This window comes from Saccharothrix sp. (assembly GCF_031180885.1).
Taxonomy (GTDB): Bacteria; Actinomycetota; Actinomycetes; order Mycobacteriales; family Pseudonocardiaceae; genus Actinosynnema.
On sequence record NZ_JAPSLK010000014.1, the window covers coordinates 63,684 to 172,054 of the forward strand.

Here is a 108,371-nt window from a genome sequence, read left to right on the forward strand (position 1 = left end):
CGCCAAAGCGCGCCCGATCACACGCCCGCGCCCCGACGTCCGATCACGCACCCGACGCACGTCCGCCCCCAACCCCCGATCGCGCGCCGGCCACCCGATCACGCGCCTTCGCTTCGCGCAGGTGGGCAGATGGTCAGGACCCGGTCGGCCCCGGTGGCCCGCAGCGGCTTGAGGACGCGGGCCGTCGGGGCCACCACGGTCACCGGCACGTGCGCACGCCGGGCCCGCCGCTCGACGTCGAGCAGCATCGCGATCCCCCGCGCCCCCAGGAAGTCCACGTCCGCGAGGTCGATCACCAGCGTCGACGGCCGGTTGCCCAACTGCGCGACCAGTTCCGCCCGCACGACGTCCACCGTGGCCGCGTCGATCTCCCCGGACACCATGGTCACGATCGCGTCCCGCCGCCGGGTGCTGTGCACGGACACCGGCGGGAAGCACACGACCCGGTTGGCCTCCCGCAGGCGCGCCAGCAGGCTCGGCCCCTCGCAGTCGGGCGCGGGGTCGGGCGGCGGTTCGCCGTGCAGCAGGCGCCAGGCGAACCGGGCCACCGCCTCCGGCCGGGGCACGACGCCCGGCAGGTCGGCCACCACCAGCAGGTCCTCGCCGCAACCGGTCTCCACCGCGACCGACCACCCCTGCCGCTCGTCCCACACCAGGGCGACGTCGCGGTCCGGGTGCGACGGGAGGTGCCCCTCCAGGGCGAGGTAGGCGGTGGCGGGCGGGCCGGCGTCGGCGCACCAGCACTCGCCGGACAGGTCCAGCGCGTCACCGATCCGCTCCACGTAGCGCCGCAGTTCCCGGGCCGTCGTGTCGTCGAAGTCCACGTCCACCGCAACCACCCGCCCAGCCCCGGGAGCAACCGCGTCAGCAAGGCGTACCCCGGCGCGGCGATCGGCGAATCGCCCGAAAGCGGCTGTTCCGATCCAGTGAACGGTCATGCTGGACGCATGCGTGGAGTGAGGGTCCTCGGCGGGTGCGGCGCGTACCCCGAACCGGGGCGGGCGTGCAGCGGGTTCCTGGTCGAGTGGGACGGCTTCCGGCTGGTCTTGGACATGGGTTACGCGACCCTGCCCAGGCTGCTCCGGCACTGCCCGGACGGGGCGGTGGACGCGGTCGTGATCACGCACGAGCACCCCGACCACTGCGTAGACCTGCACGGCCTGTTCCGCCTCCGCCACTACGGCCCCGCCACCGGCAAGGTCCCCCTCTACTGCCCTCCCGGCGTGCCGGCCCGCCTGACCACCCTGGAACCGGACGTCGACCTGACCGAGGTCTTCGACGTCCACGAGCTGCCCGGCCACTACCGCGTCGGCCCCTTCGAGCTGACCGGCGTGCCACTCCCCCACTACGTGCCCAACGCCGGCGTCCGCCTGGAGGCAGACGGGACCGTGCTCGCCTACACCGGAGACACCGGCCCGGACCCCGCCCTGGCCGACCTCGGCCGGAACGCGGACCTTTACATCGTCGAAGCCACCGACCGGGTCGGCGAGACCGAGCGACCGTGCCGGAACCTGCTCACCTCCACCGAGGCCGGCAATTGGGCGACCCGCGCCGGCGCCCGCCGACTCATGCTCACCCACTTCTGGCCGGGCAACGACCGCGCCGCCGCGGTGGCCGCCGCACGGGCGGAGTTCGCGGGCGAGGTGCTGACCGCCGAGGAGGAGTTGTTCGTGCCGCTACCGGACGTCCAGGACCGGTGACGCTACGGCGTCCGCCTACATTGGACGGCGTGACCAGCACCGCCCTGATCAGCATCCAGGAACGCCTGTACCCGTCGCTGCCGTGCTTCGGCTGCGGGCAGGCGAACGGGAAGGGGCTGCGGCTGCGCAGCTACCCCGGCGAGGACGGCGTGGTGACCGCCACCTTCACGCCGTGGCCCGAGCACGACAACGGCCTGGGGTACCTCAACGGCGGGATCATCGGCACCGTCCTGGACTGCCACAGCGCCGCCGCCGTGATGCTGGAGGCCGAGCGGCAAGGCTGGCCCCCTCTCGGCGACGCGGCCCTCTCCTACGTGACGGCAGGACTGGACGTGCGCTACCTCCGACCGTCACCCCTGCGGGACGCGGTGGAGCTGCGAGCGGTGGTCAAGGAGGCGACCGAACCGCAGATCACCGTAGACGTCTCCCTGATCTGGGACGGCAAAACCCGCGCCGAAGCCACCGCCATCTGGAAGCGCTGGCGCCCCCGAGCGTGAAAAACGGGAGGAGCCACGATCCTGTGGCTCCTCCCGTCGTATCTCATATCTTATGTATCACGGGGCGCAGGTCAGCTTCGCCTCCGCCCAGTCGCCGTGGTCGCTGCCGATGCCGTTGCCGCCGTCGCCCAGGACCAGGTCGAGGACCTTGCCACCACTCACGTCCACGTCTACCGACACGGTCGCGGAGTTGCCGGTCAGGACGGGTGAGGCGTACTTCTCCACGCCGTCCACCACGACCTTGAACACCACCGAGCCGCGGTCGGCCATCTCGTCGTCCACGCCCACCTTGGCCGTGAACTTCGAGCACGTGCCGCCGAGGTTCACCTTCACGTCCGACACGGCGTGCGCGCCAAGACCCTTGGCGTAAACAACCCCGTTGAGCGTCAACGGTTTGCCGTCACCGCCGGCGCTCTCGTTGTTGCTGCGGTCGCGTTCCACCGGTCCCCAACCGTTGACCGCGTTGATCCACTCCAGGTCGCTGACCCACGCCTCACCCTTGGGCGCGGGCGGGAGGGGCCGGTCGTGGACGGTTGCCGCGAAGAACCCGATCGACGTGCCGGCGGGCAGCTTCACCGCCCGCGCGGTCTTGCCGGGCGTCAGCTCCACCGTGTTGTAGAACAGCCGGTAGTCGACATCCGTGTTGGCCAGACCCGTTGGCGTGTAACGACCCTTGACCGACACCGCGAGCTTCGCGCCGCCCGTGCCGGCGTCCTGGAACGACCAGTTGGGCACTTGGAGGCTGTGCCGCGACTCGGTCCCGTCCGCGTAGAGCACGGTGACCGAGCCGGTGGCGTTGGTGCTCGCCCCGGACGCGAGGAACGCGAGGTGGCTGCCCTTCCCCGACACCAGGATGGGCAGGTTGGTGTTCTTGACCATGTTCGGCGTGCCGGGCGCGCCGGCCGGGAGGGTGAACTCCGCGCCGTTCGCGGTGACCTTGGCGCCGGGCGTGAAACCCTTCTCCGCCAGCAGTTCGGCGGCGAAGCTGTTGCCGTCGGGGTCGAACTTGCCGACCGCGAAGGTCTTCGCGTCGGTGATGCCTACGGTGTCCGCCGCCTCGCCCACCGACCCGAACGGCACCAACGCGCTCGCCACGGCCGTGCTCTCGTACTTCGCGCCCCGTGCCGTGTAGTTCGCCTTCACGCCGATGGTGAACCGGCCGGCCTTGCCACTCGGGGTGACGGCGATCTTGCGTTGCACCGTCTGGCCGGGCACGACCCAACTGAAGGCCGCGTCGCTCTGCGCGGTCCAGCCCTCGGGGAGGGTCAGGCCGAGCTTGACGTCCCGCATGACGGCGTTGGAGTCGTTGCGGAAGCTCGCGGTGACCTCGGTGACCTGTCCGGGCGCGTTCCACAGGTCCGGCGCGGCCAACTCGCTGACGCCGAACGAGTCGGACGCGTGCGCGCCGCCCACCGCGCTCGCGCCGGACAGCACGACGGTCGCCTGCCGGTCCGTCGACACCGCCGCGGTCTTGACGTTCACGACGCCGCCGCGGTCGGACTCGTCGTAGTACCAACCAGTTTCGGCGTTGTCGTAGTCCGCTTTGGACAATGGTCGCAGGGCCTTGCCGTCCACGACGACCGCGCCGGGCTTGGTGCCGGTGTGCGCGGTCAGCTCGTAGGGGCGCTGTGCGGGCTTGCCCGCGTAGTCGCCTTCGCTGCGGCCGATGCGCACGATGACGTCACCGCGGCCGGTGGTCGGTGCGGTCACCTCGAACTTCTGCGTGGCCGACGCACCTTCCCGATGCGCGCGGGTGACCCGGTCGTCCTCGTACAGCTCGAAGGACGAGCGGCCCTTCGGGTAGATGTCGAGCGTGACGCGGTCACCCGGCCGCTGCTCGGCGTGCCCGTTGATGCCGTCGCGCCACATCGGCACGACCGCGCCGGCCTTGACGAACAACGGCAGCCGGTCCAGTGGGGCGTGGTAGCCGTTGAGCGTGGTCGGACCCTTGTGCAGGCGGCCGGACCAGTAGTCGATCCAGGTGCCTTCGGGCAGGTAGACGCCGTTCTTGACCTCGCTGTCGGTGAAGACGGGCGCGACCAGGAACTCCTTGCCCGCCAGGAACTGGTACTTGGTGGTGTCGTCCCAGGTCTTGGGGTCGTTCGGGTACTCGAGGATCAGGGACCGGTTGATCGGCGCGCCGGTGCGGTGCGCTTCGGCTGCGTAGCTGTAGAAGTAGGGCAGCAGGCGTTCGCGGAGCTTGAGGTACTGGCGGTTGATCGCCGTGTACGGCTCGCCGTAGGCCCACGGCTGCTTGAACTTCGGCGTCGACCAGCCGCTCATCGTCATCAGGGCGGGGTTGAAGGCCTTCCACTGCAGGTCGCGCACGTAGCTGGTGGCGCTGCCGCCGAAGATGCCGTCGATGTCGCCGGCGGCGTAGGCGATGCCGGAGTTGCCGGAGCCGTGGATCGCCGGGATCTGCCACTTGATGTTGTCCAACGTGCCGCTGTGGTCACCGGTCCACTGCACGGCGCACCGCTGCGCGCCCGCCCAGCCCTCGACCATCCAGCTGTAGCCGCGGGCGTCGCTGTGCTGCTCGATGCCGCGGTGGGCGGTGTCGCAGGCCGAAAGCGCGTGCCGGTAGCCGGGGCCGACCCAGGCGACGTCGAGCTTGCGGACCCGCACACCCGCCTGGCCGACCTCTTCGGGCTGCCGGTCGAGCGCGGCTTCGGTCCAGAGCCCCATCTCGATGCCCTTGTCGCGCAACGCTTCGCCGGTGCTCTTGAGGGCTTCGATGTCGCGGGTGCCGACGTACTTCTCCACGCCGCCCTGGTTGGGGTTGGGGATGTAGGCGTCGCGGTCGTTGCTGTAGCCGCAGCCGTAGTCGTCGTTGACCAGCATCCAGCCGCGCGGCATGTCGTGGTCGACGAACTTCTGGGCGATCTTGGCCGCGTCCGGGGTGACTTCCTTGTCCGGGTGGTACTTCCAGTCGTTGTTGGGGTCGGGGTCGAGGCCGGGGCGGTAGTGGCCGCGGTTGTAGCAGTCGGAGTCGCCGTACTCCATGCCGTAGAGCGGCGGGAGGAAGGGGCGGCCGGTGAGTTCGGTGTAGCGGTCGAGCGAGGTCTTCATGTCGCCGGCGAAGTAGTACGCGTCGAACCGCTTCTCGTCGTGCTTGGTGCTGAGAGGGTCGTTGAACGCGTAGGTGCCAGGGGCGAAGGTGTTGCGCAGGACGCCGTAGCCCGCGGTGCTCATGTAGTAGGGCGAGGCGTTGGGGTTGCCGCCGTCGGTCCAGTTGAAGTCGCGCGAGATCCGGATGGTCTGGCCGCGGTGCGAGAACCGCCCGTTCTGCATGCCGCCGCCGACGAACTGCTCGTTCGGTTGGCGGGCGAGGGTTTGGGTGGTGGAGGTGTCGGTCCAGGTGAGGGGTTTGACCTCGGACCAGATGGCGTGGCCGTCGGGGCGGTGGAGGGAGAAGCGGAGGGGGTTCTTCCGCGCGCGGAGTTCGGCTTTGGCGGTGCGCAGGGAGTAGTGGTCGCCCCGGTCGTCCCAGCGGGTGGTCGGGGTGGGGTAGTCGGTCTTGACGACGATGTTGGAGGAGGGCTGGCTGGGGTCGTCGGGCGCGGTGTTGGCCGGGTCCGTGAACGTCCCGTCGGGCGCGAGCCAGATCCGCACCACGTCGTCGGCCAGGAACCTGACCCGGACCTTCGCCGCCCCGGATTCCAGCGTGAAGGCCCCGTCACCAGCCTCGAACCCGGTGACCGCTCCCAGCTCCCCGCCCGGCGCGGCGGACGCGACCTCGCCGGGGGCCAACGCCACGACCAGGGCCGCGGCCATCCCCACCCTCCGCAGCTTTCTGCGCGGGCGACGCTCAGAGTTGCTCACTACAACCCCTTTCTGCACAACTTTGGGCACCACGGCATTCCTACTCCATACCCGCCCCAAAGTCACCAGCCACCCGCCCCCCAATTCCTCCCTCCACCACTCCTCACGGCGCCCTCCGGACTCCGCCAGGCTCGCTCCCAACCGCCCGGGAAGCATTCTGACCAGCAGAAACACCCATCACCCGATCGTGTGAATCGCCAGATCCGCGACCAACTGCCGTCTCACGCGTCCCGTAAACAAGGAGCGCGGTCAACGGCCCCATGCACCACCGGGCAGACGGCCTCAGGGCGGATGCCGGCTCGGTGGGGCGGCAGGCGCCGGCAGACGGGGTGAGGCGCCGGTCAGACCGGCGGATGGCCGGCCCGGCGGGGCGACACGCGCCGGGCAGACGGGGCAGGTGCCTGGCAGACGGCCGGTGCCACGGCCAGGTCCCCGCGGCACACGGCTCGCGGCACGGCGGATCCCGCGGCCAGACAGCCTGCGGCGCGGCGGGTCCTGGGGGCAGACGGCCCGGGGCACGGCGGATCCCGCGGGCAGACGGCCCGGGGCACGGCGGGTCCTTGGGGCAGACGGCCCGCGGCAGGGCGGGGGGTGTAGAGGGTTAAGGGTGGGGGTAGGCGGGGTCTTGGGCTTGGGACAGGAGGTCTTCGGGGGCGGTTAGGCGCCAGGCTTCGAAGACGAGTTCCTCGAGTTCGTCCAGCTCGATCTTCTCCAAGTACACGACCACCCAGCCGAAGCCGCCCGCCGTGAACTGCTCCTCGAACACGTCCGGCCGCTCGGCCACCAGCGCCAGCTGCTCCGACAGCGTCTGCTTCAACCCCACCGTCCGCGTCCGCGGCCAGTAGTAGCCGAACTTCTTCCCCCGCACGCTGAACGAGCTGTAATTCCCGCTCTCCGCCCGCTTCACCTCCCCCAGCCCGTCCACCAGCCGGAAGAAGTCCTCGCTTCGCACGCCCACGTCATCCCCCGAAAGTCCAGCGGAAGTATATGACCCGGAGGACCGTGGTGGTGTCCCGGAGGATCGAGGGCGTTTTGGAGGGTCAGGGGCGTCCTGGATGAGAGAGGGGGTGTGGGACCTCGGCGTTGAGGGCCCCCACACCAGGTCTCCGAACAGCTCTCAGCGGAGCAAATTGAGCGGTACGGCGTTGGCCATGGCGGCCATGCCGGCGTCGTTCGGGTGCAGGTGGTCGCCGCTGTCGTAGTCGGGGCGGAGGCGTTCCGAGTCCGCAGGGTCACGTAGAGCCGCGTCGAAGTCGACGTAACCGTCGTGCTCGCCGGACGTCCGGATCCACCGGTTCACCGCCTGCCGCGCCGCCTCGTTCTCCGGGCTGTAAAAGCCGAACGTGTCACCCTTGAACGGCGTGATCGTCCCGCCGATGATCCGCAGACCGGCCGCCCGCGCACGAGCGATCAACATGCGGTGCGCGGCGATGATGTCCTCGGCCGACACGGCTTCCGACGGAGGGGCGACGGTTCCCGGGTGGCCCAGGTCGTTGACGCCCAGCAGGACGACTACGTGGGAGACACCGGGTTGAGCCAGCACGTCACGGTCGAAACGGCGTAGTGCGGACTGGCCGAAGTACGCGGCAAAAGCCTCCGCCGGGTGACCAGGGGGCGGGTTCGGGTCGTGCAGCAAGCGGTTGCCGCTGATGCCCGCGTTCACCACACCCGACCGGCCGTGCAACCGCCGAGCCAAAACGTCCGGCCACCGCCGGTTCGCACCGCGCGTGGTCTCGGCGCCATCGGTGATGGAGTCGCCGAACGCGACCACCGTCGAACCGCCACCGGACACGCTCACACCGGTCAAGAAGTGCCACTTGCCCAACACCGCGGAAAGCGTGATGCGCGACGAAGCAGTCACATTCCCCGCCGCCACATACCCGTCCTGGTAAGGGAAAGCGTGCACAGTCGACCCAGCGACCCGCGTAGGCAGGTAGACGCTCACCACCAGGTCCGTGTCCGCCGCAACGGTCAACGACACCGGGTCGCTCACCACCGACACCCCGGCCGGCACGGTCACCGACCCACGACCACCGAACGTCAAGCGCCGATCGGTCCCCGGAACGACCGAAGAACCCCCGGCACCCCGACCGACCCTTGCCTCACCGATCACCAACGGCTGCGCACCGAACTCGTTCGACAACCGCACCCGCACCGACCGCCCACCCGTCGACAGGTGCACGACCTGGCGCAACGTCTGGTCCTCGAACGCCGTCGTGTCCGACGCGGGCACACCGGTCGGCGACGTCCCCCAAGCGCCGACCCACGCCGAACCACCCGCCGAACCACCGGCCGCACCACCCGCCGAACCACCGGCCGAGCCGGCCGCCGGAACCACCGGCACCAGCAGCAACAACACCACCAACAGCCACGACCGCCGCACGACGGACCTCACCGCGCGGGCCGGTCGAACCGGTAGCCGTCGCGCCGCAGCTCGGGCACGATCCGGTCCACCGCGTCCACCGTGTTGGCCCGGTTGGCCGGACCGTCGTGCAGCAACACCACCGCGCCCTCGGTGATCCCGTCACGCAGCCGCTGCACCAGCTCGTCCGTGCTGGGCGGCGGGTCCCAGTCGCCGACGGCCAAGCGCCAGCCCAACGAGGTCATGCCCATCGAGGCCGCGACCTCCGGCGTCACACCCCAACTCCCATAAGGCGCGCGAAAGTACCGCACCGGCACACCCGGGACCACCCTGCCGATCGCGGCATTGGTCCGTTCGAGGTCGGCCTTGATCTGCTCGGGCGTCGCGGACCCGAGGTCGTCGTGGGACCAGCTGTGGTTGCACAGCTTGTGCCCCTCGGCCACGATCGCCCGCACCACCTCGGGGTGCTGCTCGACCCGCTCACCCCACAGGCAGAACGTCGCCTTGACGTGGTGCTTGCGCAGCACCCGCAGCAGCCTGGGCGTGTCCACCGGGTTGGGTCCATCGTCGAAGGTCAACGCGACCGTGCGCCCGCCGTGGCGGGTCGAGTCCACGATCGCCACGCCCTCGGCGCCCGCCGCGCCGGTCGTCAGGCCCAGCAACATCCCCGTGGTCAGCAGGACGGTTCTCCACCGCATCCGTGCACCTCATTCTCGTCGACGGTCGGGAACGCGGCCCACTATCCGTCCGCGCTTCGACCGCCAGCCAGGGGTTTCGCGGATGTTTCGCGTCTTGCTTGGCGTGTACGCGCGCCCACGCCCGGGTAACCCGTCTCGCATGGCGCACGCACCCGACGCTCCGACCGACCTGCCCAAGCGGTCCTGGTGGGCCGTGCTCAAGCGGACGGTCAAGGAGTTCAACGACGACGACCTGACCGACTGGGCCGCCGCGCTCACCTACTACGCCGTCCTGTCACTGTTCCCCGGCATCCTTCTGCTCACTTCCTTGCTGGGCCTGCTCGGACCGGACGCCACCCAGTCCATTAAGGACAGCCTGAACCTCCTGGGACCGGGCGAGGCCAAGGACCTCGTCATAGGCGCCATCGACGACCTCCAGCAGTCCAGCGCCATCGCCGGGCCGCTCGCGATCATCGGCCTGGTCACCGCCCTGTGGTCGGCCTCCGGCTACGTGGGCGCGTTCATGCGCGCGGCGAACTCGATCTACGACGTCGAGGAGGGCCGCCCGTTCTGGAAGGTCATCCCGCTGCGCCTGGCCCTGACCATCGGCGTCGTGGTGCTGCTGGCCCTGACCGGCCTCGGCGTCACGCTCACCGGCGGGGTCGCCGAGTGGCTGGGCGACGTGCTCGGCGTGGGCTCGACGTTCGTGACGGTGTGGGACGTCGCGAAGTGGCCGGTGCTGTTCCTGTTGGCCAGCCTGGCGATCGGGCTGCTGTTCTGGGCCTCGCCGAACGTGCGGCAGCCGTCGTGGCTGTGGATCACGCCGGGCGGGGTGCTGGCGGTGCTCGCGTGGGCGTTGGCCTCGACCGGGTTCGCGCTCTACGTGGCCAACGCCGGGTCCTACAACAAGACCTACGGCTCGCTCGCGGGCGTGATCATCTTCCTGGTGTGGCTGTGGATCTCGAACCTGGCCCTGCTGCTGGGCGCGGAGCTGGACGCCGAACTGGAGAGGGGCCGCCGGATGCACGCCGGGCAGTCCGACGGGAGTGACCCCGTGGCTCCGCCCCGTGACACCCGCGCCCTGGACGCATGATCCGAGCCGTATTCGGGTACAGGCGGCTCAACGGCAACGCTTCGGAAGGAGACGGACCATGACGGTCACCGGGATCATCAGCGCGCTGGTCGTCGGCCTCATCATCGGCGCGCTCGGCAGACTGGTGCTGCCGGGCCGGCAGAACATCCCGATCTGGCTGACCATCCTCGTCGGCATCGTCGCCGCGATCATCGGCACGTTCATCGCCAACGCCCTCGGGGTCGGCGACACCCGCGGCATCGACTGGATCGAGGTCGTCATCCAGGTGGCGCTGGCGGCGGTCGGCGTCAGCCTGGCGGCCGGCATGTACGGGCGACGACGCCTGGGCTAGACCGACACCGGGCTAGAACGAAAACTGGGCCGCCCCGATCACGAGAGGGGCGGCCCGGTCCTTTGTGGACTACTTCACCAGGACGTGCGCCTCCCACGGTCCCAGCGTGATCTTCCCGTTCTCCCGCCGCAGTTCGCCCGTGTTGGACAGCACGACCTCCGCGTCCGGCCAGTCCAGCTCCGCGGACTGCTCGCTGTCGCACAGGTTCGCGACCACCAGCAGCCGGGTGCCGTCCAGTTCCCGTTGGTAGGCGTAGATGTGCGGGTGGTCGGCGAGCAGCATGTGGAAGTCGCCCAGCGCCACCACGGGCAGGGTGTGCCGCAGCCCGATCAACCGCCGGTAGTGGTTGAACACCGAGTTCGGGTCGTCGTACTGGGCCTGGGCGTTGAGCCACGTGTGGTTGGGGTTCACCGCGATCCACGGGGTGCCGGTGGTGAAACCGGCCTGCGGCGACGCGTCCCACTGGACGGGCGTGCGTGCGTTGTCGCGGCCCATGCGGTGGATGCCGTCCAGCACGGTCTCGGGCGGGGTGCCGGCGGCCACCGCGTGCCGGTAGTGGTTGAGCGATTCGACGTCGCGCAGGTCGGCCAGGCCGGTGAACGAGGCGTTGGTCATGCCGATTTCTTCGCCTTGGTACACATAGGGTGTGCCTCGGTGCAGGTGCAGGACGGTGGCCAGGGCGGTCGCCGACTCGCGCCAAAACCTCTTGTCGTCGCCGAACCGGGACACCACCCGGGCCTGGTCGTGGTTGTTCCAGTACAGGGAGTTCCAGCCGACGTCCCGCAACGCGGTCTGCCACCGGCCCAGGGACGCCTTGAGATCACGCAGTCGCAGCGGTTTCGGGTCGAACTTGCCGCCCGGACCGTGGTCCAGCGCGACGTGCTCGAACTGGAACACCATGTCCACCTCGCGCCGCGCCGGATCGGTGAACAGCCGCGCCTGCTCCCACGTCACGCCCGGCATCTCCCCCACCGTGAGGTACTGCCCGTCGCGGCCCTCGAACACCTCGCGGTGCATCTCCTGGAGGAAGTCGTGGACCCGGGGCCTGGTCCCGTAGTGCGGGTAGCCGTTGCCCAGGCCGCTGGTGCCGGTGATCGCGCCGTCGGGCAGGTCGGGGTCCTTGGCGATCACGTTGATGACGTCCATCCGGAACCCGTCGACGCCGCGGTCCAGCCACCACCGCATCATGGCGTAGACCGCCTGCCGGACCTGCGGGTTCTCCCAGTTCAGGTCGGGTTGCTTGCGGTCGAACAGGTGCAGGTAGTACTCGCCGCTCGCCTCGTCCAGGGTCCACGTCGGGCCGGAGAAGAACGACTCCCAGTTCGTCGGCTCCGCCCCCGGCTCGCCGGCCCGGAAACCCTCCCGCGGCGGGCGCCACCAGTACCACTCGCGCTTCGGGTTGTCCTTCGAGGACCGCGACTCCACGAACCACGGGTGCTCGTCCGAGGTGTGGTTGACCACCAGGTCCATGATCAGCTTCATGCCCCGGGCGTGCACCTCGGCCAGCAGCCGGTCGAAGTCGGCGAGGGTGCCGAACACCGGGTCGATGTCCTGGTAGTCGGAGATGTCGTAGCCGTTGTCGGCCTGCGGCGAGGCGTACACCGGCGACAGCCACACCACGTCCACGCCCAGCCGGACCAGGTGGTCGAGCTTCGCGGTGATCCCGTTCAGGTCGCCGATGCCGTCGCCGTCCGAGTCGGCGAAGCTGCGCGGGTATATCTGATATACGACGGCGGAGGTCCACCACGGCGGTGTCTGCTCAACGGTCACGCGTCCCAGCATGGCCGTCGGCGCGAGGCCGCGCAGCCGGACCGCTAGGGTGGGCGCGCCGTGATCGACCCGAGTTCGGCGGGGGACGACGTGACCGACACCAGCGCCTGGCTGCCCGACCAGACCACCTGGGTGCCCGACGAGACCGACACCACCCGGCCCTCGGCCGCGCGGGTCTACGACGCCCTGCTGGGCGGCGGCCACAACTTCGCCGCCGACCGCGCCGCCGCCGCGCGCATCGAGCAGGTGCTGCCCAACGCGCGCCGCGTGGCCCGGTCCAACCGGGCGTTCCTGCGCCGGGCCGTGCGGTACATGGCTTCACAGGGGGTCACGCGGTTCCTGGACCTGGGTTCGGGCATCCCCACGGTCGGCAACGTGCACGAGATCGCGCGCGACGCCAACCCGGAGAGCCGGGTCGTCTACGTGGACTTCGAGGCGGTCGTGGTGGCGCACAGCAGGCTGCTGCTCGACGGTGACGAGCGGACGGCCGTGGTGGAGGCGGACCTGACCGAGCCGGACACCGTGCTGGCCGACCCGGCCGTGCGCGCGCTGCTGGACACCGACGAGCCGGTCGGGCTGCTGCTGGTCGCGGTGTTCCACTTCGTGCCCGACCACAAGGACCCGGCCGGGCTGGTCGCGCGCTACCTGTCGGCGCTGCCCGAGGGCAGCTTCGCGGCGATCTCGCACCTGACCGCCGACCACGACGCGGAGAGCATGGCGCAGGTCGCCGAGACCATGGCCAACAGCCCGAACCCCATGTTCTTCCGGCCGTTCGACCGGGTCACGCCCCTGTTCGCGGGCCTGGACCTGGTCGAGCCGGGCCTGGTGGACGCGGACCTGTGGCGTCCGGAGCCGGGTGCGGTCGACCCGGACGGCCCGGCGCGGGGCGTGTACGCGGGCGTGGGCCGGGTCCGCTGACGTCCGGGCGCACCGCCAACGCGACCACCGCGCCCGCCCAGCCCAGCACGGCCGTCCAGACGAGGGTCGCGTCGGTCGACGTCCGGTCCGCCACCAGTCCCGCCAACCACGGTCCGACCGTCTGACCGGCGGCGAACAGCGTGGTGAACGCGGCCAGCGTCGCCGTGGGATCGACCACCCGGGCCTTGATCAACGCCGTCACCGCCGCCGGCACGCACATGAACGTCAGCCCGTACAGGACTGCTGACGGCACCACCGCGCCCGTCAACGCCAACGCCGCGCTCCCGCCCAGCAACGCGAGGATCGCCGCCAACGCCCGGCCACCCGGCCACGTCCGCAACGGCCGGTCCCACAGCACCGGCGCACACACCACCGCCAACCCGAGCACGGTCCACGTCAGCGCCACCCCCGCGACCGGCGTGCCGCGGTCGGCGAGGTAGGCGGACAGGAACGTGATGTAGGTGATGTACCCGATGGCGAACAGCGCGTAGGCCACGGCGACCGGTGCCAGGGCACGGATCTCCGCCTTGCCCCGGGCGGTGCCGGGCGTGTCGTCGGTGCGGGCGGCGGTCCACGAGACGGCGGTCGCCAGGGCGGCGGCCAGGCCCATGCCGAGCCAGACCAGGCGCCAGTGCCCGCCGAGCGCGGGGATGGTCGCGCCGCTGACCGCGATGCCGAGCCCGGCGCCCGCGAAGTACACGGTGAGGACGTTCGCGCGGGCCGCGATCACCCCGCCGGTCACGAACACCACCGCGCCGGACACCCCGGACGCCGCCCGCACGATCAGCAGGACGGTGAAGTCGGCGCTGACCGCGGTGGCCGCGAGGGTGGCCGCGGTGACCGCCATGCCCCAGCGGAACGCGGCGGTCGTGCCCAGGCGGCGGACCAGCGGCGCGGTGACCAGCGCGCCGAGCAGGTAGCCCGATCCGTTGGCGGTGCTCATCGCGCCCGCTTCGGCGAGCGTCCAGCCGAGGTCGGCGCGCATGGTGGGCAGCAGCAGGCCGTAGGCGAAGCGGGCGAGGCCGAGGGCGGAGGCGGTGCCCAGGGCCAGGCGGGCGGCCCGGGAGAGCCGGTGCATGCCACCTCCACGAGATCGAACCGATCGGTACGATCACGCTAGCAGGCAGATCGAACCGAGCGGTACGATCTCCTTCGTGCCCGTGCCGAAAGGCTCGACAGTCGACCCCGCCCGCACCCGCGCCGCGATCCTCGACGCCGCCACCCGCGTGTTCTACGAACGCGGGCTCGACGGGGTCGGGGTGGCCGAGCTGTGCGGGCTGATCGGGGTGTCCAAGGAGACCCTCTACCGGCACTTCGAGAACAAGGACGCCCTGGTCGACGCCGTGTTGGAGCGGCGGAGCGAACGCGTGACCCGGTGGTTGGCCGACGCCGCCGAGGCCGCCGGCGACTCCCCCGCCGCCCGCCTCGCCGCGGTGTTCGACGCGCTGCGCGAGTGGTACTCCGAGCCGACGTTCCGCGGCTGCGCCCTGGTCAACGCGGCGGCCCAGCACCATGCCCCGCGCGTGCGGGCCATCACGTCCCGACACCTCCACAAGCACCTGGCGCTGTTGACCGACATCGCCCGCCGGGCGCGGTGCGCCGACCCGGACGCCGTGGGCCGGCAACTGCTCATGCTGCTGGAGGGCGCGACCATCGTGGCCGACCAGCACGGCGCGGACGCCGTGGGCGACCACGCGCGCACCGCGGCCCTGGCCCTGCTGTCGGGGGCATGACCGGCCGTCCCGCTGGATACTCAGGTGGTCATGAGCGACCGAGTCGAGCACCGACGCCCGGCGGGGGTGGACGACGCCACGGTGGAAGCCGTCGGCGCGCTCACCGAGGCCCTGGAGACCACCGAACGCGCCCGAGGTCACCTGTTCGAGTTCCACCAGTTGACCGGCAGCGGTGACGCGAAGCTGATCAAGGCGGTGCGGCTGCTGCGCGAGGCCGGGCACACGGCGTTGGCCGACGCTCTCGACCGGCACCTGGTGGGGCGCAACGTGGTGCCCGGGCGGTGGACGTTCCAACTCGTCGAAGAGTACGAGGACACCTACTACTCCGTGTTCCGCGAGTGGGAGCGCAAGGTGCGCGACGACCTCATGAGCGGGGCGGCGCACGTGTACGAGGCGGAGATGAAGGAGCGGAACGTGACCCCCGGCGAGCCGGGTCACGAGCTGAACCCCTGAAATGCCGCCCGTGTCCGGTGCGGGCGCTGTTACCGTGTGCGGGCCGACCGCGGGACTCCAGTGCGACTTCCGGAACCCGCCTTTGAAGCGATGCTTCGTTGATCGCGCTCCCATTCCCCGGTCGGCCCCGTACCCCGCTTTGGAGACGTGATGGACCGCCTGACCGCCGAAGACATGCTGATGTTCGTCAACGCGGCCACCACGTCCACCGGGCAACGCGAGTTCCACAGCCGGGCCGCCGAGCAGCGGGCGTCGCTGGAGTTCCTGCACGAGTACGTGGCCGGCAACTACCGTGACCTGTACGCGGCAGTTCTGGCGCTGGACATCAACGACCTCAACGCGGCGCTGATCACCCGCCGTCTGCTGGCCACGTCCGCCGACGCCACCCCGGAGCAGCGGGCTCTGGAAGGCCGGCTGATCGCTCGTCGGCTGGTCGTCATGCCGCCGCAGCGGGTCTACGACCTGTTCCACGACCTGCGCCGGGCCGGGGTCAACAACCGGCGCACCCGCGCGATCATCCGCGACTGGCTGGCCGCGCGCCCCGACCAGGCCTTCGACGCGGTGAAGTACCGCTTGGGCCTGAAGCGGGCGTTGCGCCACGCCCACCTCGCGCCGTCGCGGGTGGTGGATGAGGTTCTGGGTGACGAGCTGGGCACGTTCCTGTTCCGCACGGCCACGCCTTCGCGGTTCCGGACTCCGCTGCTGGACAGCTGGCGGCGGGCGCACTACGAGCAGGCCGCCGTGTACGAGCTGCCGTACACCGTTGCCGAGGGGTTCGCGACCAAGCACGGGATCGACCGGGCGGTGTTCTTGAGCAAGATCAAGCCGAACCTGACCCGGTTGGAATCCTTGCGGCTGCACAAGTCGGCTAACACCGATGTGGACCTGGCTGCGATGCCCTTGACCCGGCTGGCGACCTACGTTCTGTCGTTGCCTTTCGCCGAGCGGGTCGACCGGCGTGCCGAGTTGACCTCCGCGCTGCGGGCTGCGGCGCTGCGGACGGCGGGTTCTCACGCGGGCGAGTGGGGGCGTGTGGCCGCTGTCCTGGATGACAGCTTTTCGTCCTACGGTTCCGGGGTGAAGCGGCGTCGTCCGCTCGCTGTAGCGGTGGCCGGCCATTACCTCCTGGAGGCACTGGCCGGGGAGTATTTTCCACTGTGGACGTCCGGTTTGGACGACCCGCTGATGTCGCACCCGCGCGGGGCGACACCGTTGGGGCACCGGATCGTGGACGCGTTGTCCCACGACCCGGACCGGCTGCTGATCATTTCGGACGGTTGGGACAACGCGCCGCCCGGTCTGGCCAGTGAGGTGCTGCGGGTGTGGCGTGCGCGACTGGATCCTGAGCACCGGGTCAGCGCCGTCCACCTGAACCCGGTGTACGACGCCGGGGACTACGACGTGAAGCGGCTGGCGCGGGAGGTTCCGGCGGTGGGCGTCCGCAACGCCGAGGACCTGCCCACCTTGGTCGAGTTCGCCCGGTTCACCGAGGGCCGGACCGGTTTCGCTTCGTTGAGCGCCCACTTCACCGACCGGGTGACCCGTTTCCTGGAGCCCGCCTGATGGCCACCCTGGACTTCACCGGCCTGACCGCCCTGCCCGCCCAGGTGTGGGGCGGAGTCCGCCTGGTGCCTTTGGTCCGCGACCGCCCGATCACCGACCTCCGCCTGCACGCCCGCTTGTACGGCGATGACGGCGAGTCGGTGGTGGCGCTGCCCGCGAGCGCCGCTTACACCGCTTACATTCCGCACGGTTTCGTGGCGACTTGGTCCGACGCTCCTGCCGCCACTTATGGCACCCACCTGACTTCACCCACTCCCGCGTCCACTGTTCGTTTGCACTTCCACCGCCGAATGGCCCGCCGCGAGGACCGCAATCGGTTGCGTTTCTTGCCTTTGCACTTGGCCATGGAGGGTTACCTCGCGCTGCACTTCAACGGTCCGACCGTGTTGTGGGACGAGTGGTCGCAGCGGGCGATCCGCCGAGGTTTGTCGCCGCGGTCGGAGCAGGCGTACGCCGGGGCGCAGGTCGAGGGTTTGGCCGATGCGTTGAAGCTCTTCGAGATCCATCCGGGGCAGTGCGGCGTCATGCTGTACGTGGCCGATGCTTTGGCTGCGGCTTTTGTGGTACCGCATCCCGATGATTACCGAGCTTTGCACGCGACTTTGTTGCTGGACATGTACGGGGAGTTGATCCACCATTATGCGCTGCTGTCGGCTCCCGTGCCGGCCTTTCATGCGCGCTTGAACGAGACTTATGTGGAGTCTCTGGACGACTTGCGCGCTGCCGCGAGCCGCCAGTCCGCGGAGTGGACAAGCTTCCACTCCAACACGATGGCTACCGCTCTGCTGCACACGAATTACGACATCCGCCGCGTTCACCAGGCCGGCCGGTACACGCTTTCCCGCTTCCTCCCCGGTTTTCGACCGAAGGAGGAGAACCACATCGGCGAAGTGATCACGGATCAGCGGGGTCGGACGGCTTACCTGAAGACTTTCCGGTTGTCCGAGTCCCAGATCCGCCGAGGGCATCTGCTCAACACCCTGGCTGCGCACGATTGGCACCTTGGTGCGGCGGCGGAGTCGCTGGGGATCGCCCCGGCCGCTTTCACCCAGCGCTTGGAGGCCGCCGGCTTCGCATACCTACTCCGCGAGGACGTCCTAGCACGCCACCGAGCCGAATCCCGCCGTTCCACCACCCCCTAGCCCCTGCCACCCCCTAGCCCCTGCCACCCCCCAGCCCCCTGCCGCCGCCGAGCGCCCTCGGGCCGCTGCCGCACCTTCGAGCCGCGCTGGCCGCTACGCGAGCGGTGCCAACTGGGGCAGCGGCGTGGCGGCGGCGGCACGGCGGCGACAGCGGTGGCAGTGGCGCGGCGGGGGGCGGGCGGCGGTGGCAGTGCGCCGGGCCAGGGTGGGCCGGGCGAGCCGGCCGAGGCCGGGGCGAGCCAGGGCAGCCAGCCGGGGACGGGGCGGGTGGTCCGGGCCGGGGTCCCGCGTTCCTCTTCATCTACGGGACGCGCGAGCCGCCGGAAAGTCGCGGATCCTGCATGTCACTCGATCGGGTACAACCCGGGGAACCGGCCGAGGAGTCGGGCCTGCACCTGCCCGACCGGTGGACTGCCCTGGTTGTCCGCCGACGGCCCCGCTGCCCGCCCGCCGGAGCGGGGCCGTTCCTCGGCCGTTGCTGCGACCGCAAACCCGATCCCTCAGGCCACGGTGCAGCTCGCCCCGTTCAAGGTGAACGCCGCGGGCTTCCCGGCATCACCGTTGTGCGTCGCCTGCAGTCCGATCTGGACGGACGAACCCGCCGCGATCGTCCCGTTGTACGACACGTTCTTCGCCGTCACCGCCCCACTGGCAGGCGAGTAGGTCGCGCTCCAACCCCCGGTGATGGTCTGCCCAGCCGGCAGCGTGAACCCCAGCGACCAGCCGTTCACCGCGCTCGTCCCGGTGTTGGCGATGGTGATGGTCGCCGTCAGACCGGTGTTCCACGCGTTCACCGCATAAGTCACCCGGCACGGGCCACCCGGCTGCGGAGTAGTGGTAGAAGTCGGACCGCCCGAGTCCAGGCCGAAGAACTGGATGGCGCGCAACGCCATCCCCGACGACACCAGGTTGTGCCCCACCCCCTGCAACGAGATCGCCTCGACCCCGCTCCCGTACCGCGTCCGCGTCCACCCCGACTGCGGGTAGTCCGTGGACGTCGGCACCGTGGACACCCCGTGGACGTTGGTCCACTGGTCGATCTCCTCGCCGAAGTTCGGGTACCGCAACGTGTCGTCGTTCGTCCCGTGCCACAGCTGCATCCGCGGCCGAGCGCCCGTGTACCCCGGATACGCCGCCCGTGCGATGTCGCCCCACTGCTGCGGCGTCTTCAACACGGTCCCGTTGGCGCACGCGCTGTTCCAGCCCGACCCGTCGGTGGTGGCGAAGCACCCGGCCGGCACGCCGGCGAACGCCGCGCCCGCCTGGAAGACGTCCGGGTAGTTGGCGAGCATGACGTTGGTGGTCATCGCCCCGGACGAGATGCCGGTGACGAACACCCGCGTGGGATCACCGTTGTGGCGCTGCAGCACGTACCGGACCATCGACACCAGGCCGACCGGGTCGCTGCCGCCGTCGCGCCGCAGCGCCTGCGGCGAGGACACGTCGAAGCAGTTGCCGCTGCGGGTGGCCGACGGGTAGATCACGATGAACCCGTACTGGTCGGCCAGGCGCGCGAACTCCGTGCCCGAGTACATCGCCGGACCCGAACCCGTGCAGTAGTGCACGGCCAGCAGCACCGGCGGCCTGGCCTGCACGCGGTCCGGCACGTACAGGTGCATCCGCAGGTTCGACGGGTTCGTGCCGAAGCCGGTGACCTCGGTCAGCGTCGCCGCGGACGCGCTCGGGGCCAGCAGCACGGCCGTCACGGCGACCAGCGCCGCGAGCAGTGCGCCCAAGGTCTTCATGGACCAACTATTTGCAGTTGATCACAGCCGGCACAAGAAGTTTCGGTGCGGTTTCGGGTCTCAACTGGGCAGAAGACGCTTGCCTGCCAACGAAACTTTCTGGTCATATGGAGAAACTGTCGAATCCGGAGGCGCCGCACCGTGAAGCGAAAGACGTCCGTCCTCGCCCTCGTCCTGGCCGCGGCGGCGGTCACGACCTCGCCGGTCGTCGCCACGGCCGACAAGCCCCGCGACTGGACCCACACCTGGACGTCCATGCCGCAGCTCACCGAGCCGCACAACATGCCCCCGGCGCCGTTCACCCAGGACGGCCTGGTGCTCAAGGACGCCACCCTGCGCCAGACCGTCCACGTCTCGGTCGGCGGCGAGAAGATCAGGCTCCGGTTCTCCAACGCGTTCGGCGGCACCGCCCTGCCCATCACCGCCGTCTCCGTCGCGCTGCCCGCGGACGGCAAGGCCGGCGTCACCGCGGTCCGCCCCGGCAGCACCCGCCCGGTCACCTTCAACGGCCGCCCGTCGACCGTCGTCCCGATCGGCGCACAGGTCGTGTCGGACCCGCTCGACTTCCCGCTCGCCGCCCAGTCGAACCTGACCGTCACCATCTACCTCGCCGACGGCCAGGCGTCCAACAACATCACCTCCCACCCCGGCTCCCGCACCTCCTCCCACCTGCTCGCGGGCAACCACGTCACCGCCGACGACCTGCCCGGCGCCACCCGCACCGACCACTGGTACTTCCTCAGCGGCGTCGAGGTGCACTCCAGGGCGACCGCGTTCGCGATCGTCGGCGACTCCCTGACCGACGGCCGGGGCTCCACCACCAACGGCAACGACCGCTGGCCGGACCGCCTGCTCGCCCGCCTCCAGGCCAACCCGGCCACCGCGCGCACCGCCGTGCTCAACCAGGCCGCCGGCGGCAACCGCGTGCTCAACGACGGCCTCGGCCCCAACGTCCTGGCCCGCCTCGACCGGGACGTGCTCGCCACCAGCGGCGTGACCTCGCTGCTGGTGTTCGAAGGGGTGAACGACCTGGGCACCGCGCCCGCCACCGACACCGCCCAGAAGCAGGTCGCCGACGACCTCATCGCCGCATACCAGCAGATCATCGCCCGATCGGTGGGCCTGCGGGTGTACGGGGCGACGATCACCCCGTTCGGCGGCAACACCAACTACGACGACCCGGACGGCCACCGCGAGCGCGCCCGCCAGCGGGTCAACGAGTGGATCCGCACCAGCGGCGCGTTCGCGGGCGTCGTGGACTTCGACCGGGCCGCCCGCGACCCGCAGGACCCGCGCCGGCTCGACCCCGCCTACGACACCGGCGACCACCTGCACCTCAACCCCGCCGGCTACCAGGCCTTGGCCGACGCGGTACCCGCCCGCTGGTTCCGGTGAGCGCGGCCCGGAGTGACAACCGGCAGAAGGGCTCGTACGCTCGGGTGTGCGGGTTCAAACAGGCAGCCTGCTCGACAGCGGCGTCACGGTCGCGATGGAGGACGCCTGATGCTCGACTCGGCTCCGGAGATCTTCGAAGTGCACCGCGACGTGCGCGGCGCGGCGGTGGTGCTGCACGTCTCGGGCGAACTCGACCAGCAGACCTCCGCGGTGCTCGAAGGGCACCTGCGGCAGGCGGAGGACCTGGTCAGACCGCCCGCGCCGGTGGTGGTCGACCTCGACGGGGTCACGTTCTTCGGCTCGTCCGGCCTGTCGCTGATGCTCACCCACCACCTGCGGTGCGAGGGTCGGGGCAGCGCGCTGCGGCTGGTCGCCGGGCACCGGGCGGTGCTGCGGCCGATCGAGCTGACCGACCTGGGCACGGTGCTGACCGTGCTGCCGTCGGTCGAGCGGGCGTTGGAGATCCCCCGGCAGCGGACGGACTAGCACGCGGTACGGCAGGATGACCGGCCATGGGTGCCGCTCGTGCCGGTGAAGTGCTCGGGGTCAACATCAAAGCGCTGCGCGAGGCGCGCGGCTGGTCGCTGTCCGAACTGGCCCGCCAGTCCTCGATCGCCAAGGGGACGCTGTCCCAGCTCGAAGCGGGCACCGGCAACCCCACCATCGACACAGTGTTCAGTTTGTCGAACGCTTTGCAGGTGCCGGTGTCCGAGCTGCTGACCGAGCGGTCCGTGCCCGAGGTGGTGCTGGTGCGCTCGGCGGAGCTGGAGGTGCTCAGCAGCAACGCCGTCGACCTGCGCCTGCTGCGCCGCCTCGACCTGGCCGACAAGGTCCTGGAGATCTACGACCAGCGCGTCCGGCCCGGCGAGGTGCAGCGCACCGACGGCCACCCAGGGCTGGAACACGTCGTGGTCACGGCCGGGGTGCTGCGCGTCGGGCCGGCCGGGAACCCGTTCGAGCTGGGTCCCGGCGACTACGTCTGCTACCCCGGCGACGTCCCGCACGTCTACGAGACCGTCGGCGGACCGGTGACCTCGGTGCTGATGCTCGAGTACCCCAAGGCTTGACGCTTCGCCGTCGCCGAACCTACGCTCAGCAGCGTTCAGTTTAGTGAACGGTGGTGAGCGGCTTGGCACACCCGGACGTCGTGGTCGTCGGCGCGGGGATCGTCGGAGCGGCGTGCGCGGAGGCCCTGACGGCCGCCGGGCTGCGCGTGCTCGTGCTCGACCGCGGCCCGCTCGCCGCGGGCACCACCGCCGCCGGCGAGGGCAACGTCCTGGTGTCGGACAAGGAACCCGGCCCCGAACTGGCCCTGGCCCGGGCGTCCCGCGAGCGCTGGCCCCGGCTGCTGGCCGAACTCGACGCCGACGTGGAGTGGGAGGAGAAGGGCGGCCTGGTCGTCGCCACCACTCCGGAGGCCGTCGAGCCGCTGCACCGGTTCGCCCAAGCCCAGCGCGAGGTCGGTGTCGACGCCTGCACGCTCACGCCCGCCGAGGCCCGAGCCCTCGAACCGCACCTGACCCCCGAGGTCACGACGGCGGTCCACTACGTCGAGGACGCCCAGCTCAACCCGGTCCTGGCGGCCACGACGCTGCTGGCGGCCGTGCGCAGGCGCGGTGGCGAGACCAGGCCGTTCGTCGAAGTGTCCGATGTGGATGGTGAGCGGAAGGTGACCGGAGTGCGCACCCCGCAGGGCACGATCCCCTGCCACGCCGTGGTCAACGCGTGCGGGCCCTGGTCGGGCTCGCTGACCGCGAAGGCGCCGCTGCCGATCATGCCCCGGCGCGGGATCGTGCTCGTCACCGCGCCGCTGCCGACCGTGGTGCGGCACAAGGTGTACGACGCGGACTACGTCGGCGCGGTGGCCTCCGGCGACGCCGCCCTCCAGACCTCGGGCGTGGTCGAGTCCACGCGGGCCGGCACGGTGCTGATCGGGTCGAGCCGCCAGCGCGTCGGGTTCACCGAGCGGTTCGAGGTGCCCGTGCTGAAAGCGTTGGCGCGCAAGGCGATCACGCTGTTCCCGGCGCTGGCCGGAGTGCCGGTCATGCGCGCCTACGGCGGGTTCCGGCCGTACGCGCCGGACCACCTGCCGGTGATCGGAGAGGACCCGAGGCTGCCCGGCCTGTGGCACGCGACCGGTCACGAGGGCGCCGGTATCGGCCTGGCCGCCGCGACCGGGCTCCTGGTCGCCGACCTGCTCACCGGGCGCACGCCCCACGTGGACCCGGAGCCGTTCCGGGTGGACCGACCGGAGGTGATGGTCGCGTGAAGGTCACCGTCGACGGGACCGCCGTGCTCGCGCGGCCGGGGCAGACGGTCGCCGCCGCGCTGCTCGCGGCCGGTCGCACGGCGTGGCGCGACACGCGTGGCGCCGGCCGGCCGCGCGGGCTGTTCTGCGGGATCGGGGTGTGCTTCGACTGCCTGGTGGTGGTCAACGGGGTGCCGGACGTGCGGGCGTGCCAGCGGGTGCTGGCCGACGGCGACGACGTCCGCACCCAGCACGGGGCGGAGCTGCCGCGATGAGGGTCGTGGTGGTGGGCGCGGGTCCGGCGGGGCTGGCGGCGGCCCGCGCGGCGGCGCGCCAAGGCGCGTCGACCGTGCTGGTGGACGCCGAGCCGAGCGCGGGCGGCCAGTACCACCGGGGCGAGAACGTCGTTGTGCCGCAAGGGGTCGAGCACCTCGCCAACACCACGGTGTGGGCGGTGGAGGGCACCAGGCTGCACCTGCGCACGGGTCCCGCCGACGCGCCGGACCGGGTGGCCCGGGTCCTGGATTGCGACGCCCTGGTGCTGGCGACCGGCGCGCACGACCGGGCTTTGCCGTTCCCCGGCTGGGACCTGCCGGGCGTGGTCACGGCGGGCGCGGCGCAGGCGATGGCCAAGGCGCACGGCGTGGCGGTCGGCCGGCGGGTGGTGGTCGCGGGCACCGGGCCGTTCCTGCTGCCGGTGGCGGACGCGTTGCGCAAGCTCGGCGTGGACGTCGTCGAGGTGCTGGAGGCGGGCAGTCCCCTGGCGTGGGCGCGGGAACCGGCAGGAGTCTTCGCCGGGCGCGGCAAGCTCGCCGAGATCGCCCGCTACCGGGCCGTCCTGCCGCGCTACCACACGCGCTCCACGGTGGTCGCGGCGCACGGCGAGAACCGCGTGACCGCCGTGACCGTGGCCAAGCTCGACCGCGACTGGCGCGTCCGGCCCGGCACCGAGCGCCGGATCGAGGTGGACGCGGTGTGCACCGGCTTCGGCTTCACCCCGCGCCTGGAACTCGCTGTCGCCGCAGGGTGCTTGGTGGACAAGGGTTTCGTTCGCGTGGACGACCGCCAGACCACCTCGGTGCCGAACGTCTACGCGGCGGGCGAGATCACCGGCATCGGCGGCGCAGACCTGGCACGGGTCGAGGGCGAGATCGCGGGCACGTGCGCGGCAGGCGGCACACCGTCCGCCAGCCTCTTGAAAACTGCCCATAGAGGGCGAGTCTTCGCCGCCGCACTGGATCGGGTGTCGAGCGTCCGCCCCGGCTGGCGGACGTGGCCGGACGAGCGCACGCTGGTGTGCCGGTGCGAAGAAGTGGACCTGGCCGCGCTGCGCACCGCCGTCGAGGAGCACGCGGCGCTCGGACTGCGGTCGCTCAAGCTGACCTGCCGCGTCGGGCTGGGCCTGTGCCAGGGCCGGGTGTGCCTGCGCAACGCCGCCGAGCTGGCCGGCATCCCGCACGACGCCGACCGCGTGTCCCGCCGGCCGATCGCCGCGCCGCTGCGCCTGGGCGAACTCGCCGACACCCCGCTCACGCCCGCACTGGAGGAGTGACATGACCGAACGGCTGGACGGCGTGGTCGTCGCCACCGCCCTGCCCTACGCCGAGGACGCGCGGGCGCCCGCCGGGCTGCGGCCCGACCTCGACCGGTACGCCGAGCACTGCCGGTGGCTGGTGGACAACGGCTGCCGGGGCGTGGGCCCCAACGGGTCGCTGGGCGAGTACTCCGCGCTCACCGACGCCGAGCGCCGGGCCGTCGCCAAGACCGCGATCGACGCGGTGGCGGGCCGGGGGCTGGTCGTCGTCGGCGTGCACGGTCCGGGCGCGCACCAGGCCCGGCACTGGGCCGAACTGGCCGCCGAGGACGGCGCGGACGGCGTGCTGTGCCTGCCGCCGACCATGTACCGGGCGAGCGCGGCGGAGGTCGTGCACCACTTCACCGAGGTCGCGGCGGTGGGCCTGCCGGTCATGGTCTACAACAACCCGATCGACACCAAGGTCGACCTGACGCCGTCGCTGCTGGCGGAACTGGCGCAGATCGACAACGTGGTGGCGGTGAAGGAGTTCTCCGGCGACGCGCGGCGGGTGCTGGAGATCCGGGAGACCGCGCCCGGGCTGGCCGTGATCGCCGGCGCGGACGACGTGCTGCTGGAGAGCGTGCTGATGGGCGCGGAGGGGTGGTTCGCGGGGTTCCCGAACGTCTTCCCGGCCGAGTCGGTGCGGCTGTTCTCCTTGGCGCGTGAGGGAAAACTCGATGAAGCACGCAAGCTGTACGAGGCGCTGGTGGCGGTGTTCCGGTGGGACTCGCGGACCGAGTTCGTGCAGGCGATCAAGTACGCCATGGACCACGTGGGCCGCTACGGCGGTCCGTGCCGCCCGCCGCGCGGTCCGCTGACGCCCGAGCACCGGGCCCGGTTGGACGAGGACCTGCGCCGTGCCCTGGAGGTGTTGTGATGCGGGCTTCCCGCTACTTCAGCGCTGTCGACTCGCACACCGAGGGGATGCCGACCCGGGTGATCACCGGCGGGGTGGGCGTGATCCCCGGCGCGACCATGGCCGAGCGGCGGCTGCACTTCATGGCGCACATGGACCACATCCGCGAGTTCCTGATGAACGAGCCGCGCGGGCACTCGGCGATGTCCGGCGCGATCCTCCAACCGCCGACCCGGCCGGACGCCGACTGGGGCGTGCTGTACATCGAGGTGTCCGGGTGCCTGCCGATGTGCGGGCACGGGACGATCGGCGTGGCGACCGTGTTGGTGGAGACCGGGATGGTCGAGGTGGTGGAGCCGGTGACCACCGTGCGCCTGGACACGCCCGCGGGGCTCGTGCTGGCCGAGGTGGCGGTGCAGGACGGGCGGGCGTCGCACGTGACGATCCGGAACGTGCCCGCGTACGCGCACGAACTCGACGCCGTGGTGACCGTGCCGTCACTGGGTGAAGTGAAGTACGACATGGCTTACGGCGGCAACTTCTACGCGATCCTGCCGTTGGAGCGGTTGGGCATCCCGTTCGACCGGGCTTACAAGGACGAGATCCTGGCTGCCGGCTTGTCCATAATGGACGCCATCAACGAGCAGCGGAAGCCCGTGCACGTCACGGAACCGGACATCGCGGGCTGCAAGCACGTCCAGTTCACCGCGCCCGGGAAGGACGGCGCGCACTCCCGCAACGCGATGGCGATCCACCCGGGCTGGTTCGACCGTTCTCCTTGCGGCACCGGCACTTGCGCGCGGATGGCCCAGTTGCACGCGCGCGGCGAGCTGGGGCTGGCGGAGGACTTCGTCAACGAGTCGTTCATCGGCACCCGGTTCACCGGCCGCCTGACCGGCGAGACCGCGCTCGGGTCGACCACGGCCGTGCTGCCGACGGTGTCCGGGCGGGCGTGGATCACCGGCATGGCACAGTACCTCCTCGATCCGACCGATCCGTTCCCGAAGGGGTTCACGCTGTGACCAGACCCGCCCGCCGCGACCCGAGCAGGCTGACCGAGGCCACCGGTTTCCGCGACTTCGTCCGCGACGGCTGGGGCGCAGGAGACCGAGCGGTCCGCCTGTCCCCCGGCGCCGCCGAGGCCGCCGCCCGCCACCGCGAGCAGTTGCGGTCCGTGCTGCCGGGGGTGCGGATCGCGGTCGCGTCCGGCTGGGCGCCGGTGCGGTCGAACGACACCGACCACGGGTTCCGGCCGGACAGCGACTTCTCGTGGCTGACCGGGTGCAACGCCGAGGGTGCCGTGCTCGTCCTGCACCCGGACGGCGACGCGGAGCTGTTCCTGCGCGAGCCCGCCGGTCCGGACGACGCGGACTTCTTCGCCAACGCGCGGGACGGCGAACTGTGGATCGGCCCCGTGCCGGGCTTGGCCGAGTGGTCTTCGGCACTGGGCGTCCGGTGCCGCCCCATCCACGACCTGCCGTCCGCACTACGCGGCCGACTGCCTTCGATTCACGCAACTGGCGGCGTCGATCCCCTGCTGGACGCGTTGGCCGGACACAGCTCCGAACTGCGCCGGGTCTTGGCGGAGCTGCGACGCATCAAGGACGACTGGGAGATCGGCCAGCTGCAGTCGGCGGTCGATGCGACCGTCCAGGGCTTCGCCGACGTGGCCGCCGAGCTGAAGACCGCCGTGGCCGGCGGCGGCGAACGCTGGCTCCAGGGCACCTTCGACCGCCGCGCCCGCACTGCCGGCAATGGTCCCGGCTACGCGTCCATCGTCGCCGCCGGTCCGCACGCTCCGGTGCTCCACTGGGTGCGCAACGATGGTCCGGTCCCCGAGGACGGCGTCCTGTTGCTCGATGCCGGCGTCGAACTGGACACCCTCTACACCGCCGACATCACCCGCACGCTGCCGGTCTCGGGCGTGTTTTCCGCGGCTCAGCGCAAGGTGCACGACTTGGTGGAGGCTGCCGTCGAGGCTGCTTTGGCGGAGGTGCGTCCGGGGGTGGCGTACCGGGAGTTCCACCGTGCTGCGATGCGGGTGCTCGCGGTTGGGTTGCACGACTGGGGTTTGCTGCCGGTGTCGGTGGACGAGTCACTGGATGAGGATGGGCAGCACCACCGGCGGTACATCGTGTGCGGGATCGGGCACTTCCTGGGGTTGGACGTGCACGACTGCGCCAGCTCGTCGCCCGAGGCGTACCACGAGGGTGTGCTGGAGGAGGGCATGGCTCTGACGGTCGAGCCGGGCCTGTACTTCCACCCGCACGACGAGACGGTGCCGCCGGAGTTGCGGGGGATCGGGGTGCGGATCGAGGAGAACCTGGTGGTGACGGCGACGGGCAACCACATGCTGTCGTCCGCGCTGCCGCGTGACGCGGCGGGCCTGGAAACGTGGGTCTCCGCCCGCCGGTAGCGCCTCACGCGGTCCAGGGATGGGCTTCCGGGTGGGACCGCCACCAGTGGGCGTAGGTGGCGGTCTCCTCGGCGTGGGCGGTGTAGGCCGTGCCGATCGCTCGGCACAGGGTCCTGATCGTCTCTTCCGGGAAGGTTTGGCGGCGCCACGCCAGCAGCAGGCGACCCGTGCTGGGGTCGCCTTTGAGCGGCCGGATCGCGCACGCCTTCGACTGGCTGCCCGGTTCGACCAACCGGACCGCGTGGCCGTTGGCGATCAGGTCCGACGCTCCGCCGCTGGGGGCGTGGAAGCGGATCTTCGGCGTGAAGCCCGCTTTCCGGCACATCGCCCGCAGGGAGGCCAGCGAGCCGTCGTCCGCACCCGGCGGGCAGATCCACCTTTCGTCCGCCAGGTCTTCCAGAGCGATTTCAGGCTGGGCGGCTAAAGGGTGGGCGTGCGACAGGGCTATGAAAAACGGGAACTTCGGGACAATGGTCCGGCGGGGGATGTCAGCCGGCAGCGGGAGTTCCCTGTTGTCCAACTGGCAGATTATCGCCAGGTCGACTTGAGAACGTTCCAGCAGGTTGCACAGGACCAGGGTCGAGGATTCCACCCGCACCGTCAAGTCGCCGGCCGGGAATTGCTTCTCCAGCGCGTCCACGATCTTCGACAGGCACGCCAGGTGCGCTGTCGCGATCCGGGGTGAGCGGGGGCTCGCCGACCGCGCGGCGAGGTCGGCGGCGAAGGTGTCCAGGTCCGCGAGCAGGAGCCGGGCTTGGCGCAGGGCGGTTTCGCCCAGGTCGGTCGGCCTCGCGCCGGACCGGTCGCGGACGAACAGCCGGCCGCCCACCTGGTCCTCCACCCGGGCCAACAACATGGTCAAGGCCGGTTGCGACACGCCCAGGCGCACCGCCGCCCGCGACAGGCTGCCCGCGTCCGCAATGGCGCAGATCGCCCTCAGGTGCCGCAGCTCCAGTTCCATCAGCAAATGTTATCGTCGCCGCTTATTGCCGCGCCAGACCCGCGTTGGGACGCTTTTTCGCACGCCGCTCACCCTGCCTGCGGAGGAACGCACGATGCGACCCAAATCCACGCTATTACCGGCGCTGCTGGCCGCGGCAGCCGGAATACTGCCGACACCGGCGCACGCCGAGCCGCACCGCGAGTCCACGATCCAACGTCTTTCCGTCCCGCCCGAGCGAGCGGCTGAACGACCGACGGTCGCGCACGGGGACGTGACCACCGAGAGGCGGCCGGTCCAGCCGTTCCAGACACCCGGCACCCTGGCCGCGAGTGAAGCATGTGCGGTCGGGGACTTCGCCTCGGTGACCGGCACCGCGCTGGTCAAAGCGGTGAAGGCGGCGACCACCGGGTGCGTCAACACCCTGTTCGGGCTCACCGGCAGCGATGCCAACAGGGTCTTCCGCGAAGCCCAAATGGTCACCATCGCCGACGCCCTGCGCAGCGACGCGACCACCTACGCGGGCGACAACCGCGCCTCCACCGCCCAACTCGTCCAATTCCTGCGCGCCGGCTACTACGTGCAGTGGTACCACCCGGACGACGTCGGCGAATACGGCCCGACACTGGTCAACACCATCCGCCCGGCCCTCGACGCCTTCTTCGCCAACCCCCGCGCCGCCGACGTCACCCAGGCCAACGGCGAAATCCTCGCCGAAACCGTCACCCTGGTCGACAGCGCCCAGGAGAACGCCCGCCACCTCCCCCTCGTCCGCCGCCTCCTCGACCGCTACGACAGCACCTACAACGCCTTCCCCGCCATGCTCGCCGCGGTCAACAACGCCTACACGATCCTCTTCCGCGGCCACCACCTCCCCGACTTCGTCAACGCCGTCCACGCCGACCGCCGGATCTTCGACTCCCTGCACGCATTCGCCATCCGCAACGCCAACCTCCTCGGCACCGACCGCGCCTATCTCGTCGCCAACGCGGGCAGCGAGCTGGGCCGGTTCCTCCGCCACGAAACCCTGCGCCCCGACATCCGCCCCCGCGCCCGCGACCTCCTCACCCGCTCCACGATCACCGGACCGACCGGCGCGCTGTGGGTCGCCGTCGCCTCCATGGCCGACACCCACGACAAGAGCCAGTGCGCGTACTACAACGTCTGCGACCTGCAAACCAAGCTGTCCAACGCGATCCTCCCGATCACCCACACCTGCGGCCCGACCCTCCGCGTCCGCGCGCAAGCCATGAGCACCACCGAACTCGGCACGACCTGCACCAGCCTGCGCAACCAGGACGCCTACTTCCACAACGTCGCCAAGGACAACGGCCCCGTCGCCGACGACCACAACACGACCCTCGAAGTCGTGGTCTTCGACTCCGCCCGCGACTACCGGACCTACGCCGGACCGATGTTCGGCATCGACACCAACAACGGCGGCATGTACCTGGAAGGCAACCCCGCCACGCCCGGCAACCTGCCCCGGTTCATCGCGCACGAAGCCGACTGGCTGCGCCCCGCCTTCGAGATCTGGAACCTCAACCACGAGTACACCCACTACCTCGACGGCCGCTTCGACATGCACGGCGACTTCACCGCCGGCATGCAAACCCCCACGGTCTGGTGGGTCGAAGGGTTCGCCGAGTACGTCTCCTACCACTACCGCGGCATCGTCTACCAGAACGCGCTCAACGAAGCCGGCCGCCGCACCTACGCCCTGAGCACCCTGTTCGACACGACCTACGACCACGACGTCACCCGCGTCTACCCGTGGGGCTACCTCGCCGTCCGCTACCTCCTGCAACACCACCGGTCCGATGTGGACACGGTCCTGCGCTATTACCGCACCGGCCAGTGGCAAGCCGCGCGCACGTTCCTCAAGTCCACCATCGGCACCAAGTACGACACCCACTGGTACAGCTGGCTTTCCGCCTGCGCGCAAGGCCGCTGCGACGCCGAGTGCACCGCCGACGACACCCGCGCGCTGGGCGAGGACTGCACCCGCAGCAACCGGTCCGCCACACTCGACGACTACGACTACCTCTACCTGTGGCTACCGGCAGGTGTCCCGAGTCTGAAGTTGACCGCGAGCGGCGGCACGGGCGACTGCGACCTCTACTTCAACACCACCACCTGGGCCACGACCTCGGCACACGCCCACCGGTCGACGAACGGCACCAACACCGAAACCATCACCGTCACCGCTCCCCCGTCCGGCTACGGTTTCGTGAGCCTGCACGGCAAGCAGGGCTGCGCGGGGGTGACCGTGGCCGCCGAGCACTAGCCGGGTCAGGTGTGGCGCGGCTCGACGCGGGCGACGCCCTGGTCACCCACGACTGTGCGAACGGATCGTGACGAGCCGCTAGCCCTTGCCCTTCCCCTTGCCCGCCTTGTCCTTCTCCTTGCCCTCCGACTTGACACCCCCCGGCTCCGCGGTCGGTTCGGGTTTCGTCTCGGCGACCGGCCGCACCTCGGTCACCGCGGTGGGCGGCACGACCGGCACCGGCACGACCACGGTCGTGGGCTCGGTCGGGGACGCGGCCGGGGGCGTGCGGTCGACCATCGACCAGGCCAGACCGCCCAGCCCCAGCACCGCCGCGAGCGACCCGGAGATCAGCCACCGGCGCGCCGACTGCGGGGCGTCCGGCACCGCCTCGATGCTCGCCAACGTGTCCGGGTCGTTCTTCACCGGTGTCTCCGGCCCGGCCACCGGGTCGGCCGCGGCCTCGGACTCGGTCACTGGGTCGGCAACGGCCTCCGGCCCGGCAGCCGGGTCCAGCTTGCGGGTGGCCTGCTCGGGGCGCGGCACCGGGGCGGGCGCGCCGTCCCGCAGCACGCGGGCGCACTCCTCGGCGGTCGGTCGGCGCTTCGGCGTCATGGCCGTCATCAGCGAGAACAGCCGGCACAGCTCAGTCGGCAGGTGGGTGGGGACGTGCGGGGGCCGGTGCAGCCGGGCGACCGCCGCCTCCACCCCGCCGCCGTCGTACTCGGTCCGCCCGGACAGGCACTCCAGCAGCACCAGCCCCAGCGCGTAGACGTCGACCGCGGGTCCTATCGTGCCGCCGCGGACCTGCTCCGGCGCCAGGTACGGCGCGGTCCCGACGACCTGCTGGGACAGCGTCACCCGGTCCGCGCCGCTGGTCAGCGCCAACCCGAAGTCCGCCAGCAGCGGCTCGCGGTCGCCGTCCAGCAGGATGTTCGACGGCTTGAGGTCGCGGTGGATCACGCCGTGCGCGTGCACGTGCGCCAGCGCGTCGGCGATGCCCGCGCCCAGCCGCCGCACCTCGCTCAGCGCCAGCGGCCCCCGGTTGATCTCCGCCCGCAGCGTGCGCCCCTCGACCAGCCGCATCACCACGAACCGCGTACCGCCGCTGGTCCCGGCGTCGTACACGGCCACCAGGCCGGGATGGGAGAGGGCGGCGAGGGTCCGGATCTCGTTCTCGATGCGCCGCTCGGTGACGGCGTCCTCGACCCCGGGGAACAGCTTGATCGCGACCGGCCGGCGCAGCAGGACGTCCCAGCCCCGGTGGACCTGGGCCATGCCCCCGGCCCCGACGAGCCCGTCGAGCCGGTATCGATCGGCCAGCAGACGGCCACGGGAGGCTTGCGCGGTCACGACCACCGGGTGCCCTGGCTCTCCACCCCTCAAACAAGGCTCGCGCCGGCAGAAAGTGACCTAGTAGGAGGCCCGTTCGAGAACCGCCGTGAAGTCGGTGGCGGCCGGCAGGGTGCCGAACGCGTAGCCACCGCCACCCAACCGTGATGCGCAAAAAGCGTCCGCTACCGCATTAGGTGCATAACGGATCAGCAACGACGCCTGCAGAGCCAGTGCCATGCGCTCGACCAAGTGACGCGCCCGCACCTCGACGTCCGCCGGAGCCGCCAGCACCGCCGCGATGTCGTTCACGGCCGCGTCCAGCCGGGCGTCCGCGCCCCTGGCCAGGGACAGCTCCGCCATCAGCGCCTGCGCCGCCGCCGGCTCCTTGCCCAGCACGCGCAGGACGTCCAGCGCGTTGACGTTGCCCGACCCCTCCCAGATCGAGTTCAACGGGGCCTCCCGGTACAGCCGGGGCATCCCCGAGTCCTCGACGTAACCGTTGCCGCCCAGGCACTCCAGGGCCTCCGCCGCGAACATCGGGGCCCGCTTGGTCACCCAGTACTTGCCGATGGCGGTCGCGATCCGGCGGAACGCGCGTTCCGGCTCGTTCCCGCGCACCGCGCGGTCCGCCGCACCGGCCAGGCGAAGGGTCAGGGTGGTCGCCGCCTCGGACTCCAGGGCAAGATCAGCCAGCACGTTGCGCATCAACGGCTGGTCGACCAGCTTCGCGCCGAACGCCGAGCGGTGCCGGGTGTGGTGCAGCGCCTCCACGAAGGCCTTGCGCATGAGCACCGCCGAGCCGGAGACGCAGTCCAGGCGGGTGCAGTTGACCATCTCGATGATCGTCTTCACGCCCCGGCCCTCGGGGCCGACCAGCCACGCGACGGTCCCGTCGAACTCCGGTTCGGAGGACGCGTTGGACCGGTTGCCCAGCTTGTCCTTCAACCGCTGGATGCGGAACGCGTTGCGGGTGCCGTCGGGCAGCACGCGGGGCACCAGGAAGCAGGACAGGCCGCCGGGTGTCTGGGCGAGCACCAGGAAGACGTCGCACATGGGCGCGGAGGTGAACCACTTGTGGCCGCGCAGGGTGTAGACGCCGTCCTCGCCGGTCGGGGTGGCGACGGTGGTGTTGGTGCGGACGTCGGAGCCACCCTGCTTCTCGGTCATGCCCATGCCCGCCAGCAGGCCGCGCTTCGACGCCGGCACCCGCAGGCCCGGGTCGTAGACGCGGCTGGTCAGCAGGGGTTCGTACTGGGCGGCGAGCGCCGGTTCGTGGCGCAGGGCGGGCACAGCGGCGTAGGTCATCGCCATCGGGCAGCCGTGGCCGGCCTCGGTGTGGCCCCACGCCAGGAGACCGGCGTAGCGGGCGACGTGCGCGCCCGGTCGGGGGTCGGCCCACGCCGACGCGGCGTTGCCCTCCGCCACCGCGACCCGCATCAGGTCGTGCCAGCTGGAGTGGAACTCGACCTCGTCGACCCGGTTGCCGTACCGGTCGTGGGTGCGCAGCACGGGCTCGAACGTGTTGGCCTGCTCGGCCCACCGCTGGGCCTCCTCGCTGCCCGCGTGCCGGCCGAGCCGGCGCAGGTCGTCCTCGAACCAGCCCGCGCCCTCCCGGCGCAGGCCCTCCAGCAGGGCGGCGTCGGCGGACGCGTCGTACGGCGCGAGCGGCGGCGGCTGGTTGGTGACCTCGTGCGTGGCGGACGGGGTCGTCAGCGGCAGGACCATGACCTCAGTATTACGCTTCTGAGACGACCGTATCAAGGATGTAATACCGCTAGGCTGTCGTGATGCGAGGGAGGCCGGAGTGACGCAGCAGGTCCGGCTGCGACCGCTGACCGCGCGCTCCGTGGTGCTCAGCACCCTGCTCGGCGCGCACCCGCCGGAACTGCCGGTGCGGGAACTCGTGCGGATCGCGGCCCTGTTCGGCATCAACGACACCGCGCTCCGGGTCGCGCTGACCCGCATGGTCGCCACCGGCGACCTGCACCGCACCGACGGCACCTACCGCCTCAACGAACGCCTGGTCGACCGCCAGCGCCGGCAGGACGAGGCCGTCGACCCCAGCACCGCCGCGTGGGACGGCACCTGGGAGGTCGTCGCCGTCACCGCCACCGGCCGCAGCCCCGCCGACCGCGCCGCCCTCCGCGCCCGGATGACCGCGCTGCGCCTGGGTGAACTGCGCGAAGGCCTGTGGCTGCGCCCCACCAACCTGCGCCGGACGTGGACCCCGGACCCGGGCGTGCAGCGGTTCACCGCCGTCCCGGACACCCCTTCGGCGGACCTGGCCCGCACCCTGTGGGACCTCGACGACTGGGCCGCGTACGGCCGCACCCTGCTGCACCACTTCCGCGCGGTCGACCAGCCCGTGGACCGGTTCACCACGGCGGCGGCCGTCGTGCGCCACCTGCTCGCCGACCCGATCCTCCCCGACTCCCTGCTCCCCCGCCCGTGGCCCGCCGACGACCTGCGCGTCGCCTACCGCGGCTACCAGCGGGAACTGGCCGACCTGGCGGCATTGCAGTCGGGCTGAGGAGGGCCGAGGCAACCCCCGGCCCTCCCCGCTCACGCCGCGGGAGGTCCGTACACCTCGAACTCGTACAGCGAGTACCCCCAGGTCGTCGCCCGCGCCACCCCCTGCATCCGCACATACCGACCGGAACCGGACAGCCCGGTCAGGTCGTCTGTCCCGCCGTCACCGGCCGTCACCTCGCTCAGCGTCGTCCACGCGACACCGTCCACAGAGGACTGGACGCGGTACGCCCGGCCGTACGCCGTCTCCCACGTCAGCTTGACCCGGCCGATCTGCCGCGTGGCACCCAAATCCACAGTGATCCACTCGCCATCGGTGTACGCACTGGACCACCGGCTCCCGTAGTCACCGTCCACCGCGTTCACGCCGGGGAACGCCGGGGTCTCGACCGAGGACACCGTCACCGGCTTGCCGAACGCCAGGTTCCCCGGCTGTGCGGACGACGGCCACGCCGGGTTGCGCCCGACCGACGCGATCACCGACGTGAACGCCGACCACGTCGACACCAGCTTCGGCGAACCCCACGTCTGCTGGGCCAGCATCCGCAACGGGTCCCGGATGCCGGCGGCGACCTGGGCCTCGGTCTCCCCCGCCGGGTAGTCGCACCACACGTGGATCTTCGAACCCAGGTTGCGGCTCTCCGAGGCCGCGTTCAGGGTCTGGTTCCCCTGGAACAGGTTGGTGTTCCACGTTTCGTAGCCCCACGTGGTGTTCGGGCGGCCGACGCTGCCGTTGTACAGCACGTAGTAGGTCGGGTCCCAGCTCTCGTTGGAGATCAGGTGGCCGTTGTCCACGTGCTGCTGCGGCGAGAGCCCGTACTTGTACCAGAACTCGATGATGACGTCGGAGTTCACCCGCACCGCCGAACCGCCGTGCAGACCGTCGTTCCACGCCCGGGTCGTCTTGCCCGCCGCGCGCACGATCCCGTTGGCCCAGTTGACGAAACCGAGGTAGGTGTCCTTGGCGTTGGCCGTCGAACCGTAGGTCGAACGCGCGTAGGTGAGCAACTGCGGGTAGGCCGAGTAGTCCGTCACGTACTCGTCCGCGCCGATGTGGAAGTACGGGCCGGGGAACAGCGGCAGGTACTCGTCGTAGATGTCCTTGATCAGCGTGTACGCGGCCGGCTTGCTCAGGTCGATGAACCCGTGGTTCACCTGGCCGCTGCTGCCGACCAGCTTCAGGTCGGGGTGCTTGGCCAGGATGGCGTCCATGTGGCCGGGCGCGTCGAACTCCGGCACCACGGTGATCTTGTACTTGGCCGCCAACGCGATCAGGTCGCGCACCTGCTGCTTGGTCAGGTGCTGCGCGGAGACGTACTCCGGGTGCTTCTCGCTCTCGATGCGGAAGCCGAGGTTGTCGGTGAGGTGCAGGTGCAGGTAGTTCATCTTCAGGTAGGCCAGTTCCTTCACGTGGTCGGCGAGCCACTGCGGTGTGAAGTACTTGCGGCCGTTGTCCACCATCAGGCCGCGTTCGCGCTTGAGCGGCCAGTCGCGGGCGGTGCCGCGCGGGATCGTGGTGCGCTGCTTGAGCAGTTGCAGGACGGTGCGGGTCCCGTAGAACGCGCCGGCGTCCGTGCGGGCGGTGATGACGACGCGGTCGGTGATGCCGAGCGCGTAGCCCTCGTCGCCCAGCGCGGTGTCCGTGGAGCCGAGTCGGAGGACGACGTCCCCGGCCCGCGCGCCGCTGTCGACCTGGGTGACCTGGTGGCCGAACCGGGCCTTGAGGTCGTCGGCGAACACGCCGGCGGTCGTGGCGAGGGTGGGGTCGCGGACGATCCGGGAGGTGGTGCCGAACGTGAAGTCGCCGGTGCCGCCGGTCCACTCGCGCAGGGCGGGAATGGTGTGTGGCTTCGCGTTCTGGGGCTTCGCGTTCTGGGGATTGGGGTTCGCGGCCCGGGCGGCGGCCGGGCCGGGTGTCGGGAAGGCTGCCGCCAGCACGGCGAGCGCCGTGACCAGGGTGCGGAGGCGTGGCATCGTGGTTCCTTCCAGGCAGGGGGCTGGTCTGGACCAATTGCGGTGATCAGTGCACCCATGATGCGCATGCCGTGTCAACAGCTGCACGGAAAGTGGCGCGATTTGCCACTTCCGTGCACACGAATGGCCCGGGACCTGGTTCAGGTCCCGGGCCATTCGCGGTTCGGCAGGGTCAGACCTTTGCCGGCACCTGGGCCGGGCGGGGCGCGGTCGGCGCGGGCGTGTCGCCCACCGTGCCCCGGAACCCGCGCAGTCGCAGGCTGTTGGTCACCACGAACACCGAGGACGCGGCCATCGCGGCACCGGCGATCATGGGGTTGAGCAGGCCCAGCGCGGCCAGGGGCAGGGCGGCGACGTTGTAGGCGAAGGCCCAGAACAGGTTGCCCTTGATCGTGGCCAGCGTCCGCCGCGACAGCCGGATCGCGTCCACCGCCGCCCGCAGGTCCCCGCGCACCAGGGTCAGGTCGCCGGCCTCGATCGCCGCGTCCGTGCCGGTGCCCATCGCCAAGCCCAGGTCGGCCTGGGCCAGCGCGGCCGCGTCGTTCACGCCGTCGCCGACCATCGCCACGACCCGGCCTTCGGCCTGCAACCGGGCGACCACGTCGACCTTGTCCTTGGGCAGGACTTCGGCGATGACCTCGTCGATCCCGACCTCGGCCGCGACGGCCTTGGCGGCGGCCTCGTTGTCCCCGGTCAACAACACCGGCTTCAACCCCAGGCCACGCAACTGGGTGATCGCCTCGGCGGAGGTGGGCTTGACCGTGTCGGCCACCACCAGCACGCCGCGCGCCTCGCCGTCCCAGGCCACCAGCACCGCCGTGCGGCCCTGGCTCTCGGCGTCGGCCTTGGCCTGGGCGAGCGCGTCGTCCAGGTGGACGCTCCACTCGGCCAGCAGCCGTTCCCGCCCGACGATGACCGCGTGCCCGTCGACCACGCCCTGCACGCCCAGGCCCTCCAGGTTCTGGAAGCCCTCGACCTCGGGCAGCTCGCCGACCCGCTCGACCGCGCCGGCCGCGATGGCCTTGGCGATCGGGTGCTCGGAGGCGTGCTCCAACGCCCCGGCCAACCGCAGCACCTCGTCCTCGTCCGCGCCGCCGGCGTGGACCGCGTGCAGGCTCATCCGACCCGTGGTGACCGTGCCGGTCTTGTCCAGCACGACGGTGTCCACCCGGCGGGTCGACTCCAGCACCTCCGGACCCTTGATCAGGATGCCGAGCTGGGCTCCCCGACCGGTGCCGACCAGCAGCGCCGTGGGCGTGGCGAGCCCGAGAGCACAGGGGCAGGCGATGATCAGGACCGCGACGCCGGCGGTGAACGCCGCCGCCGTGCCCTCTCCCGCACCCAGCCAGAACGCGAGGGTGCCCACCGCGAGGGCGATGACGATCGGGACGAACACCCCGGAGACCCGGTCGGCCAGCCGCTGGACCTCGGCCTTGCCGTTCTGCGCGTCCTCGACCAGCTTGGCCATCTGCGCCAGCTGCGTGTCCGACCCGACCCGGGTGGCCCGGACGACCAGCCGGCCGCCCGCGTTGACCGTCGCGCCGACCACGGCGTCGCCGGGACCGACCTCGACCGGCACCGACTCACCGGTCAACATCGACGCGTCCACGGCGGAGTTGCCGTCCTCGACCACACCGTCCGTGGCGACCTTCTCGCCCGGCCGCACCACGAACCGGTCACCGACCTGTAGTTCACCGATCGGGATACGGGTCTCACGGCCGTCCCGCAGCACCGCCACGTCCTTGGCACCCAGTTCCATCAGTGCCCGCAGGGCCGCACCGGCCCGGCGCTTGGACCGGGCCTCGAAGTACCGGCCCGCCAGGATGAAGGTCGTGACGCCGGCCGCGACCTCCAGGTAGATCGAGCCCGTGCCGTCCGTGCGCTGGATGGTCAACTCGAACGGGTGAGTCATGCCGGGGGTGCCGGCCGTCCCCCACAGCAGGGCGTAGATCGACCAGGCGAACGCGGAGAGCGTGCCCAACGACACCAGGGTGTCCATGGTGGCCGCGCCGTGGCGCAGGTTCACCGCCGCAGCGCGGTGGAACGGCCACGCGCCCCACACGATGACCGGCGCGGCCAGGGTCAGCGAGATCCACTGCCAGAAGTCGAACTGCCACGCCGGCACCATCGCGAGCACGATCACCGGCACCGTCAACACCGCCGACACCAGCAACCGCTGCCGCAGCGACGCCGTCGGGTCCACCTCCACCGGAGCCTCGGCCTGCTCGGCCTTCGGAGCCGGCAGGGTCGCGCCGTAACCGGCGGCCTCCACCGTGGCGATCAGGGTCTGCGGGTCGAGGTCGGCCGGGAAGGTGACCTTGGCCTTCTCGGTGGCGTAGTTGACCGTCGCCGTCACGCCGTCGAGCTTGTTCAGCTTGCGCTCGATCCGGTTCGCGCACGAGGCGCAGGTCATGCCGGTGATCGAGAGTTCCACGTCAGTGGCCATGACCCACCTCCACCGTGAACTCGGCCGTGCGCACCACGCCGCCGTGCTGGAAGTCCAGGAACAACCGGTAGGTGTCCTCGCTGGGCACCTCGGTCACGAACGCGATCTCGGGTCCCGGCGCGGTCTTGCCGTCACCCGGTGAGCCCTCGGGGTGGACGTGGAGGTAGGCGAGGTCGCTCTGGCGCAGGGCCACCAGGTGACCATACGCCGCGAGGTAGGGCTGGAGGTCCGTGACCGGCTTGCCGTCCTTGCTCACGGTCAGCTTGACCGGCGAGGACTTCCCCGCGACCAGGTCACCGTCCAAACGCACCTGGTATCCGTCCACCTCGGCCACCCGGGTGGCGGCGTTCGCCTTCGGCTCGAAGGCGCCCGCCACGGAGACGTCCGCGCCCAGCGTGGTCGCCGCCGCGCCGGTGGGCTTGAAGTCGGCGAACACCCGGTAGGTGCCGCCGGCCGGCAGGGTCACCGGCACCGACCAGGTCCCGTCGGCGGCCATCTCGGGGTGCACGTGCTGGTAGCCGGCGGTGTCCCGGCGCACCACGATCAGGTGCATCTTCTTGTCGTGCTCGACCTCGAAGGAGGTCACCGCGTGCCCGTCGGGCCCGAGGATGCGGAAGGAGAGCGGAGAGGTGCCCGCGGGCAACGTCGTCGCGGTGGGCGCGAGGGTGTAGCCGCCCCTGGTCGACGCCAGCCCCTTGGGCAGGTCCTGCGTCCCCTCCGCGACGGTGCCGCTGTGGGTGTCCCCGTGCCCGGCGGCCTCAGTGCCGTGCCCGCCGGCGGGGGCCTCGGGGGCCTGCTCGGCGGAGAGGGGTCCGACAGCGCTCCCGACCGCCCAGGCGCCGGTGGCGACCAGGGCGAGCGCTACACCGTAGGCGGAGAGCTTCGCTGCTGTGTTCATCGTCCAATCCTTGGTGGTGGGCGCCGGGCGCCCGGTGGGTGGTTCAGCCCGCGAGCGCGTAGCCCGCTTCCTCGACGGCGGCGCGCACGTCCGCCTCGGCCACCGGTTCGGCGCTGGTCACGGTAACCGCACCGGTCGGCAGGTCGACCGCCACGTCGGTCACGCCGGAGATCTTCGAGACCTCCTCGGTGACGGACGCCACGCAGTGCCCGCACGTCATGCCGGTGACGGTGTAGGTGGACTCGGCCATCGCTGTTCCTCCTCGGTCGTCCACGAAAGCATTGGGTGATTCACGAACGCACCAGGCGGGCGATCGCGTCGCTCGCCTCGCGCACCTTCTCCTCGGCGCCCTCGCCGCCCAGCGTCAGCGCCTCGGCCACGCAGTGCTTGAGGTGCTGGTCGAGCAGCCCGAGCGAGACCGCCTGGAGGGCCTTGGTGGCCGCCGCGATCTGGGTGAGCACGTCGATGCAGTACTCGTCGTCGTCCACCATCCGCTGGATACCCCGGACCTGGCCCTCCACCCGCCGCAGTCGCGCCAGGTAGTCGTCCTTGCCGCTGGTGTAACCCCGCATGTGCCGCTCCTTCCCGCTACACCGCAATTTATACCCCTGGGGGGTACCTCGGGCAACCGGTAGGTGACCGCGCACACACCCCGTGGGGGTATGCCGGAGACCAACGCGGTAGCCGGAGTGGTGGAAAGACAGGGAGGCACCGGGGCGGAAGCATGAGGTGTGCCGAGGGATGACGGCGTGGTCTCCGTGCGGCCGCCGCCGCCAACCCGCAGTCGAGGAGGAGCGATGGCCATCGCCCCGGTCCGACCGGCGTCGGCCGTGCTGGCCTGGAGCCGGGAACTCGTGCAGCCGGCGCTGCGGGACGCGGTCGACCGGCTGCCCGACCCGGTGCGCCGGATCGCCGGGTACCACCTCGGGTGGTGGGACCAGCGGGGACGCCCGGTGCACGGGACTTCGGGCAAGGCCGTGCGGCCGGCGTTGGTGCTGCTCGCGGCGGAGGCGTCCGGGGCTCGGGCGGACGTGGCCGTGCCGGCGGCGGTCGCGGTCGAGCTGGCGCACAACTTCACGTTGCTGCACGACGACGTCCTGGACCGGGACCGCACCCGGCGGCACCGGCCGACGGCGTGGACGGTGTTCGGGGTGGGCGCGGCCATCCTCGCCGGGGACGCGCTGCTGGCGCTGGCCGCCGAGGTGCTGGCCGCGTCCGAGCACCCGGCGGCCGGGCGGGTGCTGACCACGGCCCTGCTGGACCTGGTCGACGGCGAGTACGCGGACCTGGCGTTCGAGCGGCGGCCGGACGTGGGGCTGCGGGAGTGCCTGGACATGGCCGAGCACAAGACGGCCGCCCTGCTCGCCGCCGCCTGCGCGCTGGGGGCCACGTTCGCCGGCGCGGCGCCCGCGACCGTCGCGCGGCTGCACGAGTTCGGCCGGTTGCTGGGCATCGCCTACCAGCACGTGGACGACCTGCTGGGCATCTGGGGCGACCCGGACAAGACCGGCAAGCCCGCCCACGCCGACCTGCGCAGCCGCAAGAAGTCGCTGCCGGTCGTGGCCGCGCTCGCCTCGGGCACGCCCTCCGGCCGCGAACTGTCTACTTTGTACAGACGAGCGGCGCCGCCGAGCCACGACGAAGTGGTCCGGATGGCCGAACTGGTCGAGCGCGCCGGCGGGCGGTCGTGGAGCCACGACGAGTCCCGCCGGCTGCTGGACGAGGCGCTGGACCGGTTGGCCGACACCGCTCCCGCGCCCCGCCCGGCCGCCGAACTGGCCGCGCTGGCCGAGCTGGTGGTCAACCGCGACCGGTGACTACCCCCTGGTCCAGCGCTGGTTGGCCCCGCCGTGGCAGGTCCACAGCACCAGCTTCGACCCGTTCGCCGTGCCGCCGCCGGACACGTCGAGGCACAGGCCCGACGCCCCGCGGATCGTCCCGTCCGCCTCGAACGCCCACTGCTGGTTGGCTTGCCCGTTGCAATTCCAGCTGATCACGCGCGTGCCGGGGGTCGTGCCGCCGTTGTAGGCGTCCAGGCACAGCGAGCCGAACACCCGCAGCTCCTTGTCGGGCCAACTGGTCCACAGCTGGTTCGCCGCACCGTGGCAGTCCCACACCAGGACGTCCGCACCGGCCACGGCCTTGCCACCGGACACGTCCAGACACCGCGCGGAACCGACCCCGCGCACGGACGATGTCGTGCCGACGACAGGACTCCCGCCGCTCACCCGGAACGCCGCCACCCCGTGCGCGGGCACGGCCGCGCTGATCGCCCCGGACGACGAGGACACCGCACCGCTCCACAGGTCCGTGAGCGTGAACGACGACCCGGACAGCCCGATCTCCGCCGCCGTGGTGGCCATCGTCGCCGTCGAGGAGCCCCGGTTGAGCAGCGCGACCGCCACCGACCCGTCGGACAGCGGCTTGGCGTAGACGTTCGCCTTCACCGGACGTCCGGCCGCGCCGAGCGGGTCCTGGTTCACCTCGATCAGCCCGGGGTTGCGCAGGACCGCGCTCACCTCCGCCGACATCGAGCGGATGTCGTTGCCCGCCATCAGCGGCGCGGCCATCAGCGACCACAGGGCGAAGTGCGAGCGCGACTCGGTCAGCGTCAGCCCCGGCCGGCCCACCACCAGCATGTCCGGGTCGTTCCAGTGCCCCGGACCGGCCTGCGCGGCGAGGGGCGCGTTGACGTCGACCGCGTTGAGCACACCCATCGGGTAGGCGTTGGCGTTGCCGTTCTGCCAGATGTCCAGCACGTCCTCGGTGGTGCGCCACAGGTCCGCGACCCGGCTCCAGTTGTACGTGGCACCGGCCTTGTCCGCGTGGTAGCTGTTCGGGTTGATGCTGTAGACGATCGGCCGGCCGGTGGCGCGCAGCGCGTCGCGCATGATGGCGAAGCGCTCGACCTGGTAGTCGCGGCTGCCCTCCGGTGAGCACCAGTCGTACTTCAGGTAGTCCACACCCCACGAGGCGAACGTGTTCGCGTCCTGCACCTCGTGGCCGAAGCTGCCCGTCGAGCCGGGGTACGCGCCGCCGCGCTGGGCGCAGGTCTGGCCGGTCGGCACCTGGTAGATGCCGAACTTGAGGCCCTTCGAGTGGATGTAGTCGCCCAACGCCTTCATGCCGCTGGGGAACCGGGTCGGGTGGCCGCGCAGGTTGCCCTGGGCGTCGCGGTTCGGGTCGAACCAGCAGTCGTCGATCACGACGTACTGGTAGCCGGCGGCCTTCATGCCCGACGACACCATGGCGTCGGCGGCCTGCTTGATCAGCGTCTCCCCGATGTCGCACCCGAAGGTGTTCCATGAGTTCCAGCCCAGGGGCGGGGTCGGGGCAGGACCGCCCGGGGCGGCCTGGGCGTTCGCGGGCAGGGCGACGGCGGTGGAGGCCGCGAGCGCGGCGGCGAGCAGGGACAGGGCACCGCGAAGCGACCGAGTGGGCGTCATTGCCTCTCCTCCGGCACAGGGGTGTTCGGTTGTGTTGGCAATGACTACCGCAGCCGAGTCTTTCTGACCAGTGTTGTTCAGTTCTGTGTCAGTATGTCGCCACGCGGGCCGGCTCGATCGCCACCCGGCCCGCCTGCCGCCGCCGGACCCAGTCCCGGTGGAACTCGCTGCCCGGCGCGACCTCGGCCCGCCGGTGCGGCTCCGCCAGCAGGTCGATCGGGCACTCCACCACCGACCCGGTCGCCGGGGCGGGGCGCGGGCGGGCGGCGAAGTCGGCGAGCGCCTCGGCGGCGGGCTTGCGGCGGTGGTCGGTGGTGAACAGGCCCAGGTCGTACTCGCGGTCGGGGAAGTCCAGCAGCGACCGGTCGATGTCGTGCGAGGACCACCAGGTCACGCCCCACAGCGCGGGGTTGTCCGCGACCGCGTCCAGGGTCGCGCGCACGAACGCCCCCGCGTCCCCCGCCGGCACATCCGGCCGGGGCACGCCCACCTCCTGCAACCACACCGGACGGCCCAGCGCTGCGGCGGCGGCCAGGGACACCAGGTAGTCGGCGTGCGTCACGGTCGCCGGGCCGAGCGGCCCGTCGATGCGCGAGGTCCCGTTGAACACCCACGAGTGCACGGTGGTCAGGTCGCCCAACTCCACCGCGTCGGCCGGGTGGAACGGGTGGTCCGGCGCGTACCAGGCGTCGTCGTAGACCGAGTACAGCGCGGCGACGCCCGGCGCGACCTCCCGGACCACCTCGACCAGCTCGGCGGCCCAGGCACGGGAAACTTCCGGGGTGGTCGGGTTGGCGGGCCACAGGTTGTTGACCTCGTTGCCCAGGGTGATCGCGAAAACGTTCGCGCGGCTCGCGGCGGCCTCCGACACGTACGCGGCGTAGGCGGCGATGCCGTCGCGCACGTCCCGGTCGGTGAACACGCTGCGGCGGTGCCAGGTCAGCACCCACGAGGGCAGGAAGTCGAAGCTGGACAGGTGCCCCTGGAGCAGGTCGACCGCGACGTCCAGGCCGAACTCGGCGGCGATGTCGAGGGTGGTCAGCAGGTCGTCCACGGGGCGCAGGAGACCCCGGTTGGGCTGGATCCACGGCCAGATCGGGAACACCCGCACGTGGTCCAGGCCCAGGCCCGCCAGGTCCGCGAAGTCGCGGCGGACCGCGTCGGCGGAGAAGTCGAGCCAGCTGTAGAACCAGCCGGCGGACGGCACGTAGTTCGCCCCGAGGCGCAGGGAGGTGGTCACGCGTTCAAGCTAAACCGCTTTAGCGTTCCAGCCAAGGGGCGGTGCTCTCCCGGACGGTCAGCCGGGGCGTCTCGGTCTTCACGTCGCGCGGCGCGTTCGGGTCGGCCAGCAGGTCCAGCAGCGCCAGCGCGGCCCGCTCGCCGAACGCGTAGGTGTCGCGGGACAACGCGGTGATCGCCGGGTGGGTCAGCTCGGTCAACACCGAGTCGTCGAACGAGGCGATGGACACCTCGCCGGGCACCGACACGCCCATCTCCATGGCCACGCCGAGCCCGGCAACGGCCATCAGGTCGCTGTCGTAGACGATCGCCGACGGCCGTTCGCGCCTGCTCAGCAGGTTGCGCGTGGTGGCCGCGCCCTCGGTGTCGCTGAAGTCGGTGTGCAGCGACTCGACGCCGGCCAGGCCCAGCCGGTTCGCCGCGTCCCGCAGCGCGCGGGTGCGCCGCTGCGTGTGCCGGAACTCGGGGGTGCCGGCCACGTGCGCGATCCTCTTGTGCCCCAGCGCGGCCAGGTATTCCACGATCGACGTCATGGCCTCCCGGTCGTCGGCCCACACGCTGCACAGGTTGCCGTGCCGACCCGGTCCGCCGACCACGACGGCGGGCAGGAGCAGTTCGTCCACCACGTCGATGCGCGGGTCGCGGGTGCGCAGGTCGACCAGGATGAGCCCGTCCACCCGCTGCTCGGAGGCCCACCGCCGGTAGACCCGGATCTCCTCCTGCACGTCCTCGACGATCATCAGCTGCAACGTGATCGAGTGCGCGGACAGCCCGGCCTGCAAGCCGGACAGGAGTTTGGCGAAGAACGGCTCCACGCCCAGCGTGCGCGCCGGCCGCGCGATCACCAGGCCCACCGAGTCGGCGCGCGCGCCGCCCAGGGCGCGGGCCACGCTGTGCGGGCGCCAGTTCATCTCCTCGGCCACGGCCAGGATGCGCGCCCGGGTGTCCTCGCTGACGCCCGGCCGCCCGTTGAGCGCGAAGGACACCGCGCCCTTCGAGACGCCCGCCCGGCGCGCGATGTCGGCGATCGTCGGTCTGCTCATCGCCCGTCTCCGATGTCTCGTTTTCTGTCCGGTGCCCCAACCGGGCGGCCCTTGACAGTGCCCGTCACCGCGAAGGATAGTCCGGAACTATACCGGTTTATCTCCGGTTCCTGCGTCAGAGTGGACGGGAGGGCGTATGCGCACGCTTCTGGCCCGGTCGGCCGTGCTCGCGGCGACCGCGGCGGTGCTCGCCGGGTGCGGTCTCGGCGGTGGCGGCACGAGCGGTGGCGAGGTCAAGGCCACGGGCGAGGTCAAGGGCGAGGTGAGCCTCCAGACCTGGGCGCTGAAACCGAAGTTCACCGACTACGTCCAGGGCGTGATCGACGCGTTCCAGCAGAAGTACCCCGGCACCACGGTGAAGTGGCTCGACCAGCCCGGTGACGGCTACGCCGACAAGGTGCTCAGCCAGGCGGCGTCGGGCGAGTTGCCGGACGTGGTGAACCTGCCGCCGGACATGGCGCTGCCACTGGCCAAGCAGCAGATGCTGCTCGACATCGCGGCGAACGACGACAAGCTGCGCACCGACTACGTCAAGGGCGGCGTGAGCGCGTACGAGTTCGCGGGCCGGCCCGGCGCGTACGCCTACCCGTGGTACCTCAACACCGACGTCAACTACTGGAACGCCGACCTGTTGACGCAGCACGGGCTAGACCCCAAGAAGCTGCCCACGTCCGTGGACGACCTCATCGCGCAGGCCCGCGTGATGAAGGAGCGTTCGGGCGGCCAGATGTACCTGATGAGCCGCAAGCCCGAGCTGGGCGACCTGGCCAACGCGGGCGTCAAGCTGCTGTCCGACGACGGCAAGAAGTTCACGTTCAACACGCCCGAGGCCGCGGCGGTGCTGGACAAGTACCGCGCCGCGTTCGCCGAGGGCCTGATGCCGCGTGACGTGCTGACCGACAAGTACCTGGGCAACAGCGAGCTGTTCAAGAAGCAGCAGGTCGCCTGGACCACCGGCGGCGGCAACACCATCAACAGCATCAAGGTCGACAACCCGACGCTGGCCACGAAGATCGTGCCCTCGGCCGCGTTCGGCACACCCCCGCTGTACGTGCAGGGCCTGTCGGTGTCGCAGAAGAGCAAGAACCTGCCCACGGCGCTGGCGCTGGCCCGGTTCGTGACCAGCCCGGAGAACCAGGCCGCGTTCGCCAAGCTGGTGCCCGGCATCTTCCCGTCCACCACGGCGTCGGCGAGCGACCCGGCGTTCAGCCAGAGCGACGGCACCAACGCCGGTGACGCGAAGGTGCTGGCGTTCCAGGCGCTGGCCAAGGCCGAGCTGCTCCAGCCGCCGGTGGTCAGCGAGGCCATGGGCGACTACATCAAGCAGCAGATCTCGCTGGCGATCAACGGGGAGATCTCGTCGAAGGAAGCGCTCGACCGGGCCGTCGCCAAGTGTGACGAGCTGCTGAAGAGCTGAGCGGATGCGCGCGCACCGCTGGTTCACCCCCTGGCTGCTCGTGCTGCCCGCCCTGGTGTGGCTGGCGGTGTTCAACCTCTGGCCGTCGCTGAACACGGTCGTGCTGTCGTTCACCAACGCCAAACCGCTGGGCGGCGGCACGTTCGTGGGCACCGCGAACTTCGAGCGGCTGCTGACCGACGACCAGCTCGCCGACGCGCTGCTCAACAGCATCGTCTACATGCTGGTGTGCCTGCCGCTGCTCACGGTGGTGCCGCTGCTGCTGGCGGTGCTGGTGGAGAAGCGGTTGCCGGGCATCACGTTCTTCCGCACGTCGTTCTACTCGCCGGTGATCGCCTCCGCGGTGGTGGTGGCGCTGATCTGGAACTGGCTGCTGGAGGACCGGGGCGCGGTCAACGGCCTGGCGCAGCAGTTGGGTCTGGTGTCCGGGCCGGTGCCGTTCCTGACCGACCGGTGGCTGCTGATCTTCAGCGCGATCGGGCTGACGGTGTGGAAGGGCCTCGGCTACTACATGGTGATCTACCTGTCCGCGCTGGGGAACGTGAGCCGGGAGCTGCACGAGGCGGCGGCCGTGGACGGCGCGGGACCCGTCCGCCGCTTCCTCTCGGTGACCGTGCCGGGTGTGCGCAACACGATGCTGCTGGTCAGCGTGCTGATCACGGTGTCGGCGCTGCGGGTGTTCTCCGAGCTTTACGTGCTGACCAACGGCACCGGCGGGCCGGGCGGGCGGGACATGTCGGTGGTCATGCTGATCCAGATGTACAGCCGGGGCTTCACCGGCCACCTCGGGTACGCGTCGGCGTTGAGCATCCTGCTGTTCGTGGTGACGCTGGGCCCGATGCTGCTGTTGCTGCGGCTCAACCGGAAGGGGGCGGACGCGTGAGCCGCGGCTTCAACGCCATCAGCCGGCGCGAGAAGGTCCTCCGGTACGCGCTGCTGGTGTTCGTCCTGCTGATCACCGTCGGCCCGTTCCTGTGGCAGCTCTCCACCTCGCTGAAAGGTCCCGGCGAGGACATCTACACCGCCACGCCGAGGTTCCTGCCCGAACAGCCCACCCTGGGCAACTACGCCGAGGTCGCCCGCGCCATCCCGGTGTGGGACTACATCGGCAACTCGCTGGTCGTGGCGTTCCTGACGATCACCGGCAACGCGATCGGCGCGACCCTGGCCGGGTTCGCGCTGGCCCGGCTGCGGTTCCGGGGCGGCAAGCTGGTGCTGGGCCTGATCCTGGGCACGCTGGTGCTGCCCGGCGAGGTCACGATCGTCTCGCAGTACGTGACGGTCCGCGAGCTGGGCCTGGCCGACACCCTGGTCGGGGTGGCCCTGCCGGGCGCCATCGGCATGTTGAACATCCTGCTGATGCGCGCGGCGTTCCAGGCGATCCCGCGGGAGCTGGACGAGGCCGCGTACATCGACGGGGCCAACGCGTGGCAGCGCTTCCTGCACATCGGGCTGCCCAGCGTGCGCGGGATGCTCAGCGTGGTGGTGATCTTCGCGTTCATCGGCGCGTGGGACGACTTCCTGTGGCCGCTGATCGTGCTGACCGACCCGGAGAACTACACGCTCACCGTGGGGCTGCAGTACCTGAACTCGTCGTTCACGTCCAACCCGCGGGTGGTGGCGGCCGGGACGATGATCGCGTTCATCCCGATCGTGGTCGTCTTCGCCACCCTCCAGCGCTTCTTCTTCCGCGGCGTCGAAGAGGGCGCCATCAAGGGGTAACACGACACGGAGGTTGTTCCCTGTGAAAACAACGATTCTCCGCACCGCCACAGCGTTGGCGCTGTTGGGCTCCACCGTGCTCACCGGTTCCGCGGCCCAGGCCCAGGAGGCGACGTCCAAGCGGACCGTCGTCTACTACCAGACGCAGTACTACAACGGCACGTACGTCTCGCCCAAGCCGTTGCTGGACAACAACACCGGCATCACGGACGTGCTGGTCGCCGCCCTGCACCTGAACGGCGACGGCACCGTGCACCTCAACGACCACCCGCCGGGCGACCCCCGCTACACCCAGATGTGGGCGGACCTGGCCGTCATGCAAGCGCGTGGGGTCAACATCTCGATGATGGTCGGCGGCGCGGCCCCCGGCACGTTCACCCGGTTGGACAACGAGTTCGACGTCTACTATCCCAGGCTGCGCAACGTCATCAGCACGTACAAGCTGGACGGCGTGGACCTGGACGTCGAAGAGAACATGTCGTTGGCCGGCATCAAGCGGGTCATCGACGCGTTGAGGGCCGACTTCGGTTCCGACTTCATCATCACGCTCGCCCCGGTCGCCCCGGCGCTGGCGGGTGGCGGCAACCTGTCCGGCTTCGACTACGACCAGTTGGAGCGGGACCGGGGTGCCCAGATCAACTGGTACAACGCCCAGTTCTACTGCGGCTGGGCCTCGCTGTCGAACACGACCGCCTACGACGACATCATCCGCAGGGGTCTGTTCCCGCCGAACAAGGTGGTCGCGAGTTCGCTGACGCACCCGTCGTTGTGCGGTGGGTACGTGGACGTGACGACGACGTTGAAGTCGACCATCCAGTCATTGGTGCAGAAGTACCCGGACTTCGGTGGTGTGGCCGGGTGGGAGTACTTCACGTCCAACCCGGGCGGGACGGCGCGGCCGTGGGAGTGGGCGGGCCTGATCACGTCGTACCAGAAGGGCACCACTCCCCCGCCGGCGAACCTGGCCCTGAACAAGGCCGCTACCGGTTCGGCGTCCTGCAACTCGGCCGAGGGTCCGGCGAAGGCGGTCAACGGCAGTGTGACCGGCGGGAACAGTGACAAGTTCTGCTCGTTGGCGTCGTCGAAGTGGCTGCGGGTGGACCTCGGGTCGGCGCAGACGGTGGGCAGCTTCACCGTTCGGCACGCGGGCGCGGGCGGTGAGTCGACGTCGTACAACACGAAGGCGTTCACCATCCAGACGTCCACCGACGGCACCAACTGGACCACCCGGGTCACGGTCACCGACAACACGGCGAACGTGACGACGCACCCGATCACCCCGACCAGTGCCCGGTACCTGCGTTTGAACGTCACGACGCCGACGCAGACCAGCGACCCGGCGGCGCGGATCTACGAGTTCGAAGCCTACGCCTGACGAAGGAGTGCAGTGGCAGCGCGGATCCTGTCGGTCGTCTCGACCGACCTGTTCATCGGGACCGAGGACCAGCCCCGGCAGGTGGTGCGTGTCACCGTCGACCGGGGCTCGGGGTCCGCGGCACTGCCCGTCGAGGTCGCCGGGCCGGGGTTGACCGGCTCGGCGACCGTCGACGCGGGCGAGGGCGAGGTGGTGGTCGAGGTCCCGATCGAGGTCTCTGTGGCTCCCCGCACGGAGATTCCGGTCACCGCTTCGCTTGGATCGTCCACTGTGGATGGTGTGGTGACGGTGGAGGAGACCGGGTGGCGGATGTTCCTGGTCTCCCACTTCCACTACGACCCCGTCTGGTGGAACACGCAGGCCGCCTACACGCAGACCTGGGAGTTGCAGGGCAACGACGGCACGACCCGGCCGGTGTGGGAGCACAACGGGTTCAACCTGGTGCGGGCGCACCTGGACATGGCGCTGGCCGACCCCGATTACGCGTTCGTGCTGGCCGAGGTGGACTACCTCAAGCCGTTCTGGGACGTGCACCCGGAGTACCGGCAGGTTTTGCGCGACCTCATCGCCGAAGGGCGCGTGGAGGTCATGGGCGGGACGTACAACGAGCCCAACACGAACCTCACCGGGTCCGAGACGACGATCCGGAACCTGGTCTACGGGGTCGGCTACCAGCGGTCGATCATGGGCGCGGACCCGCGCACGGCGTGGCAGCTCGACGTGTTCGGGCACGACCCGCAGTTCCCGGGGCTGGTCGCGGAGGCGGGGCTGACCAGCACGTCGTGGGCGCGGGGGCCGTTCCACCAGTGGGGGCCGCTGCTGACCAAGTTCAACGAGGCCGGCGGGGACGCGGCGAACATGCAGTTCCCGGCGGAGTTCGAGTGGATCTCGCCGTCGGGGCGCGGGGTGCTCACGCACTACATGCCCAACCACTACTCGGCCGGGTGGTGGATGGACTCGTCCGCCACGCTGGAGGAGGCGTGCGGGAAGGTCTACGACCTGTTCCGGGCGGTGAAGCCGGCTGCGGCGACGCGCAACACGTTGTTGCCGGTCGGGACGGACTACACGCCGCCGAACAAGTGGGTCACGTTGATCCACCGGGAGTGGGCGTCGCGGTACGTGTGGCCGAAGTTCGTGTGCGGCACGCCCCGTGACTTCTTCGCCGCCGTGCATTCGGAGCTGACGGCGCGCGGGGTGGCGCCCAGTCCGCAGACGCGGGACATGAACCCGGTGTACACGGGCAAGGACGTGTCGTACATCGACACCAAGCAGGCGCAGCGGGCCGCCGAGGTGGCGGCGACCGATGCGGAGAAGCTCGCGGTGTTCGCGTCGGCGTTGGGGTTGGGCGAGTACCCGGAGGCCGCGCTGGACAAGGTGTGGCGGCAGCTCGCGTACGGGGCGCACCACGACGCCATCACCGGGTCCGAGTCCGATCAGGTGTACATCGACCTGGTGTCGGGGTGGCGCGAGGCGCACGACCTGGCCGTGGACGTGCGGGAGCGGTCGTTGGCGGCGATCCTCGGGCAGGTGGACACGTCCGGGGTGGGGCGGGCGGTGACGGTGGTGAACACGTTGGCGTTCGCGCGGACCGATGTCGTGCGGGTGACCGTGCCCGGGTCGTCGGGCTTGCGGTTGCTGGACGCCTCGGGGGTGGCCGTGCCGTTCGTGGCGGAGGCGGTCGGCGAGTCGACGGTGATCGCGTTCGTGGCTTCGGACGTGCCCGGGATGGGGTGGCGGACGTGGCGGTTGGAGGCGTCCGACTCGGCCTTGCCCACGTGGGAGGCGGGGTCGGGGGTCGCGATTTTCAACGAGTACTTCGCGGTGGAGGCCGATCCGGCGCGCGGTGGTGGGTTGCGGAGCATCCGCGAGGTGGTGTCCGGGCGGGAGTTGGTGCGGGCCGGCGAGGTCGCCAACGAGTTGCGGCTCTACGACGAGTACCCGCAGCACCCGGAGTTCGGTGAGGGGCCGTGGCACTTGTTGCCGAACGGGTCGGTGGTGTCGTCGGCCTCGTCGCCGGCGGAGGTGCGGGTGTCGCACAGCCCGGTGGGCAGCAGGCTTTCCGTCTTCGGGCGAGTGGGGGACGTTTCTTTCGAGCAGCGGATCACGTTGTGGCACGGGGTGGACCGGCTCGACCTGCGGACGCGGGTGCCCGAGTTCAGCGGGTCGGACCAGCTGCTGCGGGTGAAGTTCCCGGTGGACGTGCCGGGGGCGCGGCCGGTCAGCGAGGTGGGCGGGGCGGTGATCGCGAGGGGGTTCGCGCTGCCGGACTCCGACACGGCGGTCGCGCCGTGGACTTTGGACAACCCGGCCAACACGTTCTTCGGCTTGAGTTCGACGGCGGCGCTGCGGTTGGTGTCGCCGGCGGGTGCTGTGTTGGGGCGGGCGGCGATCGCGGTGGCCGAGGTGGTTGTGCCGGCGTTGGTTGATGCCGCGCCGTTGGCGCGTGAGCTGGTGGTGGCGTTGGCGCGGGTGGGTGTCACGGCGACCACGTCGACCGCCGAGGGCGCGCGGTACGGGTGGCTGCGGGTGGACTCGAACCTGCCGGACGTGCGGATCGTGCTGGGTGGGCCGGAGCGGAACCCGATCGCGGCGGAGGTGCTGTCGACCCGGGACGAGTGGCGGGCCGAGTTGAAGCGGCAGTTGGCGGAGCGTGGGGCGGCGCGGGTGTTCGTACCCGCATTGTCGGCCGTGGAGGAGGCTTGGCGGCCCAATGCCGACTTGCGGTCGCTGCGGTCGTTGCCGGTGGTGGTGGTCGACGGGGTGGATGCGGGGGCGTTGGCCGCGGAGATCGCCGCTCTGGCGGACGAGTTCGCGGTGGGCGACGCCGAGGTGACGGCGGTGGAGGTCGGGCCGACGCGGTTGTTGGACGATCACACGGTCGGGTTGTTGTCGTACGGCATTCCGGGGTTCGCGGTGGATCCTTCGGGGGCGCTGCACTTGTCGCTCATGCGGTCGTGCACGGGGTGGCCGTCGGGGATTTGGCTGGACCCGCCGATGCGGCGGGCGCCGGACGGGTCGGCGTTCCAGTTGCAGCACTGGACGCACGACTTCGACTACGCGTTGGTGAGCGGGGCGGGCGACTGGCGGTCGGCGGACTTGGTGGCCCGGGGACAGGGATTCTCGGCGCCGCTGCACGGACGGGTGATTGAGCCGCACTCTGGGGTGATGCCGGCGGAGTTCGCGTTGCTGAGCGTGTCGCCGGAGCGGCGGGTGCAGGTGCAGACGGTGAAGCGGGCGGGCAACCCGAGTGCGGTGGGTTCGGTGGAGCGGCCGGGCGGGATGACGGTGCGGTTGGTGGAGACGACGGGCCGACCGGTGACGGCGACGGTGTCGTCGGTGGTGCCTTGGGCGGGGGCGTACACGGCGGACTTGCTGGAGGAGGAGCGGCGGGAGCCGGTGCTGGTCGAGGGCAAGGTGGTGGTGGCACTGGACGGCTCACAAATAGCCACCATCGTGACCGACCCCGCACCCACCGCACCTGCCGGCACCACCACGGCCGGCAGGGTCGCGGCCAGCGGGGCTGCGCCCGGCGGCACCGCGGGCAGCGGCACCACGGCCGGCGGGGCCGCTGCCGGCGAGGTAGCGGCCACCGGCACCGCTGCCGGCGGGGCTGCGGCCGGCCCGGCTGCGGCCGGCGAGGTTGGGGCCGACAGGTTCGGGGGCTCGGCGGCTGGCGGCGTGCTCGGGGCGTCGGCGGCCGGTGGTGTGCTCGGGGCGTCGGCGGAGGTCGCGCAGCCGGTGTATGCGCGGTACTGGTTGCACAACCGGGGGCCGGCGCCGATGGGGTTCTTCCCCGTCAGCGTGACCGCCGGGCCGACCGTGCTGACCGCGGGCGACGGACCGCTGTCCACTTCCGTCACGGTCGCGAGTCAAGTAGCGGCGGAGTTCAGCGGGACGTTGCGGGTTGTCGTGCCGGAGGGGTGGAGTGCGACGCCTGCCGAGCGGCCGATCACGTTGGGGGCCGGTGGGCACACGTCGTTCCCGGTGGAGGTGGTGCCCACGGGTGGGCCGGGGCTGTACTTCGTCCGGGTGCAGGTGCCGGTCGGTGAGGACCTCGTCGAGGACGTCGTGAGCGTGCTGGTGCCCGGTGGCCCGCTGGACGAGGTCGTGCCGCCGCCACCCGGTCCGGAGATCGACCACGGCAAGCAGATCGAGGGCACGACCGCCACGTCCGGCCGGGTGACCGGGTTGCGGGTGACCGACGTGAGCGAGTCGGTCGTGGTGCGGCCCGGTGAGCGGTCGGTGGTGGCGGTGACGCTGGCCAACGATTCCTCGTCCACTGTGGATGGTGAGGCGATGCCGGTGAGCCCTTGGGGAACTTGGGGGTTCGTCGGGCCGTATGCGAAGGGCTTCAGCGTGCCGGCCGGGGGTGTCGGTCGGGTGGAGTTCGAGGTGGACGTGCCGGTGGACGTCGAGCCTGGTGCGTGGTGGGTGATGGTGAAGCTCATGTGGTTCGGGCGCGTGCAGTACACGCCGGCGATCCCGGTGGAGGTGCGGTGAACCACCACCATCACCACTCCTCGGACAAGGCGTCTGCCGCACGTGCTCAGCGTGACGCGACGGTGATCGGGTGGGTCGACGGCGTGCCGGTGCCAAGGGCGGCTCTGGATGCTCGTTTGGCGGCGTTGCGCGCACGACCGGGTGCCCTGCCCAAGCCCGGGACCAGCGAGGACCGCCAGCTGATCCGGTGGACCGCGCACGTGCTGCTGACCGAGGAACTGTGCAGGCGGGAGGCGGCGGCCCGTGCTCTGCGGGTGACGTCGCACGCGCCACTGGACCCGGTGGCGGCTGTCCACTTGGGCTCGATCAGTTCGGCGGCGTGGCAGTCGTGCGCCGAGGTGGGTACGGTGTTCGCTGCGGTGGTGCCGTCGACTTCGGACGTGGCGGATCGGCCGGCAGTCCGCCGCTGGTGGCGAGTCCGCTACGGCAACCCGCTGACCCCGATCGGGTGGACCACCTTGGACGACCTGCCACCCCCTGTCGCCAACGCCCTCCGCACCGCCCCGTTGGGCACCGTCATCGGGCCGGTGGAGTACGGCGGCCTGCCACACCAGGCAGTCGCAGACGAGCACGAGGACCGCCCAGTCGACGACGACTCTCCGGCGAGGCGCCAACAAGGCACCCGCCTACGCGAATTCAGCCGCTGGCTGGACCACCGAAGGGCAACCGCGGTGCGCACCGCCCCCGGCTTCGAACACCCCGGCGACCCAACCCAACCCGACTGCACCCACCGCCACTAACCCCGACCTTGACCACTGACCGCTGACCGCCGACCAGCGGCCTCTGACCGCTGACCGCCGACCAGCGGCCTCTGGCCAGTGACCACTGGCCAGAGAGGCCGGATCGCGTGCGGGCAACAGGCGCGGGCGCGCATGGTGGGCGCAGGTGCCGGCGCGCGTGATGCGCGGCGCGCGTGGCGGGCGCGGGTAGTGCGCGGCGCGCGTGGCGGGCGCGGGTAGTGCGCGGCGCGCGTGGCGGGCGCGGGTGATGCACGGAAGGCGCGCGTGGCGAGCGGCCGGCGCCCGTGGCGAGCGGCCGGCGCCCGTGGCGAGCGGCCGGCGCGCGTGGTGCGCGACGGGTGCGCGTGGTCGGCGCGGATGCAGGCGATGCGCGGCGCGCGCACGGGGCAGGCGGTCGGCGCGGGTGACGTGCGGCGCGCACGTGATTCGCGGCGCGTGATGCGTGGCGGGCTGATGCGCGGCGGGTGCGTGTGGCGGGCGGCCGGAGCGGGTGGTGCGTGGCGGGCGCGGATGCTGCGTGGCGGGGGTGTGGGCGGCGCGGGTGGTGGGAGGGTGGGGCGGGGTTGGTGGGTGTGCGGCCGGCTGGGGTGGATGAGAGCGAGGGGGTGTGGGTGGGTCTGGGCTGGTCAGGTCAGCGATGAGCCGTTCGGTTGGGTGGGTGGCTGGGGGTTTCGGGTGGGTGGCGCTGGGTAGTCGGGGGGCAGGGTTTGACTTATCCCTTCTGGCAGGGAGCTGGACATGAGCACAAGCGGAGCGGTTACTCGGACGCCGGTGCAGTCTGCCGCGCTCGCCGTGAGTGTGGTATTCGCGTTGGTCGGGATCGCGGGCTTCATCCCGGGGCTGACCACCGACTACGACACGATGCAGTTCGCGGGGCACGAGTCGCGGGCGCAGTTGCTCGGAATCTTCAACGTCTCCATCCTCCACAACCTCGTGCACCTCGCGTTCGGCGTCGTCGGCTTCCTGATGGCCCGCACCGCCGGTGGCGCGGTCACCTACCTGGTGGGTGGTGGCGTGGTGTACCTCGTGCTGTGGCTGTACGGGTTGGTCATCGACCACAACAGCAGCGCCAACTTCGTGCCGGTGAACACCGCGGACAACTGGCTGCACCTCGGACTGGGGTTGGGGATGGTCGCGTTGGGCTTCACCCTCGGCCGGTCCAGCCGGGTGGGGCGGCGCGGAGCGGTGTGAGCCGGGCGCGACACGCCGACAACGGACGCACCTGACGTCGGTTGCGCGCTCACAACTACAATCGGCGGGGTGAGCGAAGATTCCGTCACCCCGTCGCCCTTGTGGACCTACATCGAGACCAACCTGGAGAACCGCGGCCTGACCACCGGCGACCTCTCCCGAGCCACCGGCGTCCACCGCAGCCGGTTCACCGACTGGCGGCGGGGCAAGTCGATCAACATCGACACCGCCCGCGCGATCGCCAAGCTGTTCGAGGTCAGCCCGTTGGAGGTGATGGTCGCGGCCGAGCTGATCACCGCCGAGGAGGCGCAGCTCAAGCACACCAGGCCGGACGCGGCCGACCTCACCGACGACGAGCTGGTCGCCGAACTCCGCCGTCGGCTCAAGCGCCTCGCGAGTTGATCACTGTCGAGTGAGCCACGCCGGCCGGTTGCGAGGACCGGCCGGCGGCTTTCTGGTGACTTCTTCAGGCACGGTCGGTTGCTTGCTCTGCCAGTTGTTTGAGGCGGGCCAAAGTGGACTCGATGTTGGCCTGGTTTCGGGTAGCGCGGTCGCGGACGCCGGTTGCGAGCACGGTGAGGGGCTTGAACCAGGCCGGGCGCAGGTCCCACGTGCTTTCGGTGACTTGGCAGCCGGTGCCGGTCGGCTCGATGTCGTATTGCCAGCGCGACACTTGAAGGCCCATCGAACGCACTACGAAAGCGAAGCGCTCTGGGCGTGCGTCGGTCACGGTGGCCACTGTGGTCCAGAGGCGGATGCCGCGGCGGTTGGTGCCGCGGAAGCGAGCCCCGACCGCAGGGCCGGTTGCGGGGCTCAGCCAGCGGCCACCTGAGTACTCCTGGGCCAGGCGGGCCATTCCTGTCAGGTCGCTGACCAGGGCATACACGTAGTGGGCGGGCGCTGCCACGGTGATGCTCGCCTGTGCGTCCGGATCACTCACGTTCCGGAACGTAGAGGAGTGGTGGCCGCCTACCAAGGGTTGACCGGTGCAGCGCGCGGCTCGTAGTGTTCGTATGGAGAACTTGTGTTCGGGATGCGAACATTTGAGGTGACGTGGCCGAGATAGCAACGTTGGCGGACGCGGTCGGCGAGCTGGTGGGCGACGGCGACGTGGTGGCACTGGAGGGCTTCACCCACCTGATCCCCACGGCGGCGGGGCACGAGATCATCCGCCAGGGCCGTCGGGACCTGACGCTGGTGCGGATGACGCCGGACATCGTCTACGACCAGCTCATCGGCGCGGGGTGCGCGCGCAAGCTGGTCTTCTCGTGGGGCGGCAACCCCGGTGTCGGGTCGCTGCACCGGTTCCGGGACGCGGTGGAGAACGGGTGGCCGCGCGCGTTGGAGATCGAGGAGCACAGCCACGCCGGCATGGCGAACCGGTACGTGGCGGGCGCGTCCGGGTTGCCGTTCGCCGTGCTGCGCGGGTACGTCGGCACCGACCTGGCGTCGGTCACCGAGTCGATCAAGCCGATCACGTGCCCGTTCACCGGCGAGGTGCTGACCGCCGTGCCCGCGCTGAACCCGGACGTCACCGTCGTGCACGCCCAGCGCGCCGACCGGCGGGGCAACGTGCAGCTCTGGGGTCTGCTCGGCGTGCAGAAGGAGGCCGTGCTGGCGGCGCGGCGGAGCCTGGTCACGGTCGAGGAGATCGTGGACGAGCTGACGCCCGTGCCGGGTGCGGTGGTGTTGCCGTCCTGGGCCGTGACGGTGGTGGCGGAGGTGCCGGGTGGGGCGCATCCGTCTTACGCGCAGGGGTATTCGGAGCGGGACAACGCCTACTACGCGGCTTGGGACGCGATCAGTCGGGATCGGGACGAGTTCGGCGCGTGGGTCGGTCGCCTCACGAGGGAAGGGTCGGCGCGGGTGACGGGGAAGGGTGGTGAGAGGTGAGCTATACGTCGGACGAGATGATGGCGGTTGCGGCGGCTCGGGCGTTGTCGGGGCGGCAGCGGGTGTTCGTCGGGATCGGGTTGCCGTCGACGGCGGCCAACCTCGCGCGCCGCACGCACGCGCCGGACCTGGTGCTGGTGTACGAGTCGGGGACGCTGGGGTCCAAACCGGACCGGCTGCCCGCGTCCATCGGGGACGGCATCCTCGCCGAGACCGCGGACGCCGTGATCAGCGTGCCCGAGGTGTTCAACTACTGGCTCCAGCCCGGGCGCATCGACATCGGGTTCCTCGGCGCGGCCCAGTTGGACCGGTTCGGCAACATCAACACGACCGTGGTCGGCGACTACACCGCCCCGAAGGTGCGGCTGCCCGGCGCCGGTGGCGCGCCGGAGATCGCCGCGTCGTGCCGCGAGGTGTACGTCGTGGTGCGGCAGAGCAGGCGCAGTTTCGTGGAGCGGGTCGACTTCGTGACCTCCTTCGGGCACGGCACGGGCCGTGGTGATCGGGAACGGTTGGGCCTTCGAGGGGCGGGGCCGACGCTGGTGATCACCGACCTCGGCGTGTTCCGACCGGATGCCGGGACCGCCGAACTCGTGCTCACCGACTTGCACGAAGGTGTATCCCTGGACGACGTGCGCGCCGCGACGGGGTGGGACCTCAAGGTCGCACCCGACCTCGGTCGCACTCGCCCACCCACCGCTGACGAGCTGGCCGCGCTGCGGGCGCTCAAGGAGGCTTCGAAGTGACCGACGTGTTCGTGCTCGACGGCGTGCGCACCCCGTTCGGCCGCTACGGCGGCGCCCTGTCCGGCGTGCGGCCCGACGACCTGGCCGCCCACGTCGTCGGCACGCTCGCGCAGCGCTCCGACCTCGACCCCGCGCAGGTCGACGAGGTCGTGTTCGGCGACGCCAACCAGGCCGGCGAGGACAACCGGAACGTGGCCCGGATGGCGGCGCTGCTGGCCGGCTGGCCGACGTCCGTGCCGGGGACGACGGTGAACCGGCTGTGCGGCTCCGGGATGGACGCCGTGATGCAGGCGTCGCGCACCATCGCGGTCGGTGATGCCTCCTTGGTGGTCGCAGGTGGTGTGGAGTCGATGAGTCGGGCGCCGTGGGTGATGCTGAAGCCCGCCAAGGGTTTCCCCGCCGGGCACGAGACCCTGCACTCGACCACCCTCGGGTGGCGCATGACCAACCCGCGGATGCCGGCCGAGTGGACGGTGTCGCTCGGCGAGTCCACCGAAGCCCTCGCCGAACGGTTCGGCATCGGCCGGGACGAGCAGGACGCGTTCGCGCTGCGCAGCCACCAGCTCGCCGCCAAGGCCTGGGACAACGGCTTCTACGACGACCACGTGGCACCCGTGCCGGGCGCCGACCTCGCGCGCGACGAGGGCATCCGCGCCGACACCAGCCTGGAGAAGCTGGGCAAGCTCAAGCCCGCCTTCCGTCCACAGGGGACGGTGACCGCCGGCAACGCCTCACCGCTCAACGACGGCGCCTCCGCCCTCCTGCTCGGCTCACGGGCCGCCGCCGACCGCCTGGGTGTGACGCCGCTGGCCCGCATCGCCGGGCGCGGGGCGGCGGGCGTGGACCCGGACGTGTTCGGCATCGGCCCCGTCGAGGCCGCCGAGATCGCCCTGCGCCGGGCCGGGATCGGCTGGGACGACCTCGCGGCGGTGGAGCTGAACGAGGCGTTCGCCGCCCAGTCGCTGGCGTGCCTGCGGTCGTGGCCCGAGTTGGACCCCGAGATCGTCAACGTCAACGGCGGCGCGATCGCCATCGGGCACCCGCTCGGCGCGTCCGGTGGCCGGGTCGTCCTGCAGCTCGCCCACGAGCTGCGCCGGCGCGGCGGCGGCTGGGGCCTGGCGGCGCTGTGCATCGGTGTCGGGCAGGGGCTGGCCGTGGTCGTGGAGGCGTAGTAGGCGGTTAGGGTGTGCGGACCATGGACGACTCGGAGCGCGGCGCCCACTACGTGCAGTCGCTGGAGCGCGGCCTGGCGGTGATCCGCGCGTTCAACGCCGACGCGCCCGCGCTCACGCTCACCGACGTCGCCAAGGCCACCGGCCTGACCCGGGCGGCGGCCCGGCGGTTCCTGCTGACCCTGGCGGACCTGGGGTACGTGCGGACCGACGGCAAGCTGTTCTCGCTGACCGCCCGCGTGCTGGAGCTCGGGTACGCGTTCCTGTCGAGCATGTCGCTGCCCGAGATCGCCCAGCCCCACCTGGAGCGGCTGTCCGGCGAGGTGCGCGAGTCCACGTCCGCCTCGGTGCTCGACGGGGCGGACGTCGTGTACGTGGCGAGGTTCGCCGTGTCCCGGATCATGGCGGTGTCGATCACCGTCGGCACCCGGTTCCCCGCCTACGCCACCTCCATGGGTCACGTGCTGCTGGCCGGACTGACCGCCGCGGAGTTGGAGCGGTACCTCGCCACCGTGCGGTTGGAGCCCTTGACCTCGCACACCATCACCTCCGCGGAGCGGCTCCGGGAGGAGTTGGACGTGGTGAGAGAACAGGGGTGGGCTTTGGTGGACCAGGAGTTGGAGGAGGGACTGCGGTCCGTGGCGGCTCCGGTCCGCGACCGGACGGGGCGGGTGGTGGCGGCGGTGAACGTCTCCAGCCACGCCAGCCGGACATCGCTGGAACGGATCCGCGCGGAAACCGTGCCGCCGCTGCTGGCGACCTGCGCGGCGATCGAGAAGGACCTCGCCGCCGACCCTCGACCCCACGTGTAGCGATCGGGAGGGGCGGGGGCGGACGCTGGGTGGGATGTTCATCGGGGGCTCCCGAGGTTCGAGTTATCGGCGATACCTTGATCAAGGTAGCATCGATTCGAGTATCAGTGATACCCACGATGGGGTTAACATCGATGCATGGGCGAACAGCGGACCGTCACCACGCGCGAGCGGATCATCGAAGCCGCGGCCGAACTCCTGGCCGACGGCGGGATCGACGCGGTGTCCACACGGGCCGTCGCCGCCGCCGCCGGGGTGCAGGCACCCGCCCTGTACCGGCTGTTCGGTGACAAGCAGGGCCTGCTGGACGCGGTCACCGCGCACGGCTTCGAGCGCTACCTCATGGCCAAGAAGGCCGTCGCCCCCAGCGACGACCCGGTGGAGGACCTGCGGCGCGGCTGGGACCTGCACGTCGAGTTCGGCCTCACCCACCCGGCGTTCTACGTGCTCATGTACGGCGTCCCCCAGCCCGGCCGCCGCCCGACCGCCGCCGACGACGCCTACCGCCTGCTGGTCGGGATCCTGGAGCGAGTTGCCGAGGGCGGCCGGCTGAAGGTGCCCGTGGAGACCGCGGCCAGCATCGTGCACGCCACCAACACCGGCGTCACGCTGAGCCTGATCTCCGCCGAGGAGAAGGACCCGGACGTCTCGACCCGCACCCGGGACATGGTGCTCGCCTCCATCACCACCGACGAGCTGCCCCAAGAGGACACCACGCTGTCCGCCCGCGCCCTCGCCCTGGACTCGACGCTCAACCGCCAGACCCACCCGCTCAGCCCCGCCGAGGCCGCCCTCCTACGCGACTGGCTGCACCGGCTCGCGTCGAACTGACCGCAGCACCCGCCCGGCCAGCCGCACCCCCTGCCGCACGCCCATCCCCGGCAGGTACGCCCGCCCGACCGCGTTCGCGATGCGCGGCAACGCCGCCGGGTCCGGGTAGGCCATGTACAGCGGCCGGTACACCGGCTGGAACTTCGCCTTGAACGCCAGCAGCGACCGGAACCCGTACACCGGCTCCAGCACCCGCCCGGTGAAGTCCAGCACCCGCTGCACCCCGCACGGCCGCGCACCCCGGTCCAACCTGGCCAACGGCGCCCCGGACAGGCTCAGGAACGCGAAACCCTCGTCCCGCAACGACAACGCCGCCGACGCGATCAGGAACTCCATCACCCCCGGGAACGCGCTCCCCCGCCGCCGCATGAAGTCCAGCGTCCACCCGACCACCCGCCCGTCCACGTGCACCGGCAGCCAACTGGTCACCGCGTGCACGGTCCGGTCCGCGTCCACCGCGACCAGGCACCGCACCCCGTCCCCGGACAGCTCCGCCAGGCCGCCCAGCGTGAACCCCATCTCCGGCAACCCCTTGTCGGCCACCCACTCCGCCGAGATCGACCGCACCTGATCGGTCAGCGCGGGCGGCGCGTCGGCGTAGCGGACCCACTCGGCGGTGATGCCCCGCTTGCCCGCCTTGTTCAACGCCGTCCGCACGTCCTGCCACTTGCGGCCCGTGAACGCCAAGTCCGGCAAGGGGATCACGGTGTCCTCGGCGACCTGCACGGCGTGCCACCCGGAGGACGCCACCTCGTCCCGCAGCTCCTCGCTGATGCTGTACAGGCAAGGCGTCCACCCCTCGTAGAGGCAGAACGACGTGAACCCGCGCACCGCCTCCCGCCGCGCCTCGACCGGCCCGATCGGGTCCCCCACGGTCAAGGCGATCGTGGCCACCACGCGGTAGGCGACCACGGCCCGCCCGTCGGGCGTGAACCAGTACCGGTTGCCCCGCCAGGTCGTCATGTACGACAAGGAAGTTCCGCCGTGCCGCAGCACCAACTCCCGCGCCCGCGCCGCCGCGTCCCCCTGCTCGACCCGCCGCGCGTGCCACAGCGCCTGCAACAACCCGCCCAGCACGACCAGCCAGAACACCACCCCGGTGTACTCGAACAGCACCGCCGCCACGAGGTCGTCCGGCCGGAACGGCAGCGGCACCAGCCCCAGGTACCCCGGCGGCAGGAACCGCGCCGGCAGGTCCGCCAGCAGGTCCGAGAACCCGGGCACGGGCGTGAACTGCTCGCGCACCACGTACCCGCCCAGCACGTACACCGCGCTCAACCCGAGGAACCCGCTCGACGCCACCGCCCAGAACCGCCGAACCGGTGTGGGCAACGGAAAGTGCCGCCGCGTGCACAGCAACACCACCACGATCGCCAACGGCAGCAACAAAGGCAACGCGAACTCGGCGACCAGCGAAGGCGTGAACGGCTCCCCGAGATCCACCACGTACCAGCCGAACAGCACCGCCATCCCCAGGTTGAGCACCAGCGCCGCCCACCAGGCGAACCGCCGCCCCCGCCGCAACCCCTCCGCGAGCACCAGCAACAACAACGCCGGCACCACCGACATCAGCAACGCGGGCAACCGGTCGTAGGCCGCCTGCGCCTGCGCGGTCCGGCACTGCGACCACGCCTCCGGATCCGCGCACCACGCCGCCACCGTCTCCGCGTCCGGCTGCGGCACCGCCACCACGTCGGTGAACCACGACAGCGGCCCGTTGGCGTAAGGAGACAGCCACACCACCACCGGCCCCAACGCCGAAGCCGCCAGCAGCAACGCCACCAGCACCCGGGTCTCCGACGCGACAACCGGCACCGGACGCCGCCGCACCGCTCCCACCACCAGCCCGACGACACCGCCGCACAGCCGCAGCACGTCCTCCAGGTACCCGGAGTACAGCGCCAGCACCACCAACCCCAGCACCAGCAACAACCGCACCCGTCGACGCCACACCGGCGGCAGCCGGAAGCTCAGCGCCAACGCCAACCCGGCCACCCCCGGCGAAAGACCCACGGACAGGTCGTACTCCAGCGACGACGGCCAACTCCACCCGGTCGACGCGCCCAACCGCACCAGCACCGCCCCCGCGAACACCGACAGGACCTGGCACCCGACGAGGATCACGAGCGTCCGCAACCACCCGAATTCCCGCTCCGCGATCGGCCCGAACACCAGCAGCAAAGCACTGGTCCCCAAGTACCCGGCCAGGTTCGCACACCACAGCGCCGACCCGACCACCGTCCACAAAGGAGCCGACACCCCGAACCCGACCTGGCCCAGCAGTTCCTCGGACGGACCCGACCACATCGACCCGCTGACCGCACCCACACCCCACAGCACGACCAGCGCGGCGGACGTGACCGGTGCCCGCCGGATCAGCGGACCAAGCCGGTGCGCCGCGCGAGCCACGGCAGCGAGTCGTACAGCCCCGGACGCCAGACGTTCCAGTCGTGTCCACCGGGCAGTTCCGTCCACCGCACGTCCATCCCCGCCCGTTGGCACGCTTCGTACACCTTCCTGTCCTCGTCGCGGTAGTAGACGTCCTGCTGACCGGCCACCACCACGCCCTCCGTGCCCGGGAACCGCCGGTCCGCAAGGATGTCCAGTGGGTTGACCCGCCGGAACGCCTCCGCGTCACCGCCGAACACCTCGCGCACGGTGTCGGCGCGGCTGCCCAACGTGGGTTCGGCCTGACCGGCGATGTCGATGAACTTCCCGTACACCGAAGGCGCCCGGACGGCCAGTTGCAACGCGCACGTACCGCCTTGAGAGAACCCGGCGATGGTCCACGCCGTCCGCCGCTGATCCACCACGAGCCGCCCCTTGACCCACTCCGGCACGTCCTTGGCCAGGTAGGTCTCCAGCGCGCCGCGCGGTGAATTTACGCAGATCGGGTTGGCCATCAACGACCCGAGCTGGTCGACCATGACGACGATGGGCGCGAGTCCCCGGTGCTGCCGGGCGAACGCGTCGAGGTGGGTCGTGAGCTGGCCCGCGTCCAGCCAGTCCCGTGGTGTGCCGGGCTGACCGGCCAGCAGCACGACCACGGGCAGCCGGGGCCGGGGTGACACCGCATAGGCGGGCGGCAGGTAGATCCAGGCGTCCCGCGGCCGGTAGCCGGTGCTCGCCGGGATCGACGCCGCGGACACCGTGCCCTTGTCCGGCACGTTCGACGGCTGCCACACGTCGGCGAGCGCCGAACCGTCGGGCACGGTGAGTTCCGCGGCGGGCCGGGCCGCCTCATCGAGGTCCACGGACTCCGCCAGCAACGGCCCCAGCACCGCCCGCATGGTCGGGTACTGCCCGTAGAACGTGTTCACCCCGGACAACGCGCCCAGCAGCACCACCACGACCGAAACCACGGTCAACAAACGACGTGTCCGCCAGCGCACCACGGCCAACACGAGAGCCAGCACGAGAGCGCCCAGGCACACCAGCACCTTCAGCGGCAACGGCTCGGGGAACGGCCGCCACACCACGTTGACGACCAGCCCCACCAATGCGGCGAACGCAGTGCCGGCGAGCAGGGCGAACAGGACGATCCGGAAAGGACGGACACCGACCGCGAGCAGCACCAAGCCGGCGACGGCCACCACCGTGACCGCCGCCGGTACAGGTCCGTTGATCAGCGAAAGGTCGAGCACCCCGGGTTTCCCGTCACATCGTCGGCGCGATGCGTCCAGTCCACCCGCGACCCCGCCTCCCGCGCATCGGACGAACGGCCCGGACGCCGTCCGCCCCGCGGTTGACCGGGCGTCAGCCTCAGGTCTGACAACCCGGGGTCACTGCCAGTGCCACTTCGGCACGTCGCCCGCGCTCTCCGGGTAGGCCTCGCCGGGAACACCTCCACGAGTTCGTCCAGCACCTTGGTGCCGCCGATGGCCTCGTACATCGTCTGCTCGGTCATGCGCCGATCGCTCTGCCCGTCGTCGCCCGTGATGATGAACGCGACCTTGCCGTGCGCGCACGGGTTTTCGCGGCGGGCGGACGGTGGTCAGCGGCGCAGGTTGCGGTGGAAGAACGTGCCCACCAGGTCGCGGACCAGCGGGACCGAACGCTCAGCGCGAATCTCGCCGACCAGCTTCACCCGGTCCTCTTCGGGCATCCGGTGCGCGGTCAGGACCTCGCGCAGGTTTGAGAGGACCCGGATCACGGCGACGGCGGGCGGAACGGGATGAGGGCGGCGGTGACGTTGTCGTGGCCGCCGTTGGTCAAGGCGTGGGCGACGAGGGCGCTGGCGGCGTGCAGGGAGTCGCCCGTGCCGGCCGCCGTGCGCAGGTCCGCGGGGTCGGCCAGGTAGCGCGTCAGGCCGTCGGTGCACAGCAGCACCCGGCCCGGGCCGGGCGGGCGGTGGCTGCGAAGGAGTGGATGGGGGTCGGGGGCGTCCGCGCCGAGCCAGGCGGTGAGGGCGTCGTGCTCGCCGGTGTCGTCCTCGGTCAGCAGCACGCCGGGGCCCTCGTCGGGCAGCCAGTACGCGCGGCTGTCGCCGACGCCAGCCGCCCACAGCCCCTGCGGGCCGACGACCGCGGCCACGTACGTGGCGGCCGGGGCGACGCCGAGGGTGGACGGGCCGCCGGCGAGCGCGGTCACGGCTCGGGCCGCGTGTGCGACGGAGTCGGTGAGGGCGGTCTCCGGCAAGGTGTCCGCGGCGAGTCCCTTGACCAGGGTCGCCGCGCCCGCTTCGGCGGCAACCTGGGCCGCGCGTTCGGGCCGGGCCGACAGGGACACGCCGTCGCACACCACGCCGACCGTCCACTCCCCCACCGCCGTGAGCACGACGGCGTCGGCGTTGACCGCGCGCCGCAGGCCCCGGTCGGTGACGAACGCGGCACCGTCCACAATGGACTCGACGTGGGCCCGGAAGTCCGACTGGGCGAGGCCGCAGTCCCAGCAGTGGCCGTCGGGGGCGACGGTTCCGGCGCAGCGGGCACAAGGTGTCATGTCCACTCCCACCCTATCCCGAGCACCCCCCTTGGCACGTCCTTCGCCGTCAGGTGCACCAAGCGACCAGGGGCCAGTACGAGGTCGGTGCCGCGCTCCACGGGGCCGTCGTCGTGCTGGGACAGGGCGAAACAGCGCACCGGCAGGCGGGGCTCGGTGAAGCGGACGCTCAGCACGTAGCTGCCCACCGGGTAGCGGAACGCGCGGCGGTAGTCGACGGCCTCGGTGCCGTCCGCCACGGTGAACGCGTACTCCAGCAGGTGGGTCTGGCCGGCGCGCAGAGCGTGGTCGAAGAGCAGTTCCACGGCGATCACCGGGGCGCGCGGGTGCCGGCGGACCCGACCCAGGCGGCAGTTCTCCACCGCCTCGGGCACGATCGCGTCCGGGTCCGTGCCGGGGTCCGCGCAGTACACCGCGAGGTGCCGGTCGGGGTGGCCGTCGACGGCCAGCAGCACCTGACGGGTGTGGATGCGCCGGATCGCCCCACAACCGCCCACGGACACCGAGTCGTCCTGGCACCACAGCCGCAGGTTGCCGTCCGATGGCCCGACCAGCGCGTCCACCGTCTCCGCCAGCGACTGCGCGGGTTGCAGCATGCTGCCGTACCGGCCGGTCGCCCGCCGTCGCGCCGCCCACCGGCCGCGCGGGCGGGGTGGACCGAGCAGGAACTCCAGGGAGTGCCGGGGCAGGCCCAGGATGGCCTCGATGGCCTGCACGGCGCGCAACGAGTCGGCCCGCTCGGGACGGCTGCGCCCCAGCCGCCAGTAGCTCAGCGTGGCCAGGCTGACGTGGATGCCGCGCCGCGCGAGGCGTTCCCGCAGGCGCTCCAGGGTCAACCCGCTGCGCTCGATCGCCGCGCGCAGCGCCTCGTGGAACGGACCCGTGCGCAGCAACACGTCGACGTCGGGTCGGACGGACACGGCGTGCCCCCTCGACTGTGGAAGAAAACAGTCTAGGAGCCGATTCCCGCCCGGCATGACCGACTAACGACGGTAGCCGTTCACAGTTTTGCGCCGGCTTCCACAGTAAGCCGCTGCCCGCCGCGAGTGGTCTTGACCAGTTCACGGACCCGGTATGTCATCGGGCGCGCGGCAGCCCTCCCTGCACCGGGCTGCCGGTTCCCCGCAAGTGTCCTGGAGGGCACATGTCCCTTTCCCTGCGGCGAATCCTCGCCATCGGGGCGTCGCTGACCGCCGGTGTGGCGGTGCTGGTCGTGCCGTCGACCGCCACCGCCGAGCCGGACCTGGCGACGACCGTCCGCTCCGCCGTGCTCGCGCAGCACGGTGCCGCGCTGCGCGAGCAGTGGGGCACCCGGTCGCTGCGCGAGCCGCTGTTCGAACCAACCCGGACGTCCGGCGACTGGGTGTTCGGCAGCACCACCGTCCCCATGGCCTACGGGCAGGAGCACGGGTCTCCGCTGATGGCCCTGTTCCTGGCCAAGCGCACCGGCAAGACCTGGAAGGTCGAGTTCGACGGCACTCCCGGGTTCGCTTCGTTGGCCCAGCAAGCACCGGTCCTCAGCGACGGCGAGAAGGAAACGTTCCGCAACAACGCTTCCGGCGTCCAGACCCTCGCCGACACCGGTCTCGGCCTGCCGTGGCCGCAGGGCGTGGCGTGGTGGATGGGCGGCGGTCCGCACGGCAACAGCGGCAGCACCCGGCCGTTCAGCTCGATCGACTTCAACGGTGGCGACGGCCGTGTCCTGTCCGCGGGTCCCGGGCGCGCCTACAAGAGCTGCATCCGGGGCCGTAGTGCGTTGGTGAAAGTCGTGCACGACAACGGTTACAGCACCACGTACTACCACATGTACGACCTGACCACGTTGGCCGACGGCAGCGCCGTGCGCACCGGGACGTACCTCGGGCACATCGGCAACGAACTGCCGTGCGGCGGGTCCAGCAGCGGTGCGCACGTGCACTTCTCGCTGTTGAAGGGCAACACGCACATCAGCGTGAACGGCATGACCATCGGCGGCTGGACGTTCTACGAGGGTGCCCAGGCCTACGGCGGTTACGCGCAGCGCGGCAGCACGCGCGTCAACGTCGGCGGCAGGGTGACCAACTACGGCGCCGGCACGACCCTGCCGACCGGCACCGTCAACGGCGGCTCGAACAGCTCGGTCAACCTGCGCTCCGGCCCCGGCCTGAGCTACGACACTGTGGGCACGGTCGCGAACGGCACCGTCGTGTCCATCGCCTGCACCGCGCGCGGCGAGACCGTGCAGGGCGTGTGGGGTCCGACCGACCTGTGGAACCGCCTCGAGGACGGCAAGTGGATCAGCGACGGGTTCGTGGACACGGGTACCAACGAACCGGTGGCGGCCGCTTGCTGAAATAGGCCGTGGGCGGGCTCCGGCCTGCACCGAACCCGCCCACGGCCCGGTACGTTCGGTCGGGTGACGTTCTGGAGGTCCCGACCGGAGCCGTTCGTCGACGCGGGCGCGGCGCGGCTGGCGTTCCTGCTGCACGAGTACAACGCGATCCGCGCGGAGCTGGTGGCCGCCGTGTCGACCCAGCAGACGGTGATGAACTACGGCTTGGCGGCGATCGCGGTGATCTACACCGGCGTGCTGGCGAGTTGGTCGAACACCGCGCTGCGCACGGGCATCCTGGCGCTGGCGCCGCTGGTCCTGGTGTTCGTGTGGTTCGTCTGGTACGGCGAGGTGCAGCGGCTGCTGCGGTCGCGGTGGTTCCTCTGGGAGCTGGAGAAGAAGGTCAACGGCCTGCTGGCGCGGCCGTTGCCGCCGGCGGAGTCGGACCTGCCGGCGGGCGACGTGCTGCACTGGGAGAGCTGGATCCGCGGCCGGAACCGGTGGCGCGCCAACCTGCACTCCCGTCCGGCGTACCACCTGGCCACGGGGCTGCTGTGCGGGACGGGGCTGGGGACCACGGTGCTGTCGGTGTGGCTGGCGGCTGGGCTGGGGCGGCCGTTGGTGTGGGTGGCGGTGGGGGCGGCGGTGTTGTTCTTGTTGCTGCTCGGGTACGCGTTCCATTTGTTCCGGCGCAACCCGTTCCTGGCCGACGCCGGCAAGACGATCGCGTGAGGGCCGGCGGGCGTGCGGGATGGATTTGGACTACAGTCCGGTTGTGCCCGAACCGGACCACGAACTACTCGTCCTGCGCGGCTCACGGCCGAAGGAGCGGGCGGATGCCGCGCGCAACCGTGCTGCGGTGTTGGACGCCGCCGCCGCGTTGTTCCGTGAGCACGGGGTGGACGCCGTGTCGATGGACGCCATCGCCGCCGCGGCCGGGGTCGGCAAGGGGACGTTGTTCCGCCGGTTCGGGGACAAGGCCGGGCTCGCCGCCGCCCTCCTCGACGAGCAGGAACGCGCGCTCCAGGAGGCCGTGCTGACCGGTCCGCCGCCGGTGGGGCCCGGGGCCGATCAAGGTGACCGGGTGCGGGCGTTCGTGGACGCCTACCTCGACTACCTGCTCCCCCACCTCGCATTGATCCGCATGTCGGAGACCGCCTCGCCGGGCGCGCGCTACCGGATCGGCGCGTACCGGTTCTGGCACCGCCACCTCACCCTCCTGCTCCCCGGCCGGGACCCGGAGGCCGACGCGCACACCCTGCTGGCCGCCCTGTCCGCCGAGCACGTGCACGCGGTCCTGCCCGATCTCGGCCCGGACCGCGTGCGTCGCGCCGCTCTCCGCCTCGCTGACGCCCTCGTCAGCTAAGGGCGCGAGGGAAGCGCCGAGCCGCGACGAGCACCGGGACCAGCAGGACCAGGACGCTCCACGGCAACGACGTCGGACCGGCCACGTCGAGCAGGACACCGCCGACCACCCCGCCGCCGGCCATGGCCACGTTCCACAACGTCACCAGCACGGCCTGCGCGGTGTCCGCGGCCGGCCCGCCAGCGTGCGCCACGGCGGTCTGCAACAGGGTCGGCACACCGCCCCAACCCAAGCCCCACAACGCGACCGCCACGAAGACCACCACCGGACTGCCGGCCGGCACCCCCAGCGCACCCGTCGCCATCGCCACCAGGATCGTCGCCACCACGGTCAACGCCCGCAGCCGCCGGTCGATCCACGCGCCCACCAACCAGATGCTCACGATCGACGCCACCCCGAACACCAGCAGCACGACGTCCACCGAACCGCCCATGCCCACGGCACCGAGGAAAGCCGCGATGTAGGTGTAGAGGATGTTGTGCCCCAACACGAACGCCGCCGTCACGACCAACACCGCGACCACACCCGGAAGCCGCACCGCCTGCCGCGGCCCCGGAGCCCCGCCCGGGAAGTCCGGCACCGCCAGCAGAACCCACCCGACCAGCACCACCGCGATCCCGGTCATCACCCAGAACGCCGCCCGCCACCCGATCGCGCCACCGAGGAACGTCCCCGCCGGAATCCCGAGCGACAGCGCCACCGGGATGCCGGCCATCACCACCGCGATCGCCTTGCCCGCCAACTCCGGGGGCGCGAGCCGGCGCGCGTAACCGGCCAACAACGCCCACACCACACCCGCCGCGACACCGGCCACGAACCGCGCCGCCAACGTCACCGGGTACCACGACGACACCGCCGTCACCGTGTTGGCCACCGCGAACCCGACCACCGCCACCAGCAGCAGCCGACGACGCCGCCACGACGCGGTCAACGCCACCAACGGGATCGCGGTGACCGCCGTGCCGACCGCGTACACCGTCACGAGCTGCCCCGTCGCGGACTCGCCGACACCCAGGTCCGCGCTCATCGCGGGCAGCACGCCGGCGGGCAGCGCCTCGGTCAGCACGGTCACGAACGCCGCGGTCGTCAGGGCCAGCAGGGCTCCCAGCGGGAGCCGCACCGATGTGATCACCATGAGCCGTATGCTCAAACCCTCACACATGTGTGAAGGTCAAAGTGAGGGGGAGCACATGCGGATCGGGGAGCTGTCGGCACGCACGGGCACGTCCCGCCGCCTCCTGCGCTACTACGAGGAACGCGGCCTGATCGCGTCCACCCGCTGCGCCAACGGCTACCGCGACTACGACGAGCGGCTGGTCGACCGCGTCCTCCAGGTCCGCGGCCTGCTCGACGCGGGCCTGCCGACGCGGATCATCAAGCAGATCCTGCCCTGCCTGGACAAGCCGCGGGTGATCTACTTCCCGGACGCCACGCCGGAGATGCTGGCGACCCTGGAACAGGAACGCGACCGGATGACCGAGCGGGTGGAGTGCCTGACCCGGAACCGGGACGCGATCTCCGAGTACCTGGACGCGGTCAAGGCGTACAACGGTCAGCGGTAGTGGAACGGCGAGAACCACACCTCCAAGCCCAGCCCTTTAGAGTACTTCGCGTACCTTATGCCATGTTAAGGTACGTCGAGTACCGGAGGTGGGTGTGGAGCGGAAGACGCGACGGCGTGGGGCCGATCTGGAGGGGGCGATCCTCGACGCCGCCGTCGCGGAACTCACCGAGCACGGGTACGCCGAGCTGACCATGGACAAGGTCGCGAAAAGGGCCGGCACCAACAAAAACGCGCTCTACCGGCGCTGGCCCAACCGCGCCGCGCTCGCGATCGCCGCCTACAAGCACCTGGTGTCGGCCGAAACGCCCTTGCCCGACACCGGAGAGCTGCGTGCCGACGCGCTGGAGTTGTTGCGCCGCGCCAACTCCTACTGGTCCTCACCGCAGGGCGCGGTGCTGCGGGACCTCATGGCGGGCATCGGGTTGCCCGAGTTGCTCGCCCAGGCCCGTGACGAGGTCGCCGACGCGGGCAGCGCGATGTGGCTGACCGTGGTGGAGCGGGCGGTGGCGCGGGGTGAGGCGCGGCCGGAGGCGTTGCGGCCGCGGGTGGCCACGGTGCCGATCGCCTTGCTGCGCAACGAGTTCCTCACCAGCGGGACGCCGAGCGCGCCCGACCGGGTCCTGGTCGAGATCGTCGACGAGGTCTTCCTCCCGCTGGTGCGCCAACCGCCGAGGATCACCGGGCGGGGCGCAGCACGCGGCCGGCGGCCGTGAGGTGCTCCCACGTCCGCCCGCGCTGGCTGGGCGGGGCGGAGCCGTCCGCGTTGCGCATCGGGTACACCAGCCCGAAGGGCACGGGCTGGTCGAACTCGTCACCGCTGCGGATGTCGATCAGATCCCGGACATGCGTCATCACGACCTCCTCGCGGGAAGGGTGGCTCCACTGGAGTTGCGGGGCTGACTCGGTGGATGCCTGTCAATTACCCGTTTCCGTGCGGTGACAAGCGGGTTTCCGTTGGTGCATCAGGGTGAAGTGCGCCGCAGGAGCGCGCACAGCTCGGTCAGCGCGGCACCCAGCGGGAGGTCGACCCGGACCGACGCGTGCACGTCGCCGCGCGTGCGGCCCTGGTTGACGATCACCACCGGTTTGCCGCTCTTGGCCGCGTGCCGCACGAACCGCAGACCGGACATGACCGTCAACGACGAACCGAGCACCAGCACCGACCGCGCCGCGTCGACCAGCCGGAAGCACTCGTCCACGCGCGGCTTGGGGACGTTCTCGCCGAAGAACACCACGTCCGGCTTGAGCACACCGCCGCAGTCCGCGCACGGGACGACCTCGAAACCGCGCACGTCCTCGGCGGCCAGCTCCACGTCGCCGTCCGGGTTGATCCGGGTCGCGGTGGCCTGGAAGCCGGGGTTGGCCGCGCGCAACCGGCGGTCCAGCTCCTCACGGGGCGAGGTGCGGCGGCAGTCCAGGCACAGGACGCGGTCGAGGTTGCCGTGCAGTTCGACGGCGTCGCGCGTGCCCGCCGCGTGGTGCAGGCCGTCCACGTTCTGGGTGATCACGCCGGACAGGAAGCCGGCGGCGCGCAGCTCGGTCACGGCGCGGTGGCCGTCGTTGGGCCGAGCGCGGGCGATGGTCCGCCAGCCGAGGTGGCTGCGCGCCCAGTACCGGCGGCGACCGTCGGGGCTGCCGACGAACTCCTCGTAGGTCATCGGCGTGTGCCGGCGCAGGCTGCCGGTCTCGCCGCGGTAGTCGGGGATGCCGGACTCGGTGGACAGCCCGGCGCCGCTGAGGACCACCACGCCGCCCCGGGCGACGACGGGGACGACCTCGTCCAGGCTCGTCGTGCGCGGCAGCGGCGCACCGGTGTCCATCCAGCTCAACGTGGGCCGCGTGCGCACGCGCTCCAGCTTACGTGCGTAACGGACCGCGGCCCGGAAACGATCAAGGGATCATGACCGGCGCAGTGCCCAGGCCCGACGGCGACCCAGGTCCGCCGCACGTCGCCAACCACGTCGGAAACGTCCAAGGCCCGTCCGTGCAGGCGGGCTACGTGGCCGGGGGCATCCACTTCCACGCACCGCCGCCCGCCGCGCCGCCACACCCCGCACCGGCGCCCCGGCCCGTCCGCGACCGGCGGCTGTTCCGGGCGTGGTTGGTCGTCGTCCTGCTGGTCTTCCTCGTGGCCGGGTTCGGCTCGTACCTGGTGAACGTCTCGGTCGGCCACGGCTCCCTCGCCGCGAACCTGGCCGCGGACGGAGTGTTGCTGCTGGTCGCGGTGGCGGTCCTGGTGGTGCGGTGGCGACTGGTGGCGCGCGACCTGTCGTTCCCCGCCTACATCGGGAAGGTCCTGGCGCGGTGCGTGCCACGCTGTGTCGCCATGACGTCCACGCCGGTCCTCGCCATCATCGCCGTGGTGCTCGGCGCGCTGCTGGTGGCCTCGCTGTTCGCGCCCCCGGCGGCCGGCGACCCGTACACCGCCGCGCAGGGCCGCAACGGCGTGCTGCTGTTCCTGGTGGGCTTGGCGGTCCCGGTGGTCCGCACGCTGGTCGTCCGCGCGCGGATCAGCCGGAACCGGTGACGGGCGGGCGGCGGTCCGCCCGCCCAACCCGACCCGCCTAGAACCCGACCCAGCTAGAACTTGACCGTCGCGCAGCCCAGGCGGGGACCGGCGGTGCCGGCCTTGCCCGGTTCGGTCGCGGTCTTCTGGGCGTGGATCACGACCGAGCCCGCCCGGCGGTCGGCGAACTGCCACGGGACGGTCGTCTTGACCACCGCATGGCCGCGGTCGTCGGTGGTGAAGTCCAGCCAGATCTCGTTGGTGGGGTTGGCGTACTTCGGGTCCACCGACGGCTGGTTGGGGTCTTCCACGTGCTGGTGGTGCGCGCCGGAGTCGGCGGGTGCCGGGCCGCACGGCTTCTGGTGGGCGTGCGAGCCGTAGGTGCGGTTCGGCACGAGTCCGTAGACGCTCAGCAGCACGTTCGTGGACTCCCGCTTCGGCGTGGCGACCACCATCACCTTGGCGCCCGGCGCGATGAGCGCGGTGTCGTAGGTGAACGCCTTCGTGGCCACGTCCGGGGCCGCGAACGTCCCGATGGTGATCGCGACGCCGCCACGGCCGCCGGAATCCTCGGCGGTCGCGGTGCCGGCGGTGACCAGGAGAGCCGCGCCGATGAGGGGGAACAGACGCTTCACAGCCCATGCCTTTCCGAATGGTCGGCGACCTGCCTGCCCGGCGACGCTAGCACGGTGTTCTCCCGACGGAAGTCGCACGAACGCGGACCGTCGGGAGAAACACCTCACCCTCCCGGGAAATCACCCGTTGTGGTACCACCAACGGGTGCCGTCGGCGGTGTCCTCGATGGTGATCCCGCGTTCGCGCAACGCGTCCCGGATCTTGTCCGCCTCGGCGAACCGCCGCGCCGCCCGCAACTCCCGCCGCCGCGCCAGTTCCTCCTCCACGTCGGCGTCCTCGTGGGAGTGCTCCAGGTCGAACGCGTCGAACAACCCGTCCACCTCGCGCAGCAGCGCCAGCGCGGCGGGACCCGGCGGCTCGCCGGTCCGGTTCTGCTCCCGGATCCACTCGAACACCACGGCGACCGCGCCCGGCGTGTCCAGGTCGTCGTCCAGGTGTTCGAAGAACCGCTCCCGGGTCCCGGCCACCAGCTCCAGCGCCGCCGCCGACTCGGTGTGCCCGACGTCCACCAGCCGCGCGAAGTTCTCCACCCGCCGCCGGGCCGCACGGGCGTGCGCCAGCGTCACGTCGTTGAACTCCATGGACGACCGGTAGTGCTGGCTGAGGAACGCGTAGCGCAGCGTGCGGAAGTCGGCCAGCTCCAGCGCCTGCCGGATGGTCAGGAAGTTGCCCGCGCTCTTGGCCATCTTCGCGCCGTCCACGCGCAGCAGGCCGGCGTGCATCCAGTACCTGACCAGCGGAACCTTGCCCGACGCGGCCTCCTGCTGGGCGATCTCCGCCTCGTGGTGCGGGAAGATCAGGTCCACCGCGCCGCCGTGCAGGTCGTACTGCGGCCCGAACACGGCCTCGGTGATCGCGGTGTCCTCGATGTGCCAGCCGGGCCGACCTTCACCCAGCGGCGTGTCCCAGTGCGGCTCGCCGGGCTTGCGCGCCTTCCACAGCGCGAAGTCGCCGGCGTTGCGCTTGCCGGCGTGCTCGTCGATGCGGGCCACGGAGTCCTCCGCCTCGACGTGCGTGCGGCCGGAGAGCTTGCCGTAGTCGGGGAAGGTGGACAGGTCGAAGTACCAGCCGTCGTCGAGCCGGTAGGCGTGGCCGCGGTCGATCAGCGCCTGGACCTGGGCGACGATGTCGTCGATGTGGTCGTGCGCGCGCTCGTAGGTGTCGACGGACGTGTTGTGCAGCGCCGCCATGTCCTCCAGGTACCGCGCTTCGAACCGGGCCGACAGCTCGCGCGGCGCGACGCCCAGTTCCGCCGCCCGTTTGATGATCTTGTCGTCGACGTCGGTGATGTTCTGCGCATAAGTGACCTGATAGCCGCGCTTTTTCAGGTAGCGCGCGACGAAGTCGAAATGCGTGTAGGTCTTGGCGTGGCCGATGTGGCTGAAGTCGTAGACCGTCGGGCCGCAGACGAACATCCGGACCACGCCGGGCGTCATCGGCTCGAACGGTTCCTTGCGCTTGGTGAGGGTGTTGAAAAGGCGAACGGGCACCGCGGGTCTCCCTCCGGGTGTTGAGAATCGGTGTTCAGAAATTCACCGACGCCCGACACTCGGCCACGACACGGCGCACCGCATCGTCGGAAGAACCGAAAATGACCCACACGAGAACGGAGTGTAGCAGCCTGACCCCACTTGATCACCCTCCGTCAGGACGGGTCGACTCCCGACTTCCGGACGTGCCGTCCGCCCCGCCGACTGCGGCAACGTCACCGCACGCAAACCCCCGAGTGAGGAGGACTTCGTGCGAAGACTCTTAGCCGGCGCCGCCACGCTGGCCCTGCTGACCGCCGGTCTGACGCCGATCGCTGCCCAGGCCGCGCCAAGAGCCGTCACCGAACAGCCGCCGCAGGCCACCGACGAGCTGCCGCACCCGTTGGAGGACAAGCGGCGCGCGTTGCGGCAGGAAGCGCTGGCCAAGGTGCTGACCGGCGAGACCACCGCCGAGCAGCGCGACGGCAGCAAGGTCGTCCGGCTGGGCGGCAAGAACGGCAAGGTCGACCAGTACGTCGAGCTGGAGCGGCAGAAGACGGACAAGATCTTCGTCGTGCTCGCCGAGTTCGGCGACGAGCGGCACCCGCAGTACCCCGACCAGGACACCGCGCCCGCCACGCCCGGCCCGAAGCGGTTCGACGGCCCGCTGCACAACGCGATCCCCGAGCCCGACCGCACGGTGGACAACACCACCATCTGGCACCCGGACTTCAGCCGCGGCTACTTCGAGGACCTGTACTTCGCCACCGAGCCCGGCGCGAACTCCGTCGCCAACTACTTCGACAAGCAGTCCTCCGGCCGCTACACCGTCGAGGGCACGGTCACCGACTGGGTCAAGGTCCGCTACAACGAGGCCCGCTACGGCCGGTCCAACGGCTACCCGTGCGGCGGCAACGTCTGCAACAACTCCTACGACCTGGTCCGCGACGCCGTCGCCCAGTGGTTCGACGACCAGAAGGCCGCGGGCCGCACCACCGACGACATCCGCGCGCAGCTCGCCGAGTACGACACCTGGGACCGCTACGACTTCGACGCCGACGGCGAGTTCTCCGAGCCCGACGGCTACCTCGACCACTTCCAGGTCGTGCACGCGGGCGGCGACCAGGCCGACGGCGACCCGTGGCAGGGCGAGGACGCGATCTGGAGCCACCGCGGCTACGCGTTCAAGAACTACAACTCCGGTCCGGGCCGCAACAAGCTCGGCGGCGCGCCCATCGGCGACACGGGCCTGTGGGTCGGCGACTACACGATGCAGCCGGAGAACGGCGGCGTGAGCGTGTTCGCCCACGAGTACGGCCACGACCTGGGCCTGCCCGACCACTACGACACCAGCGGCGGCGGCACCAACGGCGTCAACTGGTGGTCGCTGATGGGCCAGACCCGCGTCGGCGTCGGCAACGAGCCGCCCGGCACCCGCGCCAACGAACTGTCCGCGTGGGACAAGCTCCAGCTCGGCTGGCTGGACTACGAGGTCGCCGTCGCCGGCCAGGAGCGGGTGTTCGACCTCGGCCCGCACGAGTACAACACGGACAAGGCCCAGGGCCTGGTGGTCGTGCTGCCGGACGTGTCCAAGACGTTCGACTACGGCGACCCGTTCGCCGGCTCGAAGATGTGGTGGAGCGACAAGGGCAACGACCTCGACCACTCGATGACCCGACCGCTGGACCTGACCGGGAAGACCACCGCGGAGCTGACCCTCAAGGCCCGCTTCGACATCGAGGAGGACTTCGACTACCTCTACGTCGAGGCCGCCAACGCCGACGGGAGCTGGGCCCAGCTCGACGGCACCGTGGACGGCCGGCCGTTCGTCCGCGACTCCGGCAACGCGCCCGCCATCAGCGGCACCTCCGGTGGCCGTTGGGTGGAAGTCCGCGTCCCGCTGAGCGCCTACGCGGGACAGAACACCAAGCTGCGCTTCGCCTACCGCACCGACGGAGGTCTTGCGCTGCAAGGGTTCTTCGCCGACGCGATCACGGTCACCGCGGACGGCGCGCCGCTGCTGGAGGACGGTGCCGAAACCGGTTCCGGCTGGGCGCTCAAGGGCTTCCGCGCCACGGCGGGCACCGAGACCAAGGCGTTCGACCAGTTCTACATCGCCTCGCACCGGACCTACGAGTCCTACGGCGCGTACAACCGGACCGGGCCATACCGCTACAGCTTCCCGGACAAGCCGGACTGGGTGGAGCACTTCCCCTACCAGGACGGCCTGCTGGTGTCGCTGTGGGACACCAGCTTCCTGGACAACAACACCAGCGAGCACCCCGGTGAGGGCCTGATCCTGCCGATCGACGCCAACCCCGCGCCGATCCACCACCTCGAAGGCCGGCCGTGGTCGCCGACCGTGGGCGGCTACGACGCGCCGTTCGGGTTGCAGAAGTCGGACTCGTTCACGCTGCACATCAACGGCAAGCCGTCCTATGTGCGCGGTCAGCCGGCGCGGCCGGTGTTCGACGACACCAAGCAGTTCTGGTACCCGGAAACGCCCACGACCGGCGTGAAGCTGCCCGCGGTCGGCGTGGGTCTACGCGTGTTGACGCAATCGGGCACGTCGATGAAGGTGAAGCTGTTCCGCACCAGGTGAACCGCTCGGCGGCGCCGGACGTGATCCATTCAGTGGAACGTCCGGCGCCCGTCCGGCGATGTAGACGGACATGGTGAGATCACGTGGCACCGCCGCCCTCGTCGCCGTGCTGTCCCTGACCGGCTGCGCGCAGCAGCCCGCCCCGGCCAGTCCCGCCCCGTCGACCACGCGCACGACCGAGCCGCTGCGCGTCAGCCTCTGCGACGCACCCGACGACGTGGTGGCGTGGATGCGCGCCGAGGGCCTGGCCGTGGCCGAGGCGCGCTGCACCGCCGAACCGACCGACACCCGCCCGCTGCGCGCGTACGGCAAGTGGGCGTTCCCGCCGTCCGGGCGCGGCACACCGCACGTGGAATCCGTGGAGATCGCGGTGTTCGCCGACCGCGGCCCGGACGGCGGCAGCGCGTTCGACGACCTGAAGGCCGCGTACCCGCCGCACGAGCAGCGCACGGTGGCCGGGCACTACGCCAAGGTCGCCCACGGCCGCGGCCGGACCCTGATCACCCTGCCCGAACTGCCCGAGCCGCTGGACATCACCATCACCACGGCGACGACCGGGGCGACGGACGCCGAGTACGCGCGCATCCGGGCAGGCCACCTCGGCGCGCTGGAACAACTCGTGGCCGTGCTGGTCCGCACCTGAAATGCGGTTTTCCGCGCACCGCGGAAAACCCCCGGCCCGGGTCGCCGCCGACGTGCGGAATAGGCGCTTCCGGCCGGGCGAATTCACCCGGAATCGGCGGTGATCCGCCGCGCGGCGCGGCTCGTGGGCCGGGGCGCGCCGACCGAGGGCTTCGGGTCACCGGACCCACGCGGCGATGCCGGCCGCGGGGTCCGGTGTCACCCCTACGGCGTCCCAACACGTCCAACCGGGCGGACTCGGGCGGCGTTCGGGTGAACCTCGCCCGCCCGCGCGGCCCGCACCCGACCGGAGTCCCGGAGCGGGAGCAGCCCTGGGACGCACGGGCATCTTGGGCCACTTGGAATATTCTTGCCCCGCGAATCACTTTCCACAATTGAGCCAACGGCCGCGCGGATACGTACCCAATACAGAACGACGGCCTGACCGAGTGCGCACAGCGGCGCACAATTCACCCGTTCAGCCGCTTCCGGATTTGGTGCCGCGCCGAATACGGTCCTCTCCGGACCGCCGACCGGGACAGCGCGCGGTCACTCCGGGGGACGGGGGCAAGAGCATTAGTGGGACTGTTTTCGCGAAGTTTCCACGTGAACGCCTTCGCGCCTTCTCCCGATCAACGGCACGCAGGTCTTCGCGTCAGGCGAGGTCCCCCAGTCCCGCTTGACGCGTGCGGAGGCCGGGGAGTCCGTCCACGGGGCTCCCCGGCCCTATTTTTGTCCCCGATCGGGCGAGGGCAGGGCAGCGCGCGGACGAGTCCGGTGTGGACGGCGGCTAGCGGGCGACGCGGGCCAACGACCCGCGCACCCGCTTGCGCCGCACGAAGGAGTGGTCGGCCGCGCAGCCGGCGAGCAGCGCGCCCGACACCAGTACCAGCGTTTCCGCCCCGTGGACTGCGCATGCGCAGACCAGGACGGTCCAAAGCAGCAGCCTCATGCAGCAAGGCTAGGGACCCGGGTCACACCCGTCGAAGGATTTGAGGGAAGCTTAGGGTTCGGACTTCACCGCAGGGCCGCGGTGACCTCTTCCGCGGTCGCGGTCACCGAGAACATCGGGTAGTCGAACTTGATCGCGTTCTCGTGCTCTTCCTGCGAGGTCGCGGCCACGCAATCGGTGACCGTGATGACCTTGTACCCGTTCTCGTACCCGGTGCGCATCGTCGATTCGACGCAGCAGTTGGTGAGGAAACCACCAAGGACGATCGTGTCGATGCCCTTGCTGCGCAGGATGAAATCGAGGTTGGTGCTGGCGAACGTGTCCAGCCCGCGTTTGCCCTCGACGACGATGTCGCCCTGCTGGGGCGCGAGGTCGTCCACGATCGCCGCGCCCCACGTGCCCTTCACGAACGCCTTGCCGTCCACGACGCCCTTGAGGATGCCGTAGGGGTGGCGGGAGATCTCGTGGTAGCCCTCGGCGAACGTGATGGGCGCGTGCATCACGGTGGCGCCCGCCGCCCGGGCCGCCTCGACCAGGGCGACCGTCTTGGGCAGCATGCCCGTGCCCTCCATGACCGGGCTGACGGCGTCGTGCAGGACACCGCCCTGGCTGGTGAAGTCGTTCTGGTACTCGATCAGCACCACGGCGGTCTTGGCGGGGTCGAGCGTCAGATCGGTCATCGCGTGCTCTCCTGCTCGTCGGCTGGCCATGCTTCGGCGGCACGGCCGTAGCCGATTCAACGACCGCCGCGACCCTGCGGCAATGCAGCCAACGGGTGGCGTCAGACGGTCTCCTCCGAGACCTTCCACAGCCGGGATGCCGCCTCGGGGTCCAGCGCGTAGTCCGCCACGCCACCGCGCAGGCCGCCCACGTTGGGCACGGCCTCGGCGCAGTCCTCGAAGTACCGCCCGGTCACGCCCTCCACCAGCGGCGAGCCGGCGAGCAGCGCCGACGTGGCCGCGCCCTGTTCGACGGTCTTGAACCGGTGACCCGGCACGGCCGCCACCATCCGCGCCAGTTCGTCGGGGTCGACGTGCCGCTGGAGGTTGGTCTGGATGCTGCCGGGGTGCAGGGCGTTGACGGCGATCCCGTCGGCCGCCCACCGCCGCGCGGCCTCGACGGCGAAGAGGATGTTCGCGGTCTTGGACTGGCCGTAGGCGGGCCACGGCGCGTAGGGGCGGTCGTGGAAGTGGATGTCCTCGAACACCACCGGGGACATCAGGTGGGCGCCGGAGCTGACCACGACGACCCGCGCGCCCTCGGCGGCCAGCGCCCGGTGCAGGCCGGTGGTGAGCGTGAAGTGGCCGAGGTGGTTGGTGGCGAACTGCAGTTCCCACCCCTCCGGCGTGCGGGTCTCGGGTGAGGCCATCACGCCGGCGTTGTCGACGAGGACGTGCAGCGGGCCGTCCCAGTTGGCCGCGAACGCGGCGGCGGAGGCCTGGTCGGCGAGGTCGAGCGGGGCGACGTGGACCGGTCGGCCGGTGGCCGCCCCGATCTCGGCGGCGGCGCGCCGGCCGGCCTCGACGTTGCGCACGGCGATGGTCACGTCGGCGCCCGCGACGGCCAGGACGCGGGCGGTCTCGACGCCGATGCCGGACGCGCCGCCGGTGACGACGGCCCGCTTCCCGGTCAGGTCGACGCCCGCGAGCACCTCGGCGGCGGTGGAGTCGAAGGTGAACGGAGTGGTGATGCGGTCGGACATGGTGTCTCCCGGTAGGCTTGAAGCGGAGGAGCCTCCGCTAATCCGACAATAACCGGAGGATCCTCCGGTTAACATTGTGCCCTGCACCACACCGAGGAGCCGCCGTGGCCGCCCCACGCCCGCTGCGCGCCGACGCGCAGCGCAACCGCGACAAGCTGATCGCGGTCGCGCTGGAGGCGTTCTCCGCCGACGGCGAGGTGGCGCTGGAGACCGTCGCCAAGCGGGCCGGGGTCGGCATCGGCACGCTCTACCGGCACTTCCCCACCCGGGAAGCGCTGGTCGAGGCCGTCTACCGCAGCGAGTTGGCGAAGCTGTGCGATGCGGTGCCGGCGCTGCTCGCCGAACTGCCGCCCGAGCAGGCGATGCGGGCGTGGATGGACCGGTTCGTGGACTACATGGGCACCAAGCAGGGCATGGGTGACGCGCTCAAGGCCGTCATCGCCTCGGGCGCCGACCCGTTCTCCGAGAGCAGGCGGCTGCTGCTGGACGCGGTGGCCACGCTGCTCGACGCGTCCGGCGACCTGGGTGAGCACGTGCGGCCGATGGACGTCCTCGGCACGCTCGGCGGGGTCGCCCTGGCCGCGGTCGAGCTGTCCGACCGCGAGCAGGCGGCCCGGATGCTGGACCTGGTGATGGACGGCCTGCGCTACCGGTCCGGCCGGGCCACCAGCGACCAGAGGTAGCTCAACGGTTCGCCGTCGGGCTCGTCGCGCTCGACGAACTCGGTGATCAGCTCGACCATCCGGGCGGTCAGCTCCGCCCGGGACTCCGGGCCCAGCCGCAGGATGCCGCGCCGCACGTCCCGGTTGGCGTCCGGACCGGCTTCGATGATCTCCGCGCGGTGCGCGCCCAGCATGGCCAGGTCGACCTGCTGCACCAGACCTTCGCCGTCGTCCACCAGACCCAGCCGCCAGGTGCGACCGGTCGCGCGGTAGGGGCGTTCCAGCGCGCCTTTCGCGCCCGTGCGCACCGGTTCGGCGACCAGGAAGCCGGTGCCGACCAGGGCGCGGACGTGCCGCAGCACGGTCGCGGGCGCGACTTCGAGGCGTTCGGCCAGCTCCTGGTTGGTCCAAGCGCGGTCGAAGCAGAGCCGGAGGATGCGCCACCGCAGCGGGTGCGCCAGCGCTTTCAGCTCCTCGACGGACGCGGTTCGCGCGGGTTGGTCGGCGGGCACGCGTCGAAGGTTAGCCGAGCGGACCTTGCCGCGCGCGCCAGTGATTTGGTTCACTGCCATCGATTGCACTTCATGAAATCGGAGGGGTGGCATGGAGTTGGCGCGGCGGGTCGGGGCGTGGGTGGGTGAGCGGGAGCCGGACCTGGTGGCGGAACTGGCCGCGTGGGTGGCGCAGCCCAGCGTGAGCCGGACCGGCGAGGGCATGGCCGGCGCGGTGGCGCACGGCGTGGACCTGTTGCGCCGCAGCGGGTTGGCGGCCGAGGTGGTGGAGACTGGCGGGTGGCCGGCGCTGGTCGGCACCGCGCCGGGGCCACCGGGCGCGCCGCACGTCCTGGTCTACGGCCACTACGACGTCCAACCCGCCGGACCGCTGCACGAGTGGGTCACCCCGCCGTTCCAGCCGGACGTCCGGGACGGCCGCGTGTACGGGCGCGGCACGGGCGACAACAAGGGCCAGCACCTGGCTCAACTGCTCGGGTTGCGGGCGCTGCGGGACCTCGGCGGGTTGCCGTGCCGGATCACCGTGCTGCTCGACGGCGAGGAGGAGATCGGCAGCCCGAACCTGGCGAAAGCGTTGCGTCAGCTGGAAAAACCCGATCTGGTCGTGTGGAGCGACGGGCCGGTGCACGAGTCGGGCCGGGCAGCGGTCGTGCTCGGGGTGCGCGGGGTGCTGGCGTTCGAGCTGCGGGCGCGGGGCGCGTCGGGCGTGCTGCACTCGGGCAACTGGGGCGGGGTCGCGCCGAACCCGGCGTGGCGGCTGGTGCACGCGCTGGGCACCATGCGAGCGCCGGACGGGCGGGTGCTGGTGGAGGGCTTCGCGGACGCCGTGCACGGGCTGAGCCCGGGTGAGCGGGCCGCGTTGGCGGCGCTGCCGGTGGACGTGCCGCAGGTGCTGGCGGAAATCGGGGTGACCGGCATGGAACCACCCGCCGACCTCGGGTTCTACGAGCGGCTGACCGGACCGACCTTCACCATCAACTCGCTGACCTGCGAGGACGGCGGCGAGCACCGGACGGTCATCCCGAACGTGGCGGTCGCGAAGTGCGACATGCGGCTGGTCGGCGGGCAGCGCGTGGCGGACGTGACCGCCGCGATCCGCGCCCACCTGGACCGGCACGCGCCGGACGTAGAGTTCGTGCCCGGCGCGGCGATGGAGCCGTCGCGGACACTGCCGGAGACGCCGTGGACGGACGCGGTCCTGCGTGGCGCGCGGGAGGGGCTGGGTGAGGAGCCGCTGCTGGTGCCGGCGCTGGGCGGGAGCCTGCCGATCGCCGCGTTCACCGACGAGCTGGACGTGCCGTGCTACGGCGTGCCGCTGGCCAACGTGGACGAGCGCAACCACGCGCCCAACGAGAACCTGGTGCTGGACTGGTTCCGGCGCGGGATCGTGGCGGCGGCGACCGTGCAGCACGCGATCGCGGAGGTGGCCCGGTGAGCCTGACCGACTTCACGTGGGTGTCCGGCGCGGAACCCGGGCCGGACGGGCGGATCGCGTGGCTGAGCGACGCGAGCGGCAAGGTGCAGCCGTACGTGGACGGGCGGCACGTGCCGGTTCCGGGGTCGGCGCGGCGGTGCGCGTGGCACCCGTCCGGCACGAAGTTGTTGGTGCTGGTAGATCCCGACGGCGGTGAGGCGCACCGGCTGGCCGAGGTGGACGTGGCCGGCGGGGAGATCGACTGGCTGGTCGCCGACGAGGGCGTGCGCTGCGAGGTCGGCGTGCCTTACGCATCCGGCGGAAGTCCTTACAGCATCGACGGGAAGCTGTTGGCGTACGCGAACAACGCCCGTGACCCCGAGGTGTTCGACGTGTTCGTGCGCGACGAACACGGGTCGCGGACCGTGCTGCGGGGCGACGACCGGTACCTGCCGATGGGTTTCTCCCCCGACTCGCGGCTGCTGCTGGTGCTGAAGTTCCACCAGAACGCCGACCACGAGCTGTTCGTGGTGGACCTGACCGACGACTCGGTCCGCCGGATCACCGACTTCCCGGGTCCGGCCAAGTACGTGCCGGTGGGGTGGCTGCCCGATTCGTCCGGGATCGTCGTGTGCACCACGCAGGGCCGCGACCACCTGGGCCTGGCTTCCCTTTCCCTGAACGGGGAGTTGACCTGGATCGACACTCCCGAGTCCAGTGTGGAGGGCGGCGCGATCCAGGGTTCCCGGTTGGCGTGGGGCGTCAACGAGCACGGCTGGACCCGCTTGTTCTGGTCCGACAGCGGCGAACCGCGTGCGGTGGAAGGACTTCCGGACGGGCTCGCGGTGTGCGAGTTCGGCTACGACGGCCACGTGCTGCGGTTCACCCCGGACGGCCGGCTGCTGGTGCAGCTGGCCCGCGCGGACGCGGCCACCGAGCTGTACCTGGCCGACCTCGACGCGGGCACCGCCGAGCGGATCACGGACTTCGGCCGCGACCTGCCGTCGACCCTGGTGTCCCCGACCGTCGTGCACGCGGTCAGCCGGGACGGCCTGCGCATCCCTTGCCTGCTCTACAAGCCGGTCGGCGCGACGAACGCGCCGGTGGTCGTCACGGTGCACGGGGGTCCCGAGTCGCAGGCGCACCCGACCTACGACCCGCTGGTGCAATCGTTGCTGGCCAACGGGATCGGCGTGCTGGCGCCCAACTTCCGCGGCTCCTCCGGGTACGGCCTGACCTTCCAGCGCCTGGTGTACGGCGACTGGGGCGGCGGTGACCTGGAGGACCTGGCGGCCGCCGCGGCGCTGCTCGCGGACGTGGAGTGGGCGGACGAGACCCGGTTGGGCGTGCACGGCGCGTCCTACGGCGGTTTCGCCGCGCTGTCGTGCGCCGCGCGCCTGCCGGAGCGGTGGAAGGCGGCGGTCAGCGAGTGCGGGACCTTCGACCTGCTGACCGACATCCGGGACTGCCCGCCGACGTGGCGGCGGCGCACCAAGGAGTGGATCGGCGACCCGGACGACCCGGCGCAGCGGGCGAGCCTGGTGGAGCGCAGCCCGATCACGCACGCCGAACGCGTCCAGGCCCCGGTGCTGATGCTGCACGGCGAGAACGACACCCGCGTGAACCCGGAGGAGTCGGAGCGCATGTACGCGCGGCTGAAGGAGCTGGGCAAGCCGGTGCGCTTGGAAATGCACCCCGGTGTCGGGCACGAGGTGTACCGCGAGGGCCTGGCCGACACGATCGACCTCATCGTCGGTTGGTTCCGCGCACACCTGTGATCACTCGAACGGCCGACCCACCGTCACCGAATGCGACCGTCGTTCACATCCAGAAAGTCTGCGTATCCACCGAACGGAGGTCGACACTTGTCTGGTGAAGGCACCGTGCAGGGGGTGCGGCGCCTGAGCCCGGCGATCCCGGGCGAACGGGGGAGACAAATAAATGAAACATCACGGGAGTGACAGCTTCTTCGTGGTCGGCGAGGGCGTGCTGGAGTTCAGTGGAGCTGGGGAGCCCACTGCCCGGCGGCCCCTCACGGTCGAGGAGCTGCGCCGGTTCCGGTTCTCGCGACTGGGGCCGGAGGGGGTCCAGCTGGACGAGGCCACGCGCACCGCCTTGGCGACCGCGATGACCGCCGAAGTCCCGCAGCCCGATTCGGAGAACCCCGCCATCCCGGCCGGGTTCACCTACCTGGGTCAGTTCGTCGACCACGACCTGACCATGGACCGCACCGAGTCCCAGCTGGGCGGGGACGTCAACCTGGACGACCTGGTCCAGGGCCGCTCGCCCGCGCTGGACCTCGACTCGGTCTACGGCCGGGGTCCCCTCGACCCCGCCGACCGCCGGTTCTACGCCGACGACCAGGTCAAGCTCAAGATGGGCAAGACCTCCGCCACCACGTTCCCGGACGAGCGGACCAACGTGGAGCTGGAGGGCTTCGACCTGCCCCGGGCCGGGTCCGGGGCGACCGGCGCGGAGCGGCGCCGTCCGCTGATCCCGGACGAGCGCAACGACGAGAACCTGGTGATCGCCCAGACCCACCTGGCGTTCATCCGGTTCCACAACCGGGTCGTGGACGAGCTGGCGCTGACCGGCCTGAGCGGGCAGCGGCTGTTCCGCCAGGCCCGCGCCCAGGTCGTGCGGCACTACCAGTGGATGCTGCGCCACGACCACCTGCCGCGGATCGTCGACCCGGCGATCGTGGACGACGTGTTCACCAACGGCCGCCGCTTCTTCGAGGCGCCCGGCCGCGGGTACACCGGCGCCATGCAGCCGCCGACCATGCCGCTGGAGTTCTCGGTGGCGGCGTACCGGCTCGGGCACAGCCAGATCCGGGCCGCGTACGAGTGGAACCGCGTGTTCAACAGCGGCGGGCCGGGCCCGGTCGCGTCGCTGCTGCTGCTGTTCACCTTCACCGGGACCAGCGGCAACTTCCAGCCGGGCACCGACCTCGACGACCCGACGGTCGCCGGGGTGGACACGCTGCCCACCAACTGGATCGCGGACTTCCGCAGGCTGTACGACTTCACCGAGGCGGGCCGGCCCGACCTGGCGCCGACCGGCACCGGCGGCAACGTGACCAAGAAGATCGACACGTTGCTGGTCGACCCGCTGACCCGGTTGCCGGCCGGCACGTTCGACGGCCGGGGGACGCAGTTCCCGCCGATCCACCGCAACCTGGCGTTCCGCAACCTGACGCGGGCCTTGATGGTCAAGCTCGCCACGGGTCAGCAGATCGCCGAGCTGTTCGGGGTGGCGCCGCTGACCGCGGAGCAGATTTTGAACGGCAACGGTGGCGTCACGCTGGACTCGCTGACCGAGGAGCAGAAGGCCGCGGTGGCGGCGAACACCCCTCTGTGGTTCTACACCCTCCGCGAGGCCGAGTTCGGCAACGGACTGCTGGGCCCGGTCGGCGGCCGGATCGTCGCGGAGGTCTTCCACCGCGCGATGGAGGGTTCCCGCACCTCGATCGTGCGCGAGCCGTCGTGGCGCCCGGTGTTCGGCCCGGACTCGAACACCTTCCGGATGACCGACCTGCTGCTGTTCGCCTTCGAGGGCAAGGCCGACCTGCTCAACCCGCTGGGCGACTGAGATGTCCACGACCAAGGACTTCGAGGTCGAGGAGGTCGGATCGGTCCCACCGCGGCGGTGGGACCGCTTCGAGTCGTTCCTCCGGCAGACGGCCCCGACCGGCCTGCGGTTGTCGCTCGGCCTGCTGGTCGTCTGGTTCGGCCTGCCGAAGGTGGTGGGCCGGTCCCCGGTGGCCGATCTCGTGCCCGGCGACGGGTGAGTTCGTGCTGAAGAACCTGGTGCTGGTCTTCGCGGTGCTCCTGCTGTTGGGGCTCCGCCACCGGCGCTGACTCCGGACGGCCCGCCGGCTACCCCACTGCCGACGGGCCGTCCGCACGCGCCGCACAGGGGCGATGAACAGGGCGATGCCGAACACCTGCATCCCGGCGAGCACGAACACGAGCACCCCGAACACGGCCGCGAGCACCCTCGCCACGGCGACCTCGGCCGCACGGGCCGCACGCGCCGCACGGGCCGCACGCGCCGCACGCGCCGCACGCGCCGCACGGGCCGCACGGGCCGCACGGGCCCCGCCGAATTGTCGGTCCCTCGTGGGACAATGGACATCGGGGGCCGGAGGCCACATTCCGCGCGCTCACCCCGGGAACGGCCACGGGTTCGGCACACAAGTCTTCCCGTCCCGAGGCGCCCCACCCCCGGTCAACCGCGCGATCTCGTCGTTCGACGTGCTGAACGTCTGCTGCAACATCACCGGCGCCAAGGCACCCTGCGCCGGACAAGGGCTGTGCCCCAACCCGAGCGCATGCCCGACCTCGTGGTTCACCACGTACCGCCGGTAGTTCACCAGGTCGCCGTCATATACGACCGCCCCGCGCACCCACCGCGCCGCGCTCAGAGTCACCACCCCGCCGTTCCGGCACGACACGTCCACCGGGATCTCGAACCCGCACAGCACCCGCGCGGTCGTCGGCCCGGTCAGCCGGATGCGGATCGCGGGCGCACCTGAGTCCACCCGCCGGAACGCCACGTCACCGCGCCCGATCCACCCGCGCGGGTCCCCCAGGATCTCCTGCACCACAACCCCGAACGCCTCCCCGTCCACCCCCAGCCCCTCCTCGACCTCCACGGTGTACGTCCGGAGAGAACCAGCGCCAACGGTCTCCGTGGTACCCGGCACCACCCGCCACACCCCCGCACCCGAGTCCGGCACCGGAGGCCCATCAGGCAGGTCCGCGCTCGACGCATAAACGCGCCGCGACGTCGTCATGGGCACCAACGAAGTCGGCACCAACGAAGTAGTGGTGACCACAGGAGTGGAAACCAAAGCGACAGTAGGGCCGGCAACCGGTGCGGACATCCGAGTGCTCGACAAGGCGAGCAGCGCACCCAGGACCGCGGCGAGCCCTATCCGCCAAGCGCTGCGGGTCGACATGGTCCCGACCCTGGCCGGCAGGTGTGAAGAACCTGTTGTCGTCCCGCTTGCTTCCCGTGACGCTGATCCATACTGCGGTCGTGTGCGCCCACATCCTCGTCGCGGAGGACAACCGGAACCAGGCGGAACTCGTCCGCCGCTACCTCGAGCACGACGGCCACTCGGTGGTGGTCGTGCACGACGGCCGCGCGGCGATCGACGTGGCCCGGCGCAGCCGGCCGGACCTCCTCCTGCTGGACGTGATGATGCCCGTGGTCGACGGCATGGACGTGATGCGCGTCCTGCGGGCCGAGTCCGACGTGCCGATCGTGCTGGTGACCGCCCGCTCGCTGGAGGACGACGTGCTGCTCGGGTTCGACCTGGGCGCCGACGACTACATCGTGAAACCGTTGCGCCCCAGGCAGATGCTCGCCCGGGTCCGGACCATCCTGCGCCGCGCCGGTAGATCGACCTCCAAAGCCCTGACCGTCGGCGACCTGACCGTGGACGCCGAGCGGCACGAGGTGACCCTGGCCGGCGAGCCGGTGGTGTGCACGCCCGCCGAATTCCGCCTGCTGGCCACGCTCGCCGCGCACCCGTACCGCGTGTTCACCCGCGCCCAACTGCTCGAGGCGTCCTACGGCATCGACGGGTTCATCACCGAGCGGACCGTGGACGTGCACGTCATGAAGTTGCGCCGCAAGGTCGAGCAGGACCCGCGCCGCCCGCGCAGGCTGCTGACCGTCTACGGCATCGGCTACAAGCTCGTCGACCCGGCCGCCGCGTGATGGCGCACAGCCTGTTCGTCCGCTTCTTCGCCCTGTGCACGGCCATCGCGGCACTGAGCATCGCTGTCACGGCCTGGCTGGCCAGCCAAGCGACGACCGGCAGCATCAGCCAGGAGCAGGGCGAAGCGCTCGCCACCGACGCGACCCTCTACGACCAACTCCTCGGCTACGCCGCCGACCACCGCGACTGGTCCGGCGTGGCGGACACCGCCCGCGCGCTGGCCGCCGGCTCCGGCCGCCGCATCGCCCTCACGACCCGTGACGGCGTGCCCCTGGTCGACACCGGAGGCCCGGACGCGCCACCACTCCCGGTGCGTCCCAAGGCGATCGTGGACCCGCTCAACGTCGATCAGGTGCTCAAGCCGGACGCGCCCGCCGACGCCGTCGACCCGCGCGCGGTGGGTCCGTTCCGGCTCACGCCCGACGAGGCCGAGCGGCTGCGCCACCTGGCCGACGCGATCGCCGACTGCACCGGCGTCGGCGTCGTGCTCGAACCCGGAGGCCGGCCGGTGCTCAGCCCACCGATCGACCCCGGTCCCAAGTACGCCGTCGACTGCCCCGCGCACAGCGCGAAGGTGCTGACCGCGCCCACCGAGACCGAGCAGGCGGCGTCCCGGGAACTGCGGTCCCTGCTGCTGGACTGCCTGAACCGGGTCCGCCCGGACGCCCGCGTCGACCCGCGCTGGACCGAGCCCGCCGTGCTGCGCTGGTGGCTGCGCCCACCGCCACCGGGAACCGCCCCCGAGGTGGCGGGCTGCCTGTCCGGCGCCCGACGCGCCCAACTCGCACCGCACGTGGCGCCGCCGGCACTGCTCTTCCTCACCGCCCCGACCGGCGTCGAACGCCCGGGAGTCGACCTGTCGTCCGCCGGCGCGACCCGCGTCGCGCTGACCGGCTTCGCGGTGCTGGCCCTCGCCGGCTTCGCGAGCTGGCTGGTCGCGTCCCGCCTGGTCCGCCCGATCCGCGCGGTGACGGCAGCGGCCCGGCGGATGGGCGCGGGTGACCGCTTCGCCCGCGTCACCGGCCCGGCCCGCGGCGAGGTGGGCGACCTGGCGGGCGCGTTCAACGCCATGTCCGACCGGCTCGCCGAGGCGGAACGGCAACGCCAGGCCCTGGTCAGCGACGTCGCACACGAGCTGCGCACCCCGCTGGCCACGGTCACCGGCTGGCTGGAAGCCGTCCAGGACGGCGTGGCCACGATCGACCCTCAGCTGCTCGCGATCCTGCTGTCGGAGTCGCACGTGCTGCGGACCCTGGTGGACGACCTGCACGACCTCGCCCAAGCCGACGCGGGCGCCCTGCGCCTGCACCCCGAGCCGCTGGACGCCGCCGAAGTGGTCGAACAGGTGGTCGCCGCCCACCACGCCGACGGCGTCCCGCTGGTGGCCCGCACGTCCGGCCGCCTCGAACTGACCGCCGACCCGGTACGCCTGCGCCAGGCCGTGCGCAACCTCGTCACCAACGCCCTGCGCTACACCCCGCCCGGCGGCACCGTCACCGTGTCCGGCAAACGCGAGGGCTCCGACGTAGTCATCGAGGTGGCCGACACCGGCACCGGCATCGCCCCCGACGACCTGCCCCACGTGTTCGACCGGTTCTGGCGCGCGGACAAGTCCCGCAGCCGCGCCACCGGCGGCAGCGGACTCGGGCTCGCGATCACGAAGTACCTGGTCGAAGCGCACGGCGGGACCGTGGAGGTGACCAGCACAGTGGGCAAGGGCAGCACCTTCCGCCTGCGCCTGCCCGCCTGACCTCACACGCCCGCGGTCTGCCGTTCGCTCAACGCCCGGCCCGTGGTGATCAGGTCCGTGGCCACCCGGTCCACCGCCTCGGTGAACTCCGGCTCGTCACATCTCCAGTCGACCAGCTTGTCGTGCAGCCAGGCCCGCCAAGCCCCGACCAGCCCGGTGAACGTCTCGCTGCCCTCCGGCGTGAGCCGATACCGGGCGCCCACCTCGGTCAGCAGCCCCTTGGTCATGAGCTGCCGGGCGGTCGGCTCGAAGATGCCCGCCGGAACCTTCGCGTCCTGGGCCAACCGCTCCAGATCCGCCTCCCCGTGCTGAACGCTCTGCCGGAACACCTTCACCAGCAGCCACGCCTGCGCATGGCTCAGCGGCAGACCCGCCCGCGCCAGCACCTGGGGCGTCGGATCGCGGTCCTCCTTGCTCACGATCAGCGCGACCAGCTTCTCCAACTCCTGGCTCGACCCCGTCGACTGCGGCACGGCGAAGCTCTCCCCCACCCCGTTGTTCCCGGACGCCGCCACACGAGCCGTGTCCCGCAGCGGAACCTCCCGCAGGAACAACGCCACCAGGAACGCCACCGCAGCGACCGGCGCGGCAGCCAGGAACACGCCCTGGAGCGTGTCCGCATACGCCGCCGTGATCGGGGCTTTCACCGCATCGGGAAGCGCATGCAGCGCCTGCACGTTCGTCGCAGCACGCGGATCGACACCCGGTGGCACGGCAGCAGCAAGGTGCTCAGGCAGCCGGCTCGCGTAAATAGTGCCGAACACCGCCACACCGAACGAACTACCCATGGTGTGCAAGAACGTCACACCCGAAGTCGCCACCCCCAGGTCCTCATAACTGCTGGTGCTCTGCACAACCACCACGGGCACAGGCATGCACATGCCCACACCCAGCCCCAGCCCCAACATGTACGTCGACGCCTGCCAGAACGCCGTATCGGTGTCCAAAAGGGACAACAACAGCATCCCGCACACCATGAAAACACTGCCCACTATGGGAAAGACCCGATATCTACCGGTCTTGCCGATCACGTTGCCCGTGGTGATCGACGCGATCAGGATGCCGATGACCAGCGGCAACATCTCCAGCCCGGACTGCGTGGCCGACGCGCCGTGCACGTACTGGAGGTAGGTCGGCAGGAACGTCACGCCGCCGAGCATCGCGAACCCGACCACGAAACTCAGCACACTGCACACCGTGAACACCCGGCTGCGGAACAGCCGCATGGACAGCATCGGTTCCGGGGCACGCCGTTCGACCAGCACGAACAACACCAGCGCCACCACGGAGCCGGCGGTCATCCACAGGATCGTCGGCGAAGCCCACTCGTACTCCACCCCGCCCCAACTGGTGACCAGTGTCAAACCGGTGGCGGCCAACGCGATCAGAAGAATGCCCCGTAGTCGATGCGCGGTCTCGCCGCCGAGCGCGCGCCCGGCAGCGCCAACGCCCCCACCACCAGCACCAGCACGCCCAACGGCAGGTTGACGTAGAACGCCCACCGCCAACTTAGGTGGTCCACGAACAACCCACCGAGCAGCGGACCCACCACAGTGGACACCCCGAACAACGCCCCGATCAGGCCCTGGTACTTCCCCCGCTCGGACAGCGGCACGACATCGGCGATGACCGCGGACGAGGTCACCAACAACCCTCCCCGCGCCCAGCCCCTGGATCGCCCGCGACACGATCAGCCACGTCATCGAGTCCGACCAGCCGCACAGGAACGACCCGAGCATGAACAGCGCGACGCTGGCCAGGAACGCCGGCTTGCGCCCGAACAGGTCGCCGAACTTGCCGATCAGCGCCGTCATGATGGTCTCGGCCAGCAGGTACGCGGTGACCACCCAGGACAGGTGCCCCGCTCCCCCGAGGTCGCCGACGATGGTGGGCAGGGCGGTGGCCACGATCGTCTGGTCCAGCGCCGCCAGCAGCATCCCCAGCATGATCACGGCGATGATCGCGTTGCGCGCCCGCCGCCCGACCTCCACCCGTTCGACCACGGCGACCTCCCAAGCGGACGATAGGACCGCACGCCCCGACCCGCTCGCCGGCGGCGCGTGCCCGAAATCGGGCACGCCGTTTGGCCGGGTGGTTGGCTGGTGACCATGCTGGACGCCGTGGACGACGAAGTGCCGGAGGACCTGCTGCGGCACGTGGTGCGCACGACGGGGATACCGCCGTCGCTCGCCCACCGGCTCGTGTCCGACGTCATGGGCTACTTCGTCGAAACCGCCACCGAATACGTGCAACGACGCCACGCGGAGCTGCAAGCGCAAGGACTGAAGAACGCCACCATCTGGGACCGCCTGCGCCGGGAGCTGGACACCCGGCCCGTGGCCGCCCCGAAGTTCACCGAGCGCCAGCTGCGCCGGATCGTCTACGGCTAAGAGGAGAACCACATGTGCGGAATCGTCGGGTACGTCGGCTCCCGGGACGCGGTGCCCCTCCTGCTGGAGGGCCTGCACCGCCTGGAGTACCGGGGCTACGACTCGGCGGGCGTGGCCGTCGCGGGCGAGGCGCTCCAGGTCGCCAAGACCGTTGGACGGGTCGCCGACCTGCGCAGGGTCGTCCCGCCGGAGATGGCGGGCACGGTCGGCATCGCCCACACCCGGTGGGCCACGCACGGCGAGCCGAACGACGTCAACGCCCACCCGCACACGTCGGGCAACATCGCCATCGTCCACAACGGCGTGTTCGAGAACTCGGACCGGCTGCGCGCCCAGCTCACCGCGCAGGGCGTCACGCTCGCCTCGGACACCGACAGCGAGGTCTTGGCCCACCTGGTCGCGCGCAGCGCCAAGACCACCCTCGAAGACGCCGTCCGCGAGGCGTTGAGCCAGGTCGAAGGCACCTACGGGGTGATCGTCATGGACGCCGACCGGCCCGGTGAGCTGGTCGCCGCCCGCCGCGGCAGCCCGGTCGTGCTGGGCGTCGGCGAGCACGAGATGCTGGTCGCCTCGGACGTGTCCGCGCTGGTCAGGTTCACCCAGCAGGTCATCTACCTGGACGACGACGAGCTGGCCACGGTCACCCCCGAGGGCTACCGCACCAGCACCATGGACGCCCGGTCGACCACCAAGTCCCCCACGTCGATCGAGGTCGCGACCGCCGAGTACGAGCTGGGCGAGCACCCCGACTTCATGTACAAGGAGATGTCCGAGCAGCCCGAGGCGGTGGACCGCTGCCTGCGCGGGCGGCTGGACCACCGGTTCCAGTCGGCGCGGCTGGGCGGGGTGAACCTGAGCCCGCAGGACTACCAGCGCATCCGCCGGGTCAAGCTGCTGGGCTGCGGGTCGGCGTACTACGCCGGGCAGGTCGGCGCGGGCCTGATCGAGGAACTGGCGCGCATCCCCGCCGACGCGGAGCCGGCCTCGGAGTTCCGCTACCGCAACCCCGTGGTCGACCCGGACACCCTCTACGTCGCCATCAGCCAGTCGGGCGAAACCCTGGACACGCTCGCCGCCGTGCAGGAGCTGAAGCGCAAGGGCGGCCACGTGATCGGCGTGGTCAACGCGGTGAGCAGCACCATCGCCCGGGAGTGCGGCAGCGGGATCTTCCTGCACGCCGGGCCGGAAGTGTCGGTGGCCGCGACCAAGTCGTTCACCACGATGGGCGTGGCGCTGGCGATGCTCGCGCTGGACCTGGGCCGCGTCCGCGACCTGTCCATCACCGAGGGCCGCCGCGTGGTCGCGGGCCTGGCCGAACTGCCCGCCACCATCGCGAAGATCCTCGGCGCTGAGCCGGAGATCGCCGAGATCGCCCGGAAGTACGCGCGGGCGCAGCACATGTTCTTCCTCGGCCGGGTGCGCGGGTGGCCGGTGGCGCGGGAAGGCGCGCAGAAGCTCAAGGAGATCTCCTACCTGCACGCCGAGGCCTACCAGTCGGCCGAGCTGAAGCACGGCCCGCTGGCGCTGATCAACCCGGAGATGCCGTCGGTGGTGGTGATCCCGGACGACGAGCTGCTGAGCAAGAACATCTCCACCATCGAGGAGATCAAGGCGCGCGGCGGGCCGGTGATCGCGGTCACCGACGCCGACCTCCCGCCGGACCTGGCCACGGACGTGATCCGCATCCCCAAGGCGCACGAGGCCCTGACCCCGATCACGCTGTCCGTGCCGCTCCAGCTGTTCGCCTACCACCTGGCCCGGGCGCTGGGACGGGACATCGACCGGCCGCGCAACCTCGCGAAGAGCGTGACCGTGGAGTAGCCTCGCGGACGGTTTTTCAGCGGACCCCCTGGGAGGTGAGTGGCCCATGCCGAGTGACGGACCTCGCGTCGGCGCGCTCACCCCATCGGTGGATTTCGCGCGCTGACCCGTGCTCGTCACGTCGCCTTGCCGCCCTTGTGCGGCAAGGCTTGGTCGCGCTGAACGGACTCCATTCGAAGGACACACCGGGAGGTGAACGCGGAAATGACCACCGTGGACATCCTGCTGCGGATCGGCTCGGGGCTCGGGCTGGGCGCGCTGATCGGGTTCGAGCGCCAGTACCGGGCGCGGATGGCCGGGTTGCGGACCAACGCCCTGGTCGCGGTCGGGGCGACGCTGTTCGTGCTGCTGTCGGCGCACGGGTTCGGCGACGTGCCGGGGTCCGCGGACCCGACCCGCGTCGCGGCCCAGGTCGTGTCCGGGATCGGGTTCCTGGGCGCGGGCGTGATCCTGCGCGACGGGCTGAACGTGCGCGGGCTGAACACCGCGGCGACCCTGTGGTGCTCGGCGGCGGTCGGTTCGCTGGCCGGCGCGGGGCTGCACCTGGTGGCCGCGGTCGGCACGGTCGCCGTGGTGGCAGTGAACGTCCTGCTGCGCTCGCTGGGGCGGGCGGTGAACCGCCGCCCGGAGAGCGGCGACGAGGCGCCCACGCACTACACGTTCCGGGCCACGACCCGGGACGACGCCGAGGCGCACGTGCGGGCGTTGCTGGTGCAGTCGTTGACCCGCACGGACTTCCGGCTGCTGTCGATCGCGTCGCGCAACCAGCGCGACGGGTTGGTCGAGGTGCTGGCGGAGCTGTCCGGCGACCGGCGGGACGACCGGCAGATGGAGTCGACCGTGTCCCGGCTGAGCCTGGAGCCGACGGTGACCAGCGTGCGGTGGCAGGCCAGCGAACAGGCCGCCGACGACGACTCAAGCAAGATCACCTGATCCAGCGACGGCATGTTTTGGCCGCTCGGGGTTACAGTTGACGTGCGCTCAGAACAGACGTCGGGCGCGAACCACGAACCCCAGGAGTGATCGCCATGATGCCGCTTTCCCGACCCACTCCCAGCTCGTTGGCGCTCGTGCGCTCAGGCCCGCCCGCGCCACAGCCGCCAAGCCCGGGGGCTCGCGGGCGCGTGGTGGCTATGGGCCTCGCCGAACCGCATCCGGATGCGCGCCCCGCCGAGCCTTCCCCGCTCGACGTGGATCGTGCCGCCGGTCGCCTCGGCCGCCGCCCGCGCGATGTCCAGACCCAGCCCCGTCGACCCGCCGCCCGAGGCGCCCCGGTGCAGCGCGCGTTCCGGGTCGGCGATGCCCGGGCCCCCGTCCTCGACCACGAGGGTGACCCACCCGGCGTGCTTGACCACCGCCACGGTCACCGGCGTGCGCGGCGGGGTGTGGTGGAAGACGTTCTCCAGCAAGGCGTCCACCACCGCGCCCAGCGCGTCCGCCGACAACAGCACGGGCGTGGGCTCGAAGGGAAGGTCCACCTCGCAGGGTCGGCCCTGGTCCTCGGCGTGCGCGGACCAGAAGCCCATGCGGGCCTTCACCACCTCGGCCACGTCGCAGCTGCCGGGCTCGGCCGCCGTCGCCACCGGGTGCAGCGACTCGATGATCCGGTCCACGTCGTGCTCCAGCGCGGTCACCGCGCTGCGGATGCGGTCGGCCACCGGGCCCGCGCCGATGGCGTCGGCGTCCAGCCGCAGCGCGGTCAGCGGTGTGCGCAGGCGGTGGGAGACGTCGGCGATCATCTCCCGCTCCTTGGCCAGCAGGCGTTCGGTGCGATCGGCGGCGGCGTTGATGGCGGCGGCCAGCGCGGTCAGCTCGGGCGGGCCGTCGGCCTTGATCCGCACCTTGCCGTCGCCGTGGGCGATCTCCTCGGCGGTGTCGGCCAGCGTCCGCACGGCCCGCATCACCGGGGCGAGCACCCGCCGCCCCAACGCGACCGCGCCGACCACCGCCAAGGCGGCCACGGCCACCAGTGCGGCCAGTCGCGCCACCAATCCCGCCGTGACGACGGGAGCGGGGGTCGAGACTTCCACCACCGCCCGCCGACCATCCACAGTAGACACCGGCGTCAAGCCCTCACCCGACGAGGACACCGATCCGCGGCCGGAACCGATGGTGCTGCCGTCGGGCAGGTGCACGGCCAACCGGCCCTCCGCTCCGGCGGCCGTCCGGGCCAGCGCGCTGCGCACCGCGTCCGGGTCGGTCGTCACCGACAGCACGGCGGCGACCGTGGTCACCTCGTGCCGGTCGGCCGCGGCAGCCCGTGACCGGGCCGATTCGACCAGCAGCACACCCGCACCCAGCACCAGGAGGACACCCACCAGCGTCGCCGACCACCCCAGCGCACGGGTGAGCAGGCTTCTCATTCCGGCGCCACCAGCTTGAACCCGACACCGCGCACGGTGTGCAGGTAGCGCGGCTTCGCGGCGGTCTCCCCCAGCTTGCTGCGCAGCCACGACACGTGGACGTCGATGGTCTTGTCGTCGCCCAGGTACGGCTGCCCCCACACCGCCTGGAACAGCTCACGGCGCGGCACGACCCGACCCGGTCGTTCCGCCAAGTAGGAGAGGAGGTCGAACTCCCGGCGGCTCAGCGACAGGGGCTGCTCGGCGCGGAACGCCTGGCGCTGCGCCAGGTCCACGCGCAGGTCGCCCACGGCCAGCACGTCCCGCTTCTCCGGGCGGGCGCCGGCGGTGGTGCGCCGGAGCAGGGCGTTGATGCGGGCGTTGAGGTGCTCGGCGGAGAACGGCTTGACGATGTAGTCGTCCGCGCCCGCGTTCAGCGAGCCCACGACGGAACTCTCCGCGCCGCGCGCGGTGGCGATGATGACCGGCACGTCGCTCACCCCGCGCAGCATGCGCAGCGCGGCGACCCCGTCGAGGTCGGGCAGGCCCAGGTCGAGGATGACCAGGTCCGGCTCGCGGGTGCCCGCTTCGCGCAGGGCGGCCACGGCCGTGCCGACGGCGCGCACGTCGTGCCCGAGGTCGGTCAGCGCGTGGACCAGCGCCGCCTGGACCACCGGGTCGTCCTCGACCAGCAGCACCTTGGACATGTCAGGCAGGGTAAGGCCTGCCGATGCCGGGTTGCCGGGGCGTTAGCGGGTTGTTGCGACTTATCGCAACCGTGCCTGGCCCTTAACGATCCCTTAGGGAACCTCCGGCTACTGTCTGCTCCACCGAAATCCAGGGTGCCGCGGATCACACCGCGGTGGGAATTGCAATTGTGCGGCCCCGCGGGGCCGCGCACGAGGAGCGGGCGTGGCGGAAGTCGTTCTGAGCGGTCTCGGGAAAGTGTACGTCGACGGCACCCGCGCGGTCGACGACCTCAACCTGGAAATCCGCGACGGGGAATTCCTGGTGCTGGTCGGCCCCTCGGGGTGCGGCAAGACCACGGCGTTGCGGATGATCGCGGGCCTGGAAAGCGTGAGCGAGGGCGCCATCCGGATCGGCGAGAAGGTCGTCAACGAGGTGCCCTCGCGGGACCGGGACGTGGCGATGGTGTTCCAGTCCTACGCGCTCTACCCGCACCTGAACGTGTACGACAACATCGCGTTCGGACTCACCCTGCGGAAGCTGCCGAAGAAGGAGATCGACAAGCGGGTCCGCGAGGTGGCCGAAGTGCTGGAATTGCACGAGCACCTCGACCGGAAACCGCGCAACCTGTCCGGCGGACAACGCCAAAGGGTCGCGATGGGACGGGCGATCGTGCGCGCGCCGCAAGCGTTCCTGATGGACGAACCGCTGTCCAACCTGGACGCGAAACTGCGCGTGCAGATGCGGGCGCAGATCGCGCGGATCCAGCGCGACCTCGGCGTCACCACGGTCTACGTCACGCACGACCAGACCGAGGCGATGACGCTGGGCGACCGGGTCGCGGTGATGAAGCGGGGCGTCCTGCAGCAGGTCGGCCCGCCGCAGGAGCTGTACGACCGGCCGGTGAACCTGTTCGTCGCCGGGTTCATCGGGTCGCCGGGCATGAACCTGGTGACCGCGCGGCTGGACCGCGACGACGACGGCCACTACTGGGTGACCGTCGGATCGGACGCGCTGCTGCTGCCCGAGTCCGTGCTGCTGGCCCGCCCCGTGCTGGCCGAGTACGCGGGCCGGGACGTGGTCCTCGGCATCCGGCCCGAGGACATGGAGGACGCGGCGCTGGCCGACGCGCAGGAGGGGTCGATCCTGCACTCGGTGGCCGACCTGGTCGAGGCGATGGGCTCGGACGTGCTGGTGCACTTCCCGGTCGACGCCGCGCCCGTGGTCACCGACGACACCCGCGCGCTCGCGGAGGACGACGGCACCGCCGACCTGCCCAAGGCCGGCGGGGTGGTCCTCGTGGGCCGCTTCTCGCCCCGCACGCACATCTACGAGGGCCAGCCGGTGGCCACGTGGGTGGACACGTCCCGACTGCACTTCTTCGACCCGGCCACCGGGTTGTCGCTGTGGACCGACACGTCAGGAGAATCCGAATGAGCCGCTTGAAGGTGACCGCCGCACTGGTCGCGGCGATCGCGACGCTGACCGCGTGCGGAGGGGGCGGGACGACCGCCGGCGGAGGGGACGGCAAGTCCCTAAGCGGGCAGACCGTCGAGGTGGTCGGCACCTGGTCCGGCGACGAGCAGCTGCGGTTCGAGCAGGTGCTGAGCGCGTTCAAGGAAAAGACCGGCGCGGAGGTGCGCTACACACCGGCCGGTGACGAGCTGCCGACCGTGCTGCAGACCAGAGTGCAGGGCGGGACACCGCCGAACGTGGCGCTGGTCGCCCAGCCGGGCCTGGTGGAGCAGCTGGCCAAGGCCGGTTCGCTCAAGCCGCTGTCGGCCGACGTCGAGAAGCTGGTCACCGAGCACAACGCCGCGGTGTGGAAGAAGCTCGGCACGTTCGAGGGCAAGCTGTACGGCGTCTACTTCAAGGCCGCCAACAAGTCCACCGTCTGGTACAGCGAGAAGGCGTTCGGGCAGGTGGGCGCGGAGCCGCCGAAGACCTGGGAGGACTTCCTCAAGGTCGGCCGCGCGGTGGTGGACACCGGTCAGGCCGCGGTGTCGGTGGGCGGCGCGGACGGGTGGACGCTGACCGACTGGTTCGAGAACGTCTACCTGCGCACCGCGGGCCCGGAGAACTACGACAAGCTGGCCAAGCACGAGATCCCGTGGACCGACCCGTCGGTGCGCAAGGCGCTGGAGACCCTGGCGCAGCTGTGGGGCGACCCGCGGCTGGTCGACGGCGGCGGCGCGGGCGCGCTGCAGACCGAGTTCCCCAAGTCGGTGATCAACGTGTTCGGCGAGCCGCCGAAGGCCGCGATGGTGTTCGAGGCGGACTTCGTGGCGTCGGTGATCACCACCAACACCAAGGCGAAGGTCGGCGAGGACGCGAAGTTCTTCAAGTTCCCGTCGATCGGCGGCAGCAAGGACGCCGTGGTGGCCGGTGGTGACGTGGCCGTGCAGCTCAAGGACGACGAGGCCACCAACGAGCTGATGAAGTTCCTCGCCTCGCCCGACGCGGGCAAGGTGTGGGCGCAGCTGGGCGGGTTCCTGTCGCCCAACAAGGACATCCCCGAGGACAACTACCCCGACGACGTGACCCGGGAGCTGGCCAAGCAGCTGGTCGACGCGGGCGACAACGTCCGGTTCGACATGTCCGACCTGGCGCCGGCGGCGTTCGGCGGCACGAAGGGCGCGGGCGAGTGGAAGGCGCTGCAGGACTTCCTGGCAAACCCCGCCGACATCGACGGCACGCTCCAGCGCCTGGAGTCCGAAGCGGCCAAGGCGTACCAGAAGTGACCGTCACCGCAACGCGGTCCCCCGCCGGCTCCCGGGCCGGCGGGGGTCGCCGCAAGCTCGCCGTCGACCCCACCCCCGGGCGCTCGCCGCGCCAGGCGGTGCCGTTCCTGCTGCCCGCGCTGCTCGTGCTGTCCGCGCTGGTGCTGTACCCGTTGGTGTACTCGCTGGTGCGCAGCTTCTTCGACCGGTCCGGTTCGACGTTCGTGGGCGTGTCGAACTACGTGAACCTGTTCACCGACCCGCGCACGCTCACCGCGTTCAAGAACAACGTGATCTGGGTGGTGGTCGCGCCGGCCGTGGTCACCGGGCTGGGCCTGATCTTCGCCGTGCTGACCGAGCGCATCAAGTGGGCCACCGCGTTCCGGCTGGTGCTGTTCATGCCGATGGCGATCTCGCTGTTCGCCTCCGGCATCATCTTCCGGCTGGTCTACGAGGAGGACCCGAAGCAGGGCGTGGTGAACGCGGTGACGGTCGGCGTGCACGACCTGTTCTCCGACCCGTCGCCCTACCCCGGCGCGCGGCCCCGGGACGGGCAGCCGTTCACGCCGGCGGAGGAGGGGTTCACCTCCACCAAGACGTTCGCGCCGGGCACGGCGGTGTCCGTGCCGCTGGTGGGTTTCCAGCCGGGGCAGATCCCCAAGGAGGCGTCCCCGGCGTCGCAGCCGTCGTCCGACGCGCGCGAGCTGCGCGGCGTGGTGTGGCTGGACGTGTCGGTGGGCGGCAAGGCCGGGCAGCTCGACCAGGGTGAGCGCGGAATGCCGGGGCTGGTGGTGGAGGCGGTGCGGGACGGGCAGGTCGTCGGGCGCACCACGACCGGCAACGACGGCCGGTTCACCTTCCCCGACCTCACCTCCGGCGACTACACGCTGCGGATGCCGCCGTCGAACTTCGCGCTGCCGTTCCGGGGCCTGACGTGGCTGGGGCCGTCGCTGATCACCCCGGTGATCATCTCGTCGTGGATCTGGATCATGACCGGTTTCGCGATCACGTTCATCGCCGCCGGCCTGTCCGCGATCCCGCGCGACGCGCTGGAGGCGGCCCGGGTGGACGGCGCGACCGAGTGGCAGGTGTTCAAGCGGGTCACCGTGCCGCTGCTGTCGCCGGTGCTGCTGGTGGTGTTCGTGACGCTGGTGATCAACGTGTTGAAGATCTTCGAGCTGGTGTTCGTCATCGCGCCCGGCTCCGTGCAGGAGGAGGCGAACGTGCTGGCCCTGCAGATGTGGCAGGTGTCGTTCGGCGCGGGCGGCGACCAGGGCGTGGGCAGCGCGCTGGCCGTGGTGCTGTTCCTGCTGGTGGCCCCGGCGATGCTGTTCAACATCAGGCGATTCAGGCGGGAGCAGTCGTGACCGTGGTCGAGGTGTCGGTGAGCGGGGCGCCCCGGCGGGGTCTGGCGTCCCGGGTGGTGTCGCGGCTGGGCAGCGGCGTGGTGCAGGTGCTGCTCGCGCTGGTGGCGATCTTCTGGCTGGTGCCGGTGTTCGGCCTGCTCATCGCGTCGCTGCGGCCGGAGTCGGCGAACACCGCGTCGGGCTGGTGGACGATCTTCACCAAGCCGTCCGAGCTGACCCTGGCGAACTACGCCGACCTGGTGGGCAACTCCACGGTGCTGCGGTCGTTCCTGAACACCGTCTACATCGCCGTGCCGTCGACCGTGCTGGTCGTGGTGATCTCGGCGCTGGCCGCCTACGGCCTGGCGTGGATCGAGTTCCCCGGCCGGATCTGGCTGACCACGCTGGTGGTGGGCCTGCTGGTGATGCCGATCCAGGTGGCGCTGATCCCGGTGGCGAAGCTGTTCGGGTCGCTGGGCCTGTTCGGCACGATCGCCGGCGTGGTGCTGTTCCACGTGGCGTTCGGGCTGCCGTTCGCGATCTTCCTGCTGCGCAACTTCTTCGTGGGCATCCCGAAGGACCTGGTGGAGGCGGCGCGGATGGACGGCGCCCGGGAGTGGGTGATCTTCAAGCGGGTGGTGCTGCCGATCGCGAAGCCGGCGATCGCGTCGTTGACGATCTTCCAGTTCCTGTGGGTGTGGAACGACCTGCTGGTGGCGCTGGTGTTCGCCGACCAGGACTCCGCGCCGATCACCGTGGCGCTGCGGGCGCAACTGCGCCAGTTCGGCACGAACATCGACCTGCTGTCGACCGGCGCGTTCCTGTCGATGATCGTGCCGCTGGCGGTGTTCCTCGGGTTCCAGCGCTATTTCGTCCAGGGCGTGCTGGCTGGTTCGACGAAGTGATGGAGCAGCCCGTTCACCAGTAGCCGGATCCCCAGCCGTGCCCGCTCGTCGTGCGCTCCGACACCTTGGCGCGCGAGCGGGCACGGCCACGGTCGCGACCCGGGTGCCGAAGGTGTCCTCCTCGACGTTGGCGCTCTGCAGGGCCGCGCCGAACACCTGGGACCACAGGGACGCGAGCCGCGTCGGCCAGATCGCCTTGCGGCACACGCCTTCGATCAACGCCCTGACCACCCGGTCGATCAGCGGCCCGGCGAGCCCGTCGACGGCCAGCCCGTCGACGGCCAGCGCGTGCACGGCCTGCTGTACCGGGGCGAGGACGCGCCCGGTTCGCACGTGCTACAAGCGATCCGCGCCGCCACGCTGTCCACTGTGGGCTTCGCGTGGGCGTGCGGCGAGTGCGCGCTGGCCACCGCCGTGCGCCGGCATCTGGTGAAGGAACGCGGGCTCGACCGCCGGTCGGTGATGTTCAGCGGCTACTGGAAGCTCGGCCAGGCCGGGATGTGAAGGTCCGGCATGTGAGGGGTTACAGCCCCAACGTGGACAAGCCGGCGTCCACCGCCGCGTCCCGCAACTCCTCGAAGGGCGCATCGGGGAACACCATCACGGTGTCCGCGATACCGCCCAGCGCCACCGTCGCCCGGACCTCCTCGTCGAACGAGAGTTCCGGACCGAGCAGCACATGCGCGAGCCGGTGCCGCCAGTCGAAGATCTTGCCCACCAGGCCCAGGTCGTTCAGCGCGGTCAGCTCCTGGACGATCAGCGCCACCACGTCGCGGTGGTGGTAGTGCAGCGCGAAGTAGTGCTCCAGCAGGTCGCGCGGCGCGGGCCATTCCCGTTCGGCGGCGGCCACGAAGGCGTCGCCGTCCTCGAACAGCGGCTCGATGATGCTGCGGACCAACGCCTCGCGCGAGGAGAAGTGGTAGTAGAGCGCGGGTTTGGTGATGCCGAGCCGGTCCGCGATCTCCTGGAGGCTGGTGCGCTGCAACCCCTGCTTGAGGAACAGCTCCCGCGCCACCGCCTGCGCGCGCTCCCTCGTGTCGGACCGACCCTTAGCCATTGCCGCAGCTTACCGACTAAACGGTCGGTAACCCTTTCGGGCGATCTTACCGCCTGAACGATCAGCAACCGGACCACCGACTAAACGATCAGCAACCCCACCACCGACTGAACGATCAGCAACCCGGCCATCGACTTACGGGCCAGCAAGCCCCGCGACAACCGACCAGTGGACCGCCCTGACTTAACAGTCGGTAAGCCTGGCGCGATCATCACCGTTCACTTACCATCCGTTAAGTAAGGAGGTAGTGACATGGGGGTTCTGATCTCCGGCGCGAGCATCGCCGGACCGGTGTTGGCGTACTGGCTGGCCCGTCACGGGTTCGAGGTGACGGTCGTCGAACGCGCGCCCGCGCTGCGCAAGACCGGGGGCCACGCGGTGGACCTGTTCCGGCCCGCGATGGACATCGTCGAACGGATGGGCGTGCTACCCGAGGTCCTCGACCTCAAGACCGGCACCGACGCGTTGACCGTGCACACGTCCGGCGCCCGCCCGGTCGACGTCGACCTGCGCCGGTTCTTCAGCACGCTGTCGGACCGGCACGTCGAGATCATGCGCGACGACCTGAGCGAGGTCCTCTACAACGCCACCCGCGACGACGTGGAGTACGTCTTCGGCGACTCGATCACCCACATCTCCCCCGAAGGCGAGGTGACCTTCGAACACGGCGCACCCCGCCGCTTCGACGTGGTCGTCGGCGCAGACGGGCTGCACTCCAACGTCCGCCGCTTGGTCTTCGGCGAGGTCCCGCACCACTTCATCGGCGGCTACCTGGCAGTGCTTTCCCTGCCTAAAAATTTTAGTTCACCGAACCATACATTTCTGCACCTGCGGGCGGGGCGGATGGCGGCGGTGTACACGGCGGAGCACCTGTCGGACGCGAGGGCGGTGTTTCTGTTCCGGAGCGGGAAGCTCGAGTACCACTACCGGGATGTTGAGCGGCAGAAGGAGTTGTTGCGGGAGGCGTACGCGGATATGGCGGAGGTGGGGCCGTGGTTGGAGCATGATGGGACGTTCTACTTCGACTCGATCACGCAGCTGCGGCAGGACACCTGGTCTCGGGATCGGGTGACGCTCGTGGGGGACGCGGGGTATTGCCCGGGGCCGGCGGTGGGCGGTAGCACCAGTCTCGCGGTGGTGGGGGCGTACGTGCTGGCCAACGAAACGGCCGCGCACCGGAACCACACCGACGCCTTCAAAGCCTACGAAAGCGAGATCGGGGATTACGTCCGTCGCAGCAGGGCGTTCGCGCTTACCGCCGCCAAACGCCTGCTCCCCACGACCGGCAGGGACGTCTGGCTGCTGCGCAACGGAGCCCGCCTGCTCAACCGCCTCCCCCTGCCCATCGGCCGGGCGCTGACGAAGCTCAACCGCAACGGCGTCCGACTGCACGACGAGGTCCGGCTCAAGCCCTACCCCACGCACGTCTAGTGTCCTGCGCCTGAAGTTCGTTGAGTAAGTGTAGATTTGTCCGATGGCTCGGACGGGTCGGCCGGTGGCCGCTGTGGTGTTGACCGACGAGGAACGCAAGACGCTGACACGTTGGGCACGG

98 protein-coding genes and 2 pseudogenes are annotated in these 108,371 nt (G+C 71.0%); 59 read left to right on the top strand and 41 right to left on the bottom strand.

Annotated elements, in window-relative coordinates:
* Positions 1-98: 98 nt before the first annotated feature.
* Complete coding sequence (locus RIN75_RS18765) at positions 99-830, bottom strand: DUF6292 family protein (protein ID WP_309113249.1); 732 nt, start codon at positions 828-830, stop codon at positions 99-101.
* Positions 831-947: 117 nt separating this feature from the next.
* Here RIN75_RS18765 and RIN75_RS18770 point away from each other — a divergent pair, with 117 nt between their 5' ends.
* Both RIN75_RS18770 and RIN75_RS18775 read left to right on the top strand, forming a co-directional pair.
* Positions 948-1,700, top strand: a complete 753-nt coding sequence (locus RIN75_RS18770; protein WP_309113250.1) for an MBL fold metallo-hydrolase — start codon at positions 948-950, stop codon at positions 1,698-1,700.
* A 29-nt stretch (positions 1,701-1,729) separates the two neighbouring features.
* The gene (locus tag RIN75_RS18775) at positions 1,730-2,197 is read left to right on the top strand and encodes a PaaI family thioesterase (RefSeq protein ID WP_309113251.1); all 468 of its coding nucleotides are present in this window, start codon (positions 1,730-1,732) and stop codon (positions 2,195-2,197) included.
* 57 nt (positions 2,198-2,254) lie between these two features.
* Here the strand turns inward: RIN75_RS18775 and RIN75_RS18780 are convergent, their stop codons facing one another.
* The 4 genes from RIN75_RS18780 to RIN75_RS18795 all read right to left on the bottom strand — a co-directional run bounded on the left by RIN75_RS18780 (position 2,255) and on the right by RIN75_RS18795 (position 9,079).
* Positions 2,255-5,971, bottom strand: coding sequence for an NPCBM/NEW2 domain-containing protein (locus tag RIN75_RS18780; RefSeq protein ID WP_309113252.1), 3,717 nt, complete (start codon positions 5,969-5,971; stop codon positions 2,255-2,257).
* A 649-nt stretch (positions 5,972-6,620) separates the two neighbouring features.
* Positions 6,621-6,977, bottom strand: a complete 357-nt coding sequence (locus tag RIN75_RS18785; RefSeq protein WP_309113253.1) for an MmcQ/YjbR family DNA-binding protein — start codon at positions 6,975-6,977, stop codon at positions 6,621-6,623.
* 159 nt (positions 6,978-7,136) lie between these two features.
* On the bottom strand, positions 7,137-8,414 hold the full coding sequence (locus tag RIN75_RS18790; protein WP_309113254.1) for an SGNH/GDSL hydrolase family protein: 1,278 nt from the start codon (positions 8,412-8,414) through the stop codon (positions 7,137-7,139).
* A complete protein-coding gene (locus RIN75_RS18795) occupies positions 8,411-9,079 on the bottom strand; it encodes a polysaccharide deacetylase family protein (protein ID WP_309113255.1) in 669 nt (222 codons plus the stop codon). Before RIN75_RS18795 ends, RIN75_RS18790 begins: the two co-directional genes overlap by 4 nt.
* 139 nt (positions 9,080-9,218) lie before the next feature.
* Between RIN75_RS18795 and RIN75_RS18800 the strand changes: the two genes are divergently transcribed.
* A complete protein-coding gene (locus tag RIN75_RS18800) occupies positions 9,219-10,151 on the top strand; it encodes a YihY/virulence factor BrkB family protein (protein ID WP_309113256.1) in 933 nt (310 codons plus the stop codon).
* Positions 10,152-10,209: 58 nt separating this feature from the next.
* Positions 10,210-10,482 carry a GlsB/YeaQ/YmgE family stress response membrane protein gene (locus RIN75_RS18805; RefSeq protein WP_309113257.1) on the top strand — a complete coding sequence of 91 codons (273 nt, stop codon included), beginning with the start codon at positions 10,210-10,212 and terminating at the stop codon, positions 10,480-10,482.
* A gap of 69 nt (positions 10,483-10,551) precedes the next feature.
* Here the strand turns inward: RIN75_RS18805 and RIN75_RS18810 are convergent, their stop codons facing one another.
* Positions 10,552-12,252 carry an alpha-glucosidase gene (locus RIN75_RS18810; protein ID WP_309113258.1) on the bottom strand — a complete coding sequence of 567 codons (1,701 nt, stop codon included), beginning with the start codon at positions 12,250-12,252 and terminating at the stop codon, positions 10,552-10,554.
* Between the two features lie 60 nt (positions 12,253-12,312).
* Here RIN75_RS18810 and RIN75_RS18815 point away from each other — a divergent pair, with 60 nt between their 5' ends.
* Positions 12,313-13,170 carry an SAM-dependent methyltransferase gene (locus RIN75_RS18815; RefSeq protein WP_309113259.1) on the top strand — a complete coding sequence of 286 codons (858 nt, stop codon included), beginning with the start codon at positions 12,313-12,315 and terminating at the stop codon, positions 13,168-13,170.
* 28 nt (positions 13,171-13,198) lie between these two features.
* Here RIN75_RS18815 and RIN75_RS18820 read toward each other — a convergent pair.
* Positions 13,199-14,248 (bottom strand): annotated as a pseudogene (locus tag RIN75_RS18820) (YbfB/YjiJ family MFS transporter); the annotation flags it as partial.
* Between the two features lie 76 nt (positions 14,249-14,324).
* Here RIN75_RS18820 and RIN75_RS18825 point away from each other — a divergent pair.
* The 4 genes from RIN75_RS18825 (at position 14,325) to RIN75_RS18840 (ending at position 18,061) form a co-directional block, all read left to right on the top strand.
* Positions 14,325-14,903, top strand: a complete 579-nt coding sequence (locus tag RIN75_RS18825) for a TetR/AcrR family transcriptional regulator (protein WP_309113260.1) — start codon at positions 14,325-14,327, stop codon at positions 14,901-14,903.
* 30 nt (positions 14,904-14,933) lie between these two features.
* Entirely contained in the window at positions 14,934-15,356 is a 423-nt protein-coding gene (locus RIN75_RS18830) for a hypothetical protein (RefSeq protein WP_309113261.1), read from the top strand.
* Between the two features lie 150 nt (positions 15,357-15,506).
* Positions 15,507-16,919 (top strand): hypothetical protein, encoded by a 1,413-nt coding sequence (locus RIN75_RS18835; RefSeq protein ID WP_309113262.1) that lies wholly within the window; start codon positions 15,507-15,509, stop codon positions 16,917-16,919.
* Positions 16,919-18,061, top strand: a complete 1,143-nt coding sequence (locus RIN75_RS18840) for a hypothetical protein (RefSeq protein WP_309113263.1) — start codon at positions 16,919-16,921, stop codon at positions 18,059-18,061. The genes RIN75_RS18835 and RIN75_RS18840 overlap by 1 nt, the downstream gene beginning before the upstream one ends.
* Before the next feature lie 500 nt (positions 18,062-18,561).
* On the opposite strand, the gene RIN75_RS18845 is transcribed toward RIN75_RS18840, so the two are convergent.
* The gene (locus tag RIN75_RS18845) at positions 18,562-19,806 is read right to left on the bottom strand and encodes a PHB depolymerase family esterase (RefSeq protein ID WP_309113264.1); all 1,245 of its coding nucleotides are present in this window, start codon (positions 19,804-19,806) and stop codon (positions 18,562-18,564) included.
* Between the two features lie 141 nt (positions 19,807-19,947).
* On the opposite strand from RIN75_RS18845, the gene RIN75_RS18850 reads away from it, so the two are divergent.
* The 9 genes from RIN75_RS18850 to RIN75_RS18890 all read left to right on the top strand — a co-directional run bounded on the left by RIN75_RS18850 (position 19,948) and on the right by RIN75_RS18890 (position 28,297).
* Positions 19,948-21,201 carry an SGNH/GDSL hydrolase family protein gene (locus tag RIN75_RS18850; RefSeq protein WP_309113265.1) on the top strand — a complete coding sequence of 418 codons (1,254 nt, stop codon included), beginning with the start codon at positions 19,948-19,950 and terminating at the stop codon, positions 21,199-21,201.
* Positions 21,202-21,309: 108 nt separating this feature from the next.
* Positions 21,310-21,687: an STAS domain-containing protein gene (locus tag RIN75_RS18855; protein ID WP_309113266.1), complete on the top strand. Its 378-nt coding sequence runs from the start codon at positions 21,310-21,312 to the stop codon at positions 21,685-21,687.
* A 26-nt stretch (positions 21,688-21,713) separates the two neighbouring features.
* Complete coding sequence (locus tag RIN75_RS18860; RefSeq protein WP_309113267.1) at positions 21,714-22,268, top strand: XRE family transcriptional regulator; 555 nt, start codon at positions 21,714-21,716, stop codon at positions 22,266-22,268.
* A 62-nt stretch (positions 22,269-22,330) separates the two neighbouring features.
* Positions 22,331-23,470 (top strand): FAD-binding oxidoreductase, encoded by a 1,140-nt coding sequence (locus tag RIN75_RS18865; protein ID WP_309113342.1) that lies wholly within the window; start codon positions 22,331-22,333, stop codon positions 23,468-23,470.
* Complete coding sequence (locus RIN75_RS18870) at positions 23,467-23,724, top strand: (2Fe-2S)-binding protein (protein ID WP_309113268.1); 258 nt, start codon at positions 23,467-23,469, stop codon at positions 23,722-23,724. Before RIN75_RS18865 ends, RIN75_RS18870 begins: the two co-directional genes overlap by 4 nt.
* Positions 23,721-25,001 carry an FAD-dependent oxidoreductase gene (locus RIN75_RS18875; RefSeq protein ID WP_309113269.1) on the top strand — a complete coding sequence of 427 codons (1,281 nt, stop codon included), beginning with the start codon at positions 23,721-23,723 and terminating at the stop codon, positions 24,999-25,001. The genes RIN75_RS18870 and RIN75_RS18875 overlap by 4 nt, the downstream gene beginning before the upstream one ends.
* Before the next feature lies 1 nt (position 25,002).
* Positions 25,003-25,902 (top strand): dihydrodipicolinate synthase family protein, encoded by a 900-nt coding sequence (locus RIN75_RS18880; RefSeq protein ID WP_309113270.1) that lies wholly within the window; start codon positions 25,003-25,005, stop codon positions 25,900-25,902.
* Positions 25,902-26,903 (top strand): proline racemase family protein, encoded by a 1,002-nt coding sequence (locus RIN75_RS18885; protein ID WP_309113271.1) that lies wholly within the window; start codon positions 25,902-25,904, stop codon positions 26,901-26,903. The genes RIN75_RS18880 and RIN75_RS18885 overlap by 1 nt, the downstream gene beginning before the upstream one ends.
* Positions 26,900-28,297, top strand: coding sequence for a Xaa-Pro aminopeptidase (locus tag RIN75_RS18890; RefSeq protein ID WP_309113272.1), 1,398 nt, complete (start codon positions 26,900-26,902; stop codon positions 28,295-28,297). The genes RIN75_RS18885 and RIN75_RS18890 overlap by 4 nt, the downstream gene beginning before the upstream one ends.
* 4 nt (positions 28,298-28,301) lie before the next feature.
* Here the strand turns inward: RIN75_RS18890 and RIN75_RS18895 are convergent, their stop codons facing one another.
* Complete coding sequence (locus RIN75_RS18895; protein ID WP_309113273.1) at positions 28,302-29,258, bottom strand: LysR family transcriptional regulator; 957 nt, start codon at positions 29,256-29,258, stop codon at positions 28,302-28,304.
* A 253-nt stretch (positions 29,259-29,511) separates the two neighbouring features.
* On the opposite strand from RIN75_RS18895, the gene RIN75_RS18900 reads away from it, so the two are divergent.
* Positions 29,512-31,524 carry a M9 family metallopeptidase gene (locus RIN75_RS18900; RefSeq protein ID WP_309113274.1) on the top strand — a complete coding sequence of 671 codons (2,013 nt, stop codon included), beginning with the start codon at positions 29,512-29,514 and terminating at the stop codon, positions 31,522-31,524.
* A 78-nt stretch (positions 31,525-31,602) separates the two neighbouring features.
* Here RIN75_RS18900 and RIN75_RS18905 read toward each other — a convergent pair whose 3' ends face one another.
* Complete coding sequence (locus RIN75_RS18905; RefSeq protein WP_309113275.1) at positions 31,603-32,856, bottom strand: serine/threonine-protein kinase; 1,254 nt, start codon at positions 32,854-32,856, stop codon at positions 31,603-31,605.
* A 60-nt stretch (positions 32,857-32,916) separates the two neighbouring features.
* Positions 32,917-34,563 carry an acyl-CoA dehydrogenase family protein gene (locus RIN75_RS18910; protein WP_309113276.1) on the bottom strand — a complete coding sequence of 549 codons (1,647 nt, stop codon included), beginning with the start codon at positions 34,561-34,563 and terminating at the stop codon, positions 32,917-32,919.
* A 79-nt stretch (positions 34,564-34,642) separates the two neighbouring features.
* On the opposite strand from RIN75_RS18910, the gene RIN75_RS18915 reads away from it, so the two are divergent.
* Positions 34,643-35,368: a PaaX family transcriptional regulator C-terminal domain-containing protein gene (locus RIN75_RS18915; protein ID WP_309113277.1), complete on the top strand. Its 726-nt coding sequence runs from the start codon at positions 34,643-34,645 to the stop codon at positions 35,366-35,368.
* Positions 35,369-35,400: 32 nt separating this feature from the next.
* On the opposite strand, the gene RIN75_RS18920 is transcribed toward RIN75_RS18915, so the two are convergent.
* The 5 genes from RIN75_RS18920 to RIN75_RS18940 all read right to left on the bottom strand — a co-directional run bounded on the left by RIN75_RS18920 (position 35,401) and on the right by RIN75_RS18940 (position 41,257).
* A complete protein-coding gene (locus RIN75_RS18920; RefSeq protein ID WP_309113278.1) occupies positions 35,401-37,341 on the bottom strand; it encodes a family 20 glycosylhydrolase in 1,941 nt (646 codons plus the stop codon).
* A gap of 172 nt (positions 37,342-37,513) precedes the next feature.
* Positions 37,514-39,787: a heavy metal translocating P-type ATPase gene (locus tag RIN75_RS18925; protein WP_309113279.1), complete on the bottom strand. Its 2,274-nt coding sequence runs from the start codon at positions 39,785-39,787 to the stop codon at positions 37,514-37,516.
* Positions 39,777-40,685 carry a hypothetical protein gene (locus RIN75_RS18930; protein WP_309113280.1) on the bottom strand — a complete coding sequence of 303 codons (909 nt, stop codon included), beginning with the start codon at positions 40,683-40,685 and terminating at the stop codon, positions 39,777-39,779. Before RIN75_RS18930 ends, RIN75_RS18925 begins: the two co-directional genes overlap by 11 nt.
* A gap of 43 nt (positions 40,686-40,728) precedes the next feature.
* On the bottom strand, positions 40,729-40,935 hold the full coding sequence (locus RIN75_RS18935) for a heavy-metal-associated domain-containing protein (protein WP_309113281.1): 207 nt from the start codon (positions 40,933-40,935) through the stop codon (positions 40,729-40,731).
* A 40-nt stretch (positions 40,936-40,975) separates the two neighbouring features.
* A complete protein-coding gene (locus RIN75_RS18940) occupies positions 40,976-41,257 on the bottom strand; it encodes a metal-sensitive transcriptional regulator (RefSeq protein WP_309113282.1) in 282 nt (93 codons plus the stop codon).
* Between the two features lie 225 nt (positions 41,258-41,482).
* Here RIN75_RS18940 and RIN75_RS18945 point away from each other — a divergent pair, with 225 nt between their 5' ends.
* On the top strand, positions 41,483-42,502 hold the full coding sequence (locus RIN75_RS18945; RefSeq protein ID WP_309113283.1) for a family 2 encapsulin nanocompartment cargo protein polyprenyl transferase: 1,020 nt from the start codon (positions 41,483-41,485) through the stop codon (positions 42,500-42,502).
* Here RIN75_RS18945 and RIN75_RS18950 read toward each other — a convergent pair whose 3' ends face one another.
* From RIN75_RS18950 to RIN75_RS18960, 3 genes are all read right to left on the bottom strand, one after another.
* On the bottom strand, positions 42,503-44,131 hold the full coding sequence (locus tag RIN75_RS18950; RefSeq protein WP_309113284.1) for a lectin: 1,629 nt from the start codon (positions 44,129-44,131) through the stop codon (positions 42,503-42,505). It lies immediately after the preceding gene.
* Between the two features lie 88 nt (positions 44,132-44,219).
* Positions 44,220-45,371: a glycosyl hydrolase gene (locus RIN75_RS18955; protein WP_309113285.1), complete on the bottom strand. Its 1,152-nt coding sequence runs from the start codon at positions 45,369-45,371 to the stop codon at positions 44,220-44,222.
* 19 nt (positions 45,372-45,390) lie between these two features.
* On the bottom strand, positions 45,391-46,413 hold the full coding sequence (locus RIN75_RS18960; RefSeq protein ID WP_309113286.1) for a LacI family DNA-binding transcriptional regulator: 1,023 nt from the start codon (positions 46,411-46,413) through the stop codon (positions 45,391-45,393).
* 136 nt (positions 46,414-46,549) lie between these two features.
* On the opposite strand from RIN75_RS18960, the gene RIN75_RS18965 reads away from it, so the two are divergent.
* From RIN75_RS18965 to RIN75_RS19000, 8 genes are all read left to right on the top strand, one after another.
* The gene (locus tag RIN75_RS18965) at positions 46,550-47,830 is read left to right on the top strand and encodes an extracellular solute-binding protein (RefSeq protein WP_309113287.1); all 1,281 of its coding nucleotides are present in this window, start codon (positions 46,550-46,552) and stop codon (positions 47,828-47,830) included.
* Positions 47,831-47,834: 4 nt separating this feature from the next.
* Entirely contained in the window at positions 47,835-48,713 is an 879-nt protein-coding gene (locus tag RIN75_RS18970) for a sugar ABC transporter permease (RefSeq protein ID WP_309113288.1), read from the top strand.
* Complete coding sequence (locus RIN75_RS18975) at positions 48,710-49,552, top strand: carbohydrate ABC transporter permease (RefSeq protein ID WP_309113289.1); 843 nt, start codon at positions 48,710-48,712, stop codon at positions 49,550-49,552. The genes RIN75_RS18970 and RIN75_RS18975 overlap by 4 nt, the downstream gene beginning before the upstream one ends.
* A 22-nt stretch (positions 49,553-49,574) precedes the next feature.
* On the top strand, positions 49,575-50,927 hold the full coding sequence (locus RIN75_RS18980; RefSeq protein WP_309113290.1) for a discoidin domain-containing protein: 1,353 nt from the start codon (positions 49,575-49,577) through the stop codon (positions 50,925-50,927).
* A 12-nt stretch (positions 50,928-50,939) separates the two neighbouring features.
* Positions 50,940-55,427, top strand: a complete 4,488-nt coding sequence (locus RIN75_RS18985; RefSeq protein WP_309113291.1) for a glycoside hydrolase family 38 C-terminal domain-containing protein — start codon at positions 50,940-50,942, stop codon at positions 55,425-55,427.
* Positions 55,424-56,167, top strand: a complete 744-nt coding sequence (locus RIN75_RS18990; RefSeq protein ID WP_309113292.1) for a hypothetical protein — start codon at positions 55,424-55,426, stop codon at positions 56,165-56,167. Before RIN75_RS18985 ends, RIN75_RS18990 begins: the two co-directional genes overlap by 4 nt.
* Before the next feature lie 738 nt (positions 56,168-56,905).
* Complete coding sequence (locus tag RIN75_RS18995) at positions 56,906-57,358, top strand: DUF4383 domain-containing protein (protein ID WP_309113293.1); 453 nt, start codon at positions 56,906-56,908, stop codon at positions 57,356-57,358.
* A 69-nt stretch (positions 57,359-57,427) separates the two neighbouring features.
* Positions 57,428-57,760 (top strand): helix-turn-helix transcriptional regulator, encoded by a 333-nt coding sequence (locus tag RIN75_RS19000; protein ID WP_309113294.1) that lies wholly within the window; start codon positions 57,428-57,430, stop codon positions 57,758-57,760.
* A 64-nt stretch (positions 57,761-57,824) separates the two neighbouring features.
* Here RIN75_RS19000 and RIN75_RS19005 read toward each other — a convergent pair whose 3' ends face one another.
* Positions 57,825-58,298 carry an SRPBCC family protein gene (locus RIN75_RS19005; RefSeq protein ID WP_309113295.1) on the bottom strand — a complete coding sequence of 158 codons (474 nt, stop codon included), beginning with the start codon at positions 58,296-58,298 and terminating at the stop codon, positions 57,825-57,827.
* 113 nt (positions 58,299-58,411) lie between these two features.
* Between RIN75_RS19005 and RIN75_RS19010 the strand changes: the two genes are divergently transcribed.
* The 5 genes from RIN75_RS19010 (at position 58,412) to RIN75_RS19030 (ending at position 62,812) form a co-directional block, all read left to right on the top strand.
* On the top strand, positions 58,412-59,251 hold the full coding sequence (locus tag RIN75_RS19010) for a CoA-transferase (protein ID WP_309113296.1): 840 nt from the start codon (positions 58,412-58,414) through the stop codon (positions 59,249-59,251).
* A 17-nt stretch (positions 59,252-59,268) separates the two neighbouring features.
* Entirely contained in the window at positions 59,269-59,997 is a 729-nt protein-coding gene (locus RIN75_RS19015) for a CoA-transferase (protein ID WP_309113343.1), read from the top strand.
* Entirely contained in the window at positions 59,994-61,169 is a 1,176-nt protein-coding gene (locus RIN75_RS19020) for a thiolase family protein (protein ID WP_309113297.1), read from the top strand. The genes RIN75_RS19015 and RIN75_RS19020 overlap by 4 nt, the downstream gene beginning before the upstream one ends.
* Positions 61,170-61,192: 23 nt before the next feature.
* Positions 61,193-61,981 carry an IclR family transcriptional regulator C-terminal domain-containing protein gene (locus RIN75_RS19025; RefSeq protein ID WP_309113298.1) on the top strand — a complete coding sequence of 263 codons (789 nt, stop codon included), beginning with the start codon at positions 61,193-61,195 and terminating at the stop codon, positions 61,979-61,981.
* A 138-nt stretch (positions 61,982-62,119) separates the two neighbouring features.
* On the top strand, positions 62,120-62,812 hold the full coding sequence (locus RIN75_RS19030; RefSeq protein ID WP_309113299.1) for a TetR/AcrR family transcriptional regulator: 693 nt from the start codon (positions 62,120-62,122) through the stop codon (positions 62,810-62,812).
* Here the strand turns inward: RIN75_RS19030 and RIN75_RS19035 are convergent.
* The 5 genes from RIN75_RS19035 to RIN75_RS19055 all read right to left on the bottom strand — a co-directional run bounded on the left by RIN75_RS19035 (position 62,777) and on the right by RIN75_RS19055 (position 68,673).
* Entirely contained in the window at positions 62,777-65,221 is a 2,445-nt protein-coding gene (locus RIN75_RS19035; RefSeq protein WP_309113300.1) for a DUF2156 domain-containing protein, read from the bottom strand. The two genes, RIN75_RS19030 and RIN75_RS19035, sit on opposite strands and share 36 nt — an antisense overlap.
* Positions 65,188-66,456, bottom strand: a complete 1,269-nt coding sequence (locus RIN75_RS19040; RefSeq protein ID WP_309113301.1) for an alpha/beta hydrolase-fold protein — start codon at positions 66,454-66,456, stop codon at positions 65,188-65,190. The genes RIN75_RS19035 and RIN75_RS19040 overlap by 34 nt, the downstream gene beginning before the upstream one ends.
* A gap of 350 nt (positions 66,457-66,806) precedes the next feature.
* On the bottom strand, positions 66,807-66,965 hold the full coding sequence (locus tag RIN75_RS19045; RefSeq protein ID WP_309113302.1) for a hypothetical protein: 159 nt from the start codon (positions 66,963-66,965) through the stop codon (positions 66,807-66,809).
* Positions 66,962-67,753: a protein phosphatase 2C domain-containing protein gene (locus RIN75_RS19050; RefSeq protein WP_309113303.1), complete on the bottom strand. Its 792-nt coding sequence runs from the start codon at positions 67,751-67,753 to the stop codon at positions 66,962-66,964. The genes RIN75_RS19045 and RIN75_RS19050 overlap by 4 nt, the downstream gene beginning before the upstream one ends.
* Positions 67,750-68,673, bottom strand: coding sequence for a hypothetical protein (locus tag RIN75_RS19055; protein WP_309113304.1), 924 nt, complete (start codon positions 68,671-68,673; stop codon positions 67,750-67,752). The genes RIN75_RS19050 and RIN75_RS19055 overlap by 4 nt, the downstream gene beginning before the upstream one ends.
* Positions 68,674-68,897: 224 nt before the next feature.
* Here RIN75_RS19055 and RIN75_RS19060 point away from each other — a divergent pair, with 224 nt between their 5' ends.
* The 3 genes from RIN75_RS19060 to RIN75_RS19070 all read left to right on the top strand — a co-directional run bounded on the left by RIN75_RS19060 (position 68,898) and on the right by RIN75_RS19070 (position 71,430).
* Positions 68,898-70,085: a peptidoglycan DD-metalloendopeptidase family protein gene (locus RIN75_RS19060; protein WP_309113305.1), complete on the top strand. Its 1,188-nt coding sequence runs from the start codon at positions 68,898-68,900 to the stop codon at positions 70,083-70,085.
* Between the two features lie 63 nt (positions 70,086-70,148).
* Positions 70,149-70,796: a hypothetical protein gene (locus RIN75_RS19065; protein ID WP_309113306.1), complete on the top strand. Its 648-nt coding sequence runs from the start codon at positions 70,149-70,151 to the stop codon at positions 70,794-70,796.
* Between the two features lie 43 nt (positions 70,797-70,839).
* Complete coding sequence (locus RIN75_RS19070; protein ID WP_309113307.1) at positions 70,840-71,430, top strand: helix-turn-helix domain-containing protein; 591 nt, start codon at positions 70,840-70,842, stop codon at positions 71,428-71,430.
* Here the strand turns inward: RIN75_RS19070 and RIN75_RS19075 are convergent.
* Positions 71,423-72,565 (bottom strand): MFS transporter, encoded by a 1,143-nt coding sequence (locus tag RIN75_RS19075; RefSeq protein ID WP_309113308.1) that lies wholly within the window; start codon positions 72,563-72,565, stop codon positions 71,423-71,425. The two genes, RIN75_RS19070 and RIN75_RS19075, sit on opposite strands and share 8 nt — an antisense overlap.
* 55 nt (positions 72,566-72,620) lie before the next feature.
* Between RIN75_RS19075 and RIN75_RS19080 the strand changes: the two genes are divergently transcribed.
* Positions 72,621-72,992, top strand: a complete 372-nt coding sequence (locus RIN75_RS19080) for a MerR family transcriptional regulator (RefSeq protein ID WP_309113309.1) — start codon at positions 72,621-72,623, stop codon at positions 72,990-72,992.
* 94 nt (positions 72,993-73,086) lie between these two features.
* Entirely contained in the window at positions 73,087-73,707 is a 621-nt protein-coding gene (locus tag RIN75_RS19085) for a TetR/AcrR family transcriptional regulator (RefSeq protein WP_309113310.1), read from the top strand.
* On the opposite strand, the gene RIN75_RS19090 is transcribed toward RIN75_RS19085, so the two are convergent.
* Both RIN75_RS19090 and RIN75_RS19095 read right to left on the bottom strand, forming a co-directional pair.
* Positions 73,670-73,846 (bottom strand): hypothetical protein, encoded by a 177-nt coding sequence (locus RIN75_RS19090; protein ID WP_309113311.1) that lies wholly within the window; start codon positions 73,844-73,846, stop codon positions 73,670-73,672. The genes RIN75_RS19085 and RIN75_RS19090 overlap by 38 nt on opposite strands.
* 110 nt (positions 73,847-73,956) lie before the next feature.
* Positions 73,957-74,841 carry an NAD-dependent protein deacetylase gene (locus RIN75_RS19095; RefSeq protein ID WP_309113312.1) on the bottom strand — a complete coding sequence of 295 codons (885 nt, stop codon included), beginning with the start codon at positions 74,839-74,841 and terminating at the stop codon, positions 73,957-73,959.
* Between the two features lie 53 nt (positions 74,842-74,894).
* Between RIN75_RS19095 and RIN75_RS19100 the strand changes: the two genes are divergently transcribed.
* Positions 74,895-75,521 (top strand): hypothetical protein, encoded by a 627-nt coding sequence (locus RIN75_RS19100; protein ID WP_309113313.1) that lies wholly within the window; start codon positions 74,895-74,897, stop codon positions 75,519-75,521.
* 53 nt (positions 75,522-75,574) lie between these two features.
* Here the strand turns inward: RIN75_RS19100 and RIN75_RS19105 are convergent, their stop codons facing one another.
* A complete protein-coding gene (locus tag RIN75_RS19105; protein WP_309113314.1) occupies positions 75,575-76,135 on the bottom strand; it encodes a superoxide dismutase in 561 nt (186 codons plus the stop codon).
* 120 nt (positions 76,136-76,255) lie between these two features.
* Positions 76,256-77,626 (bottom strand): cysteine--tRNA ligase, encoded by a 1,371-nt coding sequence (cysS, locus tag RIN75_RS19110; RefSeq protein WP_309113315.1) that lies wholly within the window; start codon positions 77,624-77,626, stop codon positions 76,256-76,258.
* Positions 77,627-77,876: 250 nt separating this feature from the next.
* On the opposite strand from cysS, the gene RIN75_RS19115 reads away from it, so the two are divergent.
* Together RIN75_RS19115 and RIN75_RS19120 are read left to right on the top strand one after the other, a co-directional pair.
* Positions 77,877-80,207, top strand: coding sequence for an immune inhibitor A domain-containing protein (locus tag RIN75_RS19115; RefSeq protein ID WP_309113316.1), 2,331 nt, complete (start codon positions 77,877-77,879; stop codon positions 80,205-80,207).
* 70 nt (positions 80,208-80,277) lie between these two features.
* Positions 80,278-80,850 (top strand): hypothetical protein, encoded by a 573-nt coding sequence (locus RIN75_RS19120; RefSeq protein WP_309113317.1) that lies wholly within the window; start codon positions 80,278-80,280, stop codon positions 80,848-80,850.
* Between the two features lie 768 nt (positions 80,851-81,618).
* On the opposite strand, the gene RIN75_RS19125 is transcribed toward RIN75_RS19120, so the two are convergent.
* The 3 genes from RIN75_RS19125 to RIN75_RS19135 all read right to left on the bottom strand — a co-directional run bounded on the left by RIN75_RS19125 (position 81,619) and on the right by RIN75_RS19135 (position 83,482).
* A complete protein-coding gene (locus RIN75_RS19125; RefSeq protein WP_309113318.1) occupies positions 81,619-81,780 on the bottom strand; it encodes a hypothetical protein in 162 nt (53 codons plus the stop codon).
* 65 nt (positions 81,781-81,845) lie between these two features.
* Positions 81,846-82,460, bottom strand: coding sequence for a cysteine hydrolase (locus RIN75_RS19130; RefSeq protein WP_309113319.1), 615 nt, complete (start codon positions 82,458-82,460; stop codon positions 81,846-81,848).
* Between the two features lie 101 nt (positions 82,461-82,561).
* The gene (locus RIN75_RS19135) at positions 82,562-83,482 is read right to left on the bottom strand and encodes an SDR family NAD(P)-dependent oxidoreductase (protein WP_309113320.1); all 921 of its coding nucleotides are present in this window, start codon (positions 83,480-83,482) and stop codon (positions 82,562-82,564) included.
* A gap of 104 nt (positions 83,483-83,586) precedes the next feature.
* Here RIN75_RS19135 and RIN75_RS19140 point away from each other — a divergent pair, with 104 nt between their 5' ends.
* On the top strand, positions 83,587-84,165 hold the full coding sequence (locus RIN75_RS19140; protein WP_309113321.1) for a helix-turn-helix domain-containing protein: 579 nt from the start codon (positions 83,587-83,589) through the stop codon (positions 84,163-84,165).
* Here RIN75_RS19140 and RIN75_RS19145 read toward each other — a convergent pair.
* Positions 84,129-84,656 carry a winged helix-turn-helix domain-containing protein gene (locus RIN75_RS19145; RefSeq protein ID WP_309113322.1) on the bottom strand — a complete coding sequence of 176 codons (528 nt, stop codon included), beginning with the start codon at positions 84,654-84,656 and terminating at the stop codon, positions 84,129-84,131. The two genes, RIN75_RS19140 and RIN75_RS19145, sit on opposite strands and share 37 nt — an antisense overlap.
* A 91-nt stretch (positions 84,657-84,747) precedes the next feature.
* Here RIN75_RS19145 and RIN75_RS19150 point away from each other — a divergent pair, with 91 nt between their 5' ends.
* The 4 genes from RIN75_RS19150 to RIN75_RS19165 all read left to right on the top strand — a co-directional run bounded on the left by RIN75_RS19150 (position 84,748) and on the right by RIN75_RS19165 (position 89,860).
* Complete coding sequence (locus tag RIN75_RS19150; RefSeq protein ID WP_309113323.1) at positions 84,748-86,091, top strand: M20/M25/M40 family metallo-hydrolase; 1,344 nt, start codon at positions 84,748-84,750, stop codon at positions 86,089-86,091.
* Positions 86,088-87,848, top strand: a complete 1,761-nt coding sequence (locus RIN75_RS19155) for an alpha/beta fold hydrolase (protein WP_309113324.1) — start codon at positions 86,088-86,090, stop codon at positions 87,846-87,848. Before RIN75_RS19150 ends, RIN75_RS19155 begins: the two co-directional genes overlap by 4 nt.
* A gap of 163 nt (positions 87,849-88,011) precedes the next feature.
* On the top strand, positions 88,012-89,661 hold the full coding sequence (locus RIN75_RS19160; RefSeq protein WP_309113325.1) for a heme peroxidase family protein: 1,650 nt from the start codon (positions 88,012-88,014) through the stop codon (positions 89,659-89,661).
* Position 89,662: 1 nt separating this feature from the next.
* Positions 89,663-89,860 (top strand): hypothetical protein, encoded by a 198-nt coding sequence (locus RIN75_RS19165; RefSeq protein WP_309113326.1) that lies wholly within the window; start codon positions 89,663-89,665, stop codon positions 89,858-89,860.
* Positions 89,861-90,235: 375 nt separating this feature from the next.
* Here RIN75_RS19165 and RIN75_RS19170 read toward each other — a convergent pair whose 3' ends face one another.
* Positions 90,236-90,868 (bottom strand): DUF3152 domain-containing protein, encoded by a 633-nt coding sequence (locus RIN75_RS19170; protein ID WP_309113327.1) that lies wholly within the window; start codon positions 90,866-90,868, stop codon positions 90,236-90,238.
* Between the two features lie 245 nt (positions 90,869-91,113).
* On the opposite strand from RIN75_RS19170, the gene RIN75_RS19175 reads away from it, so the two are divergent.
* Together RIN75_RS19175 and RIN75_RS19180 are read left to right on the top strand one after the other, a co-directional pair.
* A complete protein-coding gene (locus RIN75_RS19175) occupies positions 91,114-91,800 on the top strand; it encodes a response regulator transcription factor (RefSeq protein ID WP_309113344.1) in 687 nt (228 codons plus the stop codon).
* Entirely contained in the window at positions 91,800-93,551 is a 1,752-nt protein-coding gene (locus RIN75_RS19180; protein ID WP_309113345.1) for an ATP-binding protein, read from the top strand. The genes RIN75_RS19175 and RIN75_RS19180 overlap by 1 nt, the downstream gene beginning before the upstream one ends.
* 2 nt (positions 93,552-93,553) lie before the next feature.
* On the opposite strand, the gene RIN75_RS19185 is transcribed toward RIN75_RS19180, so the two are convergent.
* The 3 genes and pseudogenes from RIN75_RS19185 to RIN75_RS19195 all read right to left on the bottom strand — a co-directional run.
* Positions 93,554-95,053, bottom strand: a complete 1,500-nt coding sequence (locus RIN75_RS19185; protein WP_309113346.1) for an MFS transporter — start codon at positions 95,051-95,053, stop codon at positions 93,554-93,556.
* A complete protein-coding gene (locus RIN75_RS19190; RefSeq protein ID WP_309113347.1) occupies positions 94,936-95,196 on the bottom strand; it encodes an MFS transporter in 261 nt (86 codons plus the stop codon). The genes RIN75_RS19185 and RIN75_RS19190 overlap by 118 nt, the downstream gene beginning before the upstream one ends.
* Positions 95,197-95,218: 22 nt before the next feature.
* Positions 95,219-95,497, bottom strand: a pseudogene (locus tag RIN75_RS19195) (MFS transporter); the annotation flags it as partial.
* Between RIN75_RS19195 and RIN75_RS19200 the strand changes: the two are divergent.
* The 4 genes from RIN75_RS19200 (at position 95,451) to RIN75_RS19215 (ending at position 98,695) form a co-directional block, all read left to right on the top strand.
* Entirely contained in the window at positions 95,451-95,657 is a 207-nt protein-coding gene (locus RIN75_RS19200; RefSeq protein ID WP_309113349.1) for a hypothetical protein, read from the top strand. The pseudogene RIN75_RS19195 and the gene RIN75_RS19200 overlap by 47 nt on opposite strands.
* 2 nt (positions 95,658-95,659) lie before the next feature.
* Positions 95,660-95,941: a hypothetical protein gene (locus RIN75_RS19205; RefSeq protein WP_375295980.1), complete on the top strand. Its 282-nt coding sequence runs from the start codon at positions 95,660-95,662 to the stop codon at positions 95,939-95,941.
* 12 nt (positions 95,942-95,953) lie between these two features.
* Positions 95,954-97,762: a glutamine--fructose-6-phosphate transaminase (isomerizing) gene (gene glmS / locus RIN75_RS19210; protein ID WP_309113328.1), complete on the top strand. Its 1,809-nt coding sequence runs from the start codon at positions 95,954-95,956 to the stop codon at positions 97,760-97,762.
* 204 nt (positions 97,763-97,966) lie between these two features.
* Positions 97,967-98,695, top strand: a complete 729-nt coding sequence (locus RIN75_RS19215) for an MgtC/SapB family protein (protein ID WP_309113329.1) — start codon at positions 97,967-97,969, stop codon at positions 98,693-98,695.
* Positions 98,696-98,838: 143 nt separating this feature from the next.
* Here the strand turns inward: RIN75_RS19215 and RIN75_RS19220 are convergent, their stop codons facing one another.
* Positions 98,839-100,125: a HAMP domain-containing sensor histidine kinase gene (locus RIN75_RS19220; RefSeq protein WP_309113330.1), complete on the bottom strand. Its 1,287-nt coding sequence runs from the start codon at positions 100,123-100,125 to the stop codon at positions 98,839-98,841.
* Entirely contained in the window at positions 100,122-100,811 is a 690-nt protein-coding gene (locus tag RIN75_RS19225; RefSeq protein WP_309113331.1) for a response regulator transcription factor, read from the bottom strand. The genes RIN75_RS19220 and RIN75_RS19225 overlap by 4 nt, the downstream gene beginning before the upstream one ends.
* Positions 100,812-101,016: 205 nt before the next feature.
* On the opposite strand from RIN75_RS19225, the gene RIN75_RS19230 reads away from it, so the two are divergent.
* The 5 genes from RIN75_RS19230 to RIN75_RS19250 all read left to right on the top strand — a co-directional run bounded on the left by RIN75_RS19230 (position 101,017) and on the right by RIN75_RS19250 (position 106,266).
* A complete protein-coding gene (locus RIN75_RS19230; RefSeq protein WP_309113332.1) occupies positions 101,017-102,228 on the top strand; it encodes a sn-glycerol-3-phosphate ABC transporter ATP-binding protein UgpC in 1,212 nt (403 codons plus the stop codon).
* Entirely contained in the window at positions 102,225-103,532 is a 1,308-nt protein-coding gene (locus RIN75_RS19235; RefSeq protein ID WP_309113333.1) for an extracellular solute-binding protein, read from the top strand. Before RIN75_RS19230 ends, RIN75_RS19235 begins: the two co-directional genes overlap by 4 nt.
* Positions 103,529-104,878: an ABC transporter permease subunit gene (locus RIN75_RS19240; protein ID WP_309113334.1), complete on the top strand. Its 1,350-nt coding sequence runs from the start codon at positions 103,529-103,531 to the stop codon at positions 104,876-104,878. The genes RIN75_RS19235 and RIN75_RS19240 overlap by 4 nt, the downstream gene beginning before the upstream one ends.
* Positions 104,875-105,762: a carbohydrate ABC transporter permease gene (locus RIN75_RS19245; protein ID WP_309113335.1), complete on the top strand. Its 888-nt coding sequence runs from the start codon at positions 104,875-104,877 to the stop codon at positions 105,760-105,762. Before RIN75_RS19240 ends, RIN75_RS19245 begins: the two co-directional genes overlap by 4 nt.
* A gap of 288 nt (positions 105,763-106,050) precedes the next feature.
* Positions 106,051-106,266: an SIP domain-containing protein gene (locus tag RIN75_RS19250; RefSeq protein ID WP_309113336.1), complete on the top strand. Its 216-nt coding sequence runs from the start codon at positions 106,051-106,053 to the stop codon at positions 106,264-106,266.
* A gap of 19 nt (positions 106,267-106,285) precedes the next feature.
* Here the strand turns inward: RIN75_RS19250 and RIN75_RS19255 are convergent, their stop codons facing one another.
* Complete coding sequence (locus tag RIN75_RS19255; protein ID WP_309113337.1) at positions 106,286-106,819, bottom strand: helix-turn-helix domain-containing protein; 534 nt, start codon at positions 106,817-106,819, stop codon at positions 106,286-106,288.
* A gap of 252 nt (positions 106,820-107,071) precedes the next feature.
* Here RIN75_RS19255 and RIN75_RS19260 point away from each other — a divergent pair, with 252 nt between their 5' ends.
* Positions 107,072-108,250, top strand: a complete 1,179-nt coding sequence (locus RIN75_RS19260; protein WP_309113338.1) for an FAD-dependent monooxygenase — start codon at positions 107,072-107,074, stop codon at positions 108,248-108,250.
* Positions 108,251-108,371 lie beyond the last annotated feature (121 nt).

Excerpts from the sequence above, each read along its gene's own strand:
- RIN75_RS19225 (WP_309113331.1), bottom strand. The coding sequence starts at position 100,811 with ATGTCCAAGGTGCTGCTGGTCGAGGACGACCCGGTGGTCCAGGCGGCG.
- RIN75_RS18840 (WP_309113263.1), top strand. The coding sequence starts at position 16,919 with ATGGCCACCCTGGACTTCACCGGCCTGACCGCCCTGCCCGCCCAGGTG.
- RIN75_RS19025 (WP_309113298.1), top strand. The coding sequence starts at position 61,193 with ATGGACGACTCGGAGCGCGGCGCCCACTACGTGCAGTCGCTGGAGCGC.
- RIN75_RS19180 (WP_309113345.1), top strand. The coding sequence starts at position 91,800 with ATGGCGCACAGCCTGTTCGTCCGCTTCTTCGCCCTGTGCACGGCCATC.
- RIN75_RS19150 (WP_309113323.1), top strand. The coding sequence starts at position 84,748 with ATGGAGTTGGCGCGGCGGGTCGGGGCGTGGGTGGGTGAGCGGGAGCCG.
- RIN75_RS19235 (WP_309113333.1), top strand. The coding sequence starts at position 102,225 with ATGAGCCGCTTGAAGGTGACCGCCGCACTGGTCGCGGCGATCGCGACG.
- RIN75_RS19260 (WP_309113338.1), top strand. The coding sequence starts at position 107,072 with ATGGGGGTTCTGATCTCCGGCGCGAGCATCGCCGGACCGGTGTTGGCG.
- RIN75_RS19100 (WP_309113313.1), top strand. The coding sequence starts at position 74,895 with ATGACCGGCGCAGTGCCCAGGCCCGACGGCGACCCAGGTCCGCCGCAC.
- RIN75_RS18780 (WP_309113252.1), bottom strand. The coding sequence starts at position 5,971 with ATGGCCGCGGCCCTGGTCGTGGCGTTGGCCCCCGGCGAGGTCGCGTCC.
- RIN75_RS19075 (WP_309113308.1), bottom strand. The coding sequence starts at position 72,565 with ATGGTGATCACATCGGTGCGGCTCCCGCTGGGAGCCCTGCTGGCCCTG.
- RIN75_RS18835 (WP_309113262.1), top strand. The coding sequence starts at position 15,507 with ATGGACCGCCTGACCGCCGAAGACATGCTGATGTTCGTCAACGCGGCC.
- RIN75_RS19215 (WP_309113329.1), top strand. The coding sequence starts at position 97,967 with ATGACCACCGTGGACATCCTGCTGCGGATCGGCTCGGGGCTCGGGCTG.
- RIN75_RS18940 (WP_309113282.1), bottom strand. The coding sequence starts at position 41,257 with ATGCGGGGTTACACCAGCGGCAAGGACGACTACCTGGCGCGACTGCGG.
- RIN75_RS19170 (WP_309113327.1), bottom strand. The coding sequence starts at position 90,868 with ATGACGACGTCGCGGCGCGTTTATGCGTCGAGCGCGGACCTGCCTGAT.
- RIN75_RS18860 (WP_309113267.1), top strand. The coding sequence starts at position 21,714 with ATGGGTGCCGCTCGTGCCGGTGAAGTGCTCGGGGTCAACATCAAAGCG.
- RIN75_RS18795 (WP_309113255.1), bottom strand. The coding sequence starts at position 9,079 with ATGCGGTGGAGAACCGTCCTGCTGACCACGGGGATGTTGCTGGGCCTG.
- RIN75_RS18965 (WP_309113287.1), top strand. The coding sequence starts at position 46,550 with ATGCGCACGCTTCTGGCCCGGTCGGCCGTGCTCGCGGCGACCGCGGCG.
- glmS (WP_309113328.1), top strand. The coding sequence starts at position 95,954 with ATGTGCGGAATCGTCGGGTACGTCGGCTCCCGGGACGCGGTGCCCCTC.
- RIN75_RS18925 (WP_309113279.1), bottom strand. The coding sequence starts at position 39,787 with ATGGCCACTGACGTGGAACTCTCGATCACCGGCATGACCTGCGCCTCG.
- RIN75_RS18880 (WP_309113270.1), top strand. The coding sequence starts at position 25,003 with ATGACCGAACGGCTGGACGGCGTGGTCGTCGCCACCGCCCTGCCCTAC.
- RIN75_RS19125 (WP_309113318.1), bottom strand. The coding sequence starts at position 81,780 with ATGAGGCTGCTGCTTTGGACCGTCCTGGTCTGCGCATGCGCAGTCCAC.
- RIN75_RS19205 (WP_375295980.1), top strand. The coding sequence starts at position 95,660 with ATGCTGGACGCCGTGGACGACGAAGTGCCGGAGGACCTGCTGCGGCAC.
- RIN75_RS18970 (WP_309113288.1), top strand. The coding sequence starts at position 47,835 with ATGCGCGCGCACCGCTGGTTCACCCCCTGGCTGCTCGTGCTGCCCGCC.
- RIN75_RS19080 (WP_309113309.1), top strand. The coding sequence starts at position 72,621 with ATGCGGATCGGGGAGCTGTCGGCACGCACGGGCACGTCCCGCCGCCTC.
- RIN75_RS19255 (WP_309113337.1), bottom strand. The coding sequence starts at position 106,819 with ATGGCTAAGGGTCGGTCCGACACGAGGGAGCGCGCGCAGGCGGTGGCG.
- RIN75_RS18885 (WP_309113271.1), top strand. The coding sequence starts at position 25,902 with ATGCGGGCTTCCCGCTACTTCAGCGCTGTCGACTCGCACACCGAGGGG.
- RIN75_RS18800 (WP_309113256.1), top strand. The coding sequence starts at position 9,219 with ATGGCGCACGCACCCGACGCTCCGACCGACCTGCCCAAGCGGTCCTGG.
- RIN75_RS19135 (WP_309113320.1), bottom strand. The coding sequence starts at position 83,482 with ATGTCCGACCGCATCACCACTCCGTTCACCTTCGACTCCACCGCCGCC.
- RIN75_RS18855 (WP_309113266.1), top strand. The coding sequence starts at position 21,310 with ATGCTCGACTCGGCTCCGGAGATCTTCGAAGTGCACCGCGACGTGCGC.
- RIN75_RS18875 (WP_309113269.1), top strand. The coding sequence starts at position 23,721 with ATGAGGGTCGTGGTGGTGGGCGCGGGTCCGGCGGGGCTGGCGGCGGCC.
- RIN75_RS18910 (WP_309113276.1), bottom strand. The coding sequence starts at position 34,563 with ATGGTCCTGCCGCTGACGACCCCGTCCGCCACGCACGAGGTCACCAAC.
- RIN75_RS19050 (WP_309113303.1), bottom strand. The coding sequence starts at position 67,753 with ATGACACCTTGTGCCCGCTGCGCCGGAACCGTCGCCCCCGACGGCCAC.
- RIN75_RS18920 (WP_309113278.1), bottom strand. The coding sequence starts at position 37,341 with ATGCCACGCCTCCGCACCCTGGTCACGGCGCTCGCCGTGCTGGCGGCA.
- RIN75_RS18960 (WP_309113286.1), bottom strand. The coding sequence starts at position 46,413 with ATGAGCAGACCGACGATCGCCGACATCGCGCGCCGGGCGGGCGTCTCG.
- RIN75_RS19165 (WP_309113326.1), top strand. The coding sequence starts at position 89,663 with ATGTCCACGACCAAGGACTTCGAGGTCGAGGAGGTCGGATCGGTCCCA.
- RIN75_RS19120 (WP_309113317.1), top strand. The coding sequence starts at position 80,278 with ATGGTGAGATCACGTGGCACCGCCGCCCTCGTCGCCGTGCTGTCCCTG.
- RIN75_RS18995 (WP_309113293.1), top strand. The coding sequence starts at position 56,906 with ATGAGCACAAGCGGAGCGGTTACTCGGACGCCGGTGCAGTCTGCCGCG.
- RIN75_RS18845 (WP_309113264.1), bottom strand. The coding sequence starts at position 19,806 with ATGAAGACCTTGGGCGCACTGCTCGCGGCGCTGGTCGCCGTGACGGCC.
- RIN75_RS19220 (WP_309113330.1), bottom strand. The coding sequence starts at position 100,125 with ATGAGAAGCCTGCTCACCCGTGCGCTGGGGTGGTCGGCGACGCTGGTG.
- RIN75_RS18805 (WP_309113257.1), top strand. The coding sequence starts at position 10,210 with ATGACGGTCACCGGGATCATCAGCGCGCTGGTCGTCGGCCTCATCATC.
- RIN75_RS19130 (WP_309113319.1), bottom strand. The coding sequence starts at position 82,460 with ATGACCGATCTGACGCTCGACCCCGCCAAGACCGCCGTGGTGCTGATC.
- RIN75_RS19090 (WP_309113311.1), bottom strand. The coding sequence starts at position 73,846 with ATGACGCATGTCCGGGATCTGATCGACATCCGCAGCGGTGACGAGTTC.
- RIN75_RS18945 (WP_309113283.1), top strand. The coding sequence starts at position 41,483 with ATGGCCATCGCCCCGGTCCGACCGGCGTCGGCCGTGCTGGCCTGGAGC.
- RIN75_RS19030 (WP_309113299.1), top strand. The coding sequence starts at position 62,120 with ATGGGCGAACAGCGGACCGTCACCACGCGCGAGCGGATCATCGAAGCC.
- RIN75_RS19015 (WP_309113343.1), top strand. The coding sequence starts at position 59,269 with ATGATGGCGGTTGCGGCGGCTCGGGCGTTGTCGGGGCGGCAGCGGGTG.
- RIN75_RS18895 (WP_309113273.1), bottom strand. The coding sequence starts at position 29,258 with ATGGAACTGGAGCTGCGGCACCTGAGGGCGATCTGCGCCATTGCGGAC.
- RIN75_RS18930 (WP_309113280.1), bottom strand. The coding sequence starts at position 40,685 with ATGAACACAGCAGCGAAGCTCTCCGCCTACGGTGTAGCGCTCGCCCTG.
- RIN75_RS19060 (WP_309113305.1), top strand. The coding sequence starts at position 68,898 with ATGTCCCTTTCCCTGCGGCGAATCCTCGCCATCGGGGCGTCGCTGACC.
- RIN75_RS18770 (WP_309113250.1), top strand. The coding sequence starts at position 948 with ATGCGTGGAGTGAGGGTCCTCGGCGGGTGCGGCGCGTACCCCGAACCG.
- RIN75_RS18950 (WP_309113284.1), bottom strand. The coding sequence starts at position 44,131 with ATGACGCCCACTCGGTCGCTTCGCGGTGCCCTGTCCCTGCTCGCCGCC.
- RIN75_RS19160 (WP_309113325.1), top strand. The coding sequence starts at position 88,012 with ATGAAACATCACGGGAGTGACAGCTTCTTCGTGGTCGGCGAGGGCGTG.
- RIN75_RS18935 (WP_309113281.1), bottom strand. The coding sequence starts at position 40,935 with ATGGCCGAGTCCACCTACACCGTCACCGGCATGACGTGCGGGCACTGC.
- RIN75_RS18830 (WP_309113261.1), top strand. The coding sequence starts at position 14,934 with ATGAGCGACCGAGTCGAGCACCGACGCCCGGCGGGGGTGGACGACGCC.